The 115,343-nt window shown below is 46.4% G+C and carries 94 protein-coding genes and 1 pseudogene (2 of these 95 running past the window's edge); 53 read left to right on the forward strand and 42 right to left on the reverse strand.

Going from position 1 to position 115,343, the window contains the following annotated elements:
• The 8 genes from AC1XUF_RS28235 to AC1XUF_RS28270 form a co-directional block, all read left to right on the forward strand.
• Nucleotides 1-1,387: the 3' portion of an ABC transporter permease gene (locus tag AC1XUF_RS28235; RefSeq protein WP_483345219.1), read on the forward strand. It extends 944 nt beyond the left edge of the window; 1,387 of the gene's 2,331 nt are visible here — the last part of the coding sequence; its start codon lies off the left edge, out of view; it ends in the stop codon at nucleotides 1,385-1,387.
• 1,419 nt (nucleotides 1,388-2,806) lie between these two features.
• A complete protein-coding gene (locus AC1XUF_RS28240; RefSeq protein ID WP_483345220.1) occupies nucleotides 2,807-3,406 on the forward strand; it encodes a TlpA family protein disulfide reductase in 600 nt (199 codons plus the stop codon).
• Between the two features lie 596 nt (nucleotides 3,407-4,002).
• Nucleotides 4,003-5,712, forward strand: coding sequence for a hypothetical protein (locus AC1XUF_RS28245; protein WP_483345221.1), 1,710 nt, complete (start codon nucleotides 4,003-4,005; stop codon nucleotides 5,710-5,712).
• Nucleotides 5,713-5,910: 198 nt separating this feature from the next.
• Nucleotides 5,911-6,423 (forward strand): phage tail protein, encoded by a 513-nt coding sequence (locus AC1XUF_RS28250; protein ID WP_483345222.1) that lies wholly within the window; start codon nucleotides 5,911-5,913, stop codon nucleotides 6,421-6,423.
• A 40-nt stretch (nucleotides 6,424-6,463) separates the two neighbouring features.
• Complete coding sequence (locus AC1XUF_RS28255) at nucleotides 6,464-7,468, forward strand: phage tail protein (RefSeq protein ID WP_483345223.1); 1,005 nt, start codon at nucleotides 6,464-6,466, stop codon at nucleotides 7,466-7,468.
• A 43-nt stretch (nucleotides 7,469-7,511) separates the two neighbouring features.
• Nucleotides 7,512-11,309, forward strand: coding sequence for a T9SS type A sorting domain-containing protein (locus tag AC1XUF_RS28260; RefSeq protein WP_483345224.1), 3,798 nt, complete (start codon nucleotides 7,512-7,514; stop codon nucleotides 11,307-11,309).
• 280 nt (nucleotides 11,310-11,589) lie between these two features.
• Nucleotides 11,590-11,820, forward strand: coding sequence for a JAB domain-containing protein (locus AC1XUF_RS28265; protein ID WP_483345225.1), 231 nt, complete (start codon nucleotides 11,590-11,592; stop codon nucleotides 11,818-11,820).
• Nucleotides 11,821-11,849: 29 nt separating this feature from the next.
• Complete coding sequence (locus AC1XUF_RS28270) at nucleotides 11,850-11,972, forward strand: JAB domain-containing protein (protein ID WP_483345226.1); 123 nt, start codon at nucleotides 11,850-11,852, stop codon at nucleotides 11,970-11,972.
• A gap of 81 nt (nucleotides 11,973-12,053) precedes the next feature.
• Here the strand turns inward: AC1XUF_RS28270 and AC1XUF_RS28275 are convergent, their stop codons facing one another.
• Both AC1XUF_RS28275 and AC1XUF_RS28280 read right to left on the reverse strand, forming a co-directional pair.
• On the reverse strand, nucleotides 12,054-13,451 hold the full coding sequence (locus AC1XUF_RS28275) for a HesA/MoeB/ThiF family protein (protein WP_483345227.1): 1,398 nt from the start codon (nucleotides 13,449-13,451) through the stop codon (nucleotides 12,054-12,056).
• A gap of 277 nt (nucleotides 13,452-13,728) precedes the next feature.
• The gene (locus AC1XUF_RS28280; protein WP_483345228.1) at nucleotides 13,729-14,406 is read right to left on the reverse strand and encodes a multiubiquitin domain-containing protein; all 678 of its coding nucleotides are present in this window, start codon (nucleotides 14,404-14,406) and stop codon (nucleotides 13,729-13,731) included.
• Nucleotides 14,407-14,610: 204 nt separating this feature from the next.
• On the opposite strand from AC1XUF_RS28280, the gene AC1XUF_RS28285 reads away from it, so the two are divergent.
• The gene (locus AC1XUF_RS28285; RefSeq protein WP_483345229.1) at nucleotides 14,611-14,943 is read left to right on the forward strand and encodes a helix-turn-helix domain-containing protein; all 333 of its coding nucleotides are present in this window, start codon (nucleotides 14,611-14,613) and stop codon (nucleotides 14,941-14,943) included.
• Entirely contained in the window at nucleotides 14,943-15,815 is an 873-nt protein-coding gene (locus tag AC1XUF_RS28290; RefSeq protein ID WP_483345230.1) for an ImmA/IrrE family metallo-endopeptidase, read from the forward strand. Before AC1XUF_RS28285 ends, AC1XUF_RS28290 begins: the two co-directional genes overlap by 1 nt.
• Here AC1XUF_RS28290 and AC1XUF_RS28295 read toward each other — a convergent pair.
• The 3 genes from AC1XUF_RS28295 to AC1XUF_RS28305 form a co-directional block, all read right to left on the reverse strand.
• Nucleotides 15,799-17,358, reverse strand: a complete 1,560-nt coding sequence (locus AC1XUF_RS28295; RefSeq protein ID WP_483345231.1) for a tetratricopeptide repeat protein — start codon at nucleotides 17,356-17,358, stop codon at nucleotides 15,799-15,801. The genes AC1XUF_RS28290 and AC1XUF_RS28295 overlap by 17 nt on opposite strands.
• A 6-nt stretch (nucleotides 17,359-17,364) precedes the next feature.
• Nucleotides 17,365-18,420: a protein kinase domain-containing protein gene (locus AC1XUF_RS28300; RefSeq protein WP_483345232.1), complete on the reverse strand. Its 1,056-nt coding sequence runs from the start codon at nucleotides 18,418-18,420 to the stop codon at nucleotides 17,365-17,367.
• A gap of 445 nt (nucleotides 18,421-18,865) precedes the next feature.
• Entirely contained in the window at nucleotides 18,866-19,291 is a 426-nt protein-coding gene (locus AC1XUF_RS28305) for an XRE family transcriptional regulator (RefSeq protein WP_483345233.1), read from the reverse strand.
• A 283-nt stretch (nucleotides 19,292-19,574) separates the two neighbouring features.
• On the opposite strand from AC1XUF_RS28305, the gene AC1XUF_RS28310 reads away from it, so the two are divergent.
• Entirely contained in the window at nucleotides 19,575-20,102 is a 528-nt protein-coding gene (locus AC1XUF_RS28310) for a DinB family protein (RefSeq protein WP_483345234.1), read from the forward strand.
• A gap of 37 nt (nucleotides 20,103-20,139) precedes the next feature.
• Entirely contained in the window at nucleotides 20,140-20,373 is a 234-nt protein-coding gene (locus AC1XUF_RS28315; RefSeq protein ID WP_483345235.1) for a GNAT family N-acetyltransferase, read from the forward strand.
• A 255-nt stretch (nucleotides 20,374-20,628) separates the two neighbouring features.
• Here the strand turns inward: AC1XUF_RS28315 and AC1XUF_RS28320 are convergent, their stop codons facing one another.
• Complete coding sequence (locus tag AC1XUF_RS28320) at nucleotides 20,629-21,705, reverse strand: Gfo/Idh/MocA family protein (protein WP_483345236.1); 1,077 nt, start codon at nucleotides 21,703-21,705, stop codon at nucleotides 20,629-20,631.
• A gap of 94 nt (nucleotides 21,706-21,799) precedes the next feature.
• Between AC1XUF_RS28320 and AC1XUF_RS28325 the strand changes: the two genes are divergently transcribed.
• Nucleotides 21,800-22,177 (forward strand): winged helix-turn-helix transcriptional regulator, encoded by a 378-nt coding sequence (locus AC1XUF_RS28325; RefSeq protein ID WP_483345237.1) that lies wholly within the window; start codon nucleotides 21,800-21,802, stop codon nucleotides 22,175-22,177.
• Nucleotides 22,178-22,429: 252 nt separating this feature from the next.
• On the opposite strand, the gene AC1XUF_RS28330 is transcribed toward AC1XUF_RS28325, so the two are convergent.
• Entirely contained in the window at nucleotides 22,430-23,449 is a 1,020-nt protein-coding gene (locus AC1XUF_RS28330) for a PDDEXK nuclease domain-containing protein (RefSeq protein WP_483345238.1), read from the reverse strand.
• 52 nt (nucleotides 23,450-23,501) lie between these two features.
• Nucleotides 23,502-23,921, reverse strand: coding sequence for a helix-turn-helix domain-containing protein (locus AC1XUF_RS28335; protein WP_483345239.1), 420 nt, complete (start codon nucleotides 23,919-23,921; stop codon nucleotides 23,502-23,504).
• A 272-nt stretch (nucleotides 23,922-24,193) separates the two neighbouring features.
• Between AC1XUF_RS28335 and AC1XUF_RS28340 the strand changes: the two genes are divergently transcribed.
• The 3 genes from AC1XUF_RS28340 to AC1XUF_RS28350 are packed head-to-tail and all read left to right on the forward strand — an operon-like array spanning nucleotide 24,194 to nucleotide 25,640.
• Complete coding sequence (locus tag AC1XUF_RS28340; RefSeq protein ID WP_483345240.1) at nucleotides 24,194-24,568, forward strand: nuclear transport factor 2 family protein; 375 nt, start codon at nucleotides 24,194-24,196, stop codon at nucleotides 24,566-24,568.
• A 3-nt stretch (nucleotides 24,569-24,571) separates the two neighbouring features.
• On the forward strand, nucleotides 24,572-25,171 hold the full coding sequence (locus AC1XUF_RS28345) for a Crp/Fnr family transcriptional regulator (protein WP_483345241.1): 600 nt from the start codon (nucleotides 24,572-24,574) through the stop codon (nucleotides 25,169-25,171).
• Between the two features lie 52 nt (nucleotides 25,172-25,223).
• A complete protein-coding gene (locus AC1XUF_RS28350) occupies nucleotides 25,224-25,640 on the forward strand; it encodes a DUF4267 domain-containing protein (protein ID WP_483345242.1) in 417 nt (138 codons plus the stop codon).
• A 72-nt stretch (nucleotides 25,641-25,712) separates the two neighbouring features.
• Here the strand turns inward: AC1XUF_RS28350 and AC1XUF_RS28355 are convergent, their stop codons facing one another.
• Nucleotides 25,713-26,066 (reverse strand): cupin domain-containing protein, encoded by a 354-nt coding sequence (locus AC1XUF_RS28355; protein WP_483345243.1) that lies wholly within the window; start codon nucleotides 26,064-26,066, stop codon nucleotides 25,713-25,715.
• Nucleotides 26,067-26,138: 72 nt separating this feature from the next.
• Between AC1XUF_RS28355 and AC1XUF_RS28360 the strand changes: the two genes are divergently transcribed.
• The gene (locus AC1XUF_RS28360) at nucleotides 26,139-26,666 is read left to right on the forward strand and encodes a peptide-methionine (S)-S-oxide reductase (protein WP_483345244.1); all 528 of its coding nucleotides are present in this window, start codon (nucleotides 26,139-26,141) and stop codon (nucleotides 26,664-26,666) included.
• A 353-nt stretch (nucleotides 26,667-27,019) separates the two neighbouring features.
• On the forward strand, nucleotides 27,020-27,196 hold the full coding sequence (locus AC1XUF_RS28365) for a zinc-ribbon domain-containing protein (RefSeq protein WP_483345245.1): 177 nt from the start codon (nucleotides 27,020-27,022) through the stop codon (nucleotides 27,194-27,196).
• A 196-nt stretch (nucleotides 27,197-27,392) separates the two neighbouring features.
• Here the strand turns inward: AC1XUF_RS28365 and AC1XUF_RS28370 are convergent, their stop codons facing one another.
• Entirely contained in the window at nucleotides 27,393-27,821 is a 429-nt protein-coding gene (locus tag AC1XUF_RS28370; RefSeq protein ID WP_483345246.1) for a CHRD domain-containing protein, read from the reverse strand.
• 206 nt (nucleotides 27,822-28,027) lie between these two features.
• Here AC1XUF_RS28370 and AC1XUF_RS28375 point away from each other — a divergent pair, with 206 nt between their 5' ends.
• The 9 genes from AC1XUF_RS28375 to AC1XUF_RS28415 all read left to right on the forward strand — a co-directional run bounded on the left by AC1XUF_RS28375 (nucleotide 28,028) and on the right by AC1XUF_RS28415 (nucleotide 44,599).
• Nucleotides 28,028-28,240 carry an IS3 family transposase gene (locus AC1XUF_RS28375; protein WP_483345247.1) on the forward strand — a complete coding sequence of 71 codons (213 nt, stop codon included), beginning with the start codon at nucleotides 28,028-28,030 and terminating at the stop codon, nucleotides 28,238-28,240.
• 468 nt (nucleotides 28,241-28,708) lie between these two features.
• Complete coding sequence (locus AC1XUF_RS28380; RefSeq protein ID WP_483345248.1) at nucleotides 28,709-30,205, forward strand: L-fucose/L-arabinose isomerase family protein; 1,497 nt, start codon at nucleotides 28,709-28,711, stop codon at nucleotides 30,203-30,205.
• Between the two features lie 128 nt (nucleotides 30,206-30,333).
• A complete protein-coding gene (locus AC1XUF_RS28385) occupies nucleotides 30,334-33,462 on the forward strand; it encodes a SusC/RagA family TonB-linked outer membrane protein (protein ID WP_483345249.1) in 3,129 nt (1,042 codons plus the stop codon).
• 20 nt (nucleotides 33,463-33,482) lie between these two features.
• Nucleotides 33,483-35,132 carry a RagB/SusD family nutrient uptake outer membrane protein gene (locus tag AC1XUF_RS28390; RefSeq protein WP_483345250.1) on the forward strand — a complete coding sequence of 550 codons (1,650 nt, stop codon included), beginning with the start codon at nucleotides 33,483-33,485 and terminating at the stop codon, nucleotides 35,130-35,132.
• 18 nt (nucleotides 35,133-35,150) lie between these two features.
• A complete protein-coding gene (locus AC1XUF_RS28395; RefSeq protein WP_483345251.1) occupies nucleotides 35,151-38,171 on the forward strand; it encodes a SusC/RagA family TonB-linked outer membrane protein in 3,021 nt (1,006 codons plus the stop codon).
• An 18-nt stretch (nucleotides 38,172-38,189) separates the two neighbouring features.
• A complete protein-coding gene (locus tag AC1XUF_RS28400) occupies nucleotides 38,190-39,812 on the forward strand; it encodes a RagB/SusD family nutrient uptake outer membrane protein (protein WP_483345252.1) in 1,623 nt (540 codons plus the stop codon).
• A 2-nt stretch (nucleotides 39,813-39,814) separates the two neighbouring features.
• Nucleotides 39,815-41,302 (forward strand): glycoside hydrolase 5 family protein, encoded by a 1,488-nt coding sequence (locus AC1XUF_RS28405; RefSeq protein ID WP_483345253.1) that lies wholly within the window; start codon nucleotides 39,815-39,817, stop codon nucleotides 41,300-41,302.
• A 27-nt stretch (nucleotides 41,303-41,329) separates the two neighbouring features.
• A complete protein-coding gene (locus AC1XUF_RS28410) occupies nucleotides 41,330-43,852 on the forward strand; it encodes a hypothetical protein (protein WP_483345254.1) in 2,523 nt (840 codons plus the stop codon).
• Between the two features lie 9 nt (nucleotides 43,853-43,861).
• Nucleotides 43,862-44,599 (forward strand): SGNH/GDSL hydrolase family protein, encoded by a 738-nt coding sequence (locus AC1XUF_RS28415; protein WP_483345255.1) that lies wholly within the window; start codon nucleotides 43,862-43,864, stop codon nucleotides 44,597-44,599.
• Between the two features lie 44 nt (nucleotides 44,600-44,643).
• Here the strand turns inward: AC1XUF_RS28415 and AC1XUF_RS28420 are convergent, their stop codons facing one another.
• From AC1XUF_RS28420 to AC1XUF_RS28445, 6 genes are read right to left on the reverse strand one after another with little or no spacing between them, the layout of a single operon-like run.
• Nucleotides 44,644-45,738 (reverse strand): nucleotidyltransferase family protein, encoded by a 1,095-nt coding sequence (locus AC1XUF_RS28420; protein ID WP_483345256.1) that lies wholly within the window; start codon nucleotides 45,736-45,738, stop codon nucleotides 44,644-44,646.
• Entirely contained in the window at nucleotides 45,719-47,380 is a 1,662-nt protein-coding gene (locus tag AC1XUF_RS28425) for an ATP-binding cassette domain-containing protein (RefSeq protein ID WP_483345257.1), read from the reverse strand. Before AC1XUF_RS28425 ends, AC1XUF_RS28420 begins: the two co-directional genes overlap by 20 nt.
• The gene (locus AC1XUF_RS28430; RefSeq protein ID WP_483345258.1) at nucleotides 47,358-48,038 is read right to left on the reverse strand and encodes a glycosyltransferase family 2 protein; all 681 of its coding nucleotides are present in this window, start codon (nucleotides 48,036-48,038) and stop codon (nucleotides 47,358-47,360) included. The genes AC1XUF_RS28425 and AC1XUF_RS28430 overlap by 23 nt, the downstream gene beginning before the upstream one ends.
• Entirely contained in the window at nucleotides 48,035-49,453 is a 1,419-nt protein-coding gene (locus AC1XUF_RS28435) for a glycosyltransferase family 2 protein (RefSeq protein ID WP_483345259.1), read from the reverse strand. The genes AC1XUF_RS28430 and AC1XUF_RS28435 overlap by 4 nt, the downstream gene beginning before the upstream one ends.
• Nucleotides 49,440-50,468, reverse strand: coding sequence for a hypothetical protein (locus tag AC1XUF_RS28440; RefSeq protein WP_483345260.1), 1,029 nt, complete (start codon nucleotides 50,466-50,468; stop codon nucleotides 49,440-49,442). Before AC1XUF_RS28440 ends, AC1XUF_RS28435 begins: the two co-directional genes overlap by 14 nt.
• A gap of 12 nt (nucleotides 50,469-50,480) precedes the next feature.
• Entirely contained in the window at nucleotides 50,481-50,891 is a 411-nt protein-coding gene (locus AC1XUF_RS28445; RefSeq protein ID WP_483345261.1) for a hypothetical protein, read from the reverse strand.
• Between the two features lie 485 nt (nucleotides 50,892-51,376).
• Between AC1XUF_RS28445 and AC1XUF_RS28450 the strand changes: the two genes are divergently transcribed.
• The 4 genes from AC1XUF_RS28450 to AC1XUF_RS28465 all read left to right on the forward strand — a co-directional run bounded on the left by AC1XUF_RS28450 (nucleotide 51,377) and on the right by AC1XUF_RS28465 (nucleotide 54,856).
• The gene (locus AC1XUF_RS28450; RefSeq protein WP_483345262.1) at nucleotides 51,377-52,354 is read left to right on the forward strand and encodes a sensor histidine kinase; all 978 of its coding nucleotides are present in this window, start codon (nucleotides 51,377-51,379) and stop codon (nucleotides 52,352-52,354) included.
• On the forward strand, nucleotides 52,351-53,031 hold the full coding sequence (locus AC1XUF_RS28455; protein WP_483345263.1) for a LytR/AlgR family response regulator transcription factor: 681 nt from the start codon (nucleotides 52,351-52,353) through the stop codon (nucleotides 53,029-53,031). The genes AC1XUF_RS28450 and AC1XUF_RS28455 overlap by 4 nt, the downstream gene beginning before the upstream one ends.
• A 131-nt stretch (nucleotides 53,032-53,162) precedes the next feature.
• Nucleotides 53,163-54,083 (forward strand): ABC transporter ATP-binding protein, encoded by a 921-nt coding sequence (locus AC1XUF_RS28460; RefSeq protein ID WP_483345264.1) that lies wholly within the window; start codon nucleotides 53,163-53,165, stop codon nucleotides 54,081-54,083.
• Nucleotides 54,080-54,856 carry an ABC transporter permease gene (locus AC1XUF_RS28465; RefSeq protein ID WP_483345265.1) on the forward strand — a complete coding sequence of 259 codons (777 nt, stop codon included), beginning with the start codon at nucleotides 54,080-54,082 and terminating at the stop codon, nucleotides 54,854-54,856. The genes AC1XUF_RS28460 and AC1XUF_RS28465 overlap by 4 nt, the downstream gene beginning before the upstream one ends.
• A 41-nt stretch (nucleotides 54,857-54,897) precedes the next feature.
• Here AC1XUF_RS28465 and AC1XUF_RS28470 read toward each other — a convergent pair whose 3' ends face one another.
• Nucleotides 54,898-55,191, reverse strand: coding sequence for a hypothetical protein (locus AC1XUF_RS28470; RefSeq protein ID WP_483345266.1), 294 nt, complete (start codon nucleotides 55,189-55,191; stop codon nucleotides 54,898-54,900).
• A gap of 229 nt (nucleotides 55,192-55,420) precedes the next feature.
• Here AC1XUF_RS28470 and AC1XUF_RS28475 point away from each other — a divergent pair, with 229 nt between their 5' ends.
• Nucleotides 55,421-57,601, forward strand: coding sequence for a GH92 family glycosyl hydrolase (locus tag AC1XUF_RS28475; RefSeq protein ID WP_483345323.1), 2,181 nt, complete (start codon nucleotides 55,421-55,423; stop codon nucleotides 57,599-57,601).
• 181 nt (nucleotides 57,602-57,782) lie between these two features.
• Here AC1XUF_RS28475 and AC1XUF_RS28480 read toward each other — a convergent pair whose 3' ends face one another.
• The 5 genes from AC1XUF_RS28480 to AC1XUF_RS28500 are packed head-to-tail and all read right to left on the reverse strand — an operon-like array spanning nucleotide 57,783 to nucleotide 63,833.
• Entirely contained in the window at nucleotides 57,783-59,150 is a 1,368-nt protein-coding gene (locus AC1XUF_RS28480) for an alginate export family protein (protein WP_483345267.1), read from the reverse strand.
• A gap of 6 nt (nucleotides 59,151-59,156) precedes the next feature.
• A complete protein-coding gene (locus AC1XUF_RS28485) occupies nucleotides 59,157-60,185 on the reverse strand; it encodes an MBL fold metallo-hydrolase (RefSeq protein ID WP_483345268.1) in 1,029 nt (342 codons plus the stop codon).
• Between the two features lie 13 nt (nucleotides 60,186-60,198).
• Nucleotides 60,199-61,959, reverse strand: a complete 1,761-nt coding sequence (locus AC1XUF_RS28490) for an amidohydrolase (protein WP_483345269.1) — start codon at nucleotides 61,957-61,959, stop codon at nucleotides 60,199-60,201.
• Between the two features lie 18 nt (nucleotides 61,960-61,977).
• Nucleotides 61,978-62,997, reverse strand: a complete 1,020-nt coding sequence (locus AC1XUF_RS28495) for an alpha/beta fold hydrolase (protein ID WP_483345270.1) — start codon at nucleotides 62,995-62,997, stop codon at nucleotides 61,978-61,980.
• Nucleotides 62,998-63,050: 53 nt separating this feature from the next.
• Nucleotides 63,051-63,833: an alpha/beta hydrolase gene (locus tag AC1XUF_RS28500; RefSeq protein ID WP_483345271.1), complete on the reverse strand. Its 783-nt coding sequence runs from the start codon at nucleotides 63,831-63,833 to the stop codon at nucleotides 63,051-63,053.
• Nucleotides 63,834-64,155: 322 nt separating this feature from the next.
• On the opposite strand from AC1XUF_RS28500, the gene AC1XUF_RS28505 reads away from it, so the two are divergent.
• The 4 genes from AC1XUF_RS28505 to AC1XUF_RS28520 all read left to right on the forward strand — a co-directional run bounded on the left by AC1XUF_RS28505 (nucleotide 64,156) and on the right by AC1XUF_RS28520 (nucleotide 71,856).
• The gene (locus AC1XUF_RS28505) at nucleotides 64,156-66,423 is read left to right on the forward strand and encodes a tetratricopeptide repeat-containing sensor histidine kinase (protein WP_483345272.1); all 2,268 of its coding nucleotides are present in this window, start codon (nucleotides 64,156-64,158) and stop codon (nucleotides 66,421-66,423) included.
• 10 nt (nucleotides 66,424-66,433) lie between these two features.
• Nucleotides 66,434-68,365 (forward strand): sigma 54-interacting transcriptional regulator, encoded by a 1,932-nt coding sequence (locus AC1XUF_RS28510; protein WP_483345273.1) that lies wholly within the window; start codon nucleotides 66,434-66,436, stop codon nucleotides 68,363-68,365.
• A 184-nt stretch (nucleotides 68,366-68,549) separates the two neighbouring features.
• Entirely contained in the window at nucleotides 68,550-69,323 is a 774-nt protein-coding gene (locus tag AC1XUF_RS28515) for an alpha/beta hydrolase (protein WP_483345274.1), read from the forward strand.
• Between the two features lie 262 nt (nucleotides 69,324-69,585).
• Complete coding sequence (locus AC1XUF_RS28520; RefSeq protein WP_483345275.1) at nucleotides 69,586-71,856, forward strand: tetratricopeptide repeat-containing sensor histidine kinase; 2,271 nt, start codon at nucleotides 69,586-69,588, stop codon at nucleotides 71,854-71,856.
• A 12-nt stretch (nucleotides 71,857-71,868) separates the two neighbouring features.
• Here AC1XUF_RS28520 and AC1XUF_RS28525 read toward each other — a convergent pair whose 3' ends face one another.
• Both AC1XUF_RS28525 and AC1XUF_RS28530 read right to left on the reverse strand, forming a co-directional pair.
• On the reverse strand, nucleotides 71,869-72,111 hold the full coding sequence (locus AC1XUF_RS28525; protein WP_483345276.1) for a hypothetical protein: 243 nt from the start codon (nucleotides 72,109-72,111) through the stop codon (nucleotides 71,869-71,871).
• 295 nt (nucleotides 72,112-72,406) lie between these two features.
• Complete coding sequence (locus AC1XUF_RS28530) at nucleotides 72,407-73,096, reverse strand: hydrolase (protein WP_483345277.1); 690 nt, start codon at nucleotides 73,094-73,096, stop codon at nucleotides 72,407-72,409.
• 296 nt (nucleotides 73,097-73,392) lie between these two features.
• On the opposite strand from AC1XUF_RS28530, the gene AC1XUF_RS28535 reads away from it, so the two are divergent.
• Together AC1XUF_RS28535 and AC1XUF_RS28540 are read left to right on the forward strand one after the other, a co-directional pair.
• Entirely contained in the window at nucleotides 73,393-73,527 is a 135-nt protein-coding gene (locus AC1XUF_RS28535) for a hypothetical protein (protein ID WP_483345278.1), read from the forward strand.
• Between the two features lie 40 nt (nucleotides 73,528-73,567).
• On the forward strand, nucleotides 73,568-73,717 hold the full coding sequence (locus AC1XUF_RS28540) for an SDR family oxidoreductase (RefSeq protein WP_483345279.1): 150 nt from the start codon (nucleotides 73,568-73,570) through the stop codon (nucleotides 73,715-73,717).
• Nucleotides 73,718-73,910: 193 nt separating this feature from the next.
• On the opposite strand, the gene AC1XUF_RS28545 is transcribed toward AC1XUF_RS28540, so the two are convergent.
• Nucleotides 73,911-77,519, reverse strand: coding sequence for a BamA/TamA family outer membrane protein (locus AC1XUF_RS28545; protein ID WP_483345280.1), 3,609 nt, complete (start codon nucleotides 77,517-77,519; stop codon nucleotides 73,911-73,913).
• A 509-nt stretch (nucleotides 77,520-78,028) separates the two neighbouring features.
• Here AC1XUF_RS28545 and AC1XUF_RS28550 point away from each other — a divergent pair.
• The 10 genes from AC1XUF_RS28550 (at nucleotide 78,029) to AC1XUF_RS28595 (ending at nucleotide 89,972) form a co-directional block, all read left to right on the forward strand.
• Nucleotides 78,029-78,496: a hypothetical protein gene (locus AC1XUF_RS28550; protein ID WP_483345281.1), complete on the forward strand. Its 468-nt coding sequence runs from the start codon at nucleotides 78,029-78,031 to the stop codon at nucleotides 78,494-78,496.
• Between the two features lie 20 nt (nucleotides 78,497-78,516).
• Nucleotides 78,517-78,765, forward strand: coding sequence for a helix-turn-helix domain-containing protein (locus tag AC1XUF_RS28555; RefSeq protein WP_483345282.1), 249 nt, complete (start codon nucleotides 78,517-78,519; stop codon nucleotides 78,763-78,765).
• A gap of 196 nt (nucleotides 78,766-78,961) precedes the next feature.
• On the forward strand, nucleotides 78,962-80,062 hold the full coding sequence (locus tag AC1XUF_RS28560) for an NAD(P)-binding domain-containing protein (RefSeq protein WP_483345283.1): 1,101 nt from the start codon (nucleotides 78,962-78,964) through the stop codon (nucleotides 80,060-80,062).
• 122 nt (nucleotides 80,063-80,184) lie between these two features.
• On the forward strand, nucleotides 80,185-81,060 hold the full coding sequence (locus AC1XUF_RS28565; RefSeq protein WP_483345284.1) for an alpha/beta hydrolase: 876 nt from the start codon (nucleotides 80,185-80,187) through the stop codon (nucleotides 81,058-81,060).
• A gap of 383 nt (nucleotides 81,061-81,443) precedes the next feature.
• Nucleotides 81,444-81,758 carry a hypothetical protein gene (locus AC1XUF_RS28570; RefSeq protein WP_483345285.1) on the forward strand — a complete coding sequence of 105 codons (315 nt, stop codon included), beginning with the start codon at nucleotides 81,444-81,446 and terminating at the stop codon, nucleotides 81,756-81,758.
• A gap of 540 nt (nucleotides 81,759-82,298) precedes the next feature.
• Nucleotides 82,299-83,153 carry a HEPN domain-containing protein gene (locus tag AC1XUF_RS28575; protein WP_483345286.1) on the forward strand — a complete coding sequence of 285 codons (855 nt, stop codon included), beginning with the start codon at nucleotides 82,299-82,301 and terminating at the stop codon, nucleotides 83,151-83,153.
• Between the two features lie 187 nt (nucleotides 83,154-83,340).
• Nucleotides 83,341-84,912 (forward strand): type I restriction-modification system subunit M, encoded by a 1,572-nt coding sequence (locus tag AC1XUF_RS28580; protein ID WP_483345287.1) that lies wholly within the window; start codon nucleotides 83,341-83,343, stop codon nucleotides 84,910-84,912.
• Nucleotides 84,913-84,915: 3 nt separating this feature from the next.
• Complete coding sequence (locus AC1XUF_RS28585) at nucleotides 84,916-86,163, forward strand: restriction endonuclease subunit S (RefSeq protein ID WP_483345288.1); 1,248 nt, start codon at nucleotides 84,916-84,918, stop codon at nucleotides 86,161-86,163.
• Nucleotides 86,164-86,342: 179 nt separating this feature from the next.
• Nucleotides 86,343-86,729: a GxxExxY protein gene (locus AC1XUF_RS28590; RefSeq protein WP_483345289.1), complete on the forward strand. Its 387-nt coding sequence runs from the start codon at nucleotides 86,343-86,345 to the stop codon at nucleotides 86,727-86,729.
• A gap of 318 nt (nucleotides 86,730-87,047) precedes the next feature.
• Complete coding sequence (locus tag AC1XUF_RS28595) at nucleotides 87,048-89,972, forward strand: type I restriction endonuclease subunit R (protein WP_483345290.1); 2,925 nt, start codon at nucleotides 87,048-87,050, stop codon at nucleotides 89,970-89,972.
• 331 nt (nucleotides 89,973-90,303) lie between these two features.
• Here AC1XUF_RS28595 and AC1XUF_RS28600 read toward each other — a convergent pair whose 3' ends face one another.
• The 3 genes from AC1XUF_RS28600 to AC1XUF_RS28610 all read right to left on the reverse strand — a co-directional run bounded on the left by AC1XUF_RS28600 (nucleotide 90,304) and on the right by AC1XUF_RS28610 (nucleotide 92,198).
• A complete protein-coding gene (locus tag AC1XUF_RS28600) occupies nucleotides 90,304-90,801 on the reverse strand; it encodes a hypothetical protein (protein WP_483345291.1) in 498 nt (165 codons plus the stop codon).
• Nucleotides 90,802-90,933: 132 nt separating this feature from the next.
• The gene (locus AC1XUF_RS28605; protein ID WP_483345292.1) at nucleotides 90,934-91,782 is read right to left on the reverse strand and encodes a helix-turn-helix domain-containing protein; all 849 of its coding nucleotides are present in this window, start codon (nucleotides 91,780-91,782) and stop codon (nucleotides 90,934-90,936) included.
• A complete protein-coding gene (locus AC1XUF_RS28610) occupies nucleotides 91,779-92,198 on the reverse strand; it encodes an OsmC family peroxiredoxin (RefSeq protein ID WP_483345293.1) in 420 nt (139 codons plus the stop codon). Before AC1XUF_RS28610 ends, AC1XUF_RS28605 begins: the two co-directional genes overlap by 4 nt.
• A 247-nt stretch (nucleotides 92,199-92,445) precedes the next feature.
• Between AC1XUF_RS28610 and AC1XUF_RS28615 the strand changes: the two genes are divergently transcribed.
• Complete coding sequence (locus AC1XUF_RS28615) at nucleotides 92,446-92,820, forward strand: DUF4174 domain-containing protein (RefSeq protein ID WP_483345294.1); 375 nt, start codon at nucleotides 92,446-92,448, stop codon at nucleotides 92,818-92,820.
• A 13-nt stretch (nucleotides 92,821-92,833) separates the two neighbouring features.
• Here AC1XUF_RS28615 and AC1XUF_RS28620 read toward each other — a convergent pair whose 3' ends face one another.
• Both AC1XUF_RS28620 and AC1XUF_RS28625 read right to left on the reverse strand, forming a co-directional pair.
• Entirely contained in the window at nucleotides 92,834-93,334 is a 501-nt protein-coding gene (locus AC1XUF_RS28620; RefSeq protein ID WP_483345295.1) for a 2'-5' RNA ligase family protein, read from the reverse strand.
• Nucleotides 93,334-93,900 (reverse strand): helix-turn-helix transcriptional regulator, encoded by a 567-nt coding sequence (locus AC1XUF_RS28625; RefSeq protein ID WP_483345296.1) that lies wholly within the window; start codon nucleotides 93,898-93,900, stop codon nucleotides 93,334-93,336. The genes AC1XUF_RS28620 and AC1XUF_RS28625 overlap by 1 nt, the downstream gene beginning before the upstream one ends.
• Before the next feature lie 688 nt (nucleotides 93,901-94,588).
• Between AC1XUF_RS28625 and AC1XUF_RS28630 the strand changes: the two genes are divergently transcribed.
• From AC1XUF_RS28630 to AC1XUF_RS28645, 4 genes and pseudogenes are all read left to right on the forward strand, one after another.
• Nucleotides 94,589-95,338 (forward strand): hypothetical protein, encoded by a 750-nt coding sequence (locus tag AC1XUF_RS28630; protein WP_483345297.1) that lies wholly within the window; start codon nucleotides 94,589-94,591, stop codon nucleotides 95,336-95,338.
• Nucleotides 95,335-96,735, forward strand: a complete 1,401-nt coding sequence (locus tag AC1XUF_RS28635; protein WP_483345298.1) for an RtcB family protein — start codon at nucleotides 95,335-95,337, stop codon at nucleotides 96,733-96,735. The genes AC1XUF_RS28630 and AC1XUF_RS28635 overlap by 4 nt, the downstream gene beginning before the upstream one ends.
• 20 nt (nucleotides 96,736-96,755) lie before the next feature.
• On the forward strand, nucleotides 96,756-97,373 hold the full coding sequence (gene prfH, locus AC1XUF_RS28640; protein WP_483345299.1) for a peptide chain release factor H: 618 nt from the start codon (nucleotides 96,756-96,758) through the stop codon (nucleotides 97,371-97,373).
• An 83-nt stretch (nucleotides 97,374-97,456) separates the two neighbouring features.
• Nucleotides 97,457-98,383, forward strand: a pseudogene (locus AC1XUF_RS28645) (IS1595 family transposase).
• Here AC1XUF_RS28645 and AC1XUF_RS28650 read toward each other — a convergent pair.
• From AC1XUF_RS28650 to AC1XUF_RS28705, 12 genes are all read right to left on the reverse strand, one after another.
• Nucleotides 98,362-98,619 carry a hypothetical protein gene (locus tag AC1XUF_RS28650; RefSeq protein ID WP_483345300.1) on the reverse strand — a complete coding sequence of 86 codons (258 nt, stop codon included), beginning with the start codon at nucleotides 98,617-98,619 and terminating at the stop codon, nucleotides 98,362-98,364. The pseudogene AC1XUF_RS28645 and the gene AC1XUF_RS28650 sit on opposite strands and share 22 nt — an antisense overlap.
• Before the next feature lie 124 nt (nucleotides 98,620-98,743).
• Nucleotides 98,744-100,174 (reverse strand): FHA domain-containing protein, encoded by a 1,431-nt coding sequence (locus tag AC1XUF_RS28655; RefSeq protein ID WP_483345301.1) that lies wholly within the window; start codon nucleotides 100,172-100,174, stop codon nucleotides 98,744-98,746.
• A 38-nt stretch (nucleotides 100,175-100,212) separates the two neighbouring features.
• Nucleotides 100,213-101,499 (reverse strand): protein phosphatase 2C domain-containing protein, encoded by a 1,287-nt coding sequence (locus AC1XUF_RS28660; protein WP_483345302.1) that lies wholly within the window; start codon nucleotides 101,497-101,499, stop codon nucleotides 100,213-100,215.
• A 7-nt stretch (nucleotides 101,500-101,506) separates the two neighbouring features.
• On the reverse strand, nucleotides 101,507-102,409 hold the full coding sequence (locus tag AC1XUF_RS28665) for a serine/threonine-protein kinase (RefSeq protein WP_483345303.1): 903 nt from the start codon (nucleotides 102,407-102,409) through the stop codon (nucleotides 101,507-101,509).
• Nucleotides 102,406-104,655, reverse strand: coding sequence for a protein kinase domain-containing protein (locus AC1XUF_RS28670; protein WP_483345304.1), 2,250 nt, complete (start codon nucleotides 104,653-104,655; stop codon nucleotides 102,406-102,408). The genes AC1XUF_RS28665 and AC1XUF_RS28670 overlap by 4 nt, the downstream gene beginning before the upstream one ends.
• A 38-nt stretch (nucleotides 104,656-104,693) precedes the next feature.
• On the reverse strand, nucleotides 104,694-105,275 hold the full coding sequence (locus AC1XUF_RS28675; protein ID WP_483345305.1) for an FHA domain-containing protein: 582 nt from the start codon (nucleotides 105,273-105,275) through the stop codon (nucleotides 104,694-104,696).
• A 196-nt stretch (nucleotides 105,276-105,471) separates the two neighbouring features.
• Entirely contained in the window at nucleotides 105,472-106,266 is a 795-nt protein-coding gene (locus AC1XUF_RS28680; protein WP_483345306.1) for a hypothetical protein, read from the reverse strand.
• A 78-nt stretch (nucleotides 106,267-106,344) separates the two neighbouring features.
• Nucleotides 106,345-108,513 (reverse strand): M48 family metalloprotease, encoded by a 2,169-nt coding sequence (locus AC1XUF_RS28685; protein ID WP_483345307.1) that lies wholly within the window; start codon nucleotides 108,511-108,513, stop codon nucleotides 106,345-106,347.
• 428 nt (nucleotides 108,514-108,941) lie between these two features.
• On the reverse strand, nucleotides 108,942-111,701 hold the full coding sequence (locus AC1XUF_RS28690) for a CHAT domain-containing protein (protein WP_483345308.1): 2,760 nt from the start codon (nucleotides 111,699-111,701) through the stop codon (nucleotides 108,942-108,944).
• 6 nt (nucleotides 111,702-111,707) lie between these two features.
• Complete coding sequence (locus tag AC1XUF_RS28695) at nucleotides 111,708-113,657, reverse strand: caspase family protein (RefSeq protein ID WP_483345309.1); 1,950 nt, start codon at nucleotides 113,655-113,657, stop codon at nucleotides 111,708-111,710.
• A 41-nt stretch (nucleotides 113,658-113,698) separates the two neighbouring features.
• Nucleotides 113,699-114,472, reverse strand: a complete 774-nt coding sequence (locus AC1XUF_RS28700; protein ID WP_483345310.1) for a hypothetical protein — start codon at nucleotides 114,470-114,472, stop codon at nucleotides 113,699-113,701.
• Nucleotides 114,469-115,343, reverse strand: the 3' portion of a protein-coding gene (locus tag AC1XUF_RS28705) for a sigma-70 family RNA polymerase sigma factor (RefSeq protein WP_483345311.1). Its footprint extends 142 nt past the window's final position; only the last 875 of its 1,017 coding nucleotides appear in the window; the start codon falls outside the window, past its right edge; the stop codon is at nucleotides 114,469-114,471. The genes AC1XUF_RS28700 and AC1XUF_RS28705 overlap by 4 nt, the downstream gene beginning before the upstream one ends.

Consider the following 115,343-nt stretch of genomic DNA (forward strand, 5'->3'; position numbering starts at 1 on the left):
TAGCAGTAGAAACGCGATTATTTTTCAGTTTGTATTGGAATCATTTTTGCTATGTGTAGTTTCTTTTATGATTGCTTTGATGCTTTCGGTATTGATGTTACCTAGTCTAAATTGGATGGCAGTTAGACACATTAAACTGCACGATTTCCTTGGAGCTAAGATGAGTATTACATTTTTAGCACTATTAGTTGGAACATGTATCATTTCTGGATACTACCCGGCCTTTATTATGTCGAGGTTTAATCCTGTCAAAGACTTATCGGTAAGCAACCAGCTAAAAAGAAGGTTCGGTCTTTCGTTGGTTGTTGTCCAATTTTATGTTGCAACATCTCTTCTGCTCTCTTCCGTGGTCGTGTTCACTCAATTTAATTTTATAGAGAATCTGAAATTAGGATATAATGATGAGAACGTGATGGTAATAACAAATTCCATGCCTTCTCGTATGGATGATATTAGGCTTTTCAAAACCAAGCTTGCTAGCAACTCAGGAATTCTAAATGTCTGCGCTCAGTTTGATGAAAAAGTGGAGAAAATCGTTGTCAATAACATTGAAATTGATTGTGAGACAATTTCTACTGACGAAGACTATCTCAATACCCTAAACATAACGTTAGATAGTGGACGAAACTTTTTGAAATCGCTTTCAACCGACTCCACTACTGGCATCATAGTTAATGAAACTTTTGTCAAACGAGCACAATTGGGCGATAGAGCTTTAGGAAGCGTAGTTGAATTTATTTGGAGCAATTCACGGATGAAGATAATTGGAGTAGTAAAGGATTATCATACTGCATCGGCGGAACAGGAAATTAAACCTCTGATTCTGAGAATGTATCCGAATACGAGTTTCCCATCTGGAGTTATTAAGATGAAGCTATCCGGAATAAATGAACCTTTGCGCCAGCAAATTTCAATTTTATTCAAAGAGGCTTTTCCTTATCAACCTTTTAAATATAGTTTTCTAAAATCTATAAACACAAATTATCTGTCATCCAATCGCAACTGGAAGCGAATAATAGCGATTGCTACCAGTGCGGTGATCTTCATCTGCCTGATTGGCTTATTTGGTTTGTGCATGATTGCCGCACAAAACCGTACCAAGGAAATCGCAATCCATAAAATTGTTGGTTCTTCCGATTGGCAAATAGTTCAGATGCTGTCGAAAAGATATATTAGTCATATAACGGCTGCTACCCTCCTAGCAATTCCTACCGTGTTGTATTTACAAAATAAATGGTTAGCCAATTTCGCATATCGAGTAGACATCCCAATATGGAAGTACTTTTTAGGCTGTGCTGTTATTGTTGTAATTGGTGTTTTGCCAATACTTTATCATTCATTGAAAGCGACAAAAAATAATCCCGTAAAGTCGTTGAGAACTGATTAGTCAATGATAAATCTGAAACAAATATCAGTAAAGACCTCTTCAAAATTTCGGCACATTGCCTCCTGGGATTGGACTTAAAATTCCGACCTTATTCTTCATTGACAACTCTGTACCAAATCCCACAAAAATCTGCTAAAAAATTACCCGGATCATCAACTCAGTTAATTGGCGGCCTCATGGAAGGAAGGACATAGTATTTTATCCGAGATGCAAACAATCAAAAAAATATCTCAATATGAATCGATACGGCATTTAGAAAATTCAGGTGTCATAGGATCGGCATTAATATCTGCCATAATCGCCATTAGCGATTCACTTACTAATTTATCCAAAAGTTAAACCACTTTTTGTCCAAAGCATAGTAGTTTTATACGATATGGATTTTACTGTTTGTGCTGCAACAGAGTAACTGACGAAGACATATGTAAGACACGCTGGCGGATGGCGGGCTTTCCTAGAATAAAAGTCAACTGTGTTCAGAATGATGCAACTTATGTACCCTTTACTGAGTAACTAATAAATGTGTTTTAAACTTTCTTTTAGTTTTTATATGAGAAAAATAACTTTCTGTCCACTGCTAGGTAGAACTCGCGTTCGGGCGCAGGCTGCCTTTTTACTCGTAGTATTTTTCAGTACCAATGTTTTTGCCTTGCCTGACAAGAGTGATGTCACTATACACTTTCATGATTTAAATGCTGTTGGCCAGTGAATACAAATTGCTAAGCCAAGAGCTATATCGACATTATTGTATAGTTCGGTGGTTCCACCAAATGGTTCAAAACAAATTGATCTTAAAGTTAATGCGACAACTTTTGCTGACTTGATCGTAGGAAAAACTGTCATTCCCTTGCCGCTAATTCCAGGGGATAGTATTGGAGTTTCATTAAGTAAAAAAACGGCGAGGACGTTATCACTTTTTCTGGTCGTTCGGGTAGAATTAATGAATATATCCAGCAAGCTAGAGCGTTACGTTTAAAATATGATTCGTTTGGTGGTAAGCCATTTTTTCTTCAAGATATAAATGTTTTTCTTGCCTTGCACGATTCACTTGAATTTGAATATGAAGTTCATTTAAAAAATTTAGCAAAAAAAATTGTGCTATCTGATGAATTGTGCACACTGCTAGAAATTAAAAATAAAATCAACTTGCTTCTTATGAAGTAGACTTTTGCATTTGCTAATGATAGCCCGAAGATTCCAACATCGTTACGGAATACAATCAAAAACATCACCTATGAGCCTCTTGCAATTAAATCCGGGTTGTATGAATATCCCTTGATGTACCTGCCAACAGTGCTCTAAACCCGGTGCATTCTTCCAGCATATGTTGCACATAAAGGATATAAGCCCGGCGAGCTTAACAAAATACTGCCAAGCTATGTTGATGATAAAATATTAAAAGAAGATCTAAAACCAGAGATGATTCAATTACTACGTTGCAAGAATTTGGATTATTGGGTAGCGATGAATGGTATTACAAATTACGCTGATTCATTGTTTAACAGTTTAAAATCACAGGGCATTACTGATGAGCTTGCGGAAGAACTAGAAAGTAGGTATCACGTTTGGCGTTCGATTGGCTCCGGGAAAGATGCTCCCGAAATTAAGGGTATAGATATAAACGGTGGCGAAGTATTGTTAAGTAGCCTAAAAGGAAAAGTATTCTATGTCGATGTCTGGGCAACCTGGTGTGTACCATGCAAGGAGGAATTTCACTTCTCGAAAAAACTTATACAACGTATAGGCTACAATGATCGGATAGTTTTCTTGTATGTTTCCATAGACCGAAATGTTGACACTTGGAAAAAAGCAGTTGCAAAGGGCGATCTCCCGGCAGGAATTCATATTAATCAGTCGTCGTCTGACAATCCAGAATCTGTATGGCAAGCCTACCATATAGCCGGAATTCCAAGATACATTTTAATAGACAAGCAAGGCAAGATTATCAGTCCAAATGCGGACCGCCCATCGTCCGAAACGCGTGCTGGACAGTTGGCGAATTTAGTTGGTAATCAATAACGGCCTTTTTCGAAGCTAGGGTTTTTCAGTACGAGACATGTTGTTTTTTTCTGACTTTTTGAGATGATTGCTTTTTTGCTTGGTTATTACTTCTATTTATAGGCTGAGTTTAGATTTCGCCTTGGCAGTTCAATATTGAAGGATGACTATTTGACATCTGGATTTTATCAGCCAGCTGGTCTAGAGGAGCACCTGATAGCGGTACGGCTGCCAAGCTCTCAAGTTGTAGGCAGCGCATCATTCATTTTGCTAGTCCAATGAACTAGTGTATCTTTATATAAAGGAAATTCGTTTGAGAAATTGCTGGTAACGCAACGAGGGACGAATTCGGGGCTACAAAATTTTGCATGTAGATAGGTCTTTGATAATGAATTATATGGCGATAGGGTTCGAATCCCCGCATCTCCACTGAAAGCCGTTTTCCAATTTGGGAGACGGCTTTTTGCATGTAGAAGGCGCAGGGTTTCACTGTTCTGAACCGCGTCGCGCAGACCAGGCCGGGTCGCCGGTGCGCGGAATAAATGTAAATATCTGTGTTAACGTATATCCTTTCGCGACTGGAAAAGTATTTTTGTAACCTGTCGTCTTATTAGGTAATGCGTTTCCTCCACTCGTGCATATCAGTTTTACTCGCCTTATCAGGTCAGGTTCAGGGCCAGCATGAAAAGCTGTTGAACAAAACGTACGCTCAGCGGTATACGGAAGTCGGGAAGATTTACATCCGGGCCATGAGCAACCCCGACTCCGTATCGGCATTTCGCGAAGCCAATTCCTTAAAGGTACTGGCCATTCAACAGGGTGACACAGACCTGGAACTGGAAACTGATTTACTGAAAGCATATTACATGACCTACTGGCACAAGAATGAAACAGCTGCCATTGTAAGGTCGATTCGAAAATTAACGGAAAGAGCTGCGGCTCAGCAAAACCGGCAGATCGGCGCGCGGGCAAATAAGGTACTGGGGGATTATTATTGGTTCACGCTGAAAAATTATGAACTGGGTTTTGAAACCTACATGCTCCTGGAACAACTCCTTGAACAGATCAGTATCAAAGAATTGCCTGATAAGGTATACCACCTGCAGAATATGGCGCAGGCATATCATAACTTTTCGGACTACGGAAAAGCCCTGCATCTTTTCAATCAGATCCTGCGGCTTGAATATGACAATGACCCCAGGGGCGGCAGGAATTCAGCCCTGTATTCGATAGGGAAGATCTACCGGCAGTTGGGGAAACTGGATTCTTCAGACTATTACTACCGCAAAATCATGGCCGATACGGCCAGCGTCAATTACAGAACCTGGAAAGGGATCGCCAGCGGCGGACTTGGACAAAATCATTTTTTACGGAACGAATACGAAAAAGCAATACCATTTCTCCAGGCGGATGTGGATCTGGCACTGGCAGAAAAAGACTATGGCCTGGCAGCTGGCTCGCTGATCACACTGGCCGATATTTCCCTGAAACACAATAAGCTGGCGCAGGCAGAGCAACAGGCCCTGCTGGCCCGGAAATGTCTTTCCATGGCTCAATCGGACCGTTACAAACATTACCAGGACCTGTATCCGCTGCTGAGCAAACTGTATGCGGCGAAAGGCGCGCCCGGATTGGCCGGCCCCTATCTCGACTCGGCGATCTTTGCGAAAGACAGTGTCACCAGGGAATTCAATGCGATGCGGATCATGCGTGCAAAGCAAAAGATCGAGTTGCAGGAACACCGGCTGGCCATGGAAAAAGCGGATGCGGAAAAGCGTCTGAAAACGCGCGAGCGAAACCTGCTGATGGTCATTGTTTTCTTACTGATTGCCGGGTCATGCTACTACTTTTATACGCTTAGCAAACGCCATTTACAGGAGCAGCGTCATCAGGAACTTGAAATCAAAATCAGGGAACAGCAGCTTGTCAATGCAACCCGCCAGCTCGAAGAGTTTGCCAAAAACATATCGGAAAAAAGCCAGCTGATCCAGCACCTCGAATCGCAGGGCGTGAAAGGTGTGGACACCGCGCTCCTCGACAAATTGAGAGCAAGTACAATCCTGACGCATGACGACTGGGAGTTTTTTAAAAAACTGTTTGAAAAAGTCCACACAGGATATCTCGATCGCCTCAAACATAAATTTCCGGACCTTACCCAGGCTGAAATACGGTTCATTGCATTAGTAAAGCTGGGGCTGGACTACCAAGCCATGTCCTCTACGCTGGGTGTAAGCGGCCAGGCGGTCCGTACGACCAAATATCGCCTCCTTAAAAAAATCGAAGTCCCGGTCGACAGCAGTTTCGAGGACTTGATCGCGCAAATCTAGTTCGCGCCTGATTTGTAGTGTCTTTTCGATCTGCATTAGGTTTATTTCAATAGTTGTGACGCTTTTGTGACGCGCCCTTTTGCCTTGTCACCAGCATCTTCTCCTTAATTGCGCAGGCTTCCAGCCCATCAGGATGACATGGGTGGTGCAGGAGCCATACGTATCCTTTCTTAGTCAACCCTTTTAACCATTAAACAAATGAGTGACATTGTGTATGCGGGAGAAATTAAACTTTTCGCCGGGAAAGAAGTACCCAAAGGCTGGTTGCCCTGCGATGGTTCTGTCGTGCTAATTAAATCATTCGAGGCCCTTTACACTTTATTAGGTACCAGATTTGGCGGGGACGGGGTCAATACATTCGGGCTCCCAGACCTGCGCTCGAGAATACCGCTTGGTTTCAGTAAGGATTTCCCGGTAGGGACCAGCGGCGGGGCGGAAACTGTGACACTTTTAGCAGATCATTTACCACCCCACCGGCACACGCCCGCGTGTAGCAATGTCAACACCGCTAACACCAAAGATGCGACCGGGGGTGTTTGGGCAGCGATTGCGACCAAAGGGCTTTTGTATAGCGCAAAAACGGGTTCCATTCCAATGAACGCGGAAAGTATTCAGCCTGCGGGTGGTGATCAATCCCATGAAAACCGGATGCCGGTGATCGCATTATCTTATTTTATCAGCCCATACGGATTATTCCCGCACCGGTCTTAACCCTTTACCCCCTCTCTAATTTCAAAAAAAAACAATCCACATGGAAAATTTCACACTCTCTGAAATCCGATTATTTGGCTTTTCCTATGCCCCCGAAGGTTGGGCAGTTTGTGACGGCTCGCTCCTCTATGTCAATATCCAGTCGGCCCTTTTCAGCTTACTGGGAACCCGGTTCGGAGGAGACGGGATCCATACTTTTGGTCTTCCTGATTTGCGCGGCAAGGTCATTATCGGAAGTGGAAACAGTTATCCGTCTTTTGCCAGAGGAGGAGAAAATTCGCATCCGTTGACCGAAGGTGAAATGCCCAAGCACTCGCATCAGGCAATTGCAAGTACGCTTGGCGTTGATTCCGACACTCCGGCGGACCATTTTTGGGCTTCTGACGTAGGCTATCGGACCGAAAGTACCGGTTCCATGAATGCGGCAGCTCTTGAAACCGTAGGAAAAGGACTACCTCACGACAATTTATCGCCTTATCTCAGTCTCAATTACTGTATCGCAACCCAGGGAAATTTCCCGGATGTTGCCTACGAAAGCGTGGCGGATGAGCCGGGCAGCATAAGAGCTTTTCCGAACTTGGTGGAACACTGGAAATGGCTGCCCTGCGATGGAAGATTACTGCCCATACCCGCATTTTCGGATTTGTACAATGCCATACTCGATACTTATGGAGGGGATGGCAAAACGACCTTTGCACTTCCTGACCTGCGGGGGCGTGCTGCGGTTGGAGCTGGCAACCCTCCCGGGCTCAGCCCCTACGCACTCGGAGAAAGTGGGGGCCAGGCAACGGTTACACTCTCTAAGTCACAAATGCCCAGTCACGCACACCATCCCCTGGCCAGTCTTGACGCGACCTCGCAGTTGCCTGAGAAGCTTTTCTGGGGCAGACAAAACCTCCGTCCGGCACCATTTGCTTTTGCAGAAAAAAAGGGGGACGGTGCGGTCATGCACCCGGATGCGATCGGGGTGACGGGCGGGGATCTTCCGCACAACAACATGATGTCCTATCAGACGATGGAATACATGATCCGCGCATTTCGATGATTCCTGCTTTAAGCCATTCGAAACGATCAATCAACTCTTTCAGATGAAAACTCAGTTTTACTACCCTATTCTTTCCAGGATTTTTGTCTGGCTCATTTTGTCAGCCGGTCTGGCATTGCCGGTAAAAGGTAACGTCTTCAACGTGACACAAACCTCCGACGGCACGAGTGAGTCTCAGCTCAGAGGGGCCATCCAGGCAGCCGATGCGTTGGGCGGCGGACCGCATATCATCAACGTCGCGGCCGGAACATATAACCTGACATTAGGCTCGATCGAATTGGGTAATAAGCAGCAGGATATCTCCATTATCGGTGCCGGACCTGCTTTGACGATCATCAACATGACGGCCTCGAATCAGGGCCGCATTTTTTTCATCAATCCTACAGGCAAAATTAGTAACGTGACTGCCACCATTTCAGGGATCAAGTTTACCAATGGTTCCTCACAGGACTCCTTTGGTGGCGGGGCCATTCTTTCCGGAGGCCCGGCCAATGCGATCAGCATTTCCAACTGTGTATTTGAAAACAACCATGCGGGTGCTTTCGGCGGCGGCGCGCTGTCCAATATGGCAGGCGGGACGATTTTGGTGGATCAATGCATTTTTACAAATAACACAGTAGTGGTTCCGTCTGACGAATCGGACAGTGGAGCGGGAGGTGCGATTCGGATTGCTTATTATTCTTCTCCGATCCCGGCGGTGGGCAGCGCGGTCATTACCAATTGTACTTTTAACGGCAATTCCGTCTCCGCCTCGCACTTAGCCTCGGGCGGCGCGGTTGCTGTCAGCGCTGTATATGGCGTAACCAGCACTTCCTATGCGATTACCATCGAAAAGAACTCCTTCTCAAACAATTCCGTTGCGCACGCATCCAATGGCGTCATGGGCGGGGCGATTACGATTGCCAGCAGTTTTACGACCGATATCCATTACAATGCATTTTTGGGTAACACCATCGATGGCTCGATCAAGGAAGCGCTGAGCGTGGAAAAGCAGCATAGCGGTGCCGTGAGTGCGACCAACAACTGGTGGGGCTGCAATACCGATCCGCAGAGCGCGGGGACATGCAGCGAAGGGGCGAGACTCTTCGGGGACTTCGGGGATGGTACACTTGTAACCCAGCCGCAACTGGTGCTGAAGCCTGCTGCCGGGAGTACGTCATTGTGCTATACGGCGGGTGCTTCCACATCGGTTACCGCCAGTTTTCTTCGCAATTCGGGTAATGCATTAATAGACGCTGCCAATCTGGTACGGCTGATCGGACTGCCGGTCAGTTTTGCGGCTGTCAATGGTACGGTATCCAATGCACAAACCAGCATTCAGGCCAATGGTACCGCTACCGCCAGCTATACTTCCGCGGGTGCCGGCGATGGGAGTGTAAATGTATTGGCCGGAAACCTTACCGCCTCCGACGTCACAGCGCGGGTTTCTATCTCCTCAGGTGCCGCGCCGGGTATCAGCAGTCATCCTGCAAGCCTCGTTCAATGTAGTGGCGCGGGATCGGTGACGTTTTCCGTGGGTTACAGTGGCGATGCGCCAACTGCTTACAAATGGTTTAAAGGAAATGAATTGTTGACGGATAATGCCAAATATTCGGGTACCAACACTGCTACACTGACCGTCCATAACCCCGGAACTTCGGACAGCGGGAGTGAGTTCAAAGTGGAACTCGGCAATGCTTGCGGTACTGTTAATTCCAATTTCGCCACTTTGTCGGTACTGAGCAGCCGGATTTATGTGGCTTCCGGGGCAAGCGGCGACGGATCCGGTTGGGACAGCCCGATGGGAACACTCAGCGAAGCATTGGCAGCCGCCGGCAATTGCACAACAGGCGGCGAAATCTGGGTAAAAGCCGGGACTTACAAGCCGACTGCCATGCCGTACGGAATCATCAGCTCAGATCCCCGGAACCAGGCATTTTACCTGATCGACAAAGTATCCATCTATGGAGGATTTGAAGGAAATGAAACCGAATTGTCCCAGCGTAATCCAGGCACGAACCAAACGATCCTATCCGGTGATATCGGAAATCCCGGTGATGCCAGCGACAATGCTTACCATGTTTTTGTATCCGTCGGCAATAGTTCCCAGGCTCGATTGGATGGGTTTATCATCCGGGATGGCAACGCCAACCTGGTTGCGACGGCGACCATGAGGGGAGCGGCTGTACTGGCTTCAACCGGTGGCGGGGCGCATTTATTTGGTACATCTCCCGAAATCAGCAATTGCGTTTTCACTGCCAATTACGCCCTTGCGGGTGGTGGCATCTTCATTCAGGGACTGTTTTCAAGTCCAGTGATTTTCAACACGGTGTTTACCCAAAATACGGCTATCAATGGTGCCGGTTTCAGCACGTTTCAACAAACAACAGCCAACTTCGTGAACTGTACGATTGCGAAAAATGCGGCCAGCACTTCGGGAGGCGCCGCACTTTGTTATGCTGTCAGCCAAACCAAGATAGAAAATTCACTGATCTGGGGCAACACCGCTCCGGCATCGCCCGGAGTACTGGATCCGGATGGCACGATATCGGTACGTTACTCGCTGATCCAGGGCGATTTCGGTGTCGCCAATGATTTCAACCTGGATGCCGACCCGCTTTTTGCCGACGCATCCGATCCCGACGGCCCCGACGACAAATGGATGACTGCCGACGATGGCCTCAAACCCTCGCTATGCAGCCCCGGTATCGACATTGGTCGTAATGGACTTGTAGTGAGTTCGCTGGATATCCTTTTCAAGACGCGGATTCACTTCGACCAGGTGGACGCAGGCGCATACGAGTTTACTTCGAATAAGGAAGCCGCGCCGATTGCCGGTAATGGCGGCGCAGCTTCTGTGACCGTTCTATTAGGCTCCACCAGCGTATTCCTGTCCCCTGATTGCCAGATCATTGCCACGATTCAGCCCAATGGTGATGTCGATGTAAAGGGAAGTGTGGAGGCGAAAGTTTTTGTAGCGTCCGATGTGATCAAAGTCGGCGGTGTTGCCTATGTTCCGCGGCATTACGACATTCTGCCAGCCAGCAATCCCGAAACTTCCAGCGCCCGCATCAAATTGTTCTTTACCCAATCCGATTTTGATGCCTACAACCTGTCATTAACGGGCGGCAAACTTCCGACCGGCCCTGCCGATGGATCGGGTAAAGGAAACCTGAGCATCATCCAGTATCACGGAACCTCATCCACTGGTCTGCCCGGGTCGTATTCTGGCGAAATAGCCATGATTAAGCCGGAAACGGATGATATCGTCTGGAATGCAGCATTCAGCAGATGGGAGATCAGCTTCAATGTGGTTGGTTTCAGTGGTTTTTTTGTGGCGAGCCAAAATCCTTTGCCGGTGCGTCTGGTCAGTTTTCACGCGAATACTTCTGAAAATGCCGTGCAGCTGCACTGGAGCATCGCAGACGCAGTAGGTTTCAGTCATTTTGAAATAGAAAGAAGCAAGGATGCCCAGCATTTTGAGACCATCGGCACAGTCACTTTCAATCAAGACCAGGATAACTATGCTTTTGCCGACGCACAAATCAGTTCGTCACCCGCCGCCTACTACCGCCTGAAAATGCTGGACCTGGACGGTTCATACGCATATAGCCGGCTGGAAGTGGTGCACTTTAACCGATCCACCGTTTTGCCGATCGGCTACCCCAATCCATTCCATCACGAACTGATGATTTCCTCAGACAAACTGCAAGATGCCCTCCTCATCAATGCAGCCGGCAACACCGTTACGGAATCGCAACTTCAAAAAGGCACTAACCGCCTGGACACCGGGAGGTTAGTACCCGGGATCTATTTCCTTAAAACCCAAAACGGTGACATGATCAAGCTGATTAAAGAATAATGGGATAAAGGGCGGAAAATGGGCTTATCTGTGCACTTGGATGGACCGCACGTGCGGCGACCAGGACCGATACACGCGAAGAACACAACACGCAAACTGACGCTTGATTTCAGGACCAATCAGCTTCCAGTTTAATCGTCTGTATTCGTGTTAAAAGTCTGGTAAAGTGTTCAATTTGCATCCCCGCATCTCCACTGAAAGTCTGTAAATCAATGATTTGCAGACTTTTTTGTTTTGTTATTAGTAGCTGATTTTTGGGTAATTGGTCACCCTTTTGCGAATGCGACCTAAAAGTGGTACAAAACCGCGACCGCTGTTCCACGACGGCGAAAGCTCCGTCGCACTTGAATTTATTGAAGCGTTCAAGATACTGCTATTGAACAATGCCAGTCGCGTGCTGGGGATTTTTGAAGTTTCCAAAAGTGGTATTTCAGGCGCAAGTGCTGATGTAAGGATCGTTTTTGCTGCTGCTTTGAAAGCAGAAGTAGCAAGGGGTAATCCTGGCATATAATCATCCTTCCGGGCAGCTCGTGCCGAGTGATGCTGATATGTATATTACCGAGAGTAGGAGCCGGAGAGTTACTGAATATCCGGGTTTTGGATCATCTGATCGTTGCTGCGGAAGGGTTTTGCTCGTTTTCGGACGAAGGACAGATGGGTTAGAACATCAAAAGTAAGTTTTGGTGAAGTGCATTTATATGCACTTCACCATTATACGAATGACCAACTTTTAATATTACCATTTTACAGGGTTTGAAATTTCACAATGCCCGTGTCCCGTAAGTCGAAATAGCTAATACTTGGATCTATGTACTGCAGTCGGATATGTGAAGACAGAACTCCTGATTTTCCGTCATAAGATAAATAAACCAATTTATTTTCTTGCTTGCTCCAGCCAGTAACGAGATCCACAAATACTCCTATAGCAGAGGAAGCCAATATTCCATTTGGCCAGACTACTTGTGGCATTCCTCCTACTGCCCCATATTTGGCTGCCTCGGCTGCAAGTTTTTCATCGTTCAGAAAGCCCATTGCCTTCATACAGGGCATACCAGGCATAGATAAAATTACTTGACCTGACATTGTAAAACCTTTTGCAGTCTGATGAACGTCCATTCCAATGTCAATGTAGGGTATTAAATATCGTCTGCACTCCGCCTCCAGTTGAGCTCGTGAGTAAAATGTGTCAACACCAGCAATGATAATATCGCATTTTTGAAGTTCTTCTGGGTTTTCTTGCCACTTCGAGCTTACGGCAATAATATTTGCATTAGGCAAAACACCCCTTATCATCCTTTCAGCAATCTTTGTTTTGCGAGAACTTTCATGTACATCCATTTTTGTTCCGCCCACAAGACGATTTAAATTTGAATTTTCGATACAGTCATCATCGAAAATGCATAAATTTTTTACTCCCAAATGTGCTAGCTGCTGTATCACATGTGAGCCTCCGCCCCCAAGTCCGACGACTCCAACTCGAATATTTTGGAAAACTAATGCAGAGTTTTCTCCCAAAAATGATTGTCTGTCAAAGCTATCGAACGTGTCAATTGTTTCAGTTTCGGGGAAACGCACTTTCAACGGATAGCCGATTACAGAAATGGACTGTGGTAATAACCAATCTAGCTGACCGGGTAACTTTACAGACGCGTAGAATGAATCTTTGCTCAGAATCAGGATGCCAGTCGCCTGATCCCCACAGACGTTTGAAAGACTCCCAACGACTCCTGGTAAACTATGTCTATCTATTTTGCTGGGACTCGGATCTCCGTTGTGATTGTGGAGATGAACGTGGAAGCCTCCCCAACTATGGTCCAAACATGTCTGCATGGCTGATCGTATGGCATTTGAATTTATGCTTGCACCAACTTTGTCGTCATCATTGTAATTGTCGTCAAGGACAGGCTCATAATCTTTAAAAGTAAGAATGGCAGTATCTCCGTCAATGTAGGATGTGGTTGAATAGCAAAAACCAACTCTTTCGAATGCATGTTTGTGAGGTCTTTCCAGGTCCGCCATAATGGTATTATAAAGAACCCTTGGAATTTTGATTTTAACTTTCGTAATAGTCATAAGTTTTTTAAAGCTTTTAAATGAATAATTAACATTTCCGCTAATCTGAGATTTGTTCCTGTCTGCCACGAGATTGCATACCAGTTTTGGCCAAGAGCCCGTAAGTTTCCATTCCAGTTTCTCTCTGGACCTCCAGTTATTTTAGCGCAAAAGAATAATCGAGAATTATATCCTTCCCTTGGTGCGGGACATAGCAGCGCATCTACCTCTGACGGTGAACAACCATCCGGAAGTTTTAAACTTTTCAGATGTAGATACTCATAACCTCCTTCACTAGCTCGGCTAATGAAGGGGGTTATTTGTTTCAATTCTGAAATCTGATCGTGTGGGAAATCCATCTCCATTACTATGACGATTGACCATCTCTTACATGACCAAAGAAAATCTCGCCACCTACAATCTCAATTTCTGCATCATCAGCTAGTGGAGTGAGTTTCTGATCGATCAATTGTTCCAGCTCCTCAGATAAATCAACATTTCCAACTTTTTTAATTTCAACCACAGTTCTTAGTCCAGGCATAATTGTTCGGAAATGATCGTTTACTTTAATTTCAACAAACTTTGTGGTGCTTTCCTTTGAATAAAAACTTTCAATTGCCGGGCGGGCTAAGTCCACTATCGTGCTGTCATCTATTAATTCATCTTTCCACGGCTTCTTAATGTTTAAGAAAATTTCATGGCCTATTGGGATTTGGCCTAATTCTCTTATTTGTGCTCCCGTTATATACTGTTCATACCATTTATACTCCCGGCTATTGATGGTAAGAATCAAAATGTGTTTGAAGTAAAACCTTTCGATTCCAGGACGTGCAAGATTTACTTGATCATCCTCTTCTATAAGTTCGTCCTCCCACGGCTTTTTGATAGCCAGGAAAAGCTCAACTTCTCTCGAAGCTCCTGCAAGCTCTCGGACCTCTCTACCAGTGATATACTGATTTGGCCATTGGATCTTGTTCTCCTCAATTATCAGGAGAAGTTCTTTGCTGGCAGTTGAAAGGTCTGCCCCCTTTTGTGAATTATTCATGTTGTTAAAGTTATTTGACAGACAAACCTAGTCCAATTTGCTAAATATATCAAGCAAAATTCTAAATAAATATTTGATGTAATTAGCAAATAATTGATTTACAGTCAATTAACGTGCATTTTGCTTGATATAATTATCATAAAATTTAGAATTTGCATTTCATTTTTAGAATTACGAGCTTTGTTGAGCCAAAACCTTAAAGCTATGGACAAGACAGTAGGAAACATTTTAAAGGAGACTCGTGAACTCAAACGACTCACCTTGAGAGAAGTGGAAATCAAAAGTGGTATATCAAATGCGTATTTGAGTCAGCTCGAAAATGACAAGATCAAAAAGCCGTCGGCAAATACGCTGTACAAATTGTCGGAACTTTTGGAAATTGATTTTGACGACCTTATGGTTGCTGCCGGAATTGTTGAAAAAAAGAAGGAATCCAGTCGGTCACAAAACCAGTTTGCGTTTTCTGCGGATCAGGGTGTAACCGCAGAAGAGACAGAGGAATTACTTAGGTATCTAAAATTTATGCGCGCGAAGTAATGACGGACAAAAAGGCAAAAGAAATAGATAGGGTAGTTTTAGAAACGTTATCGGGCAGTAAGTCTTTGGGCGTATTCCCTACTCCTGTAGACAAAATTGTGAAATACGCAGATCTGCGTGTGAATTCGAGTGTAGATCTTAGTAGGATAACTGCTAATTTTTTTGCCACGTCGGATATGTATTTGAAACGAGGGCTCTCAAAAATAAGAGGCGTTCTAGATCGCAAGGAGAAAACCATTTATTTAGATTTACAACAGCTTGATGTAAAAAAAAGATTTGTTAAGCTACATGAGACTGGGCATGAGCTTTGCTCTTGGCAGGGGAGGCTCAGTGACTGTCTGGACTATGACGAGACGCTAGATCCTGAAATAAAAGATGAGTTTGAAGCAGAAGCAAATTACTTTGCTTCTGCTTCAATGTTTCAACAAGACATATTTAATGACAAAGTGGCTGAGCTGCCACTTGAATTAACATCGGCGATTCATCTTTCAAAGATTTTTGGATCATCCATTCACGCTGCTCTTAGAAGATATGTTGAGCAAAGTGCTAAGCGATGTGCTTTACTAGTTTTGAATATCGATCGTAGTGGGCGAGTTCCCCAATTTTCAGTAAGAAATTACTTTCAGTCTGAACGTTTTACGAAAGATCTGGGAATACTAAATTGGGGAATGGATTTTGACTTTTCGTCTCCTTTTGTACGGGATTACATGTCAAAGCGCAGATTAAATCAAAGTGAATTTAAAGCCGATATTGGTGACGAGCAAATTAATTGTAGCTATCATTACTTTTACAATGGCTATAACGTCTTTGTATTAATATTCCCGAAAGGTGAAGTTATAAAGTCAAGGACTAAAATTATCCTTCAATACTAGTAACACTATTAAATTTCTGTTTCTTTTGTAGCAGATTCTTTATTAAGTCGGTTAGGTATACTTCATTAAGTTCACTCAGTTCTTCTTTGAATTTTTCAATTTTAGCAAGTTTTTTTTCAGGGTACCCTTCAATTTCAAGTTGAATTGACAGGTGATGAAATTCAGAAAGGAGCTTTAACTTTTTATTTCTTATTTTACCCGCAATTCTACTGGATTCGTTGTACAATTCAACACCTTGCTCAATATTACCAGACTTGTACATTGACAGTCCCTTCGTTGCGAGATAAACAATTTTCTGTTCTTCATCCAGAGACTCTTGATGAATTTTATTAATCATCACTTTTGCATCATCTATATCTCCATTGTTTCCACGCTGGAGTAGAGAGAAGGCGAAATTATTCATTAGAGTAAAATTATTCGGCGTTGCCTTCAACCCTATCTTGCATAATTGAATTGCATCATCGTATCTCTCAAGAATTGAAGAGGCAATAAACGACCCGAAACAAGCGGGATCAATAGAAAAAGGCTGATCGATAAACCAGTTTAAAGTATTAGCCATGGTTTTTTCCCATTGTTGCGAATGGTAAAATTGATATGCACGGGCCTCGTGTATATTTGGAACCTTATCAAACGTATTCTCATTAACGTCCAAACTAACATGCTTTGTTGCCCAAACTGCCTGCGCAAGGGTATTGTCGTTAGGCCTAATTAAGGACTGGTTGAACAATTTACGTGAGTTCTTGGTGCTTCCGTTATGGAGCTCTACTGTTGCCAGTGCTGATAGCAACTCATTAAGGTCGAATGGCGAATAGTTCTTGGAGTTGATTAATTCTTTCCCCTTTTTTATATTAAAAGAACTTTTATTTTGAAGCGATGATATTGCTATATCTGCACCAAGCAACCAAGGATCGACTTTGAATGCATCATTTGTTTTGAGTATTTGTTTGGCTTTGGCAAAATCACCTGTGTGAGAAAAAAAGCGAGAGGCAACTCTACTGACATACCTATTGTGTGGAGCTAATTGTGTACCTACTAATACACTACGCTCTGATGCATTTTCCTTTCCTATGATTAGATAGAGGCGAGCAAGCTCAATCCAGCTTATAGCATTACCCGGATTAGATGTTAAGCTTGATCGCAAATTATGTATTCTAGTACGGATAATATTGTCAATATCTGTAAGATTCTCCGATGGGTCAAAAGATGTATTTAATTCGTTAGTATTACTAATTCTACTAATTAGTAATTTTACAGGTTTACTTGTTATTTGGTCGTGATTAATCAAAAATTCCTCAATTTCATTTGAATGATCTAAATCATCCAGGACAAAAGATGAGTTTAAAAGTTCAAGTGCATTCTTTACGGTTCTTTCGATTTTCCAATCATAAATTTTTTTTAGGTGGAAACTAGATTTTAAATTCTCATTATTATCTCCATCGAATTTGCCGATTGACTTCAATTCTCCCAGGGCAACTGTTTGATTTAGATCTCGCCACCTTGGAATAACATTGCGCTTCTTGTCTTGCGGAACCCAGCCTGCCATTATATTTTATTTTTTGGTGATTCTAACTTCGTATTCACGTTGTAATCGATCAAATATCGTAATGTATCGTTCAAGACTGATAGTAGTTCGTTTACTACTGATTGATTTTGGATGTCCACGCCTAGTAGGATCAGGATCGCATAACTGATAAATTATTACTGCTAAGTCTTCTGCAAGTTTACTATCATCTACCTGCTCTTTGAAATAGTCAATGGACTGTTCCAGAGCGACGTAAAGATATGGCAAGACTTCTCTATAAGTCTGGGTCCAATTATTCCAATTATGCTGTGGAGCAATGTACATTTTTATCAAACTAGTCATGCTTAATTGTGTGTAAAGAAAAACGATCATACTTCCCAATTGATAGGCGTCACTCGCAATTCTCCTAAAGACCCAATCCGCTTGAACAGACTTATATTGCGCTTCTGGCGGCGCGTAGGATAAATCGCCTGCAAACATCATCACTTCATAGGGCGTTTGTTGTCCTCTTAAATCAGCACGGCCCAAATCTCCCAGCTTATGTGGACTTCTATCAATGACCAGAACATTGGAGGGTTTGAGATCTTGATGAGCTATGCCGTTGTTATGTAATTGAAAAAGAGCTGACGATACGCTATGCAGAATCTTTAGGTTAAGTAGATGGTCTAGTTGTTTTGAGAAGTCTAATTGCTCATAGATGTCGCCGGCAGCGAGTTCCATTACGAAGTAGGGGACGGGAATGGAAGAGCCTTGCGGTGCAGGAAGGTTTCCAGCATCAATAAGTGTGACTATTCGGCTTAGCCTTTTGCTGCGGCAGATCTCCAGCACATTTTGTTCAAAGTTGAACAAGCTGGTGAAAAAGGTTATGGCTTTAAGTGGATCTGGGGCATTCAGAGCTCCTGAGAAATCCAGAGCTTTGAGAAACGCTCTTTCTTGGGTAATTTCATTTTCAACATTGTAAGAATAGGAAAAAGTGCCTCCCGATCCATTCGGATGCCTTGTTCTCATCTCTTTCACAGTCCAACCTCCACCAAGCATTTTTCCTTCCAGATACTTAGCTGGGTTTTTTTGTTCGTTAGTCATAAACGTAATGTTCAGTCAAATGGCTTCCATATTTCCCTTCATTCCACAAAGGATTAGACGTAACAGGGAATATTTATATCCTAAAGGTAAGGTGGGAACGAGAGTGTGCCAATATAAGCATTCGCAACTCGAAAAAATGTTCGTATGGATAGATAAAATAGAATTTTATTTGACCACTATAGACATCGTTGTAATATGATGAAGAGTATGACGATATTTTGTTGTGAGTCGGTGAACAATGTGCGACAATCCTTAATGCTTATTACCGCAATCGTTGAATAAATGTCCCTGTCTAAACAATAGCAAAAATCTATGAACTAACACTTGCTTTTAGTGCCACACGGTGTGAAATTGGGTAGCCTACTAAGTTGGCGTCGTTGAAGCACGCAGTTTTTGTCAACCAGTTTAGTTGGTAATCAATTGTTGTGAAGTATTGGTATTACAGCTAACGACTCGCCATTAATTTCTCGAGCCTTCCCATCATCTCATCCTTCTCCTTCAACATCCGCTCATACAAAGCAATCTTCTCCTCGTGAAGCTGAACAATCTTTTCAATGGGGTGTAAATGAATGGTACCGTAGTTGAAGGAATTGCCAATCGTATTTTCAGTGAAGGTATTGGAGATAATATTAATCGCTTGCTCCTCATCAAAATTCCGAATCGCCTCAGCCGGTATTTTCAAAATAGCCGCAACCTGCTCCAAAATGTCCGAATCGATCTTTTCTTTTTGTTCAAGTAGGGAGATTTTTTGCTGGTTCCAGTCTTCGCCAAGCGCAAACGCGAGCGCGTCTTGCTTTACGGACATCATCTCCCTGAATCTCTTCAAGTTACGGCCTTCGTGAATCTTCGGATTGGAGGTAGTATGTGCCATGTGGAAAGGGTGTTTGGTTAAAAAAAGCAATTTATAGAAATCTCCCGGGAAGTGCCCGGATATCTTACATGCATTGCAATGTATGTTACCGGGCGATTGTGTACGGTCTGAGCGACAAATGATTTTATTATGCAAACCTACGCTACCAATTGCAACGATTTTTTAAACGCTAGTGCCGACTCGATAGTAATCTTCGGGCACATTGCCGTACCATATTCATTTGCATTCTATCATTTGTACGCTGATCTTGCCAGCCGCTGGCAAGCCCCAACCTTTTTTCAAAATGACCGAGATAGAAATACTGGTAAATCAGACTTCGAATGCCTATGAATGGGTAAACAAGTTGCTCGCTGAAATTCCACTCGACAAGTGGGAAATCATTCCTGATGTGATCGAATCGAATGTTAACTGGCAAGTCGGACATCTGACCGTCAGCCATTACTTCCATTCCGTGATGGTCATCAAAGGGCATCAAATGGATATCCTGCAAAAGATCCCTATGAGGGAATACGGCGATTTGTTTACTGCGTCGGCCCCCAAATTGGCAGTTGGCCGAGCAACTCCGGAAACACTTTTGGCAAACCTGAAAATGATGCAGCAAAAGTCGATTGAGATCCTGCGATCTGTCTACATTTCTGAGCTGAACAGTCCGCTGGAGCCAACTCCTACACCACACCCCATCGCAAAAACGAAATTGGAGGCAATCGACTGGAACATTAAGCACACCATGTATCACTGCGGGCAGATCGGCATTCTGAGTCGGGTAGTTGAGAAACGTTTCGATTTTGGGCTGAGGCTAGGCCAGGAATAGTAGCTTCGTCCATCACGCAATATATGCTGGCGGGCTGGTGGCATACGTAGATGAGATCGTTGTCGACGCTTCAAGCAGATCCATGAAAATGGGATCACTATTAATGGATCGATTTGAACAAGTAAGTTTAGAAAAGGGCTGTCGCCTTGTTTCGCTGGCAACGTTTGGCGCAAAGGGCTTTTATGAAAAGCTGGGTTACGAAACTAAGGCAGGTTATTTTAAGAAGTATTTAGAGTATCCTCCCAATGACGAAGCATCATTTCAATCGTGAGATCCTGAAATTGACGTGTTCCCGGACACAGTTGAAATCAGAAAGTGAATATCCGGAATGGTTGCAAGTCCATTCGATATTCCGAACTGGTCCACGTTTTAATGAACTACGCAACCTGGGAATCTTCTGAAGCATTTGAGAAGTTTGTTAGGGAGCTGACGAGCATTTCAGAACTATCTAAAAAGCTCCGGGCATTCGGCCCAATACAAGACCGGGTAGATGAAATCGGTTTGGATTTGAATGATGGCTGTTGATTTAGGCTGAAATTTCAATCCTATCCAGGATTTCATGCAAAATGACCGCGTCATCAAAAGTAGGGGCGGTTTTTGTATTATTATTAATATCCGCTGCCAATCGCCGGTAGATCCCGGCTACATTCCTGACAACCGGATTTTCAGGTAAACCGTTATAAAATTCGGCAGGCAATATCAATTGTTTTAGTGCTTTTTCATCACCTCTCGCACCTCGAATGGTTAATGCAGTCAGCTGGCCGTGCCCAAGTGGTGCAGTTACCTGTAAATCTCCCTCGCTTCCGTTGATCTCCCACAAGAAATTGGTGGCCCTGGAAATTCCGCCCCTGTAATGTATTGTAATGGCAGCACCGCTTTTTAGTGTTCCTGCGACCATGATCTGATCTTCGCTGGTTTTGGGTTTTATTTCACCTGTATCCTTTATCTTGACCTCCTTATAGTTGCTGCTCATGCGTGCCGTAAGCTGATCGAATCCGCCTAAAACTTGGGTCAGACCAGCCAGGGTGTGGCCCAGGGGAATAGTCAGCATGGTTGCGCCGTTGTTTTTTTCATACAGGTAATAATCACCAGTTACCGCCTCGCCGCCCCAGCCGCCACCAGAACCTATCAGCGTAGTCGACAGTACTTTCCCTACATAACCCTCCCGGATTAAATGCGACAAATAAAGTATTTCCGGGGCAACCACCATTTGAGTTCCTACCACGGCGACCGCATTTTTACGCGAAGCGAGTTCTGCCAATTGTTTGGTCTCTTCCAATCCATTTCCAAGTGGGTGCTCGCAGTAAACGTGCTTACCTGCCTCCAGTGCCGCTTTTACCAGCTGAAAATGATAGGGAACTTTCACGGTGATCACCACAAGATCGATCAAATCTGATTGTACCAATGCTTCGGCATTCTCAAAAGCGTTTGGAATTTGTAATGCTGATGCCGCTTTCTTCGCACTATCGTACGTGGAGTTGGCCACGCCGGTTATTTCAAAATCATCTGAAAGTAATTTTAAAGCGGGAACATGTGCTTTGGCTGCCCACTGACTGTCCGGATTCAGGCCTATAAAGCCCACTTTTATTTTAGGAGATTCCATTTTCGTCTTTAATTATTGTTTTGCAAAAATATCAGGCAAGCCATACATTCGCGTAGTATCTGTCCCAATGTATGGTACATACATTTCTGTAAGTATGACAAAGACCAAAGAGAGTTCTTCCAATAGCATTAACCGTCATTTTCTGTCTGATTGCAACGTGACCTACGCTACCCAACTGATTGGCGGCAGATGGAAACTGCCGATCCTGATGCGTCTGGAAACAGGGAAAAAGAGATTTGGGGAGTTAAAAAAAATAATTCCCAATATCACCGAAAGAATGCTCACCCTTCAGCTTCGGGAATTGGAGCGCGACGGAGTCATCACAAGGACCGTTTTCCCGGAAGTGCCCCCGCGAGTGGAATACGAATTAACCGACATCGGAAAAGAACTGATCCCGGTTTGCCTGATGCTGCACCGCTGGGGCGCAAAACACAAGCTTCTACACTTGGGAAAGGAGTCTACTTTGCTATAGACTGGGGAGGTATTGGAGGATGAGTTGATTGGGGTTAGGGCGGGTTAATTATATCTCAGTTTACAGAATAGCTGCCCATATGTTTTTAAGATCGCGAATGGAAGTCACTCTTCCAGCCTTCACAATGCCTCTAATTCTTTTTTAATAGATTTTTTTAGTTGAGTTAAATCTTCAAAGTATGTCAGATGGGTAGTCCTATCGATTCGATTACTTTGAAATATATTGACGATAGTGTATTGCCGGTACTCGTATTTAGTTGATTCTAAGAAGCCTCTTCTCCCGCTCAATCTCCGCAATCAACTCTTCCTCGGTCGGCAGATAAAGCATATACTTAGTCGCAAACAGCTGCTTGCTATCATTTAAAATACTATACTTCACAACCGTTTCGTCTTTTTCAGTACAAAGAATAATTCCAATTGTAGGATTGTCATCATCTTGTTTTTTAAGATCATCAAACATTCGAATGTACATATCCATTTGCCCGGTATCCTGATGTGTTAGTTTGCCCGTTTTTAAATCAAAGAGAACAAAACATTTAAGGAGGTAATTGTAGAAAACCAGATCAATATAAAAATGACTTGTTTCCGTACTAATCCTGAATTGTCTTCCTACAAATGAAAAACCTTTTCCTAATTCGAGTAAAAATTGTTGCAAATTTCCGATTAACGCCTTTTCAATATCTTGTTCCAATGCGCTTACTGGTTCAGGGATATTCAGAAATTCAAAAACATAGGGATCTTTTATAAAATTCTCAGCGAGAGTTTTGTTGGATTCTTGATCGTGAATGGAGACGTCCAATTTGGTTTGAGAAGAAAGCAAACGCTGATAGTAAGAGGAATTGATATTGCGTTCCAATGTTCGCGTGCTCCACATTTGATCAGCACATTCTTTAAGATAGTAGGCCCTTGCTTCTGGGTTCTCTATTCTCATAATTAGCCGGTTGTGGCTCCACGATAATTTGCTACACACTGCGTAGCAAATTGTTTTGTCAGGATATGTAAGATAAAATTGTCTGAAATTTCGAATATTGGCATAAGAAAAACCCTTGCGTAATTCTGCTGTAAGCGCAATGGAAAGTGTTTTTAATATCGCCTCGCCATAGGTGGCTTTTTGCTCTCCATGCTGCTCTTCCTGTACTATACGCCTTCCCATTTTCCAATAGGCAATCACCATTTCGCTGTTTACTGCACTATAAGCTTTTTGCCGGGCCAGATGCAATATTTGTACAACATCTTGTATTAAAGATGTCGTTAGAGCGCCAGATTCATTCATCAGTGTGACGGTTTCGAAACATTCAATTTACAGTAGAGACTAGCGCAAATGGCTATTTCCCAATCAACCGTTCCAACCTCCCCATCATCTCATCCTTCTCCTTCAACATCCGCTCATAAAGCCCCATTTTATCATCGTGAAGCTTTTTCAATTCTTCAATCGGATTGATATTAAAAGTTGCGTAGATATTTACGCCGCTAGATTGGTCGTGGAATGTATTGGAAATGACATTAATCGCCTGCTCCTCATCAAAATTCCGAATAGCATCAGCGGGTATTTTCAAAATCGCCGCAACCTGCTCCAAAATGTCGGAATCGATCTTTTCTCTTTGTTCAAGTAGCGAAATCTTTTGCTGGTTCCAGTCTTCGCCGAGCTCGAACGCCAAATAATCTTGTTTGATTTGGAGCATCTCCCTGAATCTCTTTAAGTTACGACCTTCGTGGATCTTGGGATTGGAGGTAGTATGTGCCATGTGGAAAGGGTGTTTGATTTGAAAAAAGCAATTTATATAAATCTCCCGGGAACTGCTCGGATAAATTACGGGCCGCCCGCCTGGGGCTTTGCAATGCAGGTTACCGGGCGATTGTATTGGGGACAGGCCGCGGCAGTCGGTGCTTTGCGCAATGCCAAGGAGCATGACCCGGCACAGTAATTTCCGCATGGACATTCTAATGTGTAATCAAAACGAACTCGTCGGTGGCACTTAGGATCGTCCGGGAAATAACAACAAAACCAAATTCAGAAATGAACAATAAGCAGATATTGGAAACGGCCAATGCCGCAATAACGCAGGGCGACTACGAAGGATTCTTGGCGCACTGTACAGATGACACAGTATGGACATTTGTAGGCGAGCAGACTTTGGAGGGAAAAGAAGCTGTCAGACGGTATATGGCTGCGACTTTTCTGGAGCCGCCGAAATTTATGGTCAAAAACTTGATTGCAGAAGGAGACTTTGTAACCGCGCTCGGCGAAATCGACTTGAAGGATGCAGATGGAAAAGTGTCCAGATATACATATTGCGACGTTTGGCGATTTCGCGATGGTAAGATGGCCGAATTATCCGCTTTCGTGATCGAAAACACATCACCTGATGTTCGTCATTTAACAATGGATTAGCCTATGACCCCTCTTATCGAAAAGATACGATTAGTAGTCCCACTCAGTGACGCGGACATTACATTGATAAATACCTTGTTCCAGCCCTCGCTTCTCAAGAAGGGAGAGTATTTCGTACAGCAAGGTCAGGTTTGCCATCAGGTTGGATTTATTCACACGGGCCTGGTGCGTTACTTTGTCAATCAGGATGGGGACGAAAAGATTTACGACTTCGGTCTGGAAAATGATTTTGTCTGTGATTATGAGAGCTTTCTTTCTCAACAACCCTGTCGACGTGCTATTCAAGCCATTGAAGATTCAACATTATCTGTGATCTCCTCTGCCAACCTGCAACGTTTATTCGCCGAACTGACTTATGGTGAACGTTTTGGCCGGGTAGTGATTGAACAGATTTTTGTCCAAACGATAGGTCAGCTGGTTTCACTTTATACGGATTCTCCGGAGGCGCGCTACCAGGCATTTTTAGAGGATTATCCCAGCCTTGCGACCCGTATCACCCAATATCACATTGCATCTTACGTAGGCGTTAAACCCCAGTCATTAAGCCGTATCCGGGCACGCTGGGCGGGTAAGGACTATACCCGCATTTCTTCACCTGGGTGAATGCACGCGTGGCAGTTGCTGATCAATTTTGTGCTGTACTTAAACAAAATACATGATGACAACGCAACGCATTTCTGCACCTGTCAGGCTGATAAGCCTGCTCATTGGGCTCGGTCTACTTTTCATCGGAGGTCGTTTCTTGCTGGCCCCTGAAATTGCGGAAGCAGGATTTGGCCTTCATTTTCAGGAGCCTAACTACGCATTTCATTCCATCAAAGGCATCCGGGACATTTTCTCGGGATTGATCATTGTGCTGTTTGCCTGGCTCCACTACCGGAAACCCCTCTTGCTGACCTTGCTGGCAGGATCTATCATTCCCTTCGCCGATATGCTGATCGTGTGGCGTACGCCCGGCAGTAATCTGTGGGCCATGCTCATTCATGGCGGCACGGTTATCACGCTTTGGCTGATCTGTTATTTTTTGCGGGAGTCGGCGGCTGAAAAAGCGCGGGCCGGAGGAGCTATTTGAATTTTCGGCAGCGGGCAATGTCGTGAATTACTTGGTGCATGACCGGGTTTACCAAATCGGGCCGTAGGAGAACTATTGATGTTCACTATCCGTAATGACTGTTTCAAGCTGGGAGTGTTCTATTGTTATATTCACTGAACGTTTCCCTTGAGGCCGGGTCCGGTGGACGATGTTTTTGGGGATTGTAAAAAGTTGACCAGGAAGTAATTCAATGGTTTCCGTTTCAAGATCAATCAGTAAAACACCTTCAACGGTCATGAAAGTCTCGTCCGAATTGGGATGATAATGCCAGTGATAACTTTCGGTCATTACACTGAGCCTCACGACGTGGTCGTTCAACTCAGCTAAGGTGAAGTTTGCGTAGCTGTCTGTTACAGATCGGGAAATTTCGTTAATATCGATTTGGGTAAGTGGAGTTATTTTCATGAATGGTTTTTTGAAAAGGATTAAGTTTAGCAGTGAGGTACAAAATCCGCGCCTCAGACAAAAACATAGCGTATGTCATCGACAAATAAGATCGGACTTGGCGGCAGCTGTCACTGGTGCACCGAAGCAATATTTCAATCACTGAAAGGCGTGCGCCATGTCAGCCAGGGCTGGATCGCGTCTGATGACAGTCCGACCCGGTATTCCGAGGCTGTCGTGGTGGAATTTGACCCGGCCCAAATTTCCCTGCCAACACTGATCGAAATTCACCTGCATACCCATAGCTGTACGTCCGACCATTCCATGCGATCCAAATACCGATCTGCTGTTTATACATGCTCCGACGAACAGTTTTCCCGCGCAAACCAGGAGATTGAAAAGTTGCAGGCGGACTTTGATCAGAGGATTATTACTGAGGTGATCCCATTCGGAAGGTTTAAACTGAATGATGAAAAGTATCTGGACTATTATTCGAAAAATCCTGACAAGCCTTTCTGCAGGACGTTCATTGATCCCAAGTTGCAGATTTTGCTGACCAGGTTTTCTGATAAAGTCAATGACAGCAAATCTAAACACATCTCCCCTACCAGCCCTTTTTGATGAGCCCGCTCGGTGTTGCAGATTTTGCTAAGGAATATACTGGCGATTGTAACAGACACCTGGGTAGCACCACCACCGCCTTTTTCAACGAACCATGTATCAGGCATTATTTCTGACTGCTGACGTAGATCAGAAATTGCACTGCCGATCTGTAGCGGCCAAAATTTTTAGATCTCGCTACCAGGCCAGCCAGATTTGCCGGATATCGCATGAACATGGCCGAACATGAGACTGTCATCCCTTTGCAAAAGACATACCCTTATTTTTCAGCCATTAGTAACTTCATGGCTCCACTTATAAATCCATCTGTTTATTTGGGGTTATCTTTGGTTACTTGAGATAAAATAAGTCCTATGCCAAAACTAATTCCTTGTCGTGCCTGCAACCATCCCGTATCGGAGACGGCTGAATTTTGCCCCCATTGCGGTGAGAGAGAACCAAACCAAACAATTTTTAGGATTCAATCGATTTTTATCACTGCCGTCGTTTTCATCGGACTGATTTTTGTAATCTATCAATGCGTTTCCTAGCAATACATGAATTGACATACTTCTCGCTGACATGCGACGAACGGGTCCTACCAACCGATGCGCCAGTGCATTAACGAGAAACAGAAACCATCTGGAAAATCCGAATGGGCTTAAATCGATGCCGTTGGACAGTTGGTGAGAATAATGGGTTTAGTCTCTCGCAACCTGCGGTCGGCCTCACTGCTGCTGATTATTCTTACGGCACAATGGCCAGCTGTCCACGTATTTCCCCTCCCGGATACATGGGTGTATGCAGATTGGTATACAGATTATTGGTCTGCAATCCTGTAACCTGGGCATCTGTCAGTACCACTTCGTAAACAATCGGATTGGTAGTAACAGAGAGGAACGGGATGACAACCGGGCCGTTCGTACCCGCCGCGCCGGAATGAATGTGTCCGGCGACGGGTACAAGTCCCGTATAGCTGAGGCTGAACTTTAACACCTTAGTGTTGGGGTCAAATGTTCCAGTAAACTTTCCGCTTGCTTCTGTAGTGACTGCCGGGACTTCGTTTGTCCCTGATAAGGTCGCTTCTACTTTCTGAACTGTTGGTAGATCGTGATCGGCGCATCGTGAAGCAATAAGGGGTAATGAAAGCAGGAATAGTAAAGAAATTTTTTTCATCTTAGCCTGATCTGTTTGAAGTTGATTGTGAGACTTCCGGGTCGAATAGGTGTCACCTAAAACACTTCTAATCAGCCGCTTCTATTCCCTAAATATAATGTATTTATTGACCCGAGCGTACGTTCAAGGTACGCCTTATCATTTCTTTGTTAAGAAATACAGACAATCGGACTCGTTTCTCACATCGCAGACTGCATTACCAAGCATTGAGCAATGGAAGAGCAGTTGGCCGAAAACGGTTACATGATCGTGCGGCTGGATGCTTCCGGAAGAGGACCCATGATAACTTGAACACATTGCAGGCCGAAATCGACAAGTGGATCAAGTATTACAATTCAGAGCGGACCCATCATACCCCCGAGCCCCAATACACGCGCTCGAAAGAAGAACAAATACTATTTTTTCATAAATTATTATAAAAACTTGCTTTTCGTATTTTCTGCATATATTTTTGAGAAAGTTATGTTAGTGCGTTAAGTAACATGAAACTAAACTCTATTCGCTGGTTTGTTGTCGCAATGATTTTTACAGCCGCAGGTCTGAGCTTTTTAGACCGGCCGGTGCTTTCCATCGCGCTCAACAAAATCTGGAAAGAGGTTTCAGTTCGGTTTTGCTACTTATTCCTTTGACAAACAAGATTATACAGCCCTATCCTTGTCAGCCGATTTTGACTGTCTCAGGTTTGCGTTATCCCATAACCTTTGCGGATTTATTTATTTGATACACAAAATCAACCCATTGTTCGGAAAAAGAGACGAAAAATTGTAAACCGCTCCGTGAGTAGCGATCGCGGATTAAGCATTCATCTGTACAGTCCTAAAAAGCCTTAATTTTTTTCATTGAAAACTTAGTGCGTTAAGATATTCATTAATCATAAAACAGGAATTATGGTAGATCCATTACTAAGTGAGAACCACATTGAGAGTACGGCAATTATCAAAAAGAGGAACCCGACCAGGCCCCGCATCGGCGTTTTTGGCGTGGGCTATTACAAGTACTGGAGCCAGTTTGACGGCCTGCTCGAAGATATGCTCAGAAAACAGGCCGTTTTTATCGAGAAAATACAGGCTGGTTCCCAGGCCGAAGTGGTGGATTTCGGGTTGATTGATCATGTGCAAAAAGCTTACGACCTCGTTCCGAGGCTGAATGCCGCTAATCTGGACCTGATCTTTTGCGACATGGTTACCTATGCAACTTCCAACACTTTCGGCGTGGTGATCAGGAGCATTCATGTACCCATTGTGCTGGTGGCATTGCAGCCCGACCAGGCCATGGATTACTCGCGGGCCTCTACCTATATGCAGCTTTACAACGACGATATCTGCTCCCTTCCAGAGTTTGCCGGCGTAGCTGCCAGGATGGGCAAAAAAGTACCGGATATGATCATCGGAACTTTGTACGACGACCCTTTTGCCGATGCCGAAATTGAAGAATATTGCCGCATCGCCGCCGTCTTGCACGATCTGAAAACCGCCCGCATCGGCCACATCGGGCATCCGATCGAGGCCATGCTGGATATGCATTCCGATTCCACCATGCTCACCGCCCATTTCGGGGCGCACATTGTGCAATGCGAAGCACATGAAATTGTGACGCAATACCAGAAATCCACGCGTGACGAGATCGAGCCGGTCAAAGAACGGATCCTCGATTTCTTCGACACGCCGGACCCCGTTTCGGACCCCATTTCCGAGAAACTGCGGGATTCGGACCTGGAAATTGCGGCCCGGGTGACGGTGGCCTTGGAAAAATTCATTGAGGAAAAAAAGCTGACCGGCCTCGCCTATTATTACGAGGGCCCGGAAAACAGCGAAACCAGGACGGTGATGTCCAACCTCATCGTCGGCAATTCGCTGCTGACCGGCGCAGGTTTCCCGATGTGCGGGGAGTCGGACCTGAAAACCTGTTTCGCGATGCTCATTATGGAACGTTTAGGCATTGGCGGTAGCTTCGCAGAGTTCCACCCGGTCGATTTCCGGGAAGGCTTTGTGCTTGTGGGCCACGACGGGCCGCATAATGTGGCCATTGCCCAGGGAAAACCCGTTTTGCGCAGCCTCACCAAGTACCACGGAAAGCCCGGATTTGGCGCAGGTGTAGAGTTTAAAATCAAGGAAGGACCTATTACGATGCTGAGTATCAACTCTACTTACGATGGAAAATTCAAATTTGTGATCGCTGAGGGTCAGTCTGTTGAGGGCCCGATCCCTCCTACCGGCAACACCAATACACGCGGCTATTTCAAGCCGGACGTCCGCACTTTTCTGCAACGATGGATGAAAGAAGGCCCCACCCATCACTTTGCACTGGGCGTCGGGCACCACGCTAGCACATTACAAAAAATCGCCAACTACCTAAACCTGGAATCCGTCATTATCAAAGAATAAACCATTGATCCTGAACCCTTAATCATTTAACTACTCACCCTAACCATTTGCCTTTCCCCGGAGAAACCCGCTTTCCCCGACAGTCCCCCTATTGAAAAAACCCAAACCCAAATAACCAAAATCAATGTATGAAACACATTTTATACCAGAAGCTGTCGCCCTGGACCATGGGCGCAATGCTGTGTTTATGTTTTTGCTGTCATAGCCTGTTTGCGCAGACCAGGATTACCGTCACCGGGAAAATCATTGCAGACAACGACAAGGCACCTTTGATCGGCGCGACGATTACCGAAAAAGGGACAACAAACGGCACCTCGTCGGACGTAGAGGGCAATTATAAGCTCGCGGTCGCCAAAGGGGCCACGATCGTGGTCAGTTTTATTGGCTACATCCCGCAGGAGGTGCCTGTCGACAACCGTTCCGCCATTGATATTACCCTCCTCGCCGACCAACAGCAATTGCAGGACGTGGTGGTGGTGGGATATGGTACCCAGAAGAAATCGACTTTGACTGGCGCAGTCAGCTCGATCAAGGCGGAGGATATCATCAAGGCTCCTACCGGCAATGCGACCAATAGCCTCACAGGCAGGATGCCGGGTGTTTTTGTGGTGCAACGCAGCGGAAAACCAGGGGATAACCAGGCCGATATCTTCATCCGGGGCCGCGCCACTACAGGCGACAGTTCGCCGTTGATTATTGTGGATGGTGCTGAAAGACAATCATTTGGAGATATCGATCCCAATGAAATTGAAACTGTTTCGGTATTGAAGGATGCGTCGGCTACTGCTTTATTTGGTATCAAAGGCGGTAACGGCGTAATCCTGATCACTACGAAAGTGGGTAAGGAAGGAAAACCGCGGATCAGCTACACAGGTAATGTAGCGGTGCAAACCTACACAAGCCTGCCTAAAATCCTTAACGCGTTTACCAGCGCAAGTCTGCTGAACGAGGCCAATGCCAATGTGGGCAAAGCCCCGGCGTTCACCGACGCGGAACTGCAAAAATTCAAAGACCATTCGGACCCGTACAAGTACCCGGATTTCAACTGGTTCGACTACATCATGCGTAAATATTATCCCCAGACGCAGCACAACCTCAACGTTTCGGGGGGCACCAAAATCGCCAAATACTTTGTATCAGTGGGTTATCTTTTTGAAGACGGTATCCTCAAAAAATTTGACAATCCTTACGGCTATTCCACCACGCCCAAATACGACCGCTACAATTTCCGCTCCAATGTGGACTTAACTTTGAGCAAAGACCTGACCGTGTCCGTAAAGCTGGGCGGAAGACTGGAAGAACGGTACGCCCCCGCCGCAGCGGCCTTCTACGCCAATGCGGAAATCGAGTACCTTTTATCAAGAATCAACGGGATACCTGCCTACGCTTACCCGCCGACCTTGCCCGACGGGCGTTTTATGGAAAACCCCAATGCCGGCGTGAACCTCACCAATCCATTGGGCTGGATCAGCCGCTCGGGTTACTATATCCAGCAAAACAATTCCATCGAAAGCACGCTGGCGCTAAACTATGACCTGCACAAGGTTTTAGAGGGCCTTTCATTCAAAACGCAATATGCGTACGATGCCTATTTTATCGCCAACAGAAGGCAGGCGGGCACTTTTACTTCTTACAGTATCAATAAACAAACCGACCAGATTGTCAAAGGAAACAGCTCTTTCAGCGATTCGGATACGCCGCTCGGGCCGATCACCGCGACTTATGACGGCACGATCAGCTATAACCTGCAAAGCAGCCTCAATTATGCCCGCGGTTTTGGCAATCACAATGTTTCTGCCCTGGCACTGTTCCAGCGTCAGGCACGCCGGGTAATTGGCGCCCAGCCTGCTTATGCTTCGCAGGGGATCGTGGCGCGTGTTACCTACAATTACCAGGACAAATATTTCGCCGAGTTCAACGGTGCTTACAATGGGTCCGAAAACTTTGCATCCGGCAAGCGATATGGTTTCTTTCCAGCCGTTTCCGCTGGCTGGACGGTCAGCAAGGAGCATTTTATGAGCAACGTCAACTGGCTGAGCTACCTCAAATTCAGGGGCTCGTACGGTCGGATCGGTTTTGACAAAATCGGCGGAAACCGTTTTCTGTACCTCGACGAATACAGCCGGAATACGCTGGCTTACGAAGGCGCCTCCAACTTACCCCTGACGGCCAAGCCCAATACTGCCGCCCAATTCGGATACCCGACGGCCATCAATACCTACCCTGTCGTTACGCACTCGCGCATTGGCAATCCCAATATCACCTGGGAAACTTCCACCAAAAGGAACATCGGATTTGAGAGCAGTTTCCTCAACGATATGTTTTCTCTCAACTTCGACCTGTTTGACGAAACGCGTACCAATATCCTGCTGAACCGCCAATCGGGTCTCACAACTTATGGTGAGGCTTATCCGAGCGTCAATTACGGGGAAGTTTACAACCACGGCTACGAAGTGGAGCTGCGTCACCAGCGGCGGGTCGGAAATTTGGGATATGGGTTTAATGCGCAGGTTAGTTTTGCAAGGAATAAAATCAAAAACCTGGACGAGCCGGTGGGCCGCCCTGCTTACCAGAAATCGGCCGGTTACCAGATCGGTCAGTACCGGGGCTATGTGACGGACGGTTTTTACCAATCGCAGGACGATATCAACGCCTATATCCCCAATCTCCTCGGCAAGCCGATTCCAGGTGATCTGAAATTCAAGGACATCAATGGCGACGGTAAGATCTCGACGGACGACATTACGCCGATCGGTTATTCCAATGTTCCTGAATATTCGTACAGCTTCGAGCCTAATGTCAGTTTCAAGGGCTTCTCCCTTTCGGTGATGTTCCAGGGTGTTGCACACGTGAGTTCGGACATTCAGTTTGACCAGCGCAACCTGAGCAGCAACCAGATGTACGAAAACATGCTCGGCAGGTGGACGCCCGCGACAGCTTCCACTGCCACCTGGCCGTCTTTGCAACCCGCTGTCGGAGGAAACTTCATGAGCTATTCCACCAACGATTTTCTGCTGACCAATGCACGTTATCTCAAAATCAGGAATGCCCAGATTGCCTATAAGATCCCCTCGGCGATCGTGAAGAAAGTGGGAGTGAAAGGCATCCGCGTTTTTGCGTCGGGCCAAAATCTCGTGACCTGGACAAAAGTGCTTTACCGAGATCCCGAGAATTTCCAGCGCCGTGCGCCTCAGGCAGCCTACAACGTCTACCCTACTTCGCGTCTTTTCAATTTAGGCATCAACATTGATTTCTAATCATTTAGCAAGAAACGATCATGAAAAAACATACCACCTGGCTACTGTTCGGCACCCTCTTTTTCTTTGCCGGCTGTAACGACAAATTTCTGAACGTCGCCCCGGATGTCGCACTCAACGATGCCAAAGTTTTTGGCGATCCCGTGCTGGCAGCACAGTTTGCTGACAATGCATATAGCTTTCTGCCCGACGATTATTTGAGGTTCAACGAAGGAAACGGCGTGGCCCAGGCTTCGGACGAGGCCGTCGGGATTGACGTCACCAATCCAATGCTGTACACTCTGATGAAAGGGTTATATCACGACCATTCCGCTTTTACTACGCTGGCTGTCAATGATATTTCCGGCATTTACGACCGCTGCTATGCGGGAATCAGGGTTGTGAATAAAATGCTGGCGCGCATCGATGAAGTGAAATGGAGACCCGACCAGGATCCGCAAAGGATCAAAGGCGAAATGTATTACCTGCGCGCATTCATGTATTTCGAGCTGATCAAAAGATTTGGCGGCGTGGTGCTCATCGACCGGGCTTACGAAGCCAGCGAGGACATTGACCTCCCGCGGAACACCTACGAGGAATGCGTGAATTTTATATTGAGCGACATTGCGCAGGCCGTGTCACTGTTACCCATTGAACACGACGCCGCCAACTACGGAAGGCCAACCATCGGTGCGGCCAGGGCATTGAAAAGCCGCACTTTGCTTTACGCGGCAAGCACGCTCAACAATCCCACGAGCGACCCGGCCAAATGGAAAGCAGCGGCAGATGCGGCCAAAGAAGTAATGGCCATGAACAAATACAAGCTGCATCCCAAATACGAAGAGATCGTCTCCCCATCCGGCAACGGTACCATCGACGAATACATTCTGATCAAGATCAAAGCGCCGCGGAGCTTTAACTGGGCGATCCAGGCCGTGATGTCGCCGGGATCGGGAGGCAGGATCGGGACTTATAACCCTACTCAAAATCACGTGGACCTTTATGAAATGAACAATGGCCTGCCGATCACCGATCCCAAGTCGGGCTACAATCCCGCAGATCCCTACAAGAACCGCGACCCGCGTTTTTATGCCAATATCCTTTACAACGACGCACCCTGGCAGGACAGGAGACTGCAAATGTGGGATGGCGGCGCGGATTACAGTTCGTCCAGCTCGGCCTACACCGCTACCCGCTACTATTCCAGAAAAATGTGGCCGGAAGTGTATAAAACGCCAGGTACCCAGACCGCCTTTGTGAACTTCATCTTTTTCAGGTACGGCGAAATACTGCTCAATTACGCGGAAGCCCAGAATGAGGCGGCCGGCCCCGATGCCACCGTATACGATGCCATCAACCAGCTCAGAACGCGGGCCGGTATGCCCAATCTGCCGACAGGTTTGACCAAAGATCAGATGCGAGCGCGAATTTACAATGAACGCGCCGTGGAACTGGCTTTCGAAGACAACCGCTGGTATGATATCATGCGCTGGAAAAAAGGCAAGGAACTGGTTGCACAGAAAATGTACGCCATGAACGTCGTGAAAAACGCGGACGGCACCTTCACTTATTCCAAAGTAGAACTGGCCAGCTCGTTCCAGCGCGTTTATGAAGACCATATGCATTTGTACCCCATTCCCAGAAATGAGATACAGAAAAGCACGAAGCTGCTCCAAAATCCGGGCTGGTAACCTTTTAACCCTAGACTTATGAAAATCTTTAAAATCATGCTCAGGACATGCATCCTGATGCTCACCCTGGCCGCGAAAGTATCGGCCCAGGACGAAAAACCGGTCACCCTGGCCGGGCTCGTAGAAGACAGCAACCACCAGCCTATACCTGGTGTAAACATATCCATCCAGGAAAAAAATACGGAAACCGTTTCCGACGCGGACGGCAAATTCCTGGTTACGGTCGTGAAAGGCGATGTATTGATCTTTGACAAAAAAGACTACCTCACCACCTACCATACCGTGGCGGAAAACAAAGGGATCATCAAAGTCCAGGTGGCCAGAAGCCTGCCTTATGCCGGGATGAACGATGATGTCAACATTCCTTTCGGTGTCCGCAAAAGCCGGGAGATCAATGGCGCTGTTTCCGCCTTGAAGGCGTCCGGATTGCCACAGATCCCTTCCAGCTCACTCACCAACCTTTTTGCCGGACAGCTCCCCGGACTGAACGTATGGCAGACCGGCACCTTGCCGGGCCGCGACGAAACCACGATCGTGATCAGAAACAGGGCATCGTTTGCAGGGACCAATACGCCGCTGGTTTTGGTGGACGGCGTCGTGCGCGATTTTTCGGATATGGATTTAAATGAGATCGAATCCATCACCACCCTGAAAGACGCTGCTTCCCTGGCCTGGTACGGCAACCGCGCAGCGAACGGCGTGCTGCTGATCACCACCAAACGCGGCAGCGCCGACAAAACGCGTTTCACCTACGATATGCAGATCGGTACCCAGCAACCCACCGTGCTGGCCAAACCCCTCGAGTCCTTTACCTACGGAACCCTCTATAACCGCGCTTTGAAAAACGATGGCTTCGGTCCGTTGTATCCGCAGGAGGCATTGGACGGGTACAAAAACGGGACGGACCCTTACCGTTACCCGAACAACAATTTTGTGAAGGAGTTTTTTAAAGAAAATGCATTGGTGCAGCGGCACGTGCTGAGCGCCTCGGGCGGTTCCAAGGCAGTACGTTACTTTACAAATCTGAGTTATTTCAATCAGGGTGGCCTTTTTAACCATACCGACTCTCCGCTGTTTAACTCCAATGTGGGTTACCGGCGCTACAACCTGCGCACCAACCTCGACATCCAGGTAACCCCGCTACTGACGGTCCAGCTGGATATGGGCGGGCGGATCGAGGACCGCCGCGAACCGGGAAGCACCAGCGCTACTTTTCTGAGCACGGTCTTCAATACGCCTTCCAATGCATTCCCGCTGACCAACGAAGACGGCTCATTTGGCGGCAGTAATTTATTCAGGAGCAATCCATTGGCCCAGCTCCGCGCGCAGGGAAACCGGAGCGAAGTCACCAGGGTATTGCAGGGAACCCTCAATGCCAATCACAAGCTCGATTTCTGGCTGAAAGGTTTGAGCGCCAATGTGTTTTACACATTCGACATCCAGGGCAGGTACCTAAGCGGCCGCAGCCAGGATTACGAAGTGTACGAACGCGGAACGAATGGAACGCTCACACGCTTCGGAACGCAGACGCCACTGGGGTACCTGGCCGCCACCTTTGCCGACAACATCCGCACCAATGAATTCTGGACGGGTTTTGATTACAACCGCAGTTTCGGCAAGCATGAAGTGAAGGTAACTACGCGGTACCAGCAGGCCGTCACATTCAATCCCACGAGGTTACAGGATAAAAGACAAGGCTTTTCAGGAAGGGTTTCGTATGCTTTCAACAACCGGTACTATGCCGACTTGGTGGCGAGCTACACCGGTGCCGACAACTATATGCCCGGAAAACAATTCGGGTTTTTCCCGGCAATCGCGGCGGGCTGGGTGATCTCGGAAGAAGCATTTTTAAAAAATGTGACCGCATTGAACTATCTGAAAATGAGAGCCGCTTACGGAAAAGCCGGAAACAATTCTACCGGCGAAACCAGCAAATTCCCGTATGCATATCTGTACAGCCCGACCAATGGAAGCTACGCATTCGGCACCAGCTTTGCGGCACAGGCGGGCGCATCGGAAAGCACCCTGCCCAATCCCGACATTACCTGGGAAACAGCGTACAAAACGGATATTGGCCTGGATGCCCAGTTTTTCAAAAACCGCGTTTCCCTCTCCGCCAATTACTTCAACGAAAACCGGAAAAACATCCTGACCGTGCCTACCTATCCCTCGATTCTGGGACAAAGCACTTACCGGATCAATGACGGAGAAACCAGGCTGCACGGCTTTGAAGGAATGGTTGATTTTACCCAGAAATTCGGCGAAGTGACCTTATCGCTAGGCGGAAATTATACCTACGCCAAAAACAAGATCCTGCGCATCAACGAATCGGCCGGCTTGGCGGATTATCAGAAACAAGCAGGGCACAGCATTGGAACGGTGACGGATTTTGGCAAGCTGATGCTGATCTCGGACGGTATTTTCCAGTCGCAGGCGGAGATCGACAACAGCCCTGTGCAGCGTTTCGCGGGAAAATTGCAGCCGGGAGATATCAAATACAAGGATGTAAACGGCGATAAAGTGATCGACAACTACGACCGTGTCATGACCGATTTCAGCGATACACCCAACGCTTACTACGGCTTTCACGTCGGCGCCAGATACCGATCGTTTGATTTTTCATTGATCGGCCAGGGTGTGAGCGGTCGTACCATTCAGGTGCGGACGCTGGTCACGCAGGGTTCCAATAATACGGGTTATATCAACCAGTTCAGTACCGATGCATGGACGGAGGCCAATCCTTCCGCCCCCTATCCAAGGCTCGGTATTTCCGATCGCGGGAATAACATTGCGGACTCCGATTTCTGGCTTCGCTCGGGCGACTATCTACGGATCAAATCGCTCGAACTGGGTTATACCATACCAGAATCCCTGTCCAGCCGATTGAATATCAGAAGTCTGCGCATTTACCTCAACGGTTTCAATCTGTTCAGTTTTGATAAAATCCATGCGGATGTTGATCCGGAAATGCCTTTTGCAGGATACAATTCCTACCCCTATGTGCGCACGCTTACCGCGGGCCTGAACCTCAAATTCTGATCTTAAAATCTAAACCCAATGAAAAGATTATCCCATATCCTCTTTGCCGCAGTACTGATTTTGACTGCTTCTTGCAAGGAATCGCGATTTCTGGAATTTGACTACTTCGATGGCCCGCTCACCGGAGACCAGTATTGGAACCTGAACGCCTCGGCGCGCGGGCAACTCAACCGGGGGTATACCTTTTTGCAGGAAGGCTACAACCGGTACAATGGCGCAATGCTGGCCGCCGGGTCCGACGAGGCGGTCAACTCCAACCTCAATTCTTCCATTAACATTTTTAACAATGGCACATGGAGCTCGCTGCGGACGCTGGACGATAACTATGCGATCAATTACAATGGGTTGCGCCAGGTGAACGTGTTCCTGGAAAACAGCTTTCGCGCCAATATTATCCCGCTGACCGATGTGCCCAGGCTTAGGGGCGAAGCGTTTTTCCTCAGGGCTTATTTTCACTTTGAGTTATGGAAAAGATATGGCGGTATCGTGATCGCCGACCGGGTTTTCGAAACAACGGATAACCTGGACCTTCCCCGAAATACATCCGAAGAAACATTGGCGCAGATCCTGAAAGATTGCGACTCGGCGGCCGTGAAGCTGCCTTTGTCGCCGGTTCAATACGGGGCAGGCGACAAAGGCCGGGCTACCAAAGCAGCAGCCTGGGCACTCAAATCCCGTGCATTGCTGTACGCAGCAAGCCCGCTCAACAACACGTCCAATTCGATCGCACTTTGGCAAAAAGCGGCCGCCGCATCCAAAGAGCTCATCGATTCCAAAGCACACGCGCTGCTGGCCAATTATCCGGATATCTTCAATTTCACCACCGCGCCTTACAATGCTGAAGTCATTTTTGCAACGGCCGCCAATTTGCGGAACGACATCGAGATCAACAACGCGCCGATCAGCTACAATGGCGCTTCCGGGCTCACCAACCCTACTCAGGAACTGGTCGATGCTTATGAAATGAAAACGGGGCTGCCCATTACCGATCCGGCTTCCGGTTACAATCCCAAAGCGCCTTACCTGAACCGGGATCCGAGGCTTGCATGGTCGGTGATTTACAATGGTTCGATGTTCAAAGGCACGGCCGTGAATACGACGGTCGGCGGAAAAGATGGACTGGACAAGAGTATAAATGCCACCAAAACCGGCTATTACATGCGGAAGTTTCTAAGCGAATCGGCGAGCTGGAACCAGACGACCAATGCAACCGTCCGCCGGCCCTGGGTGATTTTCAGGTATGCCGAAATATTGCTGAACTATGCGGAAGCGCAAAACGAAGCCGCCGGCCCCGACGCCACGGTGTATGACGCGATCAACCAGGTACGCAGGCGCGCAGGCATGCCGGAGTTGGCGGCAGGCTTGTCCAAAGACCAGATGCGCTCGAAGATCCGGAACGAAAGGCGCGTGGAACTGGCATTTGAAGAACACCGCTTTTTTGATGTAAGGCGCTGGAAAACAGGAGAAATTGACTTGAGAAAACCGGTTACGGGCATGCGGATCACCGCCAGAGATTCAACGAATACGTACGAACGTTTCGTCGTAGAAACCCGGATCTTCAATGAACGAATGTACCGTTATCCGATTCCTCAGACGGAGATCAACAACACGACCAAATTACAGCAGAACCCTGGGTACTAAACATGAAAATATTACTCCCTTTTCTTGCCATTCTGCTTCTCCCCGGATTCCGGGAAAAAGCCTCCCCGATTGCCCGGGAAACGCGTTTGCGGGTTTATAATGATTCGATTTTGTCGAATGATTTTCTGGGCGTGAACGGGGTATATCACGGGTTCGCCTTGATGGAGGACACGGATATTGCGCCGATGACGAAGGAGCAGCGGGAGGTGGAGTTTGGGCGGGTAAAGGCGATGGACCTCAAAATAGCCCGTACCTGGTACCGGCCCGACTGGGCTTGCGGCCCCGATCTGTACAATGATTTTAATTGGGAGTCAAAACGGATGAAGTCGTTCTATTCCTGGCTGGATAAAATGAAGGAACTGAATGTGGACGTTGCTTTGCAGGCGGGCTGGTGGTTTACCCGGGATACTTACCACAATACGAAAGTCCCCGCCGAGCATACCGCGCCGGATCCGGCGAAAGATCCGGCGCGGTATGCCGAGTGGGTCAATGAATCTGTTTATCAGTTGGTTAAAGTAAGGGGTTATACCAACATCAAATACCTGGTTCTTTTTACGGAGCCATTGAATTACAGGTCCGGAACGATCCCTGACGGATTTACGGAACCAGATTATTACGACAAAGTGTGCACCGAAATTCACAGCCGGTTGACGCAGTCCCATCTTCGCGCGGCGGTAAAGCTCATCGGTCCCAATAGCGGCAGCACCGATACTGCTGCCTACGTCGGCTGGGCGGCGGGCCGGATGAACGACGTCATCGATATCTATAGTTGGCATAGTTACAATGGAAAGCAGTTCAACACCAACCCGCCTTTGGAGTACGACGGCTGGAAACAGATTGCCGAGGTAGGAAAGGAAAAGATCAAACGTACCGGAAAGCCTTTCTGGATCGATGAATACGGGGCCAGCAAGCCGGATGAAACCATGCGTTTCAGGCCGGATTACGGTAATTACCTCGCTCAATGCGTCGCGGCTTTCATCCATTCGGGAGCACAGACTTCGCTGCTATGGATACTATTCGATCAAAAATACCCTGCCTCCAGAACGACCAATAAGGACAGTTTTTACAATGGCGTGCACCGCTGGGGACTCACCAGATCTTTTCAGGACAATGTGACCCACCCAGGCGAGCCGTATCCGTCCTGGTATGCGTTCAGTATGATGAGCAAATACCTCGGCGGGCGAACGGAAACCAGCACATTTAAGACGAAGTCCGCTGATAGTCTCTACGTTGTCGCCACACAGCCATTGGGAAAAGAAATATCCGTAATGGTCGTCAACAGCGCGCATCATTCGAGGAAATTTTCAGTTCAGTTTTCAAAAGAAGTGCATGCAACATTGAACCGGTGCATGTACGATCCGGGCAAGATCGTGGTGCCCAAAGACCTTAATATCCTACATTTCGACAAAAAATTCAATAAGTCTTCGGACGGATTTCAGGATGAAATTCCGGCCCGCGGAGTCGCCATTTATACCAGTTTAAACCAGTAAATTTTCGCTTAGTCTATTCCTGAACTTATGAAAGTAAAATACGCATTGTTGAGCCTGCTGTATATGCTTGCGTTTTCGATCCAGCTGGTGGCGCAAAATGAACTGGGGACGCTCAAAGGCAAGAATTTCAATAACATCACGCTGGAAGTTTCTTTAAAGCCTTTCAAGAAAAACGATAAGGACTACATCCGGAAGGTCGCCAGAGAAATGTTCGTCCAATGGCATTCCATGCTGCGCCATACCGATACCGTTTCGGTGATGCTCTGGACCAGCGACGGCTCCGAAATCCTGGATTACAAGGGTTCCCCCGATCAGCCGCTAGAATGGGCACAGTATATGGGCAACCCCAACACGGAGCACGCCGTAAACTCCGGCCCCAAGGAACTGTCGATCCATGAACGCGCATACCTGTACCTCGACAATCCGCCCAAATTCACTTACGGCGATCTGAAATTCATTGTGCAAACTTTGAAAGAAGAAGGCGCGAAAGCGACCGGCAAGCCGATCCGCGTCGGCGAGACTTTCGACCCCGGCCCCGAGTTTGCAAAATCCGATTTTAAATATCAAAAACACCGCGAGATACTCGGCGGGAGTGCAATGGGCCATCATACGATGGTCAGCTGCTACTCGGTACTGAATGCCGACAGTGAATCTTATGCCGGTTTTCCCAAAGGAATTCCGGCCAATACGCCGTTCGGAACGTTCCTGGGACGACAGAGCAAGCACTTTTTGAAGGATATGGGTTTCGATTTCATCTGGCTCAGCAATGGATTTGGGTACGGTGTTGAAGGCTGGTCGTCGACCGGCGCTATTTTCGATGGGAAAGGGTTTGACCAGGCCAAACTGGAAGAAACCAAGTCGAAAATCGCCGATTTCTGGAAGTTTTTCCGTGCAGAAAACCCGGATGTGCAGATTCAGACTAGGGGTACCAACCTCTCGGCAGGATCGGACCTGGCGCGGGACGGCGTGAATCTGAAAGCGATTTACAAAGACAAAAATATCCTTCCGCCGCCTAATTCGCCCTGGGCCGCATTGGACGGGGACTTCGGCCTGGAAATGGTGGGTTATATGTCCCGCATGGCCGAATTGCCCGATGAACGGTTCCTTTTCAGGTTTTACACCCACGATCCCTGGTGGCTCAACAGTCCCTGGCTGGATCGCTACGGCCGGGAAGCGCACGACATTTATTTGCCTATGTCGGTTTCGCGGATCAATCGAAAAGGCGAAGTGAAGATCCCGTCGCATCTCAGCTTCCTCAGCATCGACGACACGCATGGAGACATGCCCACGCAGGTACCCGACGAGGTGACGCCGCATATCCTCAAAGCCCGGTACGATGCCCCCACGGCACCCGGCCCGCTGGTTTGGGTTTACCCGTTTGACGAATACCACGATTGGGCCTACAAATTCAAGGACCGGCTGCCCGAAATCTATTACGGCGACTGGCTGATCCGGCAGGCGATCAACAATGGGTTTCCCCTGAACACCGTGATTTCCACAGGTTCTTTTCAAAGTGTGATCAAAAATAAACCGTCGTTTTTCAAGGAATCGGTCCTGGTGACCACCGTGCCCGATCCGGGTTCGGAGATGGAAAAATCGCTGATCGCTTTTGTTCAATCGGGTGGTAAAATGATGGTATATGGCCCGGCCGATCACGCGGGACAAGCATTTCTTGACTTGCTGAACCTTAAAAACACCACGGCGCTGGAAGGTGATTTTCAGGTAGCTACCCGCTATGCCGGGGATATCCTCTCAACCAAATATCCAAGTACGGTTCATCACAACGCTTTGTTTTCAGGTGGCGGCATTGCCACTCAAATCGGTAATCGTCAGGATAGAAACACAAAACCGCTGGCGCAGATGGTGCAGGGAGGGCAATCGCGGGATGTTGCCTGGGTGCGGGAACTGGCAGAGTGGAAGGGCGGAAAGGCCGTGTATGTGAGGGGCACCAATTCAAGCAGGTTCAATGGAGGCAAGCTGCTCAACCCGGATGATCCATCCAAACTTTTCACAGGCCCGCTTTTGCTGCGTTATGCATTGGCCGAATTCGGGTTGGACTGTGTCATCGAAAAAGATGATCCATCCGTCAAAAACCCTGTGCTGACGATTTCCAGGAGCAACAATGCGTTCATTTTTTCCGGCTACAATCCCAACAGTACAATCACGCACCGTTTCAAATTCCCGCAAGGCGCTCCCTTGCTTCTGGGATTGGAAACCAAGCTGGACCAGGGGAATGCTGTTTACACATTACCTACTTCCTGGAATCGGGAATCCAGGATTTTTGTGGAACAAAACGACGGAATTGTTTCTTATAAAGAGCTTCACTCGGGCCAGAAAGACATTAACAAACGCTTCCAGGTTACAGGTTTAAAAAACGCCACGGTCCGGATCTATGCAGGTGACGGCATATCATTGGAAAAATTCAACGCCTATCTCAATGCAGGTTATCCCTGGAAAACCGGGAAGATCGCGGCCAAACAAGGCGACGAGAAGTGGGGGAAACATTTTGTGGTTGAGCATATGACAGGTAGCCTCACCGTATCCTGGTAAACGAAAAAAATGATGAAAATAACTTTTAATACCATATTGAAAATGAATGTATTGAGCGTAGCCAAAGCTTTTGTATGGATGGTCATTTTCCCATTCACAGTCAGCGCCCAAATCGCGGATACCACTTATCTCTCTCAAATCAAAAAGGATCTATCCGCCGTTTTTCCAAAAAACCGCAGGATCAACCTGGTATTTCACGGGCATTCGGTGCCGTCGGGTTATTGGGAAAACCGGGAGGTGCATACGTTGCAATCCTATCCCAATCTTTTACTCAAAGAACTTAAAAACAAATATCCATATGCGGTGATCAATGTGATTGTGACGGCCATTGGCGGCGAAGGATCCGTGAGCGGCGCGGCGCGGCTTGAAAAAGATGCGCTGATCCATAACCCGGACGTACTTTTCATAGACTATGCGCTGAACGACCGGTTTGGCAAGATAGATGATGTGAAAGCTGCGACGGAGAAAATGATCCAGCTGGCACAGGCGAAAAACATTCCTGTGATCTTGCTGACCCCTTCGCCCGACCAGCGTATCGATATTTCCGACCCGTCGAATCCATTGGACCCGTATGTTCAGCAGATCAGGGCTTTGGCCAAACAATACCGTACCGGTCTGGCGGACCCTTATGTGGTGTTTCAGAAAATAATCAAGGAAGGAAGGCTCAAAGAACACATGGCGTCCGTCAATCACCCCAATGAAGCCGGGCATATGGTGATCGTGGAGACGCTGAAACCTTACTTTTAGCACAAATCGCGATTAGCCGATCAAATCCCTGGTAAAACGGAAACTCATCCCCGAAAATAGCCATTTCTTATGAGTACATACTTGTAATACAGACTCTTACCGAATTGGAAAATTTTGACGAAATGGTTCGCATGAGGGAACATGAGATTGACGAATAGCCGCTGGTTATGAAATCCGAATCTTAGCATTTTTCCGTAGCCAAGATCCCTCCTATTTGCCAGGATATTTCGAACTACGCCTAAAGGCTCCTTAACTTCTCCCGGATCGGGAACATCAATACCTAAACTGATTAGCAACGAACAACCGTAATCAAAGAGATCAGCCTTTTTCTCCGCTACGGCCAACTCTCTGGCTTCCTGCCAGTAGGTGCCGGTTACCGCCCTGTTGATCATGGCAGCATCAATAATCCAGTTGAGATTATCCCGATTTTTGGCCTCTACGGCGTGAATCACCAGCATAAATATTTCGTACGCCAATTGCGGCTTTTTTGCATTCGGGATAAGTGTATAATCGTCCAAATGATTCCATAAGTCATTGGTAAATGAAAGGGAACAGCGTGAACCTATACGCCAGTGCAAATCCAACTGACTGTCATTCTGGGTATGAATACAAGAAACAGCATGATGGAAATACTGATAAACATCCCTTCTCCTCTCGAAATAAAGAGCTGACTTTTCGCTGATGTTAAAATGGTGTGCTTTGATTACGTTCAGTGCCCTGTCCAAATCTGAAGGATGGATCAGCAGGTCGAAATCTGCCATAGGTCTGAGTTCGCCAAGATCGTAATACGTCTTGAGGGAAGCGCCTTTGATTACAACACTTTCAATGCCCGAAGCAGATAAGGCGCTATGTATTAGCTTCAGCTGGTTGGATAAGTGCTGATTTTTTAGCCACCAGTACTTGTATACGATTTTCAGTCGGTTGTCATGCCTGGTAGCAATGCCACATTGCTCATTGCCGTGATAGAAAAGCGGCAGGAGACGAAAACAACTATAATCCAGTTCATCCATCACGACCTGCTTTTCCCATAAACGCACGATAAATTCACGCTCATCTTTGTTTTTCGACAAACATGCCTTTACCATTAAAAGCTGAATGGATGTAAGGTTATCTACCGTTTCAAAAGTCTGTGATTTCATCTGCTACGTCCTCGAAACCTGATTGATGACTAATAATAATAACAATTGTTTCAGCCTTTATACTCACAATTTCACGCTCGATCTCCTGAATAACATACTCGTCCAGGTGATTCAGGGGCTCATCCAGAATCAGTATTTCTGATGATCGAAGCAGTTCCCGTATCAACGCAATGCGTTTCGACTCTCCTCCCGAAAGGCCTTCTCCCCTTTCGCCGACTTTTCGTGCTCCGTTGTGGTGTTGCCCGGGCAATAGCCTGTACAGCCAGCTGGTTTGTAGCCTTTCCCATGCCTGCTGAGGCTCCGGATGTCCGAATAAAGCGTTTTCTCTGATATCACCCATAAAAATGGGTGAGTCCTGGTTCAGGTAGGCAAAGCGCTTTCGCAACGATTTCAGTGTGGCCCAGTCGGCGGCTCGATCATTGATTTTTAAAGTTCCCTGCACAGGCGCAATCAATCCAAGCAAAATGTGCGCAACCGTTGTTTTACCACTTCCATTGGCACCGCGCCAAAGATATATATGACCAGCGCGCAGATCTAAATCAACATTTTCGACTACAAGCGAGTCTTGATAACCATAGGATAGATCGCGAATGGAAATCTTTGTTACAATCGGAAATTCCCTCTCAGAATCAGGATCACCCAGTGTTTCTTCCTTTAAACCCAAAAACAGAGTGATCGTTTTCAGGGACTCATGCGCTTCCATTACATGGGTCATCCCGCCGGTGACCTGGGTAATGTTTCCCTGTACGATACTCACAATTAACAGGGTCAACAGCAGGCCGTCCAAACCAATGAATCCCACTTTCACCCAATAGATCCCAATCATAAATACAGCAATGCGGACCATATTCGCAACGAACTGATTGATATTCCTCCACCGGGCCTGCGTTAATAATAAATGACTATTGACGGCCACAAACTCGCCAGTGTTTTTCTGGTGCGCCTGGGACGACTCTGCATAGGCCCGATCCATTTTAAGCAGATCAAACTGATCCACGCATTTTGCAATCCAATGATGCTGCACCCGCCAGGCTTCGTGAAACTGCTTCAGATAAGGCCTGGTTTGAACGGTTGCAAGTATATGAACCGAACCCATGATTACCAACCCCGCCAGGCAGACAAAAAATAACGGTAAACTTACAAAACCAATAAAGATGCTTAAAATACCTGCGATGAAAACGTTGACAACTATTGATTCTAAAATAGTTACCAGCCCAGACCTAACCCGCCAGGTTTCAATGAGCAGCATGTCAAAATAATAAACGCGATTTTTCCCATGGAAAGTCAGCCAATCAAGTGCATTCATTTTCTTCCAGATCCGGCTGCTTAAGTCAACCGTAAACTCACTTAAGATCGCAATGTTTATTTTCGATTGAAAATGATGGCAAATGGCCGCGACCAACAGCATGAGTACCACTGCTATCACATGCGTGAGAATATCCGTACCAGAGGAACTTCCGATTTGTTTTAAAGACTGATACAAAAATATGGGCCAGACTGCCGAGGCAAGTATACGGAACCCACCCAGGAAAAATGACCCAACGACAGGTTGTATGGGCACGGACTTTAAAAAGAAAATCCAAAATTTAAATGGGTGATCAAATTTCAGGCGATTCACGTCAGGGATCTTTTCTCTTTGCATCCAAGTGCGTTTTTAAAAGCTTCAAAAATACATTCTTGGAGATATTCCGGGTGGTGTTATTTTCATGAATCCTGCGGAAAGCCAACACCTGATCGAGCATCATCACAGGCACCTCCGCTCTTACGATACGACCAAACCAATCCACAAAATCCCCGATGGATACAGTTTCGTCAAATAATCCGAATCGCGTAAAAATAGACCGTTTCCCTAAAAAGGCAGTTTTTATAAACCCTTTCATAGGCTCCATTCGGGCACGGTAGGATTGGACAAGATCCTCCGGTAAAGTTTCAAATTCCTGAATCAAACATAAACAAACTTCATTGCCGCTATTTACCAAAGCCTCCATTTGTATGGCGAGCTTATTGGCATCCCACAAATCATCCGCATCCAGAAATGCAATGTACGGCGCAGATGAATATGCTATGGCGGCATTCAATGTCGCAGAAACACCCTGATGGGAAAGACTCAGCAAGCTGATGCGGTTGTCGGATTCGGACAATTCGTTGACTATCCCTCGCGTTTGATCCGTTGAACCGTCATCCGCGACAATGATATTGAGATCTTTCCAGGTTTGGTTTTGTACGGAAGTGATCGCCTCTTTAATAAATTTTTCACCATTGTAAACGGCGATAATCACATCTATTTCGGCACTTTTCATCGCCCTTTAATTTGACGGTGCAACAGACCCAGAATCTCTTTTTTCATCAGGGTTTTATTTAAGCTGGCATTCTCTCCATGATACCATTTCTTTAATAACAATTTCTCTACATTGGCTTCCCTGCAATTGGCTAACCGTAGCTTGCGTATCAAATCAAAATCACTACTTACCTGCAAGGATTGATCAAACATATTGACGCTCAGTAAAGCTTGTTTCCTGATCAGTAAAGCACTTGGAACCAGGGAACGGTGCTCTTCGAATAATTTTTCACTGAAATTGGCCGGCAAACTCACTCCTTCATTACAGATAAACTGTTGATTGCAAGTAACAAAAGAACAATAAGGGTCCTTTTTCAACAGGTCCCATTGATCTCGCAATTTAGAAGGAGCCCATTCGTCATCCTGATCTAAAAAAGCGACAACATCCCCGTTCGCATGCTTTACACCGGTATTTCTGGAAGCGGCCACTCCGGCGTTTTGCTGACGGATTATCTTCACTTTTGGATAATTGCTTTCAATGTACGCTGCTCCGTCATCCTCAGATCCGTCGTCAACGACAATTAATTCCCAATTGATAAATGTCTGGTTCAAAACGCCATCAATGGATTTCTTAACAAGGTCCTTTCCATTATAAAGCGGCAGGATAATGCTGATCAGCGGGTCCGGCTGATCCACTCTGAAATCTGAAATCTGCGGCATAAATTGACTGGATTGATTTGCCTTCCTTCTTTTTATTGATTTGTGAAATATTTTCAATAATTGTAATTCCCCGATATTTTTGTTCACCGACATATTGTTTCCATGAACATGGTAATATAATGTGGTTGCCTCGTCAATTACAATGTTGATTTCTTTCTCCCTTAACCTAAACCACCAGTCTACATCTTCACTGAATGTCAATGTTTCATCAAACAAAAGATCATTCTCAAATATAGATTTCCTGGCCAGCAACGTACCCAAATGGACATGGGTAATGCGGTTTCGCTCATCCTCGAATTTCATATTCAATTCGGGTTGACCTTCCTCAAGTAGATACTGAATTTTCCCGGCTGCGACATCCATACGATTATCCCCGAAATAAGGCAACAAAATACTCACCTTATTAAGTGGCCATTCATCATCAGCATCTAAAAACCCAATAAGCGCTCCATCGGCAGCACCTATACCCACGTTTCTTGCGGCAGCCGGCCCCGATTGCACCGGAGTATTTAACAATCTGCATTCTTCAAAATCAAGCGTCAATTGAGTCAATTGGTCCTGGAATTTCGCGTCAGAAGCGTCGTTTACGATAAGCACTTCAACCGTACAATTTTGTGCGGCCAAGGCGTCCTGTGCGAGGATACTTTCGATCGCTCTTCTTAATTCAGCCCCATTATTGTGCGTAGGTATAATGACACTGATTTTAGGGCAGTTCATGTGTTAAAAAATGATCAAATGATTCAACAAACTGACTTCGGTTACTACCTAAATGCCAATGATAGCTCGGCAACAAAGAGGCTATTTTTACCAGTTTCTGGTAGGAATTTGTCCGATGATGGGGTAAATGATGAAGCGTGGTTGGAGCCATCGCCATCAGAGCCTGCGTAGTACCAGCTTTTTCAAAACGTGTATATTCCTGATGCGCAACACTGGGCAACAAGATCGCCCTAATGGGAGAAACTAAAATTCCCGCTTCCGGATAAATGTCAGTTATATGAAAAATAGCCTTTTGCTCCTTGTAGTCTGCTTGATTTCGAAGAAAAGGTCCCCACTCCGGGAATCTTGCCTGGAAATTATCCGGCTCAACTTTTGCCGTTTGATAGAGTGTATAAACTTTCACTTCCCCTGCCAGCTCAACCCATACGTAATCATCGCCCAGATAATCATAACCCGCACGAAGCAAATTGAGACAAGAGGTGGATTTCCCTGAACCGCTTTGCCCGGGGATCAATATCCCCCGGCCGTTTTTAGCCATCGTGCCTGCATGTACCAGTTGGGCAGGGAGATCTCTGGTCCATAAATGAAATAATGCGCGAAAAGAAAAGGTACATTCCCACCAGGGAACCTGTTCCGTCTTTTGTACCCAGTAAATACCAATGGATTTACTCCGGGAGTATAGAAATATCTGGGTTTGCCAGGGTTGAAAAAAAATTTGGATATCATCCTGATCAAGATCAGGATGATATCCCTGCGCATTAAAGCCATCCAACGGGGGGGCCTTCATGGGATGCGCAAGAGAGGGATCGTCCGCATACCATATCGTCAATGCGGGGTTACCCTCCTCTTTTGAATCGATAAGATGCGCTAGCGCGGGCAAAAACCGTTCTCGCAAGGCCAGGGAAGGTGTACATAGATGAACAGTCCGATTGGCCAGCTTTAACTGATCCACATACACGGAAGCAACGGAGTCAAACAATGACAGAACATTGTTGAAGTAAGTACCTAAATCCAAAGCAACTAAAATTTAGCTATTATTGCTTTGAACCGTCCACCCGTTTTCATCCACATCATGGATGGGATCTAACAGCAGCAGATCCTGCATGTCTGCGTAACGATTAAACCGACCAGGTACGTACGCGTCCGGAGCTACACATTCAGGGCCGTTTTCCAACAGTATCCCTTCCTCCTGCCTGACAATGTCCTGACTTACCAAATCCTTAAAAATGGAAGTCAATTCTTCCTTAATCACTTCGGCACTTTCCGGAAATGCATTCAGAAAAACAGAAATAACCTGACTCTCAGTAGGAAATGGAAGAGAGCGGAGAAGGGCGACGGCCGCACCCTGGACACTATAGTAAAGACCAGTATCTAAGTTGGCAATGATATACTCGCCGTCAAAAATATCGGCAGCAAGACGCGGGTTTAAAAAGTACATTTTATCTAACGTTAAGAGGAACTTGGGGGTTACGCAACTAGCGGCAATCAGTTTCAAACTTCCATTTAAAACATAGCCTACAATATAATAGATTCGTAATAAAGTTCATGAAAGTATCAAATCAAAATTTCTGTCGTGCTTTACCTTTGCATAAAATCTCATTCGCTCTTCATAATATCATCCTCAGGGGCTTCATCTCACCAGCAATTTTCCTGCGCACCACTACGCTCCGGCGGCCTGAGGCTGGCATGCGGGTAGGAAGGCATCTGGCACCAGATCGAGGTCTCAAGGGCGATGCTTTTGTTTCGAAAAGATACGCCAGGGTACGTCCGCAGGTTTGTGAAACACAAAATAACCAGTACCTCCTCTTTTTTGTGTCGATGTAAAAGTCCGGTTGACGGCTTCCCAGGGCCTGTTGACCAGATTTTTTTCAAATCAACCCGTATATGCGTATCATCGTGTTTCATTGAGATAAAGGCCCGTTGATGAACGCACAGAAAATTGAAAAATACCTGCCGGCCGTATTGCACATCCTCGCGTGGCTCATCTATCTGACCCTCGTTGTGAATGGAAATGCGTCGCGTTTTACTTTCGATGGTTTCCTGCTTCACTACGGACCGATCATTTTGGCAAACGGCCTGATCTTTTATCTCAATTACGCCATTCTGATCCCAAAACTTCTCGTACGGACCCATCTCCTGAAATTCTCGGCATATAACATTGTCACGATGATCGGCCTGGCCCTATTGATCGCAGCAATCCATCAATATCTGAGCTTTGGGACTGTTTTAACGCGGTTTATCAATGTCGGTTGGTTTGTAATCCTTGCGGTGATCGTCCGGTTCAGCAGTGATTGGTATGCAAAAATGAAATCGGAAAAGGAACAGGAAAACGAGCAGCTCAAAACCGAGTTGTCTTTCCTGAAAGCGCAGATCAACCCGCATTTTCTATTCAATGCTTTGAACAACCTGTACGCATTAGCGCTGAAAAAATCCGACGATACGCCGGACAAGATATTACAGATTTCGTCGATCATGCGGTACCTGCTGTATGAAACCAATGATGAACGGATAGCCTTGTCCAAGGAAATTGAGATCATTGAAACCTACATTTCCTTGCATGAACTGCGGAATAAAACCGGGGAAGGGATTAGCCTGTCGGTAAACGGGAACACGGAGCAAGCGAGCATTCCGCCCTTGTTATTCCTTCCGTTGATCGAAAACGTTTTCAAGCATGGGACTTACCCAATCATGATCAGGTTTGATATTTCCACAGACTACATACAAGTCGGACTCAGCAATAAAATCCGTAAGTCCCTGGAAGCTATGCCGGGCGGCGTAGGCCTGCAAAATCTTCGCCGGAGACTCGATTTGCTTTACAAGAGAGACTATAAGCTGGTTTTAAACAAAACCGGAGAAACCTTTACCGCCAACCTGACCTTAAAGCTCCACCCGCAGCCATGATCAAATGCATTGCCATCGACGACGAATACCTGGCGCTGGAAGTCATTGAAAATTATGTGCAAAAAACGCCCTTCCTGCACATGTCGGCTACATTCACGAACGCGCTGGAAGCGATCCCGGCGATCCAGACCGGCGAGATCGACCTGCTTTTTCTGGACATTTCTATGCCCGAGATCAACGGTCTTCACTTTATTTCCGCTCTTGCCAAACCGCCTCTGGTGATCCTTACCACCGCTTTTTCTCAATTTGCCCTCGAAGGATTTGAGGCCGACGTGGTCGATTATCTGCTCAAACCCATTGGTTTTGAAAGATTTTTGAAAGCCGTGCAAAAAGCCCAGGCCAGGTTACAAAAAATGGCCCTGCCGGAAAGCCCGGATTACCTTTTCATCAAATCCGAATACCGGGTTCTGCGGGTCGATTATGACGACATTCTTTATATCGAAGGCAAAAAAGATTACGTGGCGCTACATACAAGTCAGCAGCATATCGACACACTGCAAACGCTGACGGCATTGTTGGATAAACTCCCGGCGTCCAATTTTCTCAGGGTGCACCGCTCCTTTATCGTTGCATTAAACAAGATTACCAGTATTGAGCGCAATGTTATTTTTATCGGCAAAATTAAAATCCCGATTGGTGATTTGTTCCGTGAAGAACTTTTCAAAAGGATTGGCTGATACGCCGCAAACATTAAAACCCCTCTGATTTAACCTCCCATTTTTGCCCGTTTGCAGTCAGAATCCGGTCATTGGTGATTTTATTTCTGCGTCTGTTACCGCACCTGTTTCTTTGGTTCAAAATCAAGCATATGCAACAGTCAATCATCGAAACCAACCATCTGAATTTCAGTTTTAGACCGGGGGAAAACATTCTCACAGATGTAAACCTGGCCGTGCCGCAGGGCAGCATTTACGGTTTTCTCGGGCCAAACGGAGCCGGAAAAACCACCACGCTCCGGATCATACTGGGTCTGCTCAGGGAGGAAAATATCGATTTCAAACTCTTTGGAATTGATTTCAAAACCAACCGCATCGGGCTTTTGAAAAAGATAGGCACGCTCATCGAGCAACCTTCGCTCTACCTTCACCTGACCGGCCGGGAAAACCTGGAAGTGTTCCGGCTCACTTATGGATGCAGCAAAAACAGGGTCAAAGAAGTGCTCGACATTGTGGGACTGACCGACGCTGCAAACAAAAAAGCCAGGGCCTACTCGCTGGGTATGAAACAAAGGCTGGCGATTGGTATCGCGTTGCTCCACGACCCAGAACTGCTGATCCTCGACGAGCCAACCAATGGGCTTGACCCGAACGGCATCATCGAAATCCGCGACCTGTTGCGCAAGCTCAACCAGCAGCAAGGCAAAACGATCCTGATATCAAGCCACTTATTGGCCGAAATCGAAAAAATCGCCACGCATGTCGGGATTATCGACCACGGAAAACTGCTGTTCCAGGGGACGCTGGATGCGCTGCACCTTTTGAAAACGATACACGCCTACGCCGAGATCAAAGTAAGTGACCCGACATTGGCGCTGGAAGTGCTGGGCCGGCAGTTTACGCTTACCCGGAAAAATGACAATGTGATCAAATTCAGGTATGTCAATGAAAATCAGATTGCTGAGATCAACCAGATGCTGGTCCAGGCCGGCATTCAAGTGTACCGGCTCGGCCTGCTGAAAAATGACCTGGAAGACCTCTTTCTCCAAATCCTTTCCGAAAAACAACCATGACAATCCCATTTTTCTCCAATACACGGGCCGAGTTCCTGAAAAGCAAAAGGTCATTTGCCTACTGGCTCACATGGGGCGCAGCGGTTTTCGTTCCCGCCATCAACTTCCTGATCCTTAACCAGAGACCGGATATTATGCTTCCCAAATTCCAGGCCGATGGCTGGGTCACCTTTTTCAGGTTTTGCTGGAAAAACGTAGCAGCAGTGATCCTCCCCATGTACATGATCCTGATCTCCAACCTGATCGTGCAAATCGAATTCCGCAACAATACCTGGAAACAGGTTTACACGACACCGCGGACCTTCGCGGATATTTTTTGCTCCAAATACATTGTGATACAAACCCTGATGGTGATGTATATGATTTTGTTCGATGTCTTCGTCGTCCTCTCCGGGCTGGCGGTAAACCTCGCAAATCCCAAATACCCGATGTGCTTTGAACGGATCCCTTGGGACATTCTTTTCACGCTCACCTGCAAAATCTACCTCGGCGTCCTGGCCGTCTCGGTCATCCAGTACTGGCTCAGCCTGCGGTTCCGCAACTTCGTTGTCCCGCTGGGGATCGGTATCGGGCTCTGGATCACAGGCATTATCCTGATGGACTGGGAACACATTATTTACTATCCCTATATCTATTCCACGTTTCTGTTTTTTCTCGATCCTGCCAAAGAACCAGCCCGGCTACAGGCGGTGATGATCAGTGCTGCTGTGGCATTTCCGATTGTGCTGGTGGCTGGGTTTCTGGATATCAGGAGGTTGAAGGAGAGGGGGTAGCCTGTAAATCTGAAATTTCGCACCTTCTTGAAAATTCTTCGCTATGACTTATTAAGATTGTTTTGCCGGTCAAAAACAATCTTATAATCCTGACTCTCCCACCTGATTTCCGTGATAAAAAAGAGGTGACGGTATATGTTAATGATCAGATCGATTTCAAATCTCAGAAAACGGGTGCAATGAAAATGGCGGCCAGGGACCCATTGTTTCTTGCTGACATTCGGGAGATTCACGCTGATTTCGACATATAAACAACGAGGCTGTTTTGCAAATTCTTCCATCTCGCTTGCCAGCGTCAGGATAGTCGGCAGTAATGCGTTTAACTTATCCTTCAAAGCACTCTGTACTTCATCGCCAGCGGCGACGCGGCCAGAAATTTATCATGCAGCGCCAACGGGGAACGAAATAAGCACTATTCATCCCCAAACAGGCTGTTTTTTCATTGATCAAATAATTGCGTTCTTCGTATATTGCCCAGTCTCACTTAGATAGAATTGCCTGTTCAATATTTTCTTCGCTAATGCCATGTTAAAGACGTTTGGGGTCTTCGTTTCTGCATTTTTTATGGCGGGTACCTGTTTCTGCCAGGTTCGGTTAATCAAATATGTGAACCCTTTTATCGGAACTGTTTTTGAAGGTAACGCCTACCCCGGTGCGACCCTCCCATTTGGCATGATACAACTTAGCCCCGATAACGGCCTGACGGAAAAGGACAAGTATGAAGGATATTGTTCCGGTTACTCCTATACCAAAAATAGGATCAAGGGTTTTAGCCATACGCATCTGAGTGGTACCGGCAGACCCGCTTTGGGGGATATTTCGGTTTTACCGATGGTCGGGGTGAATCCATCTGCAGATGATATCAGGAGCAGCATCTCACATCAGGAAGAAAAGGCAAGTCCGGGCTACTATTCGGTGATGTTGAAAAGTTTCGGGATTAAGGCCGAATTAACAGCTACCCAAAGATCCGGCTTCCACCGCTACACCTTTCCCAAAAGTCAAAAATCGGTTATCCGAGTAGACTTGACCTATGGTGCAGGGGATGAGGTTACCACGGGTTGTCAGTTAAAAAAAGTTGACGACACCACATTTGTAGGATACAGAATTTCCAAATCTTCATTTTCCAAAGACCGACACGTTTTTTTTGCAATCAGGCTCAACAAGCCGGTCGGGCAGACTGCGATTTTTAAGGATGGCAGCCTTGCAAAATCAGAAAATGAACTCACGGGTCGAGACATAAAAGCTTGCCTGGTTTTTCCGACATCCAAAGGTGAGCAGGTGTTGCTAAAGGTCGCCTTAAGTACCGCCAATATCGAAGGAGCTTTGGCAGGGCTAAAAGAAACAGGAAACTGGAATTTTGATGCGGTTAGATTAGAAGCTGAAAACACCTGGGAGCGGGAATTACAAAAGATAAAAATTACGTCGGGTGACGAAAATTTCAAAACCATATTCTACACCGCACTTTATCATACCTACCTTGCTCCGGTCCGGATCGACGATGCCTTACATAACTACCGGGGTATCGACAAACAGACGGTTGTGAGTGGAAAAAATATTTACACCATTCATTCGCTTTGGGATACGTACCGGGCGGCCAATCCCCTATTAACGATCACACAGGCAGAGCGCATTCCGGATATGATCAACTCTCTCCTTACTTTTTACAGGCAATATGGGCTGTTGCCGGTTTGGGACTTATATTTTGCGGAAACCAACACCATGAAAGGCTATCATGCGGTAGCCGTTATAGCGGATGCCATGCTGAAAGGATTCAAAGGCTTTGACTATGAAGAAGCATTTGAAGCGATGAAAGCCAGTGCGAATCAAAATATCCGGGGTACCGACTGGTATAGAAAATTAGGTTACGTACCGTTCGAAAAGGACGGTGGCAGCGTAACTTCTACTTTGGAATACGCTTTTGATGATTGGTGCATTGCCCAAGTAGCGAAGCTGTTGGGAAAGGAGCCGGACTATCAATTATTTACAGAACGCAGCGAAAATTGGAAAAATGTATTTGACTCCCAGACACTGTTTGTAAGGCCCAAGGATGCTTCGGGAAAGTGGATAACGCCGTTTGACCCCTACAAAGAATCATTTGACAACATTCCGGCATTTGCGGAAGGAAATGCGTGGCAGTTCACCTGGTATGTCCCCCACGATGTGCACGGGCTGATCAGGATGTTTGGGACCGGGGAAAAATTCACTCAAAAACTGGATTCATTATTCACCCTGACACCTCGCGACAACCAAACCATTTTTCAATATGATGGTTATATAGGATTGATGTGGCATGGCAACGAACCTTGTCACCATATTTCCTATTTATACAATTACGTGGGTATGCCCTGGAAATCGGCGGAAAGAGTAAATCAGCTCCGTGCATTTTATCGCAACATTCCAAAAGGTTTGGTTGGAAATGACGATTGCGGACAGACAAGCGCATGGTATGTCTTCAGTGCTTTGGGTTTTTATCCGGTTAATCCTGCTAATGGCGAGTACGTAATAGGAACTCCTATAGCCGAACAGGCCGAACTTTCATTGGGCGACGGAAGGCATTTTGTCGTTAAAACAATTGGAGCAAGCAAGAAGAATATTTACATTCAGAAGGCAACGTTGAACGGGCAGCCTTATACCAAATCCTTCATCAGACATAGCAATATGATGGCTGGCGGAGAACTGGTACTTTACATGGGCGATAAGCCATCTGCCACCTGGGGCGTCAACAAGGAAGATTTCCCGCATTGATTGTCCGAAGATGAATAGCGGTCTTCTACAATAATGTTTGCCATTGTTCACTCATGATTCCCAAATGATTGGATTAAACTGTTTTGCAGTTTCGCCCAATCATTTAGGCGGCTAAAACATATTACCCATCGACCATATAGCACTTTATGACCTCACTTTTTCAATCAACTTGTGAGCATTATCAAAACTTCAACTCCGCCGTCAGACACAGAAACGACAGGTTCTTGCCCGGCCCGGCTTTTCGAAGAAATTCTCCTGTTGCAAAATAGGTTATTTCGCAGCCGAAGTGCAGGAAGGGATTCGTAGTATATTCCGCTGCCATGGCATATTGATGTCCTATAAACTTGGCCGAAATGTCTGAACTGGAATAGATCATCATTGCATTGGGACCATACACCCCGTCGGCACTGCTGTACCGCCAGAAAACGTCATAGTCAAAGTCTACCGCAAGTTTTTTGGTAAAATTAAAATTAACCGAAGGATGAATATCGACGAGGTTCGCAGGTCCGATCAATGCTGCCAGACCGAAGTAACCGCCTCTGGGAAACAAAGGATTGAAGGTATTGAGCTTGTCGTCGCCCAGGTGCCTGTCGCCGCTGATCACCTCGGTTTTCAGGCCGACCTCAGGTTCAAATCTCAGATGGTCGAGCTCATAATCAATGTGGGCGGAGGCTGTCCAGGCGCGGATTGTTTTCTCAGCAAAAGTGCCAAACTGGTAAATGGCCTCAACGTCGTAGCGCCAATGCTCATTTCTGCCCCAAATCCTCGTCCCAAGCGAATGCCGCATTTCCTTCCCTTTACCGTCGTCGTAACTGTTTGATTTCTTATCCAAACCAAAATAATAGAGATCGACATTTTTGAGCAGAGGCTCCTGGTTGCTCACCGTGTAGGCTCCCCAGAACTTCACATTTTTGTTATACCCATCATCAAAAACGCCTTTTTTAGAGGCCACATAATGTGTGTACAGCAGATCTGTTTTGAAATTGACACCCGAAAACATGGCCTTGATCCCGTCAAATGCATGGCGGTTATTCGGCCCTTCCCGCACCGATATCAGCCTTTGCGAACCGTAGGATAGTTCCTGCCGACCTACCCGCAGCACCAGGTTATTCTTTTTCTGGGGAGATAAGTTCAGGTCAAAAAAGGCCTGGTGGAGGTCCAGCGGATTTTCATCCGCCGGACTGGTACTCGCTTTCGCATTCGCCATCCCGCTCTGCAATTCCAGAAATGCCCGAAAATGATCGCCGGAATGAAAATCGGCATGCCCGAGGTAGCGCGAAAAAACATAACCGTAATTCTTATCCGGCTGCTCGCCCCACTCATCATTGAGCACGTGATAATACTGAAAGCGGACGTCGCCACCGAAACTGATGTAGGTGTTGCGGCTCCTCGACAAGGGCGTGAATTTCAGCTCATGATAAAAGTTCTCGGTCGTATCTGTTTTTAAACCCGCGTAATTTTCATCGTAACGCAGCATTTTCAGCGGCACATACTGCCCGGCAGCCCGCAGCGAACCTAGCATAAAAAGCAAAAGTAGAATGCGTTTCATGGCTGGCTATTGTTTGGATTTGCTGTCGTAAATGTCCTTGTAGGCATTGGCCATATTGAAATTGTCATGCAGCCAGTTGAAGAGCACATAGCCTTTGTCGAATTCCTTCATGGTGACTTTTTTCCGTGCTTGTTCCAAAGTCAGGTTTTCTTCTACGGCCGATTCCATGTTTGATTTGAGGGCGGAGACATAGTCGATCGTGTATTTGATGCCCGCCTTATTCGTGACCCGTCCGTGTCCGGGCACCACCACATCCTCGTCGCCGATCATCTCATAGATCTTTTTGAGATTGTCTACCGGTTCCAGAAAATAGCCGTCGAAAAGCCAGGGGATAGCAGGACTTTCCGCGATAAACGGATTTCCCAGCCACCAGATCGTTTTGCCCTTTGCATTCACTTTTACAAACAAATCCGCCGGAGACTGGGCCGTGCCCACATTGATCAGCTCCACCACCTGGCCACTGCCCATATCCATCTTCATGTTCTGATTTTTGGGCACCACAATGTCCGCTGGCCGCAGACGCGTGTCTTCGATGCCCCTGCCGGTACCGAAAAGCGCCACCATAAATTGTTTGATGCCCTCGTAATTCTTGGTCAGGTTTTCGTTACAAAATTCATTCTGGACAACCAATGTTTGTGGCGGCAAAAGGTAATTTCCAAAACAATGATCGCCGTGGTCGCTGGTGTTAACGGCATACAAAATCGGCTTGGGCGTTACACTTCGGATCAACGCAAAAAGCTGGTCGTACAGCCGCTTCGTCATCATAGTTTCGATGAGTAAAACGCCTTTTTCACCCACTATAAAACCAGCAGTAGTGGCCTGCGGGATGCCTTTTGTCGTCTCTGTTTCCGCTGTGGCCGGGATCACCGCGAAGACATTTTCGGTGATCTTATGCAGTTTTAAAGTCACCAGGTTGGCGTCCCAGATCGGGACTTGTGGCGGTAGCGGTACCTGGGCAAACGCGCCGCAGGACAAAAGCAACAAGATAAGCGCTTGCAAGACAGCCGACCGGGCCGCCAGTTTGATCATTTTCATACATTTTCAGAGTTTACTTTTGATAACCACCATAAAACTTCACAGGCGACCAATCCGGTATCACCGCGGGCGCGGGCTTATCCAGTGCCTTGAAATCGCCGGCGGCATACACCACTTTCCCGTTTACGATTGTCACGAGCGATTCGATCTTTCGCACATGGTCGGCAGAGATGGAGAAATAATCGTCCGTCAGGATCGACATATCCGCATACATTCCTTTCACGATTTTGCCTTTCAACTGCTCTTCGCCTGTGAACCACGCGCTACCGGAGGTATATATATGCAGGGCAGTGTATTTATCCAAAATCTGATCTTTAGGCCAGAACTGCATGCCGCCGATCGTCTGGCCGGTCAGCAGCCAGTGCAGCGCCATCCACGGATTGTAGGTTGAAATGCGCGTAGCATCGGTTCCCATTCCCACGGGAATGCCCATGGCCAGCATTTTTTTAATGGGAGGAAGCTGGCGGTCGGGCTTGCCGTACAATTTTTCGTACAACTCGCCCTGATAGTACATTCTGAACTGCACGGCTACTCCCCCGCCCAGCTTTTTCACCCGTTCAAGCTGTTCGTCAGTGATGGTTTCGGCGTGGTCAAAAAACCAGCGCAACCCATTAAAAGGTGTGTCTTTATTTACTTTTTCAAAAACCGCCAGCATCCGCTCGATCGATTCGCCATAAGTGGCATGCAGCCGGAAAGGCCAGCGGTCTTTGACGAGCAAGCGGATTACCGGTTCCAGGTCCGCCTCCATTTGGTCCGAAAGAATAGTCCTTGGTTCAAGAAAATTTTCGAAATCCGCGGCAGTGGCTACCAAATTTTCGCCCGCTCCTTCCACATTATATCCGTTCGGCAGCAGCATGTGGTCATTTTTGTTAGGAACTGCGCTCGCTACCCATTTTTGATAATCTTCCAGCTCTTTCCCTTTTTGCTGCGCAAACAAAAAATAGGAAGTCCTGATGTTCAGTTTGCCTTCCCGGGCCAGTTTGAGCGCCACCGAATAATCCGACGGATAGTTCTGGCTGCCGCCCGCCGCGTCCGCCGCGCTGGTAATCCCGAAGCGGTTCAATTCGCGGTAATACTGCAATGTACTGTTGAGCCGCTCCTCGTCGGACAATTTTGTCGTCAGGCCGAGGGTGGTGTAGATCGCTTTCGGCGTTTCCTTGGCGAACAACATGCCCGTCGGGTTACCTTCGCCGTCCAGCTCTACCAGACTGCCTTCGTAATGCGTTTTACTATCGTATCCCAGCACTTCGATTCCCTTTTTGTTCAAAAATGCCTTGCCGTAGAGATAGGTGATAAAAACTGGCTTGTCGGGCACGGCAGCATTGATTTCCGCCAGCGTGGGCTGTCTTTTTTCTGCAAACTGAAATTCATTCCAGCCGCCGATCACTTTAATCCATACGCCCGGCGGTGTTCGCGCTGCCTGCTCTTTCAACATTTCCATCGCCCGCGCCAAAGTTTTAACGCCATCCCATCGCAGCTCGCTGTTGAAATGCAAACCTTCGCGGATAATGTGGATATGGCTGTCGTTAATGCCCGGGACGACGGTTTTGCGTTTCGCGTCGATGATTTTGGTTTCGTTCGATTTAAAATCCGCCAACACTTTGGCAGAAGTTCCGGTGCCGAGCACAATGCCGTCTTTCATAGCCACCGCCTCTACAAATTCGCCTGCCTTCACCATGGTCGCAATTTTGCCGTTTGTGACGATCAGGTCGGCTTTCTGCGCGGCCGCCAGCTGGTATCCCAGCAGCGGAAGCGCTATGATTATCGCTTTCATAAACATGATGACAGACGGCTATTTGGCGAGAAAAAAGTCCAGCAATGCTTTTTGTACCTGCTCGGTCTGCTCCTGCACCACCCAGTGGCCCGAGCCCATGATCTTGGTTTCGCTCACATTGGTAGCCACCAGCTTGGAATGGTCTTTCAGAAATGCTGCCCCGAAATATTCGCCTCCCATCGCCAGCAAGGGCATGGTCAGTTTTGTTTTGGCAAATTCCACATTGTCCTTCGCATCCTGGTCAAAGTTGCCGAACCAGTGGAATGCACCGGTCGTCCCGCCTTTTACGGCATAGGCACGTATAAACTCTTCCGTTTCCTCGGTAGTAAAAGGCTTTTCAACATGCCCTACCACCGGCCAGAAATTGGTCAGAAATTCTCTTTCCTTGCCGGCGACAATACTGCCCGACGCCGGCCAGCCGAAAAAGCCAAACCACCACGCCCCTGCCTTCACCTGGCTCCAAACCGGCTCGATACCCGGCAGCAAAGCATCCATCAGCGCCAGCTTTTTCACTTCCGAAGGAAATTGAGCGGCATAAGCATAAGCTACCATCAAACCGATATCATGACCAGCCAGGTTGATCTGATTGTAGCCCAGCTTTTTCATGAGTTCGTGCAGATCTTTCGCCATCGTCTTTTTGTCGTAACCGCCTTCTGGCTTGTCCGACTCCCCTACTCCCCGCAAGTCCGGCGCGATCACGGTGAAATGTTTGGATAACTCCGGCAGCAGCCGGTTCCACATATACCAGTTTTGCCCGAAGCCATGCACCAGCAGCAAAGGCGCACCCGAGCCTCCGATGACATAGTGCATATTGACCCCATTCACATGGGCGGTTTCATGTTTAAAATTCGAAGGCGGATCGGCGGGTTTCACCGATTGTGAAGCCGTGGCCGTACTGTCTGCCGTGGCTTTTTCTCCCGTTTCTTTTTTTGCCGGGTCGCAGGCGAGCATGGTCATCAAAAGACTGATACAGAAAAGACTTACTGCGATCTTGGGGGTTCCGGAGAGTGCCGTTTTGGAGTAAACGCTGGATTTCATTTTGAAAATTGTTTTGGATAAGAATTGGATTTGTGTAGTCAGGAATCAATGCATTATTGAAGTGAGCAAAGCCAGGTTTGGCAGTATTCCGCAACTTCCTCCCAGCCCGGCTGTCCCAGCACGTAATGCGTGCGGCCAGGAAATTCCTTATAGTCGGTGACGGAGCCTTCGGGTTTGTATTTGCGGAAATTGTCGTAATTGAGCGAGCCCGGAATGGTGTGGTCTGCCGAGCCGGAAATCAGCAGCAGCGGCGCGTGCGGTTTTTCAAAATCCACTTTGGCAACACTGGTAATCGTATCCCGGACAATCTGCTTGGATTCGGGGATCGCCAGCTTGTAGTAACCTTCTTTCTGCACATCCGGCGGCAGGCCGTTCGTGAAACTGTATTGCCACTGGCTGAAAGACATCATGAAAGTCTTGCTCACGGGCGTAAAAAATCCCAGCGGTCCCCAGCCTGCGATCAGGAAGGATAATTTGAATGTCATAATACCCTGCGGCGGCACAGAATGAATCGCTATACCCGCGGCGGCCAGGCCTCTTTGCAGCAACAGTTGCGTGATTAATCCCCCGATCGAATGTCCGATCAGAATAGGCTTTTCAGGCAGTCGTGCGGCGATCCTGACGTAATATTCCACCAGATCGGCGAGTCGGTTGGAGGCAATGTCCCGATCAGGATGGCGGTTGCGGAGGGTTTCTGCGGGAGCGTCTTTGTGCGGCCAGGGCGGCGCCAGCGTTTTGTACCCCAGCTTTTCGAAGTACAGCTTCCAGTCGTCCCAGCAGGCATTGCTAACGAATGCGCCCGTGACGAACAAAATAGTTCTGTCTTTATCTTTCATTGTGATCCTATTGGTTTGCCAGTAAGCACTCCAAAGCGATACCACAAATTCAAACACCTGATTATCAGTGCTTTGTTTTGAAAATTAGGATTCGAAAAACTGCATTTCGTCGGTAAAATAGGCAGGTCGACGAAATATCGTTGGGCAACAAAACGGCATTTCGTCGGCTCGCTACCAGAAGTCACTTTATTTACCGGGAAAACCTCATTTAAAGCCATTTCTGACGATATTTGGATGACTCAGCGTTGTGGCGATACAAGGGACAATCAGGGATGAGATGCTGGTATAATTTGTGATCTGTTGTAGTAAACCTACCTTTCCTATGCCCAAACTTCTACCCCTGCTCAGCGTATTCTTATTTTTAAGCTTTTTTTCCTACGCGGATTACCTCGGCCCCTTCACGCCAAAGGACACTGCGCCAATTCTTGCCAAACTCAGAAAGAGCCAACCCGACACCAGCCGCGTCAACTTGTACCTGCAACTGAGCGACCAGTATTATTACCGGGCAGGCAGGAATGCAAAAGAACTGGACAGTGCCCGGCTTTACAGTAATGCCGCTGAAAAGCTCGCCAATTCCCTTCACTTTGCGCAAGGTCTGGCGATGGCATACTTCCAGCAGGCTGCAATTCTCAGGTTGTTCGATCAGACGGAAAAGGCGAAAGAGGCTAATACAAAGGCGATCAGCATATTTACCCAACATAAAAATAATGCTATGCTGGGAGAAAGCTATTACCGGCTGGGAGGCTTTTATTCACTTTCGGATTCGGAGATCCAGGGGCGGATCAACTATTTAAAAAAATCAATGGCTGCATTTCAGGCTGGAAAATATACTTTGAAGGTCGGGGATGTCATGCTGGCGGTGGGTGAGCTCTATATGATCAAAGGCGACAACAGGCTGGCTTTTTACTTTTTAAAAAAATGCTTGCAAACCTATCAGTCCGTCGGATATACCAGGCTGGCGCCGGTCTACGACCTTTTGGGTACGGTGTACAATATTATGGGAATGCCCGATGAAGCCATCAGGTATGGCATGCTGGGCTTGCGGTCTGCCCGGGCGCTCAAAGACACTTCTCTTTCGGTTGCCACCTACTACAACCGGGTAGGATTGACCCAGTTCGTAGTCGGTGAGTACAAAAACGCCAGTGAAAACTTTGCGAACGGGTTGGAGATCGCAGAAAAATTTAAGGATACGATCACCGTCCATATGATGGCAGGAAATAGGGGCAACGCGCTCATTATGCTGCGAAAGTACGATGATGCCCTACGCTTGCTCAACCGTATCCGGGAAAAATTTCCTGTAAATCAGTTATTTCGCAAATTCTGGCTCGACCGCGTTTATGTGCACCTGTACCGGGATTTAAGGCAATTCGACAAAGCGACAAAGTATGTGAACGAGCTTTTGGCGATTGTGGCTGAGCCTGTCGATGAAAACGCCCATAAGGAAAGGATATACGAGACCTTGATCCGCTTTTACATGGCCAAAGCCGATTATGTGCCAGCCACCAAATTGATCCGGCTACATAAAGCACTGGCCGAAAAATCGCATTCTAAAGAACTCCGGATCATGAACGATCGCTGGCAAGCAACCCTGGATTCGGTGAACCGCGACTATCTTTCTGCACTTGCACATTACCAAAGGTATAGTACATCAAAAGACGCACTTTTCGCCGAGAACAAGACCCGGCAGATCAATCAACTGGAAATTGTTTACGAAACCGAAAAGAAAGAGGAAAACATCGCTCTACTCAAAAAAGAATCAGCGCTTCAGCAAAATATGTTGCACCAGGCTTCACGCATCCAGAACTTTACGTATGTCAGCATTGCCCTCCTCCTGGTTATTATCGGTCTGTTGTTTTACGGCTACCGGCTTGTCAGGAAAAATAACAGGACATTGGCCGCCCGGCAGGAGGAAATCAACAACAAAAACATCTCCCTCGGCCGCCTGCTGACCGAAAAAGAGTGGCTGATGAAAGAAATCCACCACCGGGTGAAAAACAACCTGCACATGATCGTAGGTTTGCTGGAAAGCCAGTCGGAATATTTAAAAGGGGATGAAGCAAAAATGGCGCTGGCTGAGAGTGAGCACCGGATACAATCTATGTCGATGATCCATCAGAAATTATATCAAAACGATAACCTGACTTCCATCGAAATCTCGCCCTACATTCACGAGCTGGTGCAGTATCTGAAAGACAGTTTTGAAAACAAATGTCCGGTCACATTCAACCTCGACATTGACCGCCTTGAAATGAATATCAGCCACTCGATCCCGCTGGGATTAATATTGAATGAAGCAATTATTAACTCTTTGAAATATGCTTTTGCCAATTGTTCTGCGGGACAAATTGATGTAACATTTAAAGAAACAAGACCACGACATTTTGTGCTGACCATTTCCGATAACGGTACCGGCCTGGCTCCTGATTTTAATGTAAACAAAATAAATTCTTTTGGCTTAACCCTGATCAAAGGCCTCTGCGAAGAGCTCGAAGGGAAACTGGAAATAAGCAGTGATGGCGGCACCACCATCCGGATCAGTTTCGATTACATTCCCGAAGAAAAACAAATGGCACAATTTGCAATGATTTAAATGCCGGATTATGATTAAAAAATTACTCATCGTTGAAGATCAGTTCATTGAGGCAAATCATTTACGCATCATGCTGCAGCGTGCCGACTACGAGGTATGCAGCGTGGCGCGGTCGGTGGAGCAGGCCGAGGAGATCATCGCAGCCGAAAAACCTGATCTCGTTTTGCTCGACATATTCTTGACCGGAAACAGAACTGGCATCGATCTGGCCCACAGCCTGCGCCAGGTGAATATCCCCTTCATTTATCTTTCCGCCAATTCCAATGAAGAGGTTTTGAATGCAGCCAAGGCGACGCAGCCCAATGGTTTTCTGGTCAAACCTTTTCGCGAGAAAGATTTGCTGGTGGCGCTGCAAATTGCAGCCTATCACCATGAAAACGGTCTGGAATCGCAGCTTCGGAAGGAAACTTTACTGCAAACACAGCTTGCCGACATTACGGCCAGCGACGCGGCCCGGGAGCAGAAGCTGCTGATGATCGCGCAGGTTTTGCAGCCTTTTATTTCATTTGATTTCCTGGCAGTAGGTTATTCCGGAACCGCGCGACAGCATGAAAGCCTGCATTTTCTCAGGATCGGGTTTAATGAATATCAGGTCATCACGCAGGAGGGGCTCCGCATGATATCCAATCTGAAGCCGCGGGAAATGGAAGCCTTGCAATATGCTGCCAAAATGCCCGCTGATTTGCAATGCTATAATGAGGGCGACTTCAAGTCAGCGGCATTTCGGCCTTCGATGCACAAGCTGATCGCGGATACTTTTGGGATGAACGCCATGCTGCACCTGCCGCTGCCCATGTTTTCAAAAAACGAAAACGTACTTTCCTTTGCCTTTTACAACCGGCGCAGCGATGGTTTTACGCAAAATCAGGTAGCCTTATGTCAGCGGATCCGGCCCTTTCTGGTACTGGCTACGCAAAGTTTCGGGCATCAGGCAGAGACCCACGTCAGAAATGCCACTCCGGGCCCGCAGAACAGTTCTCCCAATGCAGTTTTCAATGACATTATCGGCCAGAGCCTTCAACTGACTGCGGTGTTTGACCTCATTTCCCAGGTGGCGCCGGTAGATACTTCGGTATTGATTACCGGTGAAAGCGGCACGGGCAAGGAGCGTATCGCCGACAGTATTCATGCGCTTTCTCCCAGAAAAAACCAGCCATTTATTAAGGTAAACTCAGCTGCACTGCCTGCTAACCTGATTGAATCCGAACTTTTCGGTCATGAGAAGGGCGCATTCACCGGGGCGCTGGAAAAACGCGTCGGCCGGTTTGAACAGGCCAATAACGGCACCATTTTCCTGGACGAAATCGGCGATATGCCGCTCGAAACCCAGGTAAAACTGCTCCGCGTATTGCAGCAAAAAGAAATCGAACGCATCGGCGGCCGGGCTCCGGTGAAGGTCAACATCCGGGTTATTGCCGCCACCAACCGAAACCTGGAAAAGGAAGTGGCCGAAGGTCGATTCCGGCTCGATTTGTACTACCGGCTGAATGTTTTTCCGATACATGTACCTTCCCTGGCCGAGCGACGGGACGACATTCCGCTGCTGGTGAGGCATTTTGTTAAAATTTATTCCCAGAAAACGGGCAAGAAAATCTCCGGTGTTTCGGAAAAAGCGATGGCGAATCTGGTTGCCTACGACTGGCCGGGCAACATCCGCGAACTTGAAAACCTGATCGAAAGAAGCGTCCTTCTCGCCAAAAGTGACCAGATTGACCAGATTCCGCTTCCATCGCAGCAACCAGCCAAACGCTCCGAAAAGGCCGAAGAAGTGCGCCTGAAAACCATTTTCGAAAATGAACGCGACTACATCATCGAAGTCCTGAAAAAATGTAATGGCCGCATCAGGGGCGCAGACGGCGCGGCTGCCATATTGAATATCCCACCGACCACATTGGGTTCAAAAATGAAAAAGCTGGGGATCAGGCGAGATTTCAGCGTGTAAAGTGCCCGCAACGATATTTCGTTTTTACCGGAGAGCCGCAAACGAAATACCGTCGATTCCGTAGTGTAAGTATTTGATTTTCAGTGAATAATTGTTCGGGCATTCTTATTTGTGCCATTTGTTCGCAGGCCGGCCTGATCGCCACCTGCGGGCATTATTCATTTAAACCATCAAATCCTTACTCATGAAAGCTTTACTAATCCTGCTCCACCGCTGCCCGGCAGCATTTCTGCTCACACTCGCAACCATTTCGGGTATCAGGGCCCAAACAAAAGATGTTAAAAATGTAGTGATCGTGCATGGTGCATTTGCGGACGGCTCGGGCTGGAAGGGCGTCTATCAATATTTGTCTAAAAACGGGTACAATGTGTCGGTTGTCCAGAACCCTCTAACCTCATTGAAAGACGATGTGGCGGCAACCAATCGGATTATCGACAAACAGGATGGGCCAGTCATTCTGGTGGGCCATTCCTGGGGTGGCACCGTGATCACGGAAGCCGGCATGAATCCCAAAGTCGCCGGGTTGGTTTATGTCGCAGCTTTCCAGCCCGACCAGGGTGAAAACACCTTAAAATGGGCCACATCTTTGCCGCCAGCCGCTGAAAACGGGATAGGTGCGCCTGACAGCAATGGATTTATTTACTACGATAAAGCCAAATACCATGCAGGTTTTTGTGCAGACCTGAGTAAGGAAGAGGCTGATTTTATGTATGCCTCGCAAGGGCCGATTGCGGCCGAATCATTTGGAGCAGTGCTTTCGCAGGCAGCCTGGAAAACGAAGCCTTCCTGGACGATTGTAGCAACCGACGATAAAAGCATCAACCCCGACATTGAGCGGAATATGTACAAACGATCGGGTTCCAAAATCACCGAAATCAAGGGAAGCCACGTGCCCTTTATATCACATCCCGTCGAAGTTTCGAAGGTTATCATGACTGCCTCGAAGCTGAGTAAATAGCGACAACAGCAGTAAGAACGATTAATCGCGAAGGGTTACACTGCAACTGAGATCTGAAATTCACGATCACAAAACGAAGGTTCAAGAATTTGATGCATAGTGAGAATAGTACAGTTGATTCGGAATACCGCTTCATGATTTGGGAGCGGTATTTTTGTAAAATATTTTGCTAGACGGATCTGACACACGGTAAACCAGTGAAACAGTCGGTTAAATTATGAGTTACGAACACTTTTAAGGTCTATGCTAAAGGTCAGATCCTATGTTCCAGAAACTGCTTATATGCTGCGCGATTTTATGGTCATCGACATTGGTATTCGGACAAGAACCCGGACCATTTTTTGCCAAAGATAGTGCGCCACTTCTTGATGAGTTAAAACGGGCAAATGCCGACTCAAATAAAGTTCAGCTTTTATTAAAACTGAGCAATCAATACCTCCGGAGAATCGGAGAACTACCTACTCACCTCGACAGTTCTCTTTACTTTGCAAAGTCTGCAGAAAAATTATCCACAACGCTACACGACCATAACGGAATTGGTACCAGTTACCTCTTGATGTCTTGGATATATAATGAACTTCGTCAATCCGAAATGGGCAGGCATTATGCAATTGAAACAATTAAAATAGCAAGCAAATACAACAATTATTCACTTTTAGGTGAGGGATATTTTTCGCTTCAGGGTTGTTATTCCCTATCACAAAGTGATATTCGGGAGCGGATCAAGCTTGTGAACCAGTCCTTGCTGGCATTCAGGAAAGGTAACAACAAATTAAAAGAAGGTCATGTTTTGAAGGAACTCGGAGACCTTCACATGCTCCAAGGCGACTATGGCCAGGCGCTGGCCACATTGAAAAATGCATTAAAAATTTACAGGGAAATTGATTACAAGAGTCTGATGGGGGTATATGATTTGCTTGGGCGGGTCTATACAAATTTAGGAGATAGCCGCCAGGGACTAAATTACGGCTTAATGGCCCTGCAAAATGCAAAAGCTGTTGGGGATACCACATTGCAACTTTGCACTTTTTACAATAGAGTCGGTTTGACTTATGGGGATAGACAGGAATATGAGAAAGCATACTTTTACCTTCATATCTCTCTAAAAATTGCCATTAAATATCAGGACGCAGGATCTATCCACGAGGTTTCTGCAAATACGGCTTCCGTCCTTAACGAACTGGGGCGTCCGGAAGAAGCCGTTGCGCTTTTAAACCAAACACTGCAAAAATACCCTGTTGTGAGAAATAGAGAATTATTAGATGTGGCCCCCGTATATATCAGGTCTTTAAAAAAAATTCACCGATACAAAGAAGCCAAACTTTACTGTCATAATTTGCTTCAAATGGTCGCGAGGTCTGAGCCGGATGATGAAGTATTGTCCAGGATCTATGCGACAATTATTCCATTTTATCTCGACGTGGGCGACAATGACCCGGCAGCTAAGTATATTTCTCTGCACAAAGTTTTATCCGTTAAATCAAAAACGAAGGGGGATGAGGCTGATAACTTCCTGTGGCAATCCCGGCTTGATTCTTCCAAGGGCAACTATCTGGCATCCATCAGTAATTACAGATTGTACACGCATTTAAAAGACTCCCTATTTAATGCGACGAAACTCAGGCAATTAAATCAGATCGAAGTGATTTATGATGTTGAAAGAAAAGATGAAAATATTGAGATATTAACTAAGCAATCACAGCTTCAAAACGGCTTAATCAAAGAAGCCTCCCTTGTGCAGAAAATTTCTTTTTTAAGCATGGTATTGCTGCTTGGCATCATTGGCCTTTTATATCACAGCTTTGTATCAAGTAAAAAAAACAGTAGGAAATTACAGGCGAAACAAGATGAAATAAATGCAAAGAATATTTCTCTTGGGCGTCTGCTGAGTGAAAAAGAATGGTTGATCAAAGAGATTCATCACCGGGTTAAGAATAATCTGCACATGATTGTCGGGCTGCTGGAAAGTCAATCCGAATTTTTACAAAGCAGTGAGGCGAAAATGGCTGTTTCAGAAAGTCAGCATCGCATTCAGTCCATGTCGATGATTCATCAGAAGTTATATCAAAGTGATAATCTATCCTGTTATGATTTTGCTATCTACGCCGCTGAAATGGTAGAATACCTGAAAGACAGCTTCAATATCGGGAGTTCAATTACATTTGAACTGGATATTGACTCAACTGACATGAATATCAGCCATTTGGTTCCGCTGGGTCTGATATTGAATGAAGTGATTACCAATTCGATCAAATATGCATTTCCAGGAGGGAGGCCTGGTGTTATATCCGTTAAATTGAAACAGCCGCAAGACAGGCGCTTTGTACTGACTATTGCAGATAATGGAATTGGGATAAAAGAAGAAGACTTAAGTTTGGTTAAGATTAATTCGTTTGGATTCACGCTGATAAGAGGATTATCCGGTGACATAGATGGTCACCTGGAAATACGGAAGGAGCACGGTACGGTTGTTCAAATCACTTTTATTTATCAGCCGACCGATGAGCACAATCACTTTTTATTTCACGCATGAAAACATTCCCACTCACATATAATCGGTCTCAATTAACGCAGACTGATCTTTTAATGTCATAAGCGCGATATCATCCCTTTTTTTGACAGCGCCTTCTTTATATAGCTGGTCGAATTCCAGCTTAAGTGCTCCTAAAATTGTGCCGAGAAACGTGTCTGCCTTCCAGGAATTGAATATCGTTGCAGCGTAATGTGCAAGGTACAACTGCGAAGTTTTTCCCTTAGTGGAACCCTGTTTTTGCCGGCAAATCCGCATAACCTTTTTCCAGATTTGCCGGAAATGGGCTATCAAAACCCATTTCCGGTTTACCTCCGGCTTCAAACTGCATCGATATGGAGATGACTAGCCGCGATCCACCGGGCCATTTTGAGGTTTCCGTTGGTTGCGTATTTTTTGTTGTATTGTTTTTAAAAATGGAATGCTCGGAAGCAGTAGAGAACCGGCACCGGGCATAGCTCCGTCCTTTAAAAATTCTTTTCTTCAAATCATATTTAAAAAAAAAATGGATTTTGCGTGACCGCTTAGCTCGATCGTTTTCTTTCAATGCGAATCAATGTTTAAGCATCTCCTGGGCATACTGAACACCGACACCATAGGCGCCCGCATACTTTTTAATCAAATCATTTACAGGCTTATAGGTGTCACGCCTTGACCAGTCGCGCTGCAGTTCCAGTAAATATTGGACAGAAGTCATCGGCTTTACCCCCAGCTGTACCATTCGCTGCACGGCCATTTCATGGGCCTCCAGGCTCACATCACCGCACGCATCTGTGATGACATACACCTCATAGCCTTCCGAAATCGCCGACAATGCCGGCCCCACAATGCAGACGCTGGTCCATAAGCCCGCAAAAACGATTCTCTTTTTTCCCTTAGCCACAATCGCCTTGTGGGCGTTAACGTCTTCCCAGGTATTCATGGTGGTCCTGTCGAGGTAAACTGATGCAGGATAAAACTCGCCGACTTCGGGAAAAACCGGCCCGCTGAATGATTTTTCGGCGACGGTGGTGACAACTGTTGGAATGTTAAAGATTTTGGAAGCGCCCGCCACTATCGCGGTGTTGTTGCGCAATTCAGTAATCGAAATACTTTTTGTGGCAAAAGCCATCTGACCTTCATTATCAATCAGTACGAGCGTATGATTGGTTGGATTTAACAGCCAGTCACTCGGCTTCTGCGCATGGGCAGCAAGTGTAAGTCCAACCAAAAGAGTAAGGATGATAGAGACATTTTTCATCATGGAGATAAAGTTTAAGTGAACGATTTTAAAGTTTAGCATCCTCAGGCGCTGTTTCATCTGAGGATGTTAAGCAGTGAGACAAAACGATGCCCAATAATTAACTAATTAGCATTGAGCGCATTAAATATTTTTTGTCTTTCAAATCAAACGATATGTCGTTTGTCACCGGATGCATTCGACGAAATAGCGTCAGCTCAAATCCATCGTAGCGTCAACCATTCGCTTTTTCTCTACCTTAACTGATAGAAAAAAAAGCGATTGGCTTTTCTTATGGTAATGAACGATACAAAAAAACGATGGCGCGCCCGAAGAAATTTGATGAAGCTACGGCGCCGCAGAAAGCGCTGGATGTTTTCTGGAAAAAAGGATATGCAGGCGCATCCATGTCTGACCTGACAAAGAACATGGAAATCAATGCGCCCAGCCTGTAAGATACGTATGGGGATAAACGTCGGCTGTTTTTGACTGCTGATGCCTGGCGCCAGTATTTATGCCGCTTCAAAAGGTGCAATGCTTACACTTGCCAAAAACCGATCCGCTGAACTGGTTTCCAGAAAAATACGTGTAAATGCGATCAGCCCCGGCGACTTTACTTTGTTTGGGACCAAAAAAGGTGACTGAATAAAGTTGGCCGGACTTGCATTGGGCAGCCTATTACTTCATTTCTCAAAAGCTGGCAATAATGAGTGCATACATTCGATCAGGCGCACTTTAACATCAACACGATGTTGTCGCTATCCGGATTAAAACGGTTTCAAGTTCTGCTGCCGCCGTGATTCGGAATACCGCCTCAGAGTTGGGCCATATTTCTGTTTTACCGGAAAAAACTGCCTACCGAAATCATCAGCAGCAGTGACTCTTCTTTCGAGGAGCCCGCGCTGACATTGAATGCAAACTGCTCCCGGAATGGTGTCACATAAAAGCCGCCTCCGTAACCTTTGTGCCAGTATTTGGCTGCATGGTCTTCACCATTTGTCCACACCTGGCCGAGGTCGTAAAAGCCTCGGACGCCTATTTTGAGCGGGATAAATGTGTTGCGCGTCTGTACCAGCTGGTACCTGAGTTCCGTATTTAAGAATGCGCGCGCGCGGCCGGTGAAGCGGTTTCTTTTATAACCCCTCAGATCATTCAGCTGACCGAGCGACAGCATTTTGTAAAAAGGGATCTGTCCCTCGCTAAACCCGCCACCCAGCCGCAGGCCCAGTGTGAGCGGGTTTTTGCTGTAAGTTGAAATGTACTGTTCAACCTCCGCTTCGGAAATCGAAAACAGTTTGTTATTCGAGTTTGAAATGTGGCCGGCCTGCTCGGTGACTGCAAAAAGGAAACCCCGCTCCGGCAGGGCGATCCTGTCGCGGAAATCGAGGCTGAACAAACCTTTGGCATAAAAAAGGTTAAGCCTCTCCACCCCGAAAACTTCGGGATGATCGCCCAGATAACTGTTATGGCGCCGGATACCTTCGTTCAATTCGTAGTTTGCAGTCAGATCTACCCGGCTTTTTTTCCAGAATGTATGGGTGAGACCCACGAATGCGGCGATGGAGTTGTACTGGGCGCGGTAGTAGTTGGAGGGTCGCTCCTTGTCATTTTCGGTATCATTACCCACCCCGAAGAAGTAGTTATAATTCAGCGGCCGGGAGATACTCACGCCCGAAATCCCATCCCACTTGCCTGCCAGCTCCCGGAACTGGTTGCTGTAACTGAAATCGTAATTTCCTTTTACACTTACAGAGGCCCGAAATGCGTGTTTTGCGCTGAAGTCAGGTTTGTCGAAACGCTGCCTGGAAAATGTCACGCCGCTGTGAAAAGCCGCTCCGATAAATGGGTTATAGGTAAAAAGCGCGATCGGCAGGTAAGTGTTGTATTTAAATGCATTCCGGTCGTACTCATAAAGTCCTGCATGCTTGGGTATTACATTTTTCAATCCGCTTGCGGCATCGGTTTTAATGTCGGCAGATTGGTCATACACTAAAGTCATCTTGCTTTTCCCGGAAACTATCGACTGATCGGAAATCACATCGTCGCCTCCGCCGCTGACGATCCTGACCAGGATGGATTTGGGTGCGTTTCCGTTTATTTCAAAAATATCATCATCCTGCAAGCCAAAAAGCCGGATTTCTTTGGTTTCGCTGGCCTGGAATGTCCGGTGATAATAAATCTTTTTCGGATCGGCCTTTTTGTGATCATCCACTCCGCTGACCGTCACTTCCACGGAACCGTCTGTATTTCGGTTTACCTGAAAAAATTCCTTTTTATTTGAGCCTACCACATCTACTTCCCTGGCCAGCAAAGCATAGTACTCCCCGGCATATTTCTGCAAGTCTTTCAACCTGATTTTCAGTTTTCTCTCGATCTCCTTTCCGTCTTTTTCATAGATCTCCGCAGGCATATTCCGTACGGCCGCTTCAATGTCGTGATCGGTGATCGACTGCTGGATTTCTTTGGCTGCGGTGATCCAGTCCTCTTTTGTGAGCTCATTTCCCGCAAAACGGTCCAGGTGGCGCGCCTGCCACATTAAGCTTCGCAGGCCATGAATTTTCTCGCCAAAATTCTCACCATTCGGGACGCCCCACTCGCGGTCGGCGAGCCAGGGGATAATGCCGTCCCAGCGTGAGAATGCGTGGTCGCGGTCACGGGGGACAGGCCTGAAAACCTCTCCCCGCGCGTCTTTGAAACCCGCCCATTTCCAGTTGTCCTCATGTTTGCTCCAATCGCCGATCCAGAGGTCGAAGATCCTGGCCCTGCCGAATTCCTCTTTGTTGATGTAATTGTCATGATCGTGGTAGATCTTGGCAAACATTTTGAAGCTTTTTTCAATGTCCTTGGCCCCGGCAAACACCTTATCCTTGGCGATTTTATCATTCGGCCGCTCTTCCAGCATGCCGAACAAACTGGCATAATCTTTCTGGAATGTACCGAGTTTCGGATCGTCCGGCAGGACGTACAAGGTGGGCGTAGCGTGCAAAACGCCGATCTTGTCCATCAGCGGCGCCACGGCCATCGCGCCATAAGGCTGCTGGGTGGAAGTCTGGTCTTTGAGCACATCGGCCACCACCGTCCCCCGCAACTCAAAACCCAGCGCCCGGAAAGGATCTTTATCCACCGATCGAAAAACATATTCTTTACCGTTTCCCGCCGTTATTTTCAGCGAAGTCGTCTGCCGGCCGCCACCTTTGCCGGTGACCATCAGCCCCCGGAAAGTAGTGTCCATATTCAGATAGGGAACTTCCACCGGCGTCACCCAGGAGGAGCGGTAATGCTGACCAAACCACATCCGCTTGAACCACCCGCTGGCATATTCCGGGCCGGCCGCGACTTTCACCGGGCCGTTTTTTTGAGGGCTTCTATTTGAAGCCGCCGCCACTTCCGGTTTCGCAGCCAAAGCCTTCACCAGTTCTCCAGTTTTTGAAGCCAGTAACTGATTGTTTTCATTCTTTAAGTAGCTAAAACCGACCTGACCGTCAGCCTTATACGTCAACTCGATCAAACCCGGCCCGGAAGCACTCAAAACAGAGCGCCGGTTTTTCACGACAAAGTCACCAGCTGCCAGCGCACCACTATTGATGTAAAAATTTTCGTCCGCTTTGAGGATGGAATGGTTCAACTCGTGGCCGGATGCAAATATCACCGACGAATAATCGTGCAGTACATTGGCGAGCCGGTAGCGGAACTGATCGAACTGCTGGTTCACAATGTCGCGGCTGGTACCTACATGCTGCCGGAAAGCCACCTTAGGCGGCAGCAGGTAATCCGAAACCGCAAACCGGCCGCCGTAATTTCCCAGCGATACCAGCGGAAAATGCGAGAGCACCAGCACATTTTTATTTTTGACTTCATCCAGTATCCCTTCAAATTCCTCGATAAAATTATCGGTATCGGCAATCGTGCAGGCATCGGAGGTAGGTATCGGCTTTTCGAAAGGATGGTTCCACCACTGCGAGTTGATCACGACTACTTCCAGATTTGGAAAAGATACCGTCCACGGTCCGGGGCAGCCCTGCTGAAAAAATACTTTTAACCTCGGATGCGCATTGCCTGACAGCAGCTTATCCATCGCGCGAAGCCTCTCCCACCCTTTTTTCCCCGAATCCATCCAGTCGCGGTCGCCCTGGTTGATCAGGATAAAAAGTTTGGGATTTGCATTCAAAAGCTGGGTGGCCTTTGATTTCCATCCCGTCACCTGGTCATCGGAAACCAAATCCGGAAAGATATCACCATTGATCACCCAGACCGTCGTGTCCGTGCCGGATTTCAAATGCTGGTCAATGATCGGAAACAGCTCGTCCGGGTTTTTCAGGTCGGCTGTGTTTCCTGTGAGGACGACTTTTAAATCACCGGCTTCAACAATCTGCGGTATAATTAGAAATACCAAAAATGATATCGCCAATATCGTAGTCGGCACCCTTCGAAGTAAATGTATTCTCATCTGTTCAGCTTAAAGTCACATTTGCAATTATAGCCAATATCCTCTACTGATTAAATAGCTAAAACAGGGTTTATGTTGCAGATTTTAATTGAAAGCTAACTTCCTTTCAGTAACACGTGACGAAATATCGTTTGTTAAAATGATGATCACCGATATGACGTTTACATATCTTATTCTAAATAAGTTAAAATATTGATTACTAGCTCATTAGCTCCCTGGCATAATTGTTACTTAAAATGTGGAAGTCTAAACACCGGCAACTCTTTCCGTTCACATTTCAAAAATAGTTTACAAAAATTACAGCAATGATCGCTTCCATACTCTGTGTGAATCCCGCCGCTCAGCGAATAAATCGTAATACCTTGTCGGCGACGTGTCCCCCTACTACCAACTTTGAAGTCCGACCTTTGAAGTCCGGAGCAGGCTGGCAGCCCAGGTCAGATCCTAAACCTGAAGTCCGGGGACTTTATCAAATCGTTTGGTTGAAGAAGGGATCGGCGACTTTGAACATGCAAATTCAAGCGCCGGAAATCAATGACAATCATGTGGTTCTGCTTACGCCAGGACAACGTGTTACGTTCCAACTGAATGAAAATGTGGAAGGTTACAGCATCCGCTTTTCGCAGGAATTACTTTTTCTCTGCGGGTGGGAAGCATTTGAACTGTTCCACCCTGTCCGCCTACCGAATAAAGATTTTTTGCAGGCAGTTCGGCTGGACGCTGATATGGAGCAGGAAGTTGAGTTCATAGTTTTAAACATGGTTAAAGAGCTATCGAATAGCTTTAAATCACGGTCGGAGGCGCTGCAAGGGCTTTTGAAAATGCTGATCATTCATTTATCGAGGATCATGGAATGCCCGGCCAGCTCCCCTGTTACCGGCGCCGAAGGGGAATTGGTCAGGAAATTTATGCTGATGGTCAATAGTGATTTTCATAAAAAAAGCTGGTCAATGCATATGCCGTTTGTCTGTTTATAACACCTGGTTACCTGAATGATGTGATCAAAAAAAATACCGGTTTTACGGCGAGCTATCACATCCAGCAAAGAATCATTCTCGAAGCAAAGAGACTAGCGGCCCAACCGCAGATGCGGATGAAAGAGATCGCGGCACAGCTAGGGTTTGATGATTTTGCACATTTCAGCAAATTTTTCAAAATCAACAGCGGCTGTAACTTTACTGATTTCAGAAAACAGCTTCAGGTCGGTACTGATTGTGTAAAAACACTACTTACTGAATGCAACTAAGCTCAAACAATTCAATCAGATAGAAGTCATTCGTGATGGCTTGGTATCATAGGTCTTTTATACAGCCTTACGACGCATTCCAGGAGGGCGTACCGCTGATCCGGTTACGGGTGCTAAAAGACAATATTAAAATGCCGGCTTCATCGTGGAACCTTTTTGGTCGCGAGACAGGTACGGTTTAGGAAAGAAGTTATAAATGGCAGATAACATTCGATATAAGACGAAGATTGCAGTCATAGGTGCTGGCCAAGCCGGGCTATCCGCCGCTTATCATTTAAAGAAGCTGGGTTTAGATATAGGCCCCGACTTTATCGTGCTTGATGCCGCGCCTTCACCAGGTGGCGCATGGCAATACCGTTGGCCGTCCCTCACGCTGAGCACCGTAAACCGAATTCATGATCTGCCCGGAATGTCTTTTAAAGAAACCCTCGATACAGCTAGTGAGACGGTCCAGGCCAGCATCGCCGTGCCGCACTACTACGAGCTATATGAACGGAAATTCGGCATCCGGGTTTACCGGCCGTTGCAGGTTGAGAAGGTCTATCTCCATCAGGAACGTTTCTACATTGATTCGTCAGAAACGTTATTTTCTGCAATGGGCATCATTAACGCCACCGGTACCTGGGAAAATCCCTACATCCCCGAGTACCCGGGGGCTGATCTCTTTACTGGCGAACAACTGCATACAAGGGATTTTAAAACTGCCGCCTACTTCAAGGGCAAACATGTTATTGTAGTGGGCGCCGGAATTTCCGCCATTCAGTTGCTCGATCAAATTTCAAAAGTGACCTCTACCACCTGGGTTACCCGGCGACCTCCGGTATTCAGAGATGTGCCATTTGATGATGTAGCAGGGCATAACGCAGTGGCTATGGTGGAAGAACGGGTGCGGAATGGCTTGCCACCATTGTCTGTGGTCTCGGTTACCGGGTTGCCGTTGTCACCGGAAGTAGTGGACATGAAAAAGAGGGGCGTACTCGAACGCTTCCCTATGTTCAGCGAGATCACCGAGGATGGGGTGAAATGGGAAGATGGCAGGAAGCAAAAAGCTGATGTCATCCTATGGAACACGGGCTTTAGAGGTGCACTCGAGCATTTAGAATCCGTTTTACCCAGGGAAGAAAGTGGCGGCATACTGATGGCCGGCCGGTTGGCAACAAAGGTTGCCAAAGAACCACGCATCCATCTGCCCGGGTACGGCCCAACAGCTTCCACGATTGGTGCCAACCGTGCCGGATCAGTCGCTGCCCGCGAGCTGATGACCACTTTGGGCTTGATGGAAAGATCCTCGGAATAACTGCATCTCATCGCTCAAACGTACAACAAATGTCTCAATATGAACATTTTAAAAACTAATGCGTTCAGCGAGCTTTGTGTTACACCATGTAAGTTTGAACGTAGACAATTAAAATGAATCTCATGAAAACAAACACGATTTTCAAAAATAAAGAGGTGTCCGGTCTGGTCTCGAATATTGACGCAAGAAATTCCGTTCCTACATCACGAATTACCAAAACCATCCGATTTAACGACGATAAAGTTTCAATAACGATTTTCAAACCTTTCTTTATAAATCGCCGGCAAAATCTGTTGTCCCTGTTCGTTTTCGTCCCTCCGTACCCCAGAGATCTCTCATGTGTTGTTAGCCAGGAAGAGATTATCGCCGAATTAGTCAATGAGTCCGGACAGGCGGCGTTGATGATTGAGCATACCGATTTGCCCTATGAGTTAATTACGATTTTCAAGTTGTATGCAGCAATAAAATGGATTTCTTCAAACGGTAACGAGCTTGGAATATGCGGAGAAAAGATATCAATCGTTGGCAGCCAGATAGGAGCCAACATGGTTTCGGTTCTTAGTTTAATGGCACTGAAAGACCATTTTACCAATATCTGCTTGCAAGTTCTTATTGATCCGGAGTTTATGATATCTCATAAGCATGTGATGGAGCAAGCTAAACTCCGGAAAAGGGATTTTGATATTTCAGACCAGGAATGGGTTGATATCAGGGCCGTCTTTAACATGCCACTGGATTCAAAAATTTCGGATCTTTCCGGCCTTCCCACCACACTGGTTCAGCTATCTGAGTACTCAGGCAGCGACTGCGAAATCCAATACTATTGCGCAAAGCTCTTGTATGCCGGTGTAGATGTAACCTATATTACTTACGACGAAGCTGACGTCGAAATCTTCGGGTGGCCGTCTCTCCCACTCAATAAAAAGCTGCTGGCGCAAACAGCTGATGCGCTGCGAACAGTCAGACCACCGCGACCAAGCAATCATTTATTGATCTGATATGGAGAAGCGTATATTAATAAACGTTATTTCAGCATCAGCTGGGGCTGTGATTCATACAACTCATGTGCGAAGATGTACATTGTTTGAATGATTGGGGCGCAATACTTTTGACGAATATCAATGGACAACTTAAAGCGAGGCTTCGAGTAATAAAAATCCTTTACGACCCGGGATCAAAAAGGCCGAAATCAAAAAAATCATTACCGAACCCGGATTTTAATGGGTAGCCAATCTCAAAAAGGCAGGATAAAAAAATGGGTCATGAACTATAAAAAGGCTTTAAAGCAAATCAAGGAGAAGGTAACCAGCGACTTTGCCCGGGCACCCCACCGACGGGCGCAAACCCGGACGACGGCTTTCCGATCGGCGCGAATTTCAACATGACCCGGTATGGTTTCAAAAAAGAGCCTTATGCCTCCTCCCAGCGTTTTGGCGGCAGTTATGCATTTGGAAGCAAGGCATTTAAGGTGCATTACTCGGCCGATTTGATCAATGCTTTCGGCGTGCTGGGCGCATTTGACTACGGAAGGGTTTGGGCGGAAGATGAGAAATCAGGGCAGTGGCATTACGACTATGGCGGCGGGATCTACTTCGCACCGATTGATATCCTGGTGTTTTCTGTCGCCGCGTACATTCCCAAAGAGAAAAACGAGCAATCGCCGAGGGTTACCCTGCGGCTGGGATTTGAATTTTGACGATGAGAACAGTTTACGAATTTGATGCATCGTGAGAATAGTACAGTTGGTTCGGAATACCGCCTCATGATTTGGGGGCGGTATTTTTGTTTTACCCCAAAAGCCGACAGCAAGCTCACGGTTTTGAATATCTCTCGCTCATTGGTCTTAGTTGGAAACTACAAATCAAAATTTTAACCCGTATCACGTCAGGTAAACCCAAGACTTCACGAATTAAACGGTTACGACTTCGTTAGTTTCTCAAATTAATCGACAACATAATCTCCTTAAAACTTTCAATTCCTGCTTCCAAATTCTCAATAATATCATTCGCTAAAATATCAGGGTCAGGCAGATTATCCAGATCAGTCAAGCTCTTATCTTTTAGCCAGGTGATGTCAAGGCTCGTTTTATCTTGCAGAAGAATCTCATCATACGTAGACTTTCGTCATCTTCCGTCCGGATTTTGCGCTGATGAGATGAAATTGTCACTCTTAAAATCTCTCTTATAGCAGAAGAAAACAGAAACCATTAACTTGCCACACCAACAACCCACACCCTATGAAATCCACCCTCACCCACCTCCCGCAAAACAAACAAGACCAGCTCAAAGCCCTCACCCAGATCATCCTCGACAAAGTTCCGGCCGAAATGATCATCCTCTTCGGTAGCTATGCGCGGGGCGACTGGGTCGAAGACTACCAGGAGAAATACGAATATGTGAGCGATTTCGACATTCTGATTGTCACCAAAGACAAGAATTCGGCCAAGCAAGTCAAAAAATCGCGGGAGCTAGACAAGGAATTAATGAACAATGAGGAGATCACCAGAACCAGCATCATCTACCACAGCATTGGTTTTGTGAACGACAAGATCGAGCGGAACTACTATTTTTTTGTAGATATTCTGAAAGAAGGGATTTTGCTTTATGATTCGGGAAAATGCACTTTGTCCGAGCCGAAAAATCTCAATGCAGCGCAGCGGGTAGAAAAATCGACGGAAGAATTTGAACATTGGTTTGAGAGTGCTTGCCAGTTTTTGGAGACAGCATATATCCAGATTGAAAAAACCTGGTATAAAATCGCTGCCTTTCAACTTCACCAGGCCACTGAAAGATTTTACTCGGCCATCTTGCTAGTTTTCACCGATTATAAGCCAAGAATCCATGACATTGAGATTCTAGGAAATCAGGTCGAAAAACTGAATACAAACTTTGCAACCGTTTTTCCAAAAACGACAGCCGAAGAAGAGCGACTATTTGTCCTTCTCAAAAAAGCGTACATCGATGCGCGTTACAACAAGAATTACAAGATTGAAAAAGAGGAATTGGAATACCTTGGCAGCCGGGTTACATTGCTGAAAGATTTGACGGAACGGATTTGCAGAGAGCGGATTGCGGGGTTTGCGGATAGTTGATTTCAATACACCACCATTACGCCGATAATTTTGGCAAGATCTGCTCGCGGTGCAACGGAATCGAAGACGGAGACTGGCATCCAGCTGAAGTCGGTGAACCATTGAAACAACTTTCAAATAAATATTTATTTTCAAGTTGTTTTAATTGAAATTGCGACCGTACAATTTCAACGAATTTGATTTCTAAATGTCCGAGTACCAAAAGAAGCAGCTTGAACAACAGCTTTGGAATATTGCCAATACCCTTCGCGGGAAAATGAATGCGGATGAGTTCCGCGACTACATTCTGGGTTTTATCTTTTACAAATATCTTTCTGAGAAAATGGAGATCTATGCCGACTCCATTTTAGAGCCCGATGGTCTGAAATTCAAGGAGATTGATGAGCAGACTGACCATGGCAAAGAATACATTGAGGCGATCAGAGAAGAATCATTGTCCAAACTTGGGTACTTTCTAAAACCCTCCGAACTGTTTAGCGAGGTTGCCAAGCGTGGGAACAGCGATAAGGAAGGCGAGGATAATTTCATATTGGAAGACCTGGCCAAAATCCTCAACAACATCGAGCAAAGCACGATGGGGACCGAAAGTGAGGATGATTTTGATAATCTCTTTGAAGACCTCGATTTAACGAGTACCAAATTAGGAAGAACAGAATCTGCCAAGAATGAACTGATTGCGAAAGTTTTACAGCACCTGGATAAAATTGATTTCCAATTACATAACACACAACTGGACATTCTCGGAGATGCTTACGAATACCTGATCGGGCAGTTTGCGAGCAATGCCGGAAAGAAAGCCGGGGAGTTTTATACGCCGCAGGAAGTAAGCAAAGTACTCGCCAAAATCGTCACCACGGGCAAAGACAAGCTCCGTTCCGTGTATGATCCTACCTGCGGCTCAGGCTCCCTGTTGTTGCGCGTGGCCCGGGAAGTGAAGGAGGTGAGCAACTTTTACGGGCAGGAGCTCAACCGCACGACCTATAACCTGGCGCGGATGAACATGATCCTGCATGATGTGCATTACCGCAAGTTCGACATCAAACAGGAGGATACCCTCGAACATCCGCAGCATCTCGACAAGCAATTTGAAGCCATCGTCGCCAATCCGCCTTTCTCGGCACAATGGAGCGCCAATCCCCTTTTTACGACCGACGACCGTTTCAGCCAATACGGAAAACTGGCACCTTCCAGCAAAGCCGATTTTGCTTTTGTGCAGCATATGATTTACCATCTGGCCGACAATGGAACGATGGCCATTGTGCTGCCGCACGGCGTTTTGTTCCGCGGCGGAGCTGAGCAGCATATCCGCAGGTACCTCATCGAAGACCGCAACTATCTGGACGCCGTGATCGGCCTGCCCGCCAATATCTTTTACGGGACCAGCATCCCGACCAGCATCCTTGTTTTCAAAAAGTGCCGGGAGCAGCCGGAAGACATTTTGTTCATCGACGCCAGCCAGCATTATGAAAAGGTAAAAACCCAGAACATGCTGCGCGATGAACATGTGGACAAGATCATTGCAACCTACCGCACCCGCGCCGAAGAACCAAAGTACAGCAAGCGGGCAACATTGGAGGAAATTGCCGCCAATGATTATAACCTGAACATTCCGCGCTATGTAGATACGTTTGAAGCTGAGGATAGCATTGACATCAATGCGATTGCGCAGGAATTGGTCTCATTGGAAAAACAAATTGGCGAGACGGACGCTACCATTGCCGCTTTTTGTAAAGAATTAGGTATTTCAACTCCTTTTTGATTGATGGAAAAGCAAAATAATGTGCCGAAGTTGCGGTTTCCGGGGTTTCAGGGAGAATGGAAAGAAAATAAATTAGGCAATCTTCTCGAATTCAAGAATGGAATTAATGCGAGTAAGGAACAATATGGACGGGGAATCAAATTCATTAATGTTCTTGATATTCTCAATAATGACCTAATCACCTACGATAAAATAATCGGTAGCGTGGATGTTGATGATTTGACTGCCGCGAAGTATACAGTTGGATATGGAGATATTTTATTTCAAAGAAGTTCGGAAACACGAGAAGAGGTTGGTACCGCCAGTGTTTATTTAGATAACGATCGCATCGCAACATTTGGTGGCTTTGTAATTAGAGGAAAGAAAATAGGCGATTACGATCCGGTTTTTTTAAACAAATTATTGAAGACAAATTCTTCAAGAGATGAAATAACTTCAAAATCCGGTGGTAGTACTAGGTACAATGTTGGACAAGAAATTTTGGCATCGGTATCATTGATGTACCCAACTCTCCCCGAGCAACAAAAAATCGCCTCTTTCCTAACCGCGGTAGACGAAAAATTGCAAGCCCTCAAAAAGAAGAAAAGCCTTTTGGAACAATACAAAAAAGGGGTGATGCAAAAAATCTTTTCGCAGGAGTTGAGATTTAGGCCGGATGATGGGGAGGAGTTTCCGGATTGGGAGGAGAAGAAGCTGGGGGATATTTGCGATGTAAAAGGTGGAAAAAGAATACCTAAGGGATATGAACTGCAGATTTCAAAAAATTCTTTTCCATATATAACCGTTTCGGATATGAAAAATGGAACTGTATCAACTGCGAATATTAGGTATGTCCCTAATTTAGTAGTTGAATCGATAAAGAACTATAGAATATCTACACAGGATATCTATATATCAGTTGCAGGAACATTAGGATTGGTTGGAATTATTCCAGAGGGCTTGAATAATGCAAATTTGACAGAGAACGCAAACAAACTCACAAATTTGAAGTGTAATCAGCAATTCTTGTTACAATTGTTAAAGTCGGGTAAACTAAATAAACTTATTGAGAATGTAAGTACTACTGGCGCTCAGCCAAAATTAGCAATATATGCTCTTTTGGGAATGGAACTATTGTTGCCGTCTAGCAGTGAGCAAACCAAAATCGCCAACTTCCTCTCCGCCATCGACGAAAAAATAAACCTTTGCGGCAAGGAAATTGAGAAGACAGCGGAGTGGAAAAAGGGGTTGTTGCAGGGGATGTTCTGCTAGATTGTGAGAATTTGGATTTGTCTGATTTTAGGATTTAGGGATTTTAGCCATTCATAATCCGAAAATCTCTGAATCTCAAAAATCCAAATCCTCACATTTTACCTAATCCAAAAATCCTCAATCCAACAAATCCAAATCCAAAAATCCCAAAATCCAACAAATCCAAATCCACACACTATATGAACGAGGAGATTAAAGACGATCTTACTTATAAGATTATCGGCTGCGCAATGAAAGTGCACGCAGTATTAGGTAACGGCTTCCAAGAGGTCATTTATCAAAGGGCACTAGCTATCGAGTTCGAAAACCAGGGCATCGACTTTCAACGGGAATTGGAGATGCCGTTATTTTATGACGGGATCAGAATTGGCAGCCGACGTGTAGATTTTCTTGTCGAAAACAAACTTATGGTAGAGTTAAAAGCAGTGATTAAAATGGAGGATGTGCATTTAGCACAAGGATTGAATTATCTGGTTGCCTATAAAGTGGATCTGGGTTTGTTACTGAATTTCGGAGCAAGAAGCCTGGAAGTGAAGCGGTTGAGGCATCCGGTTAAAAGTGTGTGAATTGGGATTTGTCGGATTGTGAGATTATGGGATTATTGATTTGGATTTATTGGATTAGGGGATTATTGGATTACTGATTTGGATTTATTGGATTAGAGGATTGCAGGATTTCTGATTTGGATTTATTGGATTAGGAGATTGCAGAATTTTGAAAGAAAAGGTGAAACTAAAAATCTGATAATCCCAATATCCAGTCAATCCAAATCCTTACATTCCAATCCGAAATCAAAGCCCTAATCCAAAAATCCTTCAATCCAGTAAATCCAAATTCTCACATTTTAGCAGCAAGCAACGTTCCAACAAATCCAAATTCTTACAATGGCCAAGCAGCCTGAGCAGATCCTTGAAGAACAATTAGTTGATCAACTTCAAAAGTTGGGTTATGCTTTTGTGACCATCAAAGACGAAAAGCAGCTGATTTTTAATCTCAAATCCCAGTTGGAAAAGCATAATGCCATTCAATTCTCAGATAAAGAATTCGACAAAGTCCTCAACATACTCAATAAAGGTTCGGTATTTGAGAAGGCTAAAACGCTGCGGGAGAAGCAGCATATTGTGCGGGATAACGGGGAGAGCCTGTATTTTGAATTTCTGAACCAGGAACATTGGTGCCAAAACCAGTTTCAGGTTACGCAGCAGGTGAGTATGGAGGGCGTTTATAAGAACCGTTATGATGTGACGCTGCTTATCAATGGTTTGCCACTGGTGCAGATCGAGCTCAAACGGCGCGGGCTTGAACTCAAAGAAGCATTCAACCAGATCAACCGGTATCAGCGGCATTCCTTCGGCGTCAATTTGGCGCTTTTTCAGTATGTGCAGATTTTCGTGATCAGCAATGGTGTGAATACCAAGTATTACGCCAATAACAAGAACCAGACTTTCAAGCAGACTTTTTACTGGAGCGATGTGGCCAACAAACGGCTGACGAACATTCTCAATGGTTTCACGAGCCAGTTTCTGGAACCGTGCCATATCTCCAAAATGATATGCAAATACATCGTCGTCAGCGAAACGAATAAGGTTTTGATGGTGCTTCGTCCGTATCAGTTTTATGCGGTGGAGGCATTGGTGGAGCGGGTGAAGAATTCGGGGACCAAAGGCCCGCATAAAAATGGGTATATCTGGCATACCACCGGCTCGGGGAAGACATTGACATCCTTCAAAGCCAGCCAGATCCTGATGCATTTGCCGCAAGTGAAGAAAGTCGTTTTCGTGGTCGACCGGAAAGACCTGGATTATCAGACCAATAAGGAATTTAACATTTTCAGCAAAGGCAGCGTCGACGGGACGGACGATACCCGGGCGCTGGTGAAGCAGTTTGCCGACGAGACCAAGCTTATCGTCACCACGATCCAGAAACTCAATTCGGCGATCGGCAAAAAGCAATACCTCGATCAGATGGCGCGGATGAAAGACGAGCGCATTATTTTCATTTTCGACGAATGCCACCGCTCGCAGTTTGGTGAAACGCATACACGGATCAAATCATTTTTCAATAACATCCAGCTTTTTGGCTTTACCGGGACGCCCATTTTTGCAGACAATGCGGTGAAGAATGAATTGGGAAAACGGACTACCACCGAGCTGTTCGGCGAGTGCCTACACAAGTACGTGATTACGGACGCGATCCGGGACGAGAACGTTTTGAAATTCTCCGTCGAATATGTGGGCAGGTACAAGCAAAAGGACGAAAGCCGTACAAATATCGACATTGAGGTAGAGGACATTGATACCAAAGAACTGATGGATTCGCCGGTTCGCTTGGAAAAGATCGTGGATTACATCCTCGCCCACCATGCCCGGAAAACACACAGCCGGGAGTTTACAGGCATGTTCTGCGTGAGCAGTGTGGAGACATTAATCCGCTACTACGATATTTTGCAGGCCAAAAAACTCGCCGGGCAGCATAACCTCAAAATTGCTACGATTTTCAGCTACACAGCGAATGAAGAGGATCAGGATGCAAACGGTTTTTTGAGCTATGAAACTGATCCCGTGCCCCTGCGAATGGTGGCTGAGCCTTTGATTCCTTACTTAAAAAAGGGGGAAGAAGTTGTAACGACGGCACCAGTTATTGTGAATAAGCATAGTCGGGAAAAGCTGGACGAGTACATCGGGCATTACAACAAAATGTTTGGAACGGCTTACTCCACGAAGGACAGCGTTTTATTTTACAATTATTACAACGACGTTTCCAAGAAGGTGAAGGAGAAGCAGATTGACATTCTGCTGGTGGTAAACATGTTCCTGACCGGCTTTGACAGCAAGAAGCTGAACACGCTTTACGTCGATAAAAACCTGAAATACCACGGACTGATACAAGCTTATTCGCGGACCAACCGGATCGATAATGATGTAAAATCGCAGGGGAACATCATTGTTTTTCGCAACTTGAAAAAGGCCACCGACGAAGCCATTGCATTGTTCAGCAACAAGGACGCCAAGGATATCATCATCATGGAACCCTATGAGGACTATGCAGAAAAGTTCGGTGCTGCATTCGACAAGTTGCTGGCCGTCACCCCGACTGTTGAAAGTGTAAATCAGCTGACAACTGAATACGAAGAACTGGAATTCATCAAGGCTTTCCGTGAGTTGATGCGGCTCAAGAATGTCCTGTCCACATTCGCGGATTTCAAATGGGAAGACCTGGCGATGAGCGAGCAACTTTTTGAGGATTACAAAAGCAAATACCTCGACCTGCATGACAAGGTGAAGTTCGACACTCAGAAAGAAAAGGTATCGATCCTGGAAGATGTAGATTTTGAACTGGAACTCATCCACCGCGACGAGATCAATGTCGCCTACATTCTGAAACTGCTGGCAAACCTGAACAACGGCAGCAGGGCAGAGCAGGAAAAGAAACGCAAAGAAATCATCGACCTCCTCACCGGAGAGGCCAACCTGCGCAGCAAACGCGAACTGATCGAAAAATTCATCGCCGAAAACCTGCCCCAGATAGAAGACAATGAAACCCTGCCCGAAGAATTTGAAAAATTCTGGAATGAAGAGCAGGTAAAGGCATTCAAACAATTGGTGGAAGAAGAAAAACTTTCCGAACCCAAAACCGAGAAACTGATTGAAAGCATCCTCTTTTCGGAACGCGAACCATTGCGGGAGGAAGTACTTGGTTTATTGGAAGGAAATATGCCGACGGTTTTACAGCGGAAGAAAGTTGGGGAAAGGGTTTTGAGTAAGATCATGGGGTTTATTGAGACTTTTGTGGAGGGGATTGTGGGGTGAGAGCTTTGATACCATAACAAATTAGATGCGAGCTGGCCATGAACATTTTTGTCGATAAATTTCAACTTGAAAATTATTTAAAAAGAGCATATCAGAACACTCCAATGACAATATCATCTTGATGACAAGAGCAGCGTAGGCAACTTGTTCATCACCACCTTGAATCGACTCTTATTCCAAGATTACCTGTCCATGATTTTGCTGCTGCATCAAAAGTGCATAACTATCAGAATCATCTCCATCATCCTATTCTTCCCAGCTATCTGGCAGCGAAAGAGAAAACCAACCATTTCTGGAAATAAAATGCTTTTTACTCACGACGTCTTGTTTTTCACAGTGTCTTAGACAACCTGTTTATTTTCTTTTGCTTCCTGAATTGCAGAATGGAGCCTGCAATAAATAGCAGAAATAGTGTGAGTAGCGTCTTGGCAATCAACGGATCTGTCGGCCCACTCGCCAAAGGATGTCCAACCGGCACCCGGGTAAATGTTTCATTTACAGTTGGAAGCAACGAGAGAAAGAAGCTGAGCGACAGAAAGAAGTTTTCAAAAAAACGCGATCGATTGTTTCCCGGCTTCCCGACATGTAAGTAGTAAGCCAGTGAAACCAGGATCACAATTAAAAGCGCAAGGATATGTCCGGGATTGAGACCCTTGACACTGGAAAGCCCCAGAGCTGTTAGGGAAGCAATCAGCGTGAAATAGAAATAGATTTTTCCGGACAGCTTCCCCAGATCTATCCTGGCGCTTTTGAACAACGATACAAATGCTGCGATAATAGCAACGATACCAATAACGGTATGAAAAATACCCAAATGCGAGAGTCCCATGATTGTTTTGCGTTTTGTTAATAACACAAAGTTGGGCTAATCGGAAAAGAAAAATTTTGTGGATCGGGTCAGATATTTGGCAATTTGGATCAACGAAAAGTACACCTTATTTCATGGTATGCATACGGCTGGCTATCCCTCTTGTTTCGACCGATAATGCGAAGGAGAGACACCGTACTTGCCATGAAAGCTTTTGGTAAAGTTTGCCAGATCATTGAAGCCACAATCAAAAGCGATATCGGAAATACGCCCGCCGGAAGCACGAAGCAGCTCCGCCGCCTTCTCCAAACGTTTGTTTTTGATATAGTTAGCGGGTGAATCATTATACAGCTTCTTAAATTCCCGCTTAAACGAAGAGACACTCAGATTGCTTTTCTGCGCCAGGTCTTCGATCCCGATCTGAGAAAATAGATTGGCCTCGATGATCTGTTTGAATGTATAGGTTGTGGAGGAGAAGAGTTGGGATAATATGACTTGAACGATTGCCGCGTCTTGCGTTTGAGATAAAAGGAGAATAATTTCTTTCAGCTTCAAAACCAAAATCTCTTCGCTAACCAATGAGGGATTCTCGAAGTAAAACAGAAGCCCATCAATGTATTTTTGAATTAGAAAATCATTATTGATTGTACCTCTGGATTGACCGGATACCTGATTGTTTGGATTAAAAATCTGAGGTAGTTCCCTGTCATAAATTCTTTTCAGTATATCCTTATGAAAAGTAACAATTACGATTTCACCGTGAATATCTGAATCATTACCCTGGATTTGCTTCCCGGAATTCAAACAATTCAGCAACAAGGATTGATGGGTCTTGATTTTCAAATGATCATCTACGGACTGATAATCCATCTCGCCCTTCAACATATATAGAAAGCAAGCCTGCTCCGCCACAGGAAATGCAAATTCAAAAGGCGGCTTTAAGTCCACCTTTTGAATAAGCGTTTTCCCGAACAAATCGAATTTTTTATAGTCTGTGATCATTCGACAACAAGTACTGCTTCTGATGTGACAGGTATCTTCAAGACTTTCGAAATTAAGCAATTCTGTTCTGCGCCTTTCGTGATTGAATCAAATTCTTCTGAACTGACGCCCGGAACATTTCCGGTTATGGAAAGATGCACCCCGGTGATGCCTGTTGCATCCATGGATACAATTGCTTCCGTATCCAATGAAGTCGGAATTATTCCCTTTTCTGTCAGCGCGTAACTTACGGCCATCGTAAAACATCCGGCGTGTGCTGCGGCTAATAGCTCTTCCGGGTTAGTCCCTTTTTCATCTCCCACAAAACGGGTCCTGAAACTGTAATTTGTTTTGTTCAGGATTTCACTTTGTGTGGTTAATTCGCCCTTTCCTTCTTTGACGCTTCCTGTCCAATGTGCTTTTGCTTTACGTTGCATTTTGATATTTGTTTATTTGTTACTGCCGATATTGACAATACAAAGTTGCAACACAAGTATCGAAGAATCCTGGCGTATCAGGCCAACAATTTGGCAATTTGGATCATTGACCTCAATCAGGCCTGAATCTTTCTCAACGATCTGGGTGCTTCAACATGATCCTACATCTATCCTGCCGAATTGTTGATCAGTCTGCCTGCCCCGGATCAGCACAATCTTCTGGCAAAGTATTTGAAATGCAGTTTGCATGAAAACACTATTCGCAATAATGATGATCACACTCCTCGCAGCTGAGACTCCGCGACAGGTACTGCTTTTCTACACAGACAGCGGTTTAGAAAAACAAAAAGCACAGACGGCGATCCTGGATGCGCATCAAAAAGACATGATCGAGCGTGATATTAACGTGCAACGTTTTCCTTCTTCCGGGAAGGATTTGTCTGCCTGGAAGAAGTGGAACATCGATAGCGCCAGTTCGTTTACTTTTATCTTAGTAGGCCGCGATGGCGGTGAAAAGTTAAGAACCAGCGAGGTAGTGAGTGCCGAGAAGTTGTTTGGCTTGATTGACGCGATGCCGATGCGAAAAAATGAGATTAAGAGAAATCGAAGTAACAAGCCTTAGATTTGCACAAATGCTAGCCGTTAAACGAGAAAGTCCTGACAAACTGCCACGGTCCGCCAAGGTATTTCCACAAATGGATGCCTTCGGCCGTAAAGCAAAATGGCTCGAAGGTTGATTTGAGCTCGGTTTGCAGGCTTTTCGCAAGAGAAGGTTCTACCTTATTTTGGACAGTTATATGAAAATTCCTTTTCTGTTTATCCTGATTGGTAAGAGACTCCTGAAAATGTGTTTGCAGATTCCGATGCAACACCGTCAGTTCTGGCGAAATCACCTTGAAAGCTGTCCCGCCGCCAAGTGAAATAATCTGATCGAGTTTTACTTCAAATGCAGCCTGATCCGCAGCCAACATTTGCATTTTATCAAAGATCCACGGCTCGTCTGGCAAAGCGTTAAATAATGTCAGGTGGGCATTCAGATAATTCCTCTCCTTCGGAAAATGCTGCCTTCGCAGATCATCGAAATAGGCTTGCGCAGCTGAGGCGATTGATAAAGTGGCGACTAAGGGCTTGCTCATCAAAAAGGGCTGGTATCGGAAATGTGTTCAGACTTGCTGTAAATAACTTTGCCAGAAAATCTAGTCAGCAAAATCTTCAAATGAAAACGACGCCACCTACCCAGGTCGATAGTTTGCATCACAATTGAATCACTCACCCTTACCCCAATCAACTCAATCCCCAAAACCTCCTCAATCCGCACAATCGTCTCGATCGTAAAATTGCTATTCCCTTTCACCCAGGAATTCACAGTTTGAGGCATTACCTGCAATTTCTCCGCCAAATCCTTTTGGCTCATGCCTAGTTTTCGCAATTGGGCAAGGATATTAATCGCAACAATCCTCGATTTTTCACGTGCTTTCGGATTTTCACCTTTGCGGACTGCCCGCTCTTTCCATTGGCTGGATTCGGCAGCAGTGACCGATTCTAATTTTTGTAAAATATCTTCTCTCGTTTGCATAGTCATGGCTGCTGCTTGCTTCTTCCCAGGCGTAAAACTCGACATACCAGGTTTTCGACAAGTCCCCGCCCCTGTCGCGGAGAACTGCGGTTTTGTAGGGATGTTTGTTTTTAAGTCCTTGTCCATGCCTAATGTTTCTGGCAGATTATTCGTCAAGACGATAAAAAAAACCCTCCTGAGGCCAGGAAGGGCACTAGGCAGAGGGAGAGGGACATGAAACTTGTCTATATCTAACTGAAAATCAATTCACTGCGACAGTGCAAAAAAGTCTGCTCACCGAATTGCTCACCGCGATTTATTTGGCTGCAACTACGGACAAAATTAACCCTGATTTGACCAAAGAACAAATGATTTTAGCAGGTCAATAGTTCTTCGTTATTGCTATGTCTGTAGTTACGTGTCTTTGCATTGAGCTATGTAAGGTAAATCTTCGGCAAAGCAGGCAGCGAAGTCTGATGCAGGTATTTTAAATTTTGATTTGGCGCTTTAAAAAATTGCGCTACATTTGCACCCGATAAAAAATTGTGTGACCCTTTAATACACAATACCCATGATTTACCGTCTCTCCATATCATCCCTTTTCATCGCTGCCTGATCCAGGCGGGAGTAGCTTCCTTTTCATTTTTTTGATGCCCGGTTGTAACAACAACCCCGGAGCTTTATGCCTGCTTGTTTTAATCAACATTAATTTTTGACCAGGGGATTTCTATGCCCCATGCTTCAGCTGCCGCGCTTGATCTTCTCTGGGATATATCCTTTACGCAAGGACGAAACAATGATCTGAAAAATTAATTGCAATCATCAATGATGTGTTATGGACACCAATATTTGGTCGTTCGAGGCAAGTTATTGCAAGATCAAAACAGCAAGACAAAAGAAGCGACTGCTTAGAGAAGACCGCGACAAACAATTGTTACGGATCGACCGGCGGGAAAATCAGCTCTTACTGATCAAAAGATCCCTTCCCTTGGTGCCGCTCGAGGAGCCGTACCAGAAAGGCTGGAAGCGAACCTTTGTTCTCAGAGAGGACGTAGCGCGAAGTCCCGCAGCCATGTTCTATACCACCCTGCTGTCCAAGATCAACACGATAGACTACTCGAACAACAAAAATTTCAAAAGAAAAGCAAAAAGAAAGCGGAACCGCAAAAAAATATACGAGGAGAAACCGCAATACCTGCATGAATTCCACAGCTGTGAATGGACCCACCGGTGCAAACTCAACGATGCGGAAAAGGCACACTTTTACCCGAAAGAATATTGGAGTAAAGACGGCAAGACGATGCATATCAAATATGTATTCTCTGATCCCCAACGCTTTGTGCTCAGCGTAACACCGCATATGATCACGCATACCCGTATGGTCGACGAAGTATTGGAACAGGAGCTGGGTCAGATAGACCAGTACCTGGAAAGAAATCAACTGAGACCAAGGATATACAAGTTGGTACACGGGAGACGCTGGCGTTTTTATCGGGATCCGGAGGATGATCCCCGCAGGAAAAACCCATTAAAAAACAAATCGCTGCAACAGATACTGTTGGAAGCATACAATGACGAGCTATGAACCATTTAAAAACAAAAGAACTAAGCAAGCTGGGCTATACCGACAACGTAGCCCGCAGCCTTGCGATCAATATCCTGCAACGGCATTTCAAACACGAGAGCAAAGCAGTATGGCTGGAATTATTAACGAACCTTAAAAACAATCCAAAGGAATATGTAAACGACGCACAATTGGGGCCGATAGCGGCCACCTTTATCACAGAAGAGGTAACACCGGTATACCAAAGCTTCGGGTTGTTACAACAAACGGGGCAACTCAAAGTATATGGCGGCAAGGAGATCGAACCATCCGCAAAGCAACAGATGCAAACGGCTATGTCGTTACCGGTATCGGTTCAAGGCGCACTAATGCCCGATGCCCATACCGGGTACGGTCTTCCGATAGGCGGCGTGCTGGCCGTGCGCGATGCGGTCATTCCTTATGCCGTAGGTGTTGATATAGGCTGCAGGATGGCGCTCTCTATACTGGATGAAGGTGAACAGTTCCTGAAAAGTCACAGCTATCAGATGAAAACAGCACTGAAAGCATATACTCATTTCGGTACGGAAGGCGGGCTGGACTTTGCCCAGGAACATGAGATACTGGATAATTCTATGTTTGGAGCGACGGAACTCTTTAAACGGTTACAGGGCAAAGCGGCACGGCAACTCGGCTCTTCCGGCAGCGGCAATCATTTTGTAGAGTTTGGTCTCATCGAATTGTATGATGGGAATGCCCTAGGGCTTGTACCAAAAAAGTACATGGCACTCCTATCGCATTCGGGCAGTCGCGGGCTTGGCGCCAACATAGCGCAGCACTATACCCGCATCGCTATGGACATCTGCAAATTACCAAGGGAGGCTAAACAACTGGCCTGGCTGGATAGCAACAGCGGAGCCGGGCAGGAATACTGGATGGGTATGACGCTTGCCGGGGAATATGCCAAAGCCTGCCACGAACGGATACATGCCAATGTGCTGAAAGCGGTAGGACTACAGGCAATAGCCCGGGTGGAACACCACCACAACTTTGCCTGGAAAGATAACCTCGCCGATGGCACGGAGGTGATCATACACCGCAAAGGCGCCACACCGGCGCATGAAGGTGAGCTGGGCATTATACCCGGTAGTATGACTGCCCCGGCCTACCTGGTCAGCGGCAAGGGTTCTGCGCAGGCACTGCACTCGGCATCGCACGGCGCAGGACGGGCAATGAGCCGCAAACGGGCGAAGGAGCATATGACAGTATCGGCTATGAAAAAGATGCTGGTGCAAGCCGATGTTACCCTGATCGGTAGCAGTGTGGAAGAAAACCCATTGGCCTACAAAGACATTGACCGGGTAATGGCAGCACAGGAAAGCTTAGTAACGATCGAGGGGAAATTCCTGCCGAAGATCGTAAGAATGAACAGGGAATAACGACAAAGTAAAACAGAACAATGGACAAGATCATCATACAGATCAGCTCGGGCAGAGGCCCCGCCGAATGTTGCCGGGTGGCAGCCAAGGTACAGGCATTGATGCTGCGGGAAGCGGTACAGGCAGGCATTGCGATAAAAGTGCTCGATCAGCAGCAAGCGGATCTGAGGGGCTGCTTGCTTTCTGCGACCTTAATGGCCGAAGGCAAAGAACTGGAGCGCTTTATAGCTTCCTGGAAAGGTACGGTGCAATGGATCGCGCAAAGTCCCTACCGCAAAATGCATCGGCGGAAAAACTGGTTCGCAGGTGTGGCAGTGTTCCCGATAACCGACAAGTTGCTGTGGCAGGACAAAGATGTGGTCATCGAAACCTGCCGCGCCAGCGGTCCGGGCGGACAACATGTTAACAAAGTAGAAACTGCTGTACGCGGCACCCACAAGCCTTCGGGCATACATGTGCTGGCAATGGACACCCGCTCGCAGCTGCAAAACAAAAAGACCTGTATCGAACGGTTGAAAGCCAAAGTGCAGGCCTGGCAAGCAGAACAGCTCAGTCTTCAGCAACAGGAACAATGGCAAGAACATAATGTGCTGCAACGGGGCAACCCGGTGCGGATCATCAAGGCCAGCCTCATTTAATCACCTTTCAAAAAGAACAATTGAATTAGGCTCTTGTTAAAGAATGTGAAAATGCTTAATTTAATTGAAAATAAGCATGTTATATAGAGAAAAGGTTCAAGAGCCTATCGTTATTTGAGTTTCAGACTCAGTTTTCGGACAATACTAAATGTAAACAATATCTGGCTAATTTAAAATGGGAAAATGGGTTTAGATGCTCTAAATGCGGTCATGGCAAATATTGCGGTGGCAACAGTACTTACGACCGACAATGTACGAGTTGCCGTTATATAGAATCGCCGACTGCTGGTACGCTGTTTCACAAAAGTAAAGTGCCCATTTTGAAAGCGTTTTATATCATATACTATCTTACCACGACCAAGAATGGCATAAGCAGTACCGAATTAAGCCGGAAATTGGCATTGCGCCAAAAAACTTGCTGGCTGTTTAAGCAAAAAGTAATGAAAGAAATGGCGGGACGCGCAGTCAAAATTTTCCAATGGAAGGCAAAGTAGATGTGGATGAAACCTACGTAGGTGGTCAGGACGACCAAGCAATTGGGCGAAATGAAGGGAAAAACCGGGCCGCCGGGCGGAAGATCATGGTTGTGGCTATTGAAAGAAAGGGAAATCGGACGGCCGACGCCGGGCGTTTCTCGAATGTATGGGCGGGTTATTGAAACAGCGAGCAAGAAAAACCTGCAAAAATTCATGGGTGAGCATATCGGAAAGGACGCTCAGGTTCGTACTGACGGCTAGACTGGATACAAGGGTTTGGAGTCAGAATTCCCTAAACTAACTCGTGAGAAATCGGAGAAAAAGGGTAAAAAATTCCCGCAATTGCATCAAAGTATTATGATGTTTAAAGCCTGGCTTAGAGGTGTTCACCGCTCCGTCAATTATCTCCAAGCTTATATCAACGAGTATACTTACAGATTTAACAGACACAAAATGAAGGGGGGTATATTTGAAAATCTGATGAAGCGAATGGTTAGTAAACCACCACATCCCTACAAACTGGTTATTGCATAAATGCCTAATTCAATTATATTTTTTACTTCATAAAATGAGATTGGATAACCCTGTGCGAAATAAACGATGACGGTTCCGGTTTTAAATTCATTCGGCTCAGAATAAGCCCATTTGGCGGTGTAATCGAATTTCACAAGTTTGGGAGTAGCGTCCGGATTTCTTTCGATCACCTCGAAATCTTCCGTCTTCAATAATTTAGTACTTAATCCGAGGAAGGGGCCGGCCAACCGATTCACACTTTTTTTGATTAGCCTAACACAGTCTTCATCCGTCATGAATTTCTGCGAAAAAGCGTATGGACTAGGTTTACCAATAGCAATACCAGGAACAATTTAGTCTTCCTAAGTATTTGTTTTTAAATTAGTTATCTAACAATTTTCGGATGTGGGTTGCAATAATACCAAAATTGTATCCCTGTGCCTTTTCAATTCCGGCGTAGTTAACCGCTATCAGTTCACCATTCTGATTGAACACCGGGGAACCGCTGGCGCCGTGGTAGGAAGATGCGTTGTACTGAATTTCGTAGCGGTCCGAGATCTTGCTGATTTTGCCGTGGTCGAGTGATGCTTTCACTTTGTTTTCAACGTTCTTGGTCGCCAGATCAAAGCCAAACGGATAGCCAAAAATGATTACTTCGTCATCCATGGATATGTTTTCTTTCCCGGCAATGATGTCTTTCACTGGTGAGCATCCGGATGGCAACTTTTTCGATTCCAGCTGAATAAGTGCCAGGTCGACTTCTTTCTCGTTTGCGGCCCTTACCAGCCTGCACGACAACATGTTCTTAAAGAAATCATCTTTTTCGATTGTTGAGCCATTGGGGAAAATGCCTATTCGAACCGGCACACCAACTACTTTCGAGTTCAGTGAATACTCTCCAAGCGATGATCTGGCCATATTGATCGCCTTTTCCATGGCTTCTTTGTCATCAGAAATTTCACTTTCCCATGGAGCGGCCACGTGCTTATTAGTTATGATGTAACCTTCATCGCCCACATAAAAACCGGATCCCGTGATTTCAAATGGGCGAATTCCTTCTTTGTTAATTGAAATAGAGTTACCTGCGCCGATGAAATACAATGTATCATCATTATCAATATAAGCCAGATAATATGAGTTGTAAATTAACCCGATACTGTTCTCATATTTCTGGGAAATGGGTTTCCTATTGAATTTCTGTTCAAATTCATCCCCCAAAACATCTCTATAGAATATCCCAAGTGCAATTAGCAGTAACACAACAGGCGATGTAAATAACACCGGCCGCAGTGATAGTGATTTTGGAATTTTTTTCCAGTCAAGGTCCTGCACGCTGGCAAAATTCACCTTGTCACCCCGTTTAACTGGAAAGTCAGTTAACGCCGGAACCTTATGACCATTTACAAAAACCCCATTGGTGCTTTGGTCGTTGACAAAAATCCGGCCGCGTCTGTCGACTTTAATGGTGGCATGATACCTGCTGATATTCTGATTATGTATCTGAATCGTATTGTCCGGATTCTTGCCGACGGTGATCCTGTACCGTATGTTCGGATCATCTCGCTGAATTTGGGGCACGAGATTCCAATCCAGCTTGATCGCATTGGCAAACAGCACCGCATCACCGCGGTGGAGGGGAACAGTACTTTTATGCACGCGTCGGCCATTGACCCACGTCCCGTTCATACTCATATCTGTGAGGAACATAGCCCCCGTCGCTTCTATTTTCAATTCGGCGTGAGAGCTGCTGATATGGGGGTTATTCAGCACTATTTTATTGCTGGAGTTGCTTCCAATGGTGATGATATTCATGATAGCGGATAGTTATTGAAATTGGTTTGACAGAAAGTTCAGGAGCCCTTTGGAACGTTGATAGAATCCAGCACCTGCCCTTCTTGCAGGTTAGTCCATGTAATGTGTTTGTTAGCCTCCCGAAACTTTCTCAAAGCAGCCGATCCATTTATGCCCAAGTTTTTCCCAATTGTTTTACTCGTGTCCCCCTTTCTAACCTTGTAATTAGTCACGACTCTAAATTGCGTTGAATCTACCGCTTGCTGTCTCAGATCTTGTCTTTGAGAAAGGTCATTCTGATTCGATGGCCGGAGAGGTTGTCGGTGTTGCCCCGTGTTAGCATTCGCCGGTGATTCCGCTTCCGGTGTAATCTGTGCTGGCGGCTGGCCCTGGCTTTCCAAGGTTGTCCTGAGTACCTTAAAATCTTTTGACAACGCGGATAACTCACGAGCCAGGCTATTTATATTTTGCGAACTTCCACCCTGTTGTCGCACGCTTCCGGAAAAAATGACATAGCCCAGCGCGATGGTGAGAAGCGCCACCCAGACGCTCAAAATGTTCATGAGAATTTTAGTCTTCATATCGATACTTACTTTTAGTTTTGAATTAATTAATGGCTGCACGAAAGATACTGTGAGGTTATCGTGTCCTCCGCCCTGCCGGATACCTGTCAGATCTATTTCCTGGATTATTCGATGCGTGAGCTTTTCAACATCATCGCTCCTGCTCAGTAGGTCGAGAAGCTCTTCTTCTGAAATTGCTCCGCACACACCATCAGAGCATAACATGAACAGGTCGCCTTTCCAGAACGCGATGTTATCATTGATCTCCACATCGACGTCCGAAGCAATGCCTAATGCACGCTGAATAACATTCGATTCTTCTGATAAGCGCGCCTGCTCTTCCGTAAGAATGCCCCGTTTTACAAGCTCAAATACTTTTGAATGATCGTTTGTTCGGAACACCTTTTCGCCCTCTCTCAGCTGGTAAACGCGACTATCCCCAACATGAGCAACGACAGCTTTGTTGACATTAATGATGACCGCTATCGCCGTAGTACCCATTCCCCGCAGTTCCTGATGATGGCGTCCAAGATGATAAATTTCATGGTTGGCCTTAACGATCGCGGCTCTCAATGCAGACGCCGGATCAGCGTAGCGAATGCTGCTCAGCTCGTGCAGGATAATGTCGACGGCCATCGAAGACGCCACTTTGCCACCTGCTACACCACCCATCCCGTCGCATACGACAGCAGCGAATCCAAATGGAGTCTGCATACTTCCCGCGCTGTCCTGATTCTCCTTTCGTCCTCCGATAGCGGATCCGGACGCGTAATTATATTTCATAAATCTCCTAGCTAAACATTCCTTTTAACTTGTCCCACCATCCGGCTTTGTAGTTTTTCGCATGCATCAGCGCCTCCTTAAATTCTAGCGCAGTCTGATAGCGATCACTTTGCTTTTTTGCGGTAGCTTTTTTCAATACATAATAAATCTCTGATGGAATGGCGTCTGATCGCGGGATATTGTATTTCACCTGCATTTCCATAATCGAATATTCATTTGAACCATTGAATGGTGGCTTGCCTGTGATCAATTCATAGAATGTGATTCCGGCAGCATAGATGTCCGTGGTAGCGTTGATATTATTGCTTTCACCCCTGATCTGCTCCGGAGGGGAATACTGCGGCGTGCCGATCACGATGCCGACGGACGTCTGCCGTTTGCCGCCAGTCACCTTTGCCACCCCCAGGTCCATTACGATCGCCTTGCCGTTTTGCACCATGATATTATCCGGTTTGATATCCCGGTGAATGATCGGTGGGGTTTGGGAATGGAGATAATGCAGAGCATCCAGCACCTGGCAAAACAAATCCGAGCTGGGTACCATGAGCGGTTCGCTTTCATCCTGCGTTGCTCGCTTTGGCCAGAGGTATTCCGAAATACCGATGCCCTTTATCAGTTGACTGACAATGTGATATTTGCCATTAGCGAGAACGAAGTCGTAGCTCGCAATAATGTGGGGATGACTCAAGCTAGTCTGAATGAGTGCTTCTGTCTCGAACCTGTCTACAAACTGTTTTTCAACTGCAAGCTGGCCAAAAAGGACTTTAATGGCGACCGGCGTACCATCCGATCTTGTCCCCGCATAAACCTTTCCCATTCCACCCTCACCAAGTGGTCGGTTGGGTGGAAACGGATTGAAAGAATATAATCCCCTCCGGCCCTTTAGATAGATTAATTGCGAGCCTGTCATTCTCCCAGACTGTTCATGTGGCGGATATTTCCTGCTGCTGAAGCATTTCCTTTGGCAACTCCCAGGCCAAAATATCTCCGGGCGCTCACATACAAGCCATCATCATGAGCTTTAACCCCTTTTTGATTGTAATAAACGCCTAGCACTTCCGTCACCGATGTGTTGCCATGCTTTTCAGCCAGGTAACAGAACTTCACAAACTGTCCTTCGTCGCCAACGATTCCGAAACCTCCCACTTCATAAAGAGAGGCGATATTTAGATAATTCTTGCCGGCCGTAGTACTGTCGTTTTTAATCGCTCTCAAATAACATTTCTCCGCTTCTTTGTAATTCTTAGCAACACCTACCCCATTTTTGTAATCGTAAGCAAGGTTTTCTATAGCAACAATATTATCATTGTCAAAATCAACCGCCTTCCTGGTGTTTGTAAAGGATTTCAGGTCGTCTTTGGCTATAACGTCCCCGGTGAAATACAGGTACCCCAGCCGGGAGAGCGCAGGAGAGTAATTTTGAGCAGCAGCCTTGTTTATCAGCCTCATTCCTTCGGATATATTCTGACCCACGCCAGAGCCCGTGAGATACATATTGCCCAGCACCAACTGGGCAGCCGGATGTCCCTTTTGCGCCGAAGATCTGTACCAGCGGACCGCCTCAGGAAGGTTAACAGGCGTTCCAGACCCGTAAAGGTACATTTGCGCCAGATTGGCCTGAATAAATGCATATCCCGTCTTTGCGGATCTCAGCATATATTCCACCGCCAGCTTCTCGTTCCTCGTTACCCCGTCACCGTTGGAATACATCATTCCCAGATTACCCAGCGCTTCCGGATCATTTGCCTCCGCCAGCTTTTTCATTGCCTCGACAGCCTCCAGGTAATATTTGTCAGACCGGTAAGTGTCCTTTTCAACTCCTTTCCCGGTCTGATATGCATAAGCCATCCGCCAGTATGCCATTCGAAAACCACGTTCGGCCGCACTTGTTGAATATTTCCAGCCGGTTTGATAATCCTTTATCGTACCCAGACCATTATACGTCAGCTCTCCGAGGTAATAATCAGCGTCGCCTGAGCCCAGCTCACTTGCTTCTTTCAGCTTTTCAAAGGCGGATTTATATTTGGCATCATAGAAGTCCGCCATTCCCGGCACCAGCGAATTGAGCATTGTTATCCGTTGCTGCGTAGAGTCTGTGCCGTAGTAATCATCCGCTTTTTGAAAATAATATCGGGCGCTATCGTACCGGGCAATGCTTAGGAAATGTGCAGCTTTGGCCGCATTGACCTCGTAATTCTTTGCATTGTGCCTGTACCAGAGGAGGCCGGACAGCCCGAGTACAACTGTCATGGCCGCCGCGACTGCCATCATTTGCACTGATTTCTCCTTCCACCAAACATGGATGAGTGCGAGTTCAAAGGCTTGCCGGAACTCCGCCACGGACTGATACCGTTTTGCCTGGTCTTTCGCCGTCGCTTTCTTTAGGAACTGATACAGGCTTGGAGACAAATGCTTGCTGCGGGGCAATGGATCATTCACCTGCGCCTGCATGGTGTCAAATTCGTTGCCTTTATCGAACGGAGCTGTGCTCGTAAGCATTTCATAGATTGTCACACCCAATGCATATAAGTCTGTATTCATTTTGATGTTATCGCTCTCGCCACGGATCTGTTCGGGTGGAGAATAATTGGGTTTGCCTATGAGTGTTCCTACTCCCGTCAGCGACTTGGTTTTCCCTCCCGTGAGCCTGGCAATGCCGAAATCCATCAGTTTAGTGCTTCCGTCTATGCAAATGCGGATGTTGGATGGGTCGATATCCCGGTGAATAATCCCGCGCTGGTGCAAAGTTTCGAGCCCGTTCAACACATCGTCGATAATTGCCTTCGCCTCTTTTACCGAGTAGACTTTACCTTGCGCTTTGTTGGCTTCGATGAGCTTATTCAGGTCTATGCCCTCGATATAGGCACTAACATCATGGCAAATGCCGTCCTGTTCGATAAAGTCAAGCATTTCGATCAGGTTATTGTGTAGAATCCTGATTTCACTAGAACGCCTGACCCGCTCAACGACGCTGATGTTCTCAGTAAGATCCCGAAACAGAATCTTCACCGCCACAGGCCTGTCACGCCCCGTTTCCTTACTGACGCCCTTTCCCCTAAAAACTACGCCCATTCCCCCTGTACCCAGGTAATCTGTCTGATTCTTTGGGTCGAAAAAGTAGTTTGCTTTCGCCCCGCTAAGTTGGATTTGTGCCATTTCAATAATCTGTAATGGGTAGAAATGAGGTTTACATATTAGGAATTGAAATTCATCGGGCGCGTACCGTCCGTATAGAAATCGCGCGACGCATAATCGTAATCGAGCACTTCCTTAAACACCTCACTTTTTTGCAGGCTTTCGGCGTAGCGATCTACCAGCATCAACTTCACGATGTAATTCCCTATTTTCAACTTATCGGCATCCTTGACGACAATACCGTTGTAAGCCAGGATTTTCTTGCCATTCAGGAAAGTCCCATTGGCCGATGCAGTGTCGATCAGAATGACATCATGCCTGTTCTCATCCGCATTGACGGTGATGTTCAGTGTTGCGTGCTTTCCAGAAACTGTGGCTTCATTAAGCCTTATAGAACAGTCGAGGTCTTTCCCAAGGAAGTTGTTCCCCTCCCGCAAAACCCAGTACTCGCCCGACTCCGTTTTGGAAAACGAAACCAGAAAGCCTGCTATCGGATTACTGGCGCTCACCGGGCCGTCGCCCTGGCTATTTTCTTGCCCTGAGATGATCGTTCCGCCCTTTTTGGGTCCGTCGTAATGGTGGCTATTCGGAACTGCGCCTTCATAAGGTGGCTGATTGCTGTTGGGAACTGTCTTGTTCATCTTCGATTTGATTTTTAGGATACATTCAATTTTTCAAATAGGCAATAAGATTCCTGATGCCGGAAGAAGGCATAGGGTGGCAAGTGGTCTTCAAACAGCGGTATTTGAGGCTGGGAACGAGCCAGGTTATCATCTCCCCGCGAGCAGAACTGTATGGTATATACGTAATTAATTTTGGAACTTAGCAGACCAATTATTAATTGAAGATTGTTTTGACGCCGCCAACAACGAGATCTTTTGCAGCTTCCTCCTTCATAGCGTCCGTGACAACATTTTTTCCAAAGAACCATTCACCAACATTGGCAGCTATTACCCCGAACACTCCCTTAAATATCTGTTCCGGACCTTCCGACGAAGCGAGTGCAGCGTTATTATCTATCCACTCCCCTTCTGTGGTCGAAGCTATCAGGTTTGGATTCGCAGGATCAGGAAGGCCGGGAGTCCATTTGACGTTGAGATTCTCTGTTGGAGTCGAGAATGTGTATCCCGGGAAAGCTTCAAATCGGTCGACTACATTCGAGGCCTTGATTTTGAATTCGTTATAAGCCCTCCCTGCATCCCATACTGTGTTAACGGCATTTCCATAAGCATCAAATTCAAGTTTATAGCCTATCTGCGGCCGCCATTCTCCTTCTGTTGCAGACGAATATGCCTTCATATCCGGATGTCTGAGGTTCTCTGTCCAGGTGGTGGACAAATCTCCGTCGTCGGTATTCGCGAACCGATATCCCGCCTTCGGAATCCATTTTCCTTCCGCTTCCGCAGACATGACATTGTAATCGGGATGATTCTGCCCGGCCTGCCAATGCGCGTCCGTATCGTCCCAAAATACTCTGGCCTCATGGGTCATGTCATCCGTCCAGACATACCCCAGCTTGGGTGATGCCTTAAAAATCCCGAGAATCTCCTTTTGATCTGAGAAAAAAACATGCAGATGCCAGATAATGGCTACGAATACGATAAATCCGAAGATGTCTTTAAGTGTTTTCATTTTAGTTCGAGATTAAATTGTTTCAATTGCCGTAATGGAATAATACCAATTGTATCCTAAAGAAGGATGCCGCTTCATTTATCTGGATTTTTGCTTTTCAAGTGATTCCAGATGATGATAGACTTTGCCGATTTCCTGATTGGAAGGGGTGAGAAGGCTTTTGATAGTTCCGTCCTCGATACGCGATTTGATCTCATTCAGATATCCAGTGTGGCAAACCTGAAATGCTGCGGCAGTTGCGATGACGAAATCGGTGTATCGCTCCCCCGTGGCATATTCGACAGCAAACGTTTCATTAAGAGAACTCGGCGCTACATTACCAGCTTTGAACGCGCTGACAAAGGCGGTGATTTCGGTATTGTAGGTATTATTGACATCATTTAGCATGGATCTCAGCGCGGGTATTTCGCATTTGACCTTCCCGGCAAGTTCCGCGATTTTGATGTAAGCATTGATCTTGAATCCCTTGTAGTTCAGGATGGACCGGTCCTTCGCGTTTAATTTCACGATTAACTTTGCAGCTGCAGCATTGAATGCTTTTTCCTGATTATAGCGTTTGGCGTACTGCCGCGCCTGTTGTTCCTGTAGTTTTCTTTCCGCCGCTATCATCTCATTGCCGGCTATGATCAGTGCTTCGGCATATTCGGCTGTTCCAACAAAGGATTTCGCAATGAGCTCGGGATCCGAATAGTACAAATTGACGTAGCTATTCAACAGCTCGAAACGCGTGGCATTGTCTGGGTGCGTTTTTAAAGCGCGGCCGTCATACAACGACTGATTCAGTAAATCGTCTGATTTTTTGTTCAACCGCGTCTTAAAAATATATACACCGATGTCCGATCCGGTCGGCAGCCTGCCAGATCGATTGAACAATGTCGAGTAATCCTTAATCTGCGAGGCCGACACGGTTTGTTTCTCTTCCTCAGAGATATTCTCAAATTTTCCAACAAACTGGTTTCTCCAGAACTTCATGGCTTCTCTGGGGTCATATCCCGCCTTAGTAAGCAGATAGAGCCCGACACGGTCGCTTTGTGCTTCATTGTTGACGGAATATTCAGAGAACCCGCTGATTTGCTTGGCTTTTTCGTAGTTTTTAAAAGCTTTCGAGAGGGAATCTATGTTTAGATTGAATGTTCTTTTCGCAATGACAGGGACTTTCATTTTAGGGAGATTGTTGTTGCCTACAACTTTTTTTCCAATATCTCCCAAAACATCTATCGCATTAGTATGAGACTTTTTTTGCTGTTCTATTTTATCGTTGTTTCTGGACTGATTCGAACTATGTTCATATATCGAATGCGTAATTTCATGGCCGAGAATGGCCGCGAGTTGTGCTTCGTTCTCCACTGCTCCCAAAAGTCCGGTATTGACTATCACCATGCCATCCGGTTGGGCAAATGCATTTACTACTGAATCAGCGAAAACGACGAACATGAATTTGATTTTGTCCTTAATAAAATCCGGAACCATTTTCAGGCCTATATCCTGAACATATTTTTGCAGATACATGCTATTCGCTATAGCTTTTCCATTGTACTTCGTTCCCAACAACAATGCTCGTTGTGCGGGGTCCATCCATCTATTATAATTTGAATTATGAAAGGATGATTCTTCATCGGCATGCCGAATGTCCCGGTCAAGTTTGGTTTCAAGATCCGGCGATATTTTTACGTCAGAGGCCAATGTGAAGCCTTTTGGGTCGTAAACCCCCTCCACAGTCGCGTAATCTCCTAATTTGAGTTGTTTGAAATTCTCGAAAACTTTGCCTTTGTAAAGGGTCTTTCTGTCACCGGCAATCTTACCTCCGGCTTTCATCTTCACTTTATGTCCGTCGATGATGGCGATATCTTCAGAAATGTCGTCCAACCTTCCCTTTTCTATTTTTACTTTTTTCGGAATCTCCTTAATGTGGATGCTATTGGCAATCACCAGATTCTGCTTCGGCATTTTATCACCAACGATTGCGATTTCCATTCCAAACTTTAATGTTTTAAAGTCTGAAATCCCTTTTGCAATAGATTTTGTCTTGGGATCTACGACCAGTACAGTCTCAGTGAATATCCCTTCCTTCGATGTAAAATTCACAACAAGCTCCTTCTTGTCGAAGTTAATCTCCTGGATAAACCCATCCTGTTTGAAATACAACCCGATTTCATCCACCTGAGCGTAGCAACTGTTAATGAAAACCAAGAATAGCGATAGCACAGAGATCAGGTGGTAATTTTTATAATGTTGAAATAGTAACATGGCTCAAATGAGTTGATTAGTTGAAAAAGCTTATAATTCGTGCGTCCGGGGCCCGAAACTGGTATCACTGTTGTTTCAGGTCAATTTGTACATCGCTGCTGCCAACAAATTTCAATGTTAGTTGCCCCTCGCGTCACCCCGCAAAGGGGGGTATTTTCGACATTTTTTGTTTGATTTATTTGCATGGTTATTTGTTTTTGCCTCTTTATCGAAAGGCATAAACAGAATCTCATCGCGGGGAAGAAAAAATTGAAAGAAATTTTTGGGGACGGGGCTGATTTATTGGGCAACAGGCCGTCACCCAACCAAGACAATTGATCGAATACAAAGCAGATTACCTTTTTACCGGCAATGCAAGTTCAGCGCTCTGGAGAAGGTCCGGAGGAATAAAAACCGATATGGTTTCGCTTGGGTCAGTGAGTTACAAGTTACTCAATCAGTACAAAAGGTGCCCATAGCTTAGGCTGAATGTGTTTTTTTTGAATGACCCTTTGCGCTTCTCTGAAAGCTTCATGGACTTCCATACCAGCGGCTATTTTAGTGTAGAAGGCGGTCATCAATTGTTTTGTCACCGAATCGTCGACCGGCCATAGGCTTAGGAGTAGTTTTTCGACACCGGCCATTCTGAATGCCCGCGGTAAACCAAACACCCCTTCTGAGCCGCGCACGTCGCCGAGGGCTGTTTCACAGGCACTCAGCACCACCAGGCGCGTCCGACGAAGATCCTGAAACTGCACTTCATAGGCAGTTAGTAGTCCATCCTCGTTGCCTGCTGGAATGGGTTTGAACTGCCAAAGGTCGTTAGCCCCAGAAAGCGCTAACGCCGTGCGCATATATGCTTCATCCTGAGATTTGGCTTCGTGTTTTGCATAAGGCCTGATGTACAGCCCATGTGTTGCCAGATGCAGTATATCCGGGGAATTGCCCGAAAACTGCCGGAACCGCTTTTCAGTAGCTTCTTTGGCTATGAAAAGTTCTGATTTGCGCAATATCCGGTGAATTTCGTTCACCTCTTTCGAAGTGGCTTCAAGGGGGCCAAAGGGTGAAATATGCTCTTTCCCGATTGCGGTTTGCAGGTAGGTGAGCGGTGCGCTGTTTTTTGCGGGAGCATTTTCCCCTCGAGCCAGCCCGTAATCAACCCCTCCGAACAAAGCGACCGACATGCGCGGTTCCCAACGGAATGGGGAAATGCCGGCAACCAATTGTTTCGTGCTAAAAAGCTGATAAAGTTCATACTTCCCTTCCAGGTATTGCTCGCCGATCGGGGTGTCAGGTGTTGTCCCGGGCAACGGCAATGCAGCGAACGACACACGGCTCAACAATCCCTGAGCGGAATAGTAAACGCGTTTAGCCCCACCCAGCAGCTTATCAATGGGCCTCCAAACCAACCGGTACAACGAGTCACCATAGGCTATCCTTGCGAACCCCCTCTCCCGTTCCTTTGCATAGAGATCAGGCTTTGCCAGTAGTTCGCCGATCTGCGCTTCGCTGCCTAGTGATACAAACTGCGGGGAGGTGTAGTCCGACCGGATGACCATGGCCGCATAAAGTATATCTTCCGGTTTCTCCGAATATTCTCCGCCGGCCGACGCCATGACGGAGAATGCTCTGAACCGGACAAAACTCACTACCGCCTGATCCGCTGCAAGACCGCTTCTTACCTGGTTCCAGCTGATCTCGCTGTTTGCTTGATTCGTTTTAGGCGCTTTTGCCAGTAACTCTAACAAGTCGTCCTTTATTTCCTCCGCGCTGGTCCTCGCGGAGTCCCTGCTGGCAACGGGCAGGTTAGCGATGCGCTGTCTTTGGCCCAGCCACGATTCGTAGAGCCCGGTTACGGCTTTATTATTTTGTCCCCTGATAAAATCCCGTTCGCGGCGCGTTTCGTCGAACAACAAACCGTTCAGGTACAGCTCGGCGTCGTAACTGAGGCGGGACAGGGCTGTATCTGGGTTTTGTCTATTTTTCTGAATAAAATCAGTAAACGACAGGGTCATTTGCATCCCCATGTCCAGCCTTGAGTAAGCCTCTTTGTCATCTTCCGTCCCACCCAGATTGAAAACGACGCGGTGTAAGTTCTTTATCAGATTATGATTTGCTTTGATCTCTGCTGCAACTCTGTCGTAAAGCCCCAATTGCATGTACACGAACATCAATTCCTTTCGGCAATTGGCTGCCAATGGCGTGTTGAGTGCATTCAAATCTTTCAAAATCGAAATGGTACGCTCCAAATGTTTCTGGGCTTTTCCAAGATTAATTTTGACCGTGCGATAAAAATTCCCCGCCACACGGTGACAGGTAACAGCAGAAGGACTCGTTTCTCCGTTTTGCGCGATGCAATCCCGAAGCGATTTCTCCAATTCGGCTTCGGTCATATTCTTGTTTGCTGTAGGCATTTCTGCCACCAATGCCAGATAAGGATTTTGGATAACCAGTGGCTCTTCGCTTGCTCTACCCGTAGCACCACCTGGTAATGGCTTTTTATTGTTTGTCTCATTCTCAGCATTATTGAGAGCATCATTATCTTCCTCGTTGTTGTCCTCCTCTTCGTCGCGCTGTATCTTTTCCATTAAAGCCAATGATTTTGTACGTGCCACTCTTACGCGCATGGGATCCCGTGCTTTCTCGAAAAACTGCGCTGCTGTTAAGTAAAGCCAAGCTGCTGTATTAACACGATGTTCCTCTGTTCCCGTTAACATTTCGTCCCCAATGGCCATGTAACGATCGCCTAGTTTAACAACACTTTCTGGAGATTTTATTTTTGCCTGCTGCTTTTCTGCCTTACTAAATTTCTCGAAAAAAACACCTTTATTTTCTTCATCTTTAGTTCTGAGATATGCATATCCTAGATTGATCAAATTGTTGACGATAATCAGATCCGGCTGGTATTTGTCCAGAATCTTTTCCGCTTTACCGGCATACTCTATTACTTTCAGGTATTTCTTTTGACGAAGTTCAAGGTCACCCTTCTTCGCCAAGTAATTTCCGTAGATCCTCTGCTGCTCCGGTACTTTGGGATTAAGTGTAGCCAGCGCCTTGTCGACCAACTCGCTGGCCTGTTCATACTTCCTTTTGGTTATGGCATCCTGGATCTGCGCTTCGATTTGTTTCAAATCCTGCGCGCCCACGCCGGATAGCGTTACGAATATCAAAAATTGCGTCAACGCAAGGGTTTTTATCAGTCCAGTCATGTTCGGTTATTGTTTAATGGTCTCCACCCAAAATTGAAGTTCATCTGTGCCTGCCTCATCAAGTTTGAGCGACTGGTTATTGCTCCCCCTCAAACGGGCCGAAAGCAGGTTGCTGATCGGGTTTGATTGTGTGCCAGTTTCGGTACTAAGCCCACGCGTTTGAATAGTGGTATTCAGCGATGCAGGATTTTTAGAAAGTATCAATTTGTAGGTCTCCAAGCCAACGGGGGGTGCAATACGTACAGGAATCGAGCGCTCTTCGCCAGGTTTTAATCTAAGCGTTGAGGGTGGGTACTTATTATTAGGTAGCCCTACGTCTATTCCTGCATCGGGAAGTATATCGATTACGGAGAAATAAAACGGCACGGAACCGATGTTCCTGACCGTGAAGAGTGCGTATTGATTGGTGTATAAAACAGGTATTCCCTGCCGTAACGTTACAGGCAACCTTGCTTCCACATTGTCATTATCAGGGTTGAGCTTGATGGGAATAATACTCATGGCTGCAAGCATTGACTGATTACGAACGTCGAGATCTTTGAGCCACCCAGCCTGTGCATAGGCGGTAATGCGGTCGCCCATGTTACTCAAATCACCAGGCTCGAACAATTCCAGTTGCAGCCCGTCGGTAGCGCGACAAAGCTCGATCTGCTCCTTAAAAGGCCTGATCAGCCAGTCAGCGTCTTTTTCGGCAAATCGCAGATTAGGGACGTCGGATAGTTGCGATTCAATCTCTCGTCTCCGCACATCAGATTCAAACCCGGTTAGGGCAACCAGCGCCGAGCCTACCTCGAATGCCTGCTTTACCAAAGTGGTTTTTAGAAAGACAGAATCGGTTTTGGGTAAAGGACGACTTAGTTCAATGAGCGACTCAAAAGGGGTTGCCTGCACCACACGTCCGGTCACTGGTGCTCCGGCATTATTATTCTTCCCCTTCAAGTTTACAGTAACTTCAGAGCCTCTGGTAAACCCAAGAAACATGCCTTTCGGAAAACGAAACTGTTGATATGCCTGATCCATACTGGTCTTTACCCAGGTAAATAGATCGGGCAAAACAATGTCTCCTCCCAACAACTTTGCCGTTTTGTTACCCTCCATAACAGGGTTCTGCTTCGGATCCCTGAGTAACATCATCTTTTGAATCTGATCAAAAAGAGACTGATAGGAAGCCCGCTCATCCATCAAGAGCATCGCTTTGCTGAAACATATAGACAACGGCCCAACCGGCTGTCGTTCATCATCGAGTACTTCACTCAACGGTTTACCAGCTTCTGTTCCAGAGATCATCACTACATTGCCTATGCTATTTGCTGTGGCTGCTCGGAGCGTGGACGCTGGCAAGTCAAACCACCCTGACTGGGGTTTGGCATCAGAGCTGACCGGATCTGCCTCTGTAGGCTGGATGTTGTCCGTACGTGTGACCGCCTGCCCGCGCATCATAGTCCCCGAATGACAGGCGTCGATGAGTATAAGCACATGTCCTTCCATACCCACAGCTATGCGAAGAGAATCAATGTATTTACCCAGTTCGTCGTCACGTATAAACCGGCGATCAAGTGGATCACTTGCGAGCGGCGCATCGTAGGGTACCAGTGCCTCATCCTTATGATCTATCATTTCATCGCCTCCCTCTTCATCGTCCAGCTGGGTGCCATGCCCACCGTAGTGGATCACTACTTTATCATTCGCTTTGCACTGCCTGATCAATTCGCTAAATGCCTTGCGAATGTTTGCGGCGGTAGCCTCTTTGTCCTGTAAAATTCGCGGAGTTAAAAACCGCTGCTGCAGAAGGGCTCCTTTCATCCAGTAGGCGTCACGTTCGGTATTGAGAGCCGCCCTCTTGGTCGCGTATCGCCCAATTTCGACGAGCAATGCCCTTTTGGCGGCAAATGCAGGTTCTGCCCAAAGCATGCAAATTGGAACCAGTAAATGCAGGAATTTCTTCAGGATTTTCATAATGAACAGGAAGCAATCTTTTCTGTAAGGCTTTGAATTGATTAGAATTGGAAATAGAATAAAAGCGGCTCGTTTTCCAGAGTTGATTTCAGGCTCTCCGCATCACTCCTGTGCTTGTGCCCCCCAGCACCAGAAACTATCTTTTCCAGTAAGGCCTTTGCCTCTTCCTTTCTGTGATCCTTGACATAAGCAATGCTCAGATACCATTCTGCATTTTGCTGTAACTCGACGTCGGCGGATCGAGTCCCGCTCAGCAGAAACGGAATCGCATCAAACGCATTTCCGAGGCCCAGGTAGCTCATCCCCTTATAAAAGTCGAAACAAGGCCCGCTCGGTTTTTTGTTAAGACTGTCGATTACTACCTGATAAGCTTCCGCATGATCCTGTCCCTGGTAATAGAGTTTCATGATGTCGAGATCCGGGCATTCGTCGGTCGTCTCGCCTCTTGATGCTCCCGCCATCGGACTATAGACACCATTGAAAGTTCGCAGATCTAGAGTCGTATCACGGACAAACACCCCTATCAGCAACGCGGCACACGCCGCGATCAGGTACCGCATCATTCCCCACAACGGCCTTACCTTCTGCGGCTCTTCTTCTGCATCTGTTTCAGCTTCGGCACTTTCAATAATGTCTTTGATCCTGCTGGCAGTTTCAATTCCTTCGAGTGTTTCGAAAATCGGGCGGAGCTCCTCTACACGAGCCCTGAATACCAAATCGTTTTGCAGACGCTCTTCAAATTTCTGCCTTCTGCTTTTCGGCAATGCATCCCGGAAATAGGCATGAATATCTCTGGTTTCTTTATCTGGGATCATAACGATTTCTGTTTGATAATTACCCCGAGTTCTTTCAGGCAACCGGAATGACGATTGTCGATCGAGCCAGGTGAATAACCGATTTGAGCGGCCAATTCCTTCGAGGTGAGACCTTCGCCGTAATCCCCGCCAAACCATTTGCCCATCAATATTTCCCGGCAGGGTTTACCCAATAGCTTGATTGCTTCGATGATGTTGCTCCGTAAATCATTCTCTTCGAAAGGCTCGACTATGGCCTCATCCCTATATTCTGATTTCAAATCCTCATAAAGTGCTACATGGTGCCTGTTTTCGGTTGCCTTTTTACGCAGGATATCTAGCCATCTTACTTTACAGATTCTGATAAAGAAAGTCAATATGCTGGCCCTGGCGAGCGACCCGAAGTTGGTAGGACGCCATTGGTAATATCCAATATCTGCGGGTTTTCTATCTAGTTTGCGCCTGAATTCAGATTGTGCCAGTGACCAGAGCTCTGATGCATCGTCCTTCTCGCCGCTATTCCTAATAACATTGCTCACCACCTGGTTGATGGTCTTTTTGTATAACTCGATGGTCGCGTTTCTCTCGTGGCGGATGATATTCTTGAAAATGTTACCCGCATCTTCCGCTTCCCCGAGGCTTTCACATTTCTTGATGGCATGGATATCCTCATCATCGATCAAAATATTCGAGCGTGCGGCTATATCATTATATACCAATTCAACCCTTTCACGTCTGTCCGAGAGCATTTCAAGGAAATATTCAGTGTATTTTTCTTCCAGTTCCCTGAGCAGGGTCGGCAATGTGGGATTGCCTTCAAGAACCGCAGCCGATTCGAGCGCTTGTTCTTCGTCCTCTTCCAACATATCGCCGTAGTAATAAATGAGGTCCG

Source organism: Dyadobacter sp. HNCC25DJ185 (genome assembly GCF_056895195.1).

Excerpts from the sequence above, each read along its gene's own strand:
- AC1XUF_RS28250 (WP_483345222.1), top strand. The coding sequence starts at position 5,911 with ATGAGTGACATTGTGTATGCGGGAGAAATTAAACTTTTCGCCGGGAAA.
- AC1XUF_RS28610 (WP_483345293.1), bottom strand. The coding sequence starts at position 92,198 with ATGCAACGTAAAGCAAAAGCACATTGGACAGGAAGCGTCAAAGAAGGA.
- AC1XUF_RS28240 (WP_483345220.1), top strand. The coding sequence starts at position 2,807 with ATGATTCAATTACTACGTTGCAAGAATTTGGATTATTGGGTAGCGATG.
- AC1XUF_RS28500 (WP_483345271.1), bottom strand. The coding sequence starts at position 63,833 with ATGAAAGATAAAGACAGAACTATTTTGTTCGTCACGGGCGCATTCGTT.
- AC1XUF_RS28320 (WP_483345236.1), bottom strand. The coding sequence starts at position 21,705 with ATGGAATCTCCTAAAATAAAAGTGGGCTTTATAGGCCTGAATCCGGAC.
- AC1XUF_RS28510 (WP_483345273.1), top strand. The coding sequence starts at position 66,434 with ATGATTAAAAAATTACTCATCGTTGAAGATCAGTTCATTGAGGCAAAT.
- AC1XUF_RS28365 (WP_483345245.1), top strand. The coding sequence starts at position 27,020 with ATGCCAAAACTAATTCCTTGTCGTGCCTGCAACCATCCCGTATCGGAG.
- AC1XUF_RS28355 (WP_483345243.1), bottom strand. The coding sequence starts at position 26,066 with ATGAAAATAACTCCACTTACCCAAATCGATATTAACGAAATTTCCCGA.
- AC1XUF_RS28585 (WP_483345288.1), top strand. The coding sequence starts at position 84,916 with ATGGAAAAGCAAAATAATGTGCCGAAGTTGCGGTTTCCGGGGTTTCAG.
- AC1XUF_RS28415 (WP_483345255.1), top strand. The coding sequence starts at position 43,862 with ATGATGAAAATAACTTTTAATACCATATTGAAAATGAATGTATTGAGC.
- AC1XUF_RS28305 (WP_483345233.1), bottom strand. The coding sequence starts at position 19,291 with ATGGCACATACTACCTCCAATCCGAAGATTCACGAAGGCCGTAACTTG.
- AC1XUF_RS28680 (WP_483345306.1), bottom strand. The coding sequence starts at position 106,266 with ATGAAAACACTTAAAGACATCTTCGGATTTATCGTATTCGTAGCCATT.
- AC1XUF_RS28310 (WP_483345234.1), top strand. The coding sequence starts at position 19,575 with ATGACCGAGATAGAAATACTGGTAAATCAGACTTCGAATGCCTATGAA.
- AC1XUF_RS28260 (WP_483345224.1), top strand. The coding sequence starts at position 7,512 with ATGAAAACTCAGTTTTACTACCCTATTCTTTCCAGGATTTTTGTCTGG.
- AC1XUF_RS28405 (WP_483345253.1), top strand. The coding sequence starts at position 39,815 with ATGAAAATATTACTCCCTTTTCTTGCCATTCTGCTTCTCCCCGGATTC.
- AC1XUF_RS28280 (WP_483345228.1), bottom strand. The coding sequence starts at position 14,406 with ATGAATAATTCACAAAAGGGGGCAGACCTTTCAACTGCCAGCAAAGAA.
- AC1XUF_RS28625 (WP_483345296.1), bottom strand. The coding sequence starts at position 93,900 with ATGGACAAGGACTTAAAAACAAACATCCCTACAAAACCGCAGTTCTCC.
- AC1XUF_RS28535 (WP_483345278.1), top strand. The coding sequence starts at position 73,393 with ATGGCGCGCCCGAAGAAATTTGATGAAGCTACGGCGCCGCAGAAAGCG.
- AC1XUF_RS28670 (WP_483345304.1), bottom strand. The coding sequence starts at position 104,655 with ATGGCACAAATCCAACTTAGCGGGGCGAAAGCAAACTACTTTTTCGAC.
- AC1XUF_RS28270 (WP_483345226.1), top strand. The coding sequence starts at position 11,850 with ATGCTGATATGTATATTACCGAGAGTAGGAGCCGGAGAGTTACTGAAT.
- AC1XUF_RS28425 (WP_483345257.1), bottom strand. The coding sequence starts at position 47,380 with ATGCAAAGAGAAAAGATCCCTGACGTGAATCGCCTGAAATTTGATCAC.
- AC1XUF_RS28345 (WP_483345241.1), top strand. The coding sequence starts at position 24,572 with ATGACCCCTCTTATCGAAAAGATACGATTAGTAGTCCCACTCAGTGAC.
- AC1XUF_RS28290 (WP_483345230.1), top strand. The coding sequence starts at position 14,943 with ATGACGGACAAAAAGGCAAAAGAAATAGATAGGGTAGTTTTAGAAACG.
- AC1XUF_RS28505 (WP_483345272.1), top strand. The coding sequence starts at position 64,156 with ATGCCCAAACTTCTACCCCTGCTCAGCGTATTCTTATTTTTAAGCTTT.
- AC1XUF_RS28255 (WP_483345223.1), top strand. The coding sequence starts at position 6,464 with ATGGAAAATTTCACACTCTCTGAAATCCGATTATTTGGCTTTTCCTAT.
- AC1XUF_RS28340 (WP_483345240.1), top strand. The coding sequence starts at position 24,194 with ATGAACAATAAGCAGATATTGGAAACGGCCAATGCCGCAATAACGCAG.
- AC1XUF_RS28485 (WP_483345268.1), bottom strand. The coding sequence starts at position 60,185 with ATGAAAATGATCAAACTGGCGGCCCGGTCGGCTGTCTTGCAAGCGCTT.
- AC1XUF_RS28600 (WP_483345291.1), bottom strand. The coding sequence starts at position 90,801 with ATGGGACTCTCGCATTTGGGTATTTTTCATACCGTTATTGGTATCGTT.
- AC1XUF_RS28495 (WP_483345270.1), bottom strand. The coding sequence starts at position 62,997 with ATGAAATCCAGCGTTTACTCCAAAACGGCACTCTCCGGAACCCCCAAG.
- AC1XUF_RS28390 (WP_483345250.1), top strand. The coding sequence starts at position 33,483 with ATGAAAAAACATACCACCTGGCTACTGTTCGGCACCCTCTTTTTCTTT.
- prfH (WP_483345299.1), top strand. The coding sequence starts at position 96,756 with ATGGACAAGATCATCATACAGATCAGCTCGGGCAGAGGCCCCGCCGAA.
- AC1XUF_RS28295 (WP_483345231.1), bottom strand. The coding sequence starts at position 17,358 with ATGGCAGGCTGGGTTCCGCAAGACAAGAAGCGCAATGTTATTCCAAGG.
- AC1XUF_RS28445 (WP_483345261.1), bottom strand. The coding sequence starts at position 50,891 with ATGTACTTTTTAAACCCGCGTCTTGCTGCCGATATTTTTGACGGCGAG.
- AC1XUF_RS28565 (WP_483345284.1), top strand. The coding sequence starts at position 80,185 with ATGAAAACAAACACGATTTTCAAAAATAAAGAGGTGTCCGGTCTGGTC.
- AC1XUF_RS28595 (WP_483345290.1), top strand. The coding sequence starts at position 87,048 with ATGGCCAAGCAGCCTGAGCAGATCCTTGAAGAACAATTAGTTGATCAA.
- AC1XUF_RS28655 (WP_483345301.1), bottom strand. The coding sequence starts at position 100,174 with ATGAATATCATCACCATTGGAAGCAACTCCAGCAATAAAATAGTGCTG.
- AC1XUF_RS28490 (WP_483345269.1), bottom strand. The coding sequence starts at position 61,959 with ATGAAAGCGATAATCATAGCGCTTCCGCTGCTGGGATACCAGCTGGCG.
- AC1XUF_RS28420 (WP_483345256.1), bottom strand. The coding sequence starts at position 45,738 with ATGAAATCACAGACTTTTGAAACGGTAGATAACCTTACATCCATTCAG.
- AC1XUF_RS28245 (WP_483345221.1), top strand. The coding sequence starts at position 4,003 with ATGCGTTTCCTCCACTCGTGCATATCAGTTTTACTCGCCTTATCAGGT.
- AC1XUF_RS28665 (WP_483345303.1), bottom strand. The coding sequence starts at position 102,409 with ATGACAGGCTCGCAATTAATCTATCTAAAGGGCCGGAGGGGATTATAT.
- AC1XUF_RS28360 (WP_483345244.1), top strand. The coding sequence starts at position 26,139 with ATGTCATCGACAAATAAGATCGGACTTGGCGGCAGCTGTCACTGGTGC.
- AC1XUF_RS28285 (WP_483345229.1), top strand. The coding sequence starts at position 14,611 with ATGGACAAGACAGTAGGAAACATTTTAAAGGAGACTCGTGAACTCAAA.
- AC1XUF_RS28455 (WP_483345263.1), top strand. The coding sequence starts at position 52,351 with ATGATCAAATGCATTGCCATCGACGACGAATACCTGGCGCTGGAAGTC.
- AC1XUF_RS28590 (WP_483345289.1), top strand. The coding sequence starts at position 86,343 with ATGAACGAGGAGATTAAAGACGATCTTACTTATAAGATTATCGGCTGC.
- AC1XUF_RS28620 (WP_483345295.1), bottom strand. The coding sequence starts at position 93,334 with ATGAGCAAGCCCTTAGTCGCCACTTTATCAATCGCCTCAGCTGCGCAA.
- AC1XUF_RS28265 (WP_483345225.1), top strand. The coding sequence starts at position 11,590 with ATGCGACCTAAAAGTGGTACAAAACCGCGACCGCTGTTCCACGACGGC.
- AC1XUF_RS28570 (WP_483345285.1), top strand. The coding sequence starts at position 81,444 with ATGACCCGGTATGGTTTCAAAAAAGAGCCTTATGCCTCCTCCCAGCGT.
- AC1XUF_RS28575 (WP_483345286.1), top strand. The coding sequence starts at position 82,299 with ATGAAATCCACCCTCACCCACCTCCCGCAAAACAAACAAGACCAGCTC.
- AC1XUF_RS28690 (WP_483345308.1), bottom strand. The coding sequence starts at position 111,701 with ATGACTGGACTGATAAAAACCCTTGCGTTGACGCAATTTTTGATATTC.
- AC1XUF_RS28525 (WP_483345276.1), bottom strand. The coding sequence starts at position 72,111 with ATGCGGATTTGCCGGCAAAAACAGGGTTCCACTAAGGGAAAAACTTCG.
- AC1XUF_RS28540 (WP_483345279.1), top strand. The coding sequence starts at position 73,568 with ATGCCTGGCGCCAGTATTTATGCCGCTTCAAAAGGTGCAATGCTTACA.
- AC1XUF_RS28380 (WP_483345248.1), top strand. The coding sequence starts at position 28,709 with ATGGTAGATCCATTACTAAGTGAGAACCACATTGAGAGTACGGCAATT.
- AC1XUF_RS28685 (WP_483345307.1), bottom strand. The coding sequence starts at position 108,513 with ATGTTACTATTTCAACATTATAAAAATTACCACCTGATCTCTGTGCTA.
- AC1XUF_RS28530 (WP_483345277.1), bottom strand. The coding sequence starts at position 73,096 with ATGATGAAAAATGTCTCTATCATCCTTACTCTTTTGGTTGGACTTACA.
- AC1XUF_RS28480 (WP_483345267.1), bottom strand. The coding sequence starts at position 59,150 with ATGAAACGCATTCTACTTTTGCTTTTTATGCTAGGTTCGCTGCGGGCT.
- AC1XUF_RS28675 (WP_483345305.1), bottom strand. The coding sequence starts at position 105,275 with ATGAACAAGACAGTTCCCAACAGCAATCAGCCACCTTATGAAGGCGCA.
- AC1XUF_RS28695 (WP_483345309.1), bottom strand. The coding sequence starts at position 113,657 with ATGAAAATCCTGAAGAAATTCCTGCATTTACTGGTTCCAATTTGCATG.
- AC1XUF_RS28560 (WP_483345283.1), top strand. The coding sequence starts at position 78,962 with ATGGCAGATAACATTCGATATAAGACGAAGATTGCAGTCATAGGTGCT.
- AC1XUF_RS28370 (WP_483345246.1), bottom strand. The coding sequence starts at position 27,821 with ATGAAAAAAATTTCTTTACTATTCCTGCTTTCATTACCCCTTATTGCT.
- AC1XUF_RS28605 (WP_483345292.1), bottom strand. The coding sequence starts at position 91,782 with ATGATCACAGACTATAAAAAATTCGATTTGTTCGGGAAAACGCTTATT.
- AC1XUF_RS28515 (WP_483345274.1), top strand. The coding sequence starts at position 68,550 with ATGAAAGCTTTACTAATCCTGCTCCACCGCTGCCCGGCAGCATTTCTG.
- AC1XUF_RS28475 (WP_483345323.1), top strand. The coding sequence starts at position 55,421 with ATGGCGGGTACCTGTTTCTGCCAGGTTCGGTTAATCAAATATGTGAAC.
- AC1XUF_RS28550 (WP_483345281.1), top strand. The coding sequence starts at position 78,029 with ATGCAAATTCAAGCGCCGGAAATCAATGACAATCATGTGGTTCTGCTT.
- AC1XUF_RS28615 (WP_483345294.1), top strand. The coding sequence starts at position 92,446 with ATGAAAACACTATTCGCAATAATGATGATCACACTCCTCGCAGCTGAG.
- AC1XUF_RS28465 (WP_483345265.1), top strand. The coding sequence starts at position 54,080 with ATGACAATCCCATTTTTCTCCAATACACGGGCCGAGTTCCTGAAAAGC.
- AC1XUF_RS28460 (WP_483345264.1), top strand. The coding sequence starts at position 53,163 with ATGCAACAGTCAATCATCGAAACCAACCATCTGAATTTCAGTTTTAGA.
- AC1XUF_RS28400 (WP_483345252.1), top strand. The coding sequence starts at position 38,190 with ATGAAAAGATTATCCCATATCCTCTTTGCCGCAGTACTGATTTTGACT.
- AC1XUF_RS28350 (WP_483345242.1), top strand. The coding sequence starts at position 25,224 with ATGATGACAACGCAACGCATTTCTGCACCTGTCAGGCTGATAAGCCTG.
- AC1XUF_RS28630 (WP_483345297.1), top strand. The coding sequence starts at position 94,589 with ATGGACACCAATATTTGGTCGTTCGAGGCAAGTTATTGCAAGATCAAA.
- AC1XUF_RS28335 (WP_483345239.1), bottom strand. The coding sequence starts at position 23,921 with ATGGCACATACTACCTCCAATCCCAAGATCCACGAAGGTCGTAACTTA.
- AC1XUF_RS28545 (WP_483345280.1), bottom strand. The coding sequence starts at position 77,519 with ATGAGAATACATTTACTTCGAAGGGTGCCGACTACGATATTGGCGATA.
- AC1XUF_RS28660 (WP_483345302.1), bottom strand. The coding sequence starts at position 101,499 with ATGAAATATAATTACGCGTCCGGATCCGCTATCGGAGGACGAAAGGAG.
- AC1XUF_RS28430 (WP_483345258.1), bottom strand. The coding sequence starts at position 48,038 with ATGAAAAGTGCCGAAATAGATGTGATTATCGCCGTTTACAATGGTGAA.
- AC1XUF_RS28385 (WP_483345249.1), top strand. The coding sequence starts at position 30,334 with ATGAAACACATTTTATACCAGAAGCTGTCGCCCTGGACCATGGGCGCA.
- AC1XUF_RS28520 (WP_483345275.1), top strand. The coding sequence starts at position 69,586 with ATGTTCCAGAAACTGCTTATATGCTGCGCGATTTTATGGTCATCGACA.
- AC1XUF_RS28325 (WP_483345237.1), top strand. The coding sequence starts at position 21,800 with ATGACAAAGACCAAAGAGAGTTCTTCCAATAGCATTAACCGTCATTTT.
- AC1XUF_RS28330 (WP_483345238.1), bottom strand. The coding sequence starts at position 23,449 with ATGAATGAATCTGGCGCTCTAACGACATCTTTAATACAAGATGTTGTA.
- AC1XUF_RS28395 (WP_483345251.1), top strand. The coding sequence starts at position 35,151 with ATGAAAATCTTTAAAATCATGCTCAGGACATGCATCCTGATGCTCACC.
- AC1XUF_RS28635 (WP_483345298.1), top strand. The coding sequence starts at position 95,335 with ATGAACCATTTAAAAACAAAAGAACTAAGCAAGCTGGGCTATACCGAC.
- AC1XUF_RS28435 (WP_483345259.1), bottom strand. The coding sequence starts at position 49,453 with ATGAACTGCCCTAAAATCAGTGTCATTATACCTACGCACAATAATGGG.
- AC1XUF_RS28410 (WP_483345254.1), top strand. The coding sequence starts at position 41,330 with ATGAAAGTAAAATACGCATTGTTGAGCCTGCTGTATATGCTTGCGTTT.
- AC1XUF_RS28450 (WP_483345262.1), top strand. The coding sequence starts at position 51,377 with ATGAACGCACAGAAAATTGAAAAATACCTGCCGGCCGTATTGCACATC.
- AC1XUF_RS28300 (WP_483345232.1), bottom strand. The coding sequence starts at position 18,420 with ATGACTAACGAACAAAAAAACCCAGCTAAGTATCTGGAAGGAAAAATG.
- AC1XUF_RS28700 (WP_483345310.1), bottom strand. The coding sequence starts at position 114,472 with ATGATCCCAGATAAAGAAACCAGAGATATTCATGCCTATTTCCGGGAT.
- AC1XUF_RS28580 (WP_483345287.1), top strand. The coding sequence starts at position 83,341 with ATGTCCGAGTACCAAAAGAAGCAGCTTGAACAACAGCTTTGGAATATT.